This window comes from Aminobacter niigataensis, assembly GCF_014200015.1.
Taxonomy (GTDB): Bacteria; Pseudomonadota; Alphaproteobacteria; order Rhizobiales; family Rhizobiaceae; genus Aminobacter; species Aminobacter niigataensis.
Genome location: NZ_JACHOT010000001.1, coordinates 556,767 through 667,929 on the forward strand (window position 1 = coordinate 556,767; position 111,163 = coordinate 667,929).

Here is a 111,163-nt window from a genome sequence, read left to right on the forward strand (position 1 = left end):
CGCCGCGCAGACCGCGGCGGCGAACTGACAGGGGTTTTGCGAACCATGACGCCCGAACTCCTTTCGAGCCTCTCGCTCTCCATGCCGGAGCTGATCATTGCTGTCGGCGCGCTGGTGCTGCTGATGGTGGGTGTGTTCTCCGGCGAGCGCGCCAACTCGACCGTGACCGGCCTGGCCGTCGCGTTGCTGATTGCGGCCGGTGCGTGGATGCTGGTGTTCGGCCATGACGGGCAGGGCTACGGCACGGCCTTCATCTCCGATCCGTTCGCCCGCTTCATGAAGTTTCTGACGCTGGTTGGCGCGGTCGTGACGCTGATCATGTCGGTCGGCTTTGCCAAGGCCGAGAAGTTCGACAAGTTCGAGTTTCCGGTGCTGGCCATGCTGGCCACCCTCGGCATGCTGCTGATGATCTCGGCCAACGACATGCTGGCACTCTATCTCGGGCTCGAGTTGCAGTCGCTGGCGCTCTATGTCATTGCGGCGATCAACCGCGACAACGTGCGTTCGACCGAAGCGGGCCTCAAGTATTTCGTTCTCGGCGCCTTGTCGTCGGGCATGTTGCTCTACGGCATCAGCCTCGTCTACGGCTACACCGGCCACACCTCGTTCGAAGCGATCGCCGCAGCGCTGACCGGTGGCGAGCGCCAACTCGGACTGGTCTTCGGCCTGGTGTTCGTGCTTGCCGGCCTGTGCTTCAAGATCTCGGCGGTGCCGTTCCACATGTGGACGCCTGACGTCTATGAAGGCGCGCCGACCCCGGTGACGGCATTCTTCGCCGCGGCCCCCAAGATGGCGGCGATGGCGCTGATCGTGCGCGTCACCATGGGTGCGTTCGAGCCGATCGGCCTCGACTGGCAGCAGATCATCGTCTTCGTCTCGATCGCCTCGATGGTTCTGGGCGCCTTCGCGGCGATCGGACAGAAGAACATCAAGCGCCTGATGGCCTATTCGTCGATCGGACACATGGGCTACGCGCTTGTCGGCCTCGCGGCCAACAGCGAAGCCGGCGTGCGCGGCGTGGTCATCTACATGCTGATCTACCTGGTGATGACGCTGGGCACCTTCGCCTTCATCCTCGCCATGCGCCGCAAGGACGGCAATGTCGAACAGATCAGCGATCTGGCCGGCCTGTCCTCGACCAATCCGATGATGGCGACGATCCTGACCATCCTTATGTTCTCGCTGGCCGGCATTCCGCCGCTCGCGGGTTTCTGGGGGAAGTGGTACGTCTTCCTCGCCGCAATCGATGCCAATCTCTACGCCCTTGCGGTGATCGGCATGCTGGCTTCGGTGGTCGGCGCCTATTACTACCTGCGCATCATCAAGATCATGTGGTTCGACGAGCCGGTCGGCGGTTTCCAGCCGATGGCGGGCGAGCTTCGCCTCGTGCTCGGCCTGTCCGGCGCGTTCGTGCTGTTCTACGTGCTGATCGGCGGCCCTGTCGGGCAGATGGCGGAAGCTGCTGCCAAGACCTTCTTCTGACGGGATGGGGTTCCAACTCGCACCGACTGCAAGTGCCGACGGCTTCCGCCTGGAAGCCCACGATGCGGTAGGGTCGACCAACGCACTGGCGTTGGAGCACGCGATGGCAGGCGATCCGGGCAAGCTCTGGGTCGTCTCCAAGAAACAGGACAGCGGTCGCGGCCGGCGCGGCCGCGTCTGGGCGACGCCGGAGGGCAACCTGGCGGCGACTCTGCTCAAGGTCCTCGATCACGATCTGCAATATGCCGCGACGCTCGGCTTCGTCGCTGGGCTCGCGCTTGCCGATGCGCTGGATGCGGTGGCGCCCAATGCCCGGTTTTCGGTCGGCGTCGATGGCGGCAGCGGGCAGGGCGTCAAGCGTTTCGAGCTGAAATGGCCGAACGACGTGCTGGCGTCGGGGGCCAAGCTTGCCGGCATCCTGCTTGAATCGACCCTGCTTGGGCATGGGCGGCTCGGCATCGCCATCGGCATCGGTGTCAATGTCGTGGCCCATCCGACCGACGTGCCTTATCCCGCGACGTCGCTTGCCAGCCTCGGAGCGGGCGTCGACGCCGAAACGCTGTTCCTGGCTCTTTCCGATGCCTGGAGCGAGAACGAACGCATCTGGGCCGAAGGCAGGGGCCTGGCCCAGATCCGCAAGCGCTGGCTGGCGCGCGCTGCTGGCCTGGGCAGCGAAGTGGCCGTGCGGGTCGAGGGAAATGTGGTGCGCGGCATCTTCGAGACCATCGACGAGGATTGCCGCTTCGTCATCCGTGACGCTAAAGGTGAAACGGTAAAGATCGCCGCTGGCGACGTGCATTTTGGCGCGGTCGCATCGGCCGGCGCGGCCTGACAGGCCTGAAAGGATTTCTGGTATGGCGAAAGCGGAAAACGCCGAGCTCGTATTCGTGCCGCTTGGCGGCGTCGGCGAGATCGGCATGAACTTCGCGCTCTACGGCTTCGGCCCGGCGAATGCGCGCGAGTGGATCATCATCGATGTCGGCGTGACTTTCCCCGATGCGACGCTGCCGGGTGTCGATCTGGTGCTGCCCGATACGCGCTTCATCGAGGAAGAGCTCAAGAACCTTCGAGGCATCATCATCACGCATGCGCACGAGGATCACTACGGCGCGCTGCACGATACCTGGCCGAAGCTCAAGGCGCCCGTTTGGATGACGCCTTTTGCTGCCGGGCTGCTGGAAGCCAAGCGCCAGTCGGAGCAGGGCGCGCCGAAAATCCCGGTAACTGTCTATCGCGCCGGCGAGAAGTTCACGGTGGGTCCGTTCGAGATCGAAGCGATCGCTGTCAGCCATTCGATTCCCGAGCCGGTTTCGCTGGCGATCACCAGTCCCGCCGGTACGGTGATCCACACTGGCGACTGGAAGATCGACCCGGCGCCGGAAATCGGCCCCATGACCGACGAGGCTCGGTTCCGCGCCTATGGCGACAAGGGCGTGCTGGCGCTGGTCTGCGATTCGACCAATGCGCTGCGCGAGGGCGATTCGCCGTCCGAGCAGCAGGTCGGACAGGGGCTGCGCAAGGTGATCGAAGAGGCCAAGGGCCGTGTTGCGGTGACGACCTTCTCGTCGAATGTCGGCCGTATCCGCTCGATCGCCGAGGCGGCGCGCGACGCCGGTCGGCAAGTTCTGGTCATGGGACGCTCGCTGAAGCGGGTTATCGATGTGTCGAGCGAACTCGGCTACATGGACGGGCTGCCGGAATTCGTTTCCGAAGAGGATTACGGTTACATTCCGCGCGAAAACCTCGTCGTCATCTGTACTGGCAGCCAGGGTGAGCCGCGGGCGGCGCTCGCCAAGCTGGCACGCGACGAAATGAAGTCGGTCGCCCTGTCGCCAGGCGACACGGTGGTGTTTTCCTCGCGGACCATTCCCGGCAACGAAAAGGCGATCCTCGAGATCAAGAACCAACTCATCGACCAGGGCATGAGGATCATCGAGGACGGTGACGCGCTGGTCCACGTCTCCGGTCACCCGCGCCGCAGCGAACTCAAGCGCATGTATGAATGGGTGCGTCCGCGCATCGGCGTGCCGGTGCATGGCGAGGCGGCTCATCTCGTCGGGCAGGGCTCGCTGATGGCGATGTCCGGCATTCCCGAAGTGGCGCAGATCCGCGACGGCGACATGCTCCGGCTGTGGCCGGGCGCTGCAGAAATCATCGACCAGGTGCCGTTCGGCCGGGTCTATAAGGACGGCAAGCTGATCGGTTCGGACGAGGCGATGGGTATCCGCGACCGGCGCAAGCTGTCTTTTGCCGGCCATGTCGCGGTCAATGTCGTGCTCGACGACAAGTATGAGCTGTCAGGCGACCCGGATCTGGTGGCCATCGGCGTAGCCGAAGTCGATGCCGGCGGCGAGGCTCTCGAGGAATTGATGCTCGATGCGGCAATAGGCGCCGTGGACTCCATACCCCGCGCGCGCCGAAAAGACCTCGACCTGGTGCAGGAAGCGGTGCGTCGCGCGGTGCGCGGTGCGGCCAACGAAGCCTGGGGCAAGAAACCGCTGGTGACGGTGTTCGTCACCCGCTGAAGGCAGGACTTGATATGCTCGGACGCCTCAACCACGTCGCCATCGCCGTGCCGGACCTGGCAGCGGCGAGCGCGGTCTACCGCGACACGCTGGGCGCCAGGGTGACCGAGCCGCAGGCCCTGCCTGAGCATGGTGTGACGGTCGTCTTCATAGATGTCGGCAATACCAAGATCGAACTCCTCGAGCCGCTGGGCGAGGGGTCGCCGATCGCGGCATTCCTGGCCAAGAGCCCTTCAGGCGGCATGCACCATGTCTGCTACGAGGTTGACGACATCCTGGCTGCGCGCGACCACCTCAAGGCGAGCGGCGCCCGCGTGCTCGGCGACGGCAGTCCGAGGATCGGCGCGCATGGCAAGCCGGTGCTGTTCCTGCACCCCAAGGATTTCCAGGGTACGCTCGTGGAGCTCGAACAGGCATGACCTGGATTTCCATCATCGCGATGTATTTCGTCTTCTGGTGGCTGACCCTGTTTGCCATCCTGCCGTTCGGCGTGAAGACCCAGGATGACGACAACAATGTCACGCACGGGACGGAGGCGAGCGCGCCGCGCGGCCCCCACATGCTGCGCGCCATGCTGTGGACAACGGTGGTCACGGCGGTGCTGATGGGCGCGTTCTATGGCGTGACCCTCGGCCTCGGCTACAGCTTCGACGATTTCCCCCAGTTCATCCCCGAGATCAACTGAGCGACAACGCCCGGCCGACTACCGCCGACGCGTCGGCGGGGGCGGGATGATCTGGTGTCATGCTGGGGCTTGCCGGGTGTCATGCCCGGTCATGTCGTTTGTCAACGACGCATCGTAAGCTGATGATTGCCCAAAAAAAATGCAAGGCGCGAAGCCTTGCAATTTAAACGCGTCCGATCTGCTTTCCGTTACCGGCGGCAGCGAGTTATCGCGCCTAGATCGCATCCTCCCAAGACTTTGACCGCGTAGGAGAGCGGATTTTTCTCCGCCCTCTCGGTTATCGGGGCACATTAGACCAAGCCGAAATGAAATGTCACGCAGAATTTTGCTTCGGCAGGGGCAATCCTGTGCTGCAATGCACAATTGTTTGGCAGAATTTGCCTGGCAACCAGACAGGGCATTCTGACGCTGCGTCGAAACGGCGTGCGCGGGTTTCCAATCGGCCATGAAATGGCTATGAAGCGCGTTCAAGCAAGCCTTTCCCGTGCCGATTCCGGCATCATCGTTTTCATGGAATCTTCGATGCGTCTGTCGCGCTATTTCCTGCCTATCCTGAAAGAAAATCCCCGCGAGGCGGACATCATTTCCCACCGGCTGATGCTGCGCGCGGGCATGATCAGGCAACAGGCGGCCGGCAGCTTCTCGTGGCTGCCGCTGGGCAAGCGCGTGCTGGACAAGATCTGCCGCATCGTGCGCGAAGAACAGGATCGGGCCGGCGCATTGGAAATCTTGATGCCGACGATCCAGTCGGCCGACCTGTGGCGCGAAAGCGGCCGCTACGACGACTACGGCAAAGAGATGCTGCGCATCAAGGACCGGCACGAGCGCGACATGCTGTTCGGACCGACCAACGAAGAGATGGTGACGGAAATCTTCCGGTCCTACGTCAAGTCGTACAAGGACCTGCCGCTCAACCTCTACCATATCCAGTGGAAGTTCCGCGACGAAGTGCGCCCGCGCTTCGGCGTCATGCGCAGCCGCGAATTCCTGATGAAGGATGCCTATTCCTTCGACCTCGACTTCGAGGGCGCAAAGGCTGCCTACAACAGGATGTTCGTCTCTTATCTCCGCACCTTCACGCGGATGGGCCTGCAGGCGATCCCGATGCGCGCCGATACCGGCCCGATCGGCGGCGACCTGAGCCACGAGTTCATCATCTTGGCCGAAACCGGCGAAAGCCAAGTGTTCTGCCATCGCGATTATCTCGGCCTGCCGGTGCCGGGCGCCGAAACCGACTTCGGCAATGACGGCGAGATCGACGGCATCGTCAAGCAGTGGACGACGCCGTATGCGGCGACCGAAGAAATGCATGACGAGGCGGCCTGGGATGCGGTGCCCGAGGCCGACAAGGTTTCGGCAAGGGGCATCGAGGTCGGCCACATCTTCCATTTCGGCGAGAAGTACTCGAAGCCGATGGGAGCCAAGGTGACCGGGCCCGATGGCAAGGAGCATTTCGTGTCGATGGGTTCCTACGGCATCGGCCCGTCGCGCCTGATCGCCGCGATCATCGAGGCGAGCCATGACGAGAACGGCATTATCTGGCCGGAGGCAGTGGCACCGTTCGACATCGGCCTGATCAACATGAAGGTTGGCGACGCCGAGTGCGACCGCATCTGCGACGAGTTCTACAAGGCCTTCGAAGCAGCCGGCAAGGACGTGCTCTACGACGACACCGACCAGCGCGCCGGCGGCAAGTTCGCCACTGCCGACCTGATCGGCCTGCCGTGGCAGGTGATCGTCGGTCCGCGCGGTGCTGCTGCCGGTGAGGTCGAAATCAAGAACCGCAAGACCGGCGAGCGCGAAACGCTGCCGGTGGCTGCCGCACTCGCCAAGCTGGGCGCCAAGGCATGAACCAAGTGGCGGCGGCGAAGCCGGCCGGGGCCGGGCCGTTCTCGGTGTTCGAGCGCATGGTGGCCTGGCGCTACCTTCGTTCGAAGCGCAAGGAGACGGTGATCTCGGTCATCGCCTCGATCTCGTTCCTCGGCATCATGCTGGGCGTTGCCACGTTGATCGTGGTGATGGCGGTGATGAACGGGTTTCGCGCCGAACTCCTGACCCGCATCCTCGGCGTCAACGGCCATCTGGTCGTCACCGCAGTGGACACCCCGCTTGAGGACTATTCGGCAGTCGCCGACCGCATCAACGGTGTTTCAGGCGTCAAATATGCCATTCCGCTGGTCGAGGGCCAGGTGCTGGCGCAGGGCAATGTCGGCGCTGGCGCCGGCGCTCTGGTGCGCGGCATCAGAGGCAGCGACCTCGGCAAGGTGACGCTGGTCGCCAACAACATCAAGCAAGGCTCGATCGTCGGCTTCGACGAAGGCGAGGGCGTGGTCATCGGCAAGCGCATGGCCGAGAACATGGGCCTGGTGCTGGGCGATTCCATCCGGCTGATTTCGCCCGACGGAGACGTCACGCCGATGGGCACGACGCCGCGGGCGAAAGCATATCCGATCTCCGGCATCTTCGAAGTCGGCATGTCGGAATATGACAGTTCGATCGTCTTCATGCCGCTCAACGAGGCGCAGCTCTACTTCAATTCCGAAGGCAAGGTCGGCTCGATCGAGATCTATGTCGACAATCCCGATGACGTCGATGCGCTGAAGACCAAGGTCGAGGAAGCGGCGCAGCGGCCGATCTTCCTGACCGACTGGCGCCAGCGCAACCAGACCTTCTTCTCGGCACTGCAGGTCGAGCGCAACGTCATGTTCATGATCCTGACGCTGATCGTGCTTGTGGCAGCATTGAACATTATCTCCGGCCTGATCATGCTGGTGAAGGACAAGGGCCACGACATCGCCATCCTGCGCACGATGGGTGCGACGCGTGGCGCCGTCATGCGCATCTTCCTGATGACGGGCGCCGCCATCGGTATGACCGGCACCATTGCCGGCGTGCTGCTCGGCGTCGTCATCTGCCTCAATGTCGAGCGCATCAGGCAGTTCTTCTCGTGGCTTTCCGGCACGGTGCTGTTCAATCCCGAGCTCTATTTCCTCAGCCAGCTGCCGGCCAAGATGGACGTCGGCGAGACTGTCTCGGTGGTGCTGATGGCCCTGGTGCTGTCGTTCCTGGCGACACTGTTTCCGGCATGGCGGGCGGCAACGCTCGATCCGGTCGAAGCGCTGAGGTACGAGTGATGGCCATCGAAGCCGTTATCGAACTCAAGAGCGTCGAACGCCATTATGAGCAGGGCTCGCGCAAGCTGACGATCCTGAACGATGCCAATTTCTCGCTCAAGCCGGGCGAGATGGTGGCTCTGGTGGCGCCGTCAGGCGCCGGCAAGTCGACGCTGCTGCATACCGCAGGCCTGCTCGAACGCCCCGACGCCGGCGACGTCTTCCTGAACGGGCGCGCCTGCGGGCGGCTTTCGGACGACGAGCGTACCGCGATCCGCCGCAACGACGTTGGTTTTGTCTATCAGTTCCATCACCTGCTGCCCGAATTCTCGGCGCTGGAGAATGTGATGATGCCGCAGTTGGTGAAGGGTCTCAGCCCGGCCAAGGCGAGCGAGCGTGCCGAGCAACTGCTCGACTACATGAAGATCGGCAAGCGCGCCGAACACAGGCCGTCAGAGCTTTCCGGCGGCGAGCAGCAGCGTGTGGCGATCGCACGCGCGGTTGCCAATGCGCCGCTGGTGCTTCTGGCCGACGAGCCGACCGGCAATCTCGATCCGGTGACGGCAGGCTATGTCTTCGACGCGCTTTCGGCGCTCGTCAGGCAGTCTGGCCTGGCGGCGCTGATTGCCACACACAACCACGAGCTTGCCGCGCGCATGGACCGCCGCGTGACGCTCGCCGAGGGCAAGATCGTTCCGCTGCGCTAGCCGCGGGCGATCGCTCCAGACGCCTGTTCGCACTGTCGGCGGGCCGCGCTCAAGTTGACTTTTAGTTCGATGCCGGTTCGGCTGACGCGCGATTGTTAACGCGCGGCGGTGACCGGTCGCGCGCATAAACCCTTCATTTACTGTCGAATCGCTTGCAACGAGCGCCTGCGCCCGAAAGCAATGGTGTGCGTTGACATTTGAACAAAAATAGAACAAATTGAGAACATATTAAAAACAGGAGCAACAGATGACCGAGCTGCTACAGGATGTCCTTTCGATGGTCTGCATGAGCACCTTCCTCGTCACCATGGCGATGTGGATCGGCGCACTGTGATTGAATGCCGGTTCGGCCTCTTCTCGATGGGGTTCTGGACCGATGAAGGCTGCGGCACCGGGACAGATCCCGATGCCTGAATGACGCGGGAATTGCGGCGCCGACGTCAAAGGGACCCGCCACGTTCGGGGCTGCAAACAGGCAGACCAGCGAAAGTTCCTAGGCGGTTTTTCGTACGGTCTCGGAGACTGTGCTAGCTGGCCCGAATATCGCTTCGAAAGCGGCCTTGAGCGCAACGTCGAGGTCGTTCATCGTCACCGGCAGGCCAAGGTCGACAAGGCTGGTGACGCCATGGTCGGTGACGCCGCAAGGCACGATGCCCGAGAAATGGCCGAGCTCAGGTTCGACATTGATGGCGATGCCGTGGAAACTCACCCAACGACGCAGGCGTATGCCGATGGCGGCAATCTTGTCTTCCGCCGGTGAACCGTCCGGCAGGGCCGGGCGGTCGGGTCTGACCACCCAGACGCCCACCCTGTCCTCGCGGCGTTCGCCCTTCACGTTGAAGGCGGCGAGCGCCGATATGATCCAGGCCTCGAGTGATGCCACGAAGGCACGCACGTCTTCGCGCCGACGCTTGAGGTCGAGCATGACGTAGGCCACGCGCTGGCCGGGGCCATGATAGGTGTATTCGCCGCCGCGGCCGGTCTTGAAGACGGGGAAACGGTCGGGCTCGACCAGGTCCTGCTCCTGGGCGCTGGTGCCTGCGGTGTAGATTGGCGGGTGCTCGACCAGCCAGACCATCTCGCCGGCGCTACCCTGGCGAATCGCGTCGGCGCGCTCTTCCATGAAGGCGAGTGCCTGATCGTAAGGGGTGAGGCCGGATTCGATTCGCCATTCGACCGGGGCTGAGCCCGGAAGGGCGAGAAACGACGTGGCGATCAGGCTGCGTTCGGTCATTTGGACGGTCCGTTCTTCGGCCTGATATGGCCGCTGGCGGCCAAAACGTCCAGTCCCCGCGCCTTGAAAGCCGGCTATTGTCGAAAGTGATGGCGGCTTCCCCTGGGGCAAGCAAGAATGATCGACGAATATCGCACAGGGCGCTTGTTTCCCCGGAAACGATTTGCTACATGCCGCGAGCCGGTTCGGACCGGCCCTTCGTGACAGTGCGGTCGTGGCGGAATTGGTAGACGCGCAGCGTTGAGGTCGCTGTGGGGCAACCCGTGGAAGTTCGAGTCTTCTCGACCGCACCATCACTTTTCAGGTGAGTACCAAATCATCTGAGCAAGCCGTTCCATCTGGGATGAAACAGCTTGAGCCTTTCCGGGGTTAACCGGTGTCTTTCAAGAATTACAGAGAGTTGCGCAGTCTTGCTGCCGTTGATCACCTAGTTGCGGGTGAACTCGATTGTCGCCGTCACGACCTTCTCTCCGGTCTGGGGATGCGGCTCGATCGTGACGATCCGCATATGCCCTGTACCGACGCTTGCCAGCCGCATGCTTGCGACGCGCGAACCGGAGCCCTTGTCCGGCCATAGGATCTGGAGGTTGAGCGTATCGCCGGTGCGTGTACCGACAAGTCGCGCGGCGCCACGTCTCGAACCGACATAGGAACCGGTATAGCGTCTGCCGTTGGCCTGCAGATCAACTCCTATGCGGCGGGAGAACACGACTTTTGCGCGGCAGGCGCCGTCAAGGTTGAGGGCTGCGCCATCTGCCTGGGAGTCGAGGCTGCAGGAGACGGCAAGCGGCACTGCACCGGGTTTCAGTCGGACCTGTCCCCCGCCATGCCAGCTGCCGGAAAGAGTTTCCAAAAAGGCCTTCTCGTCCGCAATCGCTGCGGAGACCGTGAACATTGCCAGAATCAGTGCCATGATTGCCGAGGTCATCTTGTTGCCGATCTTTTCGAAGGGCCTGCTCCATCTGGGAGCGGACGACTACTGGTTCTGGCGAACTTATGGGGTGCGGGCAAAGTTGTCAAAAGGCCCGGGAGTAGCCGTCCAAGTTGCCACTTGCGGCTGATCGTGGGGACGGGCGCAGGAAGGATGCCGGACTTCCGAGCCGGCACTGCAGTGCGGGCATGGCGCGTGAGTTGCCGCAAGTGGACGGTGACGAGCCAGGCCCGTCACCGTCGCTCAGTGCTACAAGTCGATGCCTGCAAGCTTGGTCATCAGCGCTTGCCGGTCGTCAGCGGACCTGAGGCGGATGGTCAAGCTCTCGCTCTTGACCGGAACCTGGGGCGGAAGGCTGACTTCGATGCCGGCCGCGTGTTCTGCGGCCCAGTTCTTGAAACGAGGCAGCTTATTGGCGCCGCTGATCGGGAACGTGAAACTGTATTTGAAGGTCATTTGAACATTCCAAACGGAGTGCCGCCGGCAGCAAGCGGCGCGCGCAACAGCGCAGCAGATCGCTCGGCCAGTACAGGCAGATTTCTGATGTCGTGAGTGTCAGTGTCCTGGTGCCGCTCTTGCTCTCGCAGGTAGTGGCACCAGGCTATCAGCCTATTTGAAGGCCGCCTTTGCAGATGACGAGGATGGCAAAGGAAACTTTTTGCATGGCCGGTATCTCGGCCAAATGATCACGATTGTCAAACGGGCCGCCCAAGGTCTGCCCGGGCGGCCCATAGACGATCAGTTCCTGGATTGCCTCAGCGGCCGCGCCAGGCGAGCAGCCGCATGGCGTTGGCGGTGACCAGCACCGTGGCGCCGGTGTCGGCGAGGATGGCGGGCCACAGACCAGTAATGCCGGCAATCGTCGTCACCAGGAACACCGCCTTGAGGCCAAGGGCGATGGTGATGTTCTGGGTGATGTTGCCCATCACCGTCTTCGACAGGGCGATCATGTCAGGAATGTCGGTGACGCGGCCATGCAGGATGGCAGCGTCGGCGGTTTCCAGCGCGACATCGGTGCCGCCGCCCATGGCGATGCCGAAATCGGCAGCGGCAAGGGCAGGGGCGTCGTTGATGCCGTCGCCGACCTTGGCGACGACCTGTCCCTGCTGTTGGAGTTCACGGACGATGCGCTGCTTGTCGTCGGGCATCAGGCCGGCGCGAACATTGATACCAAGCCCCTTGCCGATGGCTTTTGCAGTCGCCTCGTTGTCGCCGGTCAGCATGAGGGTGGCGATGCCGTCGGCCTTGAGCGTGGCCAGTGCCGCTATGGCGTCGGCACGCGGTTCGTCGCGCATGGCAAGCAGGCCCGCGACCTTGTTGTCGACCACCAGCACGGAAACTGTCTTGCCGTCGCCATTGAAGGCGGCGATCTGCGCTTTCAATTCGGCTGGCAATCCGGCCATCTCTTCGGCGGCGCTGGGCGACGCCAGGAACACGTCCTGGCCGCCGACCTTGGCCGAAACACCCTTGCCTGCCACCGCCTTGGCGAGACTTGCTGGGGGCACAGGTACGCCATCTGTCTTGGCGCGGCCGAGAATGGCGAGCGCCAGCGGATGGCTCGAGCCCGTCTCCAGGGCGGCAGCCAGCGACAGGACCTTGGCTTCGGGGTGCCCGACGCCGACGATGTCGGTGACCTTCGGCTTGCCTTCGGTGAGGGTTCCGGTCTTGTCGAGCGCGACCGTGGTGACGCGGCGCATGCCTTCCAGCACAGCACCTCCCTTGAGCAGCAGGCCGCGGCGGGCACCGGCGGACAGACCGGCTGCAATTGCAGCGGGCGTCGAGATGACAAGCGCGCAGGGGCAGCCGATCAGCAGGATGGCGAGGCCCTTGTAGACCCACTCCGACCACGAACCGCCGGCGACCAGCGGCGGCAGGATGGCGACGAGCGCTCCGACGACAAGGACGGCCGGCGTGTAGTAGCGCGAGAAGCGGTCGATGAAGCGCTCGGTCGGCGCCTTGCTCTCCTGCGCCTCCTCGACCAGCTTGATGACGCGGGCAATGGTGTTGTCGGCGGCCGCAGCGGTGACGCGGACCTTGAGCACCGCATCGGTGTTGATGGTGCCGGCGAACACGTCGTCGCCAGCGGTCTTCAACTTGGGAACGCTTTCGCCGGTGACAGGCGCTTCATCGAGCGTGCTCGCACCCTCGACGATGACACCGTCGGCGGCAACACGGTCGCCGGGCCGGACCAGCATGAGCGCACCGACCTGCAGCGCCTCGGCCGGCATCTCGCGGGTCGAGCCGCCTTCCTCGACCAAAGCGGTCTTGGGCACCAGGTCGGCAAGTCCGCGAATGCTGGCGCGGGCGCGGCGAGCGGCAACGCCTTCCAGCAATTCGCCGATGAGGAAGAGGAAGACGACCATCGTCGCTTCCTCGGTGGCGCCGATGAACACCGCGCCGACAGCAGCGATGGTCATCAGCGTTTCGATCGAGAACGGCGTGCCTGTCATCGCGGCGGCGAAGGCGCGCCGCGCCACGGGCACCAGCCCGACCGCCAATGCAGCCAGGAAGGCCCAGTGCCCCACCTGCGGCATGAACTGGCCGATGGCATAGGCTGCGACAAGGGCAGCACCGCAGGCGATGGTCAGCTTGGCTTTGCGGGATGTCCACCACGGGCCGTCGTCGAGATCGAAATGGGCGTGGCCGGCATCGGCAGAGGCCGCAGCCGGGGAGCCGTGTCCGGCATGATCACCATGGTCGTGCCTGGCATGGTCACCATGGCTATGGTCGTGTCCGCTGTGGTCGTGGTCATGGCTGCACGATGGGCCGTGCTTGTGCTGCTGGACCTCGGTCGCGCGCGCCACGCCAAGCTCGGCGACGGAGTAGCCGAGCGCCTTCACCTGCTTCGAAATCGCAGCCGATGGCGCTGGCCCCTGATGCGAAACCGTCATTGTGCCGGCCGAAACGGAAATGCCGACCTCGGTGATGCCGGGCAGGCGGCTGACGGCGTTCTCGATCTTGGTCGCGCAGGAGGCGCAATCCATACCGCCGACGCGGAAGCGCGTCTTGCCGTGGCTGGCGTCATTCATGATGGGTCCTTTCAATCCTATATGAAGCAATGCTAGAATCTCTAGCCACTAGAGGATCAAGAGGGTTTTTAGATGAATCTGCCGATTGGCGAACTGGCGCGGCGAACGGGCGTGAAAGTGCCGACGATCCGTTTTTATGAGCAGATCGGGCTGATTGCGGCGCCACCGCGCACGGAAGGCAACCAGCGCCGCTACGGCAAGGCGGAGATCGACCGGCTCAACTTCATCCGCCATGCCCGCGAACTCGGCTTCGAGGTCGACCATATCAGGGAATTGCTGGTGATGTCGCAGGAACCGCAGGCCTCGTGTCACCAGGCCGACAGCATCGCCAAGTCGCATCTTCGCGAAGTCGACAGGCGAATCGAGCGGCTCCAGGCGCTGCGCGGCGAGCTGTCGCGGATGATCGACGAGTGCGGCCATGGCCGCATCTGCGACTGCCGCATCATCGAGGTGCTGGCCGATCACCGCCAATGCTCAAGCGAGCATGTGGCCTGATTGAAACAGGGCGGAATTGGCTGATCCGCAGGACCGCCTGAGGCGGTATTTCATTTGATATTCCGACCCTTGGCGGGCTAGGGATAACCCACCTCGAATCCCGAAAATCCGCAAACGGGAAGCGCCGATGGAAGCCCGACACGACCATACGCACGGCGCCGACGCCGCTGACGCTGTCCGCGCCGAAATCTACGGCGAGGACGGGGCGATCCTTGCCTCGTTCCTCGCCCATATCGGCGCGGCGATCGCCGATCGCGATACGCTATCGCTGAAGCGCGACGTATCGGGGCTGCACCAATCCGAACTCGGCGACCTGCTGGAGGCATTGCTGCCCGAACAGCGGCTTGCACTGGTCGAGCTGATGGGCTCGGACTTCGACTTTTCGGCGCTGACCGAGGTCGACGAGGCGATCCGCCTGGACATCGTCGACAACCTGCCCAACGAGCAGATTGCCCAGGCCGTCCAGGAGCTCGATTCCGACGACGCGGTCTACATCCTCGAGGATCTCGACGCCGAAGACCAGAACGAGATTCTGGCCCAGCTGCCGTTCACCGAGCGCATCAGGCTGCGCCGTTCGCTCGACTACCCGGAAGAATCGGCCGGCCGGCGCATGCAGACGGAGTTCGTTGCGGTGCCACCGTTCTGGACCATTGGCCAGACCATCGACTATCTGCGCGACGACAAGGACCTGCCCGACCGCTTCAGCCAGGTTTTCGTCATCGACCCGACCTTCAAGCTGCTCGGCGCGGTCGACCTCGACCAGATCCTGCGCACCAAGCGTGCGGTCAAGATCGAAGAGGTGATGCACGAGACGCGTCACGCCATTCCCGCGACGATGGACCAGGAAGAGGCGGCGCGCGAGTTCGAGCAATACGATCTTTTGTCGGCCGCCGTCGTCGACGAGAACGAGCGTCTGGTCGGCGTGCTGACCATTGACGACGTGGTCGACGTCATCCAGCAGGAGGCCGAGGAAGATCTTCTGCGCATGGGCGGCGTCGGTGACGAAGAGCTGTCGGACACGGTGGCCGCCACTTCGCGCTCGCGCGTGCCATGGCTCCTGGTCAATCTCGGAACCGCCTTCATCTCGGCATCTGTCATCAGCCAGTTCGGCGCGACCATCGAGGAAATGGTGGCGCTGGCAGCCCTGATGCCGATCGTCGCCTCGCTTGGCGGCAATGCCGGCACCCAGACGATGACGGTGACGGTGCGGGCGCTCGCCACGCGCGACCTCGATATCTACAATGCCGGCCGCGTCATCCGCCGCGAGGTGATGGTCGGGCTGCTGAACGGTGCGATCATTGCGGCCATCCTCGGCCTGGTCGCCGGTCTGTGGTTCCACAATCCCGACCTGGGTTTCGTCATTGCCGCGGCGATGGTGCTCAACATGCTGGCGGCAGCGCTCGGCGGAATCCTGATTCCACTCCTGCTCGACAAGGTCGGCGCCGACCCGGCGATCTCGTCGTCGATCTTCACGACGATGATCACCGACGTGATCGGCTTCCTTGCCTTCCTCAGCCTCGCGACATGGTGGTTGCATCTCGGCGGCGGATGACGCCGAAGCTCGGTTTCGAGTTCCGCAAAGGCCCCCCCCGGGATCAACGCCACCGTATTTCTGCGCGCCAGATTGGGCGCGGAACAGTTGGTTGCATAGACGGCGAGTTCAATTGACTTTTACGTAAATCGCGTGCGAGACTCCAGGCGGATCACTATGGTCCTTGCCGCGCGATGCTTGCCGTCGCCCGGCCTATTCGCCTCGGCTAGTGCCCGGCATGATTTTGAGGCGGGGCGGTTTCGCTCGCGGGGTGGAGGAACGATGCGGGAATATTATTCGATAACCGAACTGACCCGCGAATTCGACATTTCGACGCGGACACTGCGCTTCTATGAAGACGAAGGCCTGGTGCAGCCGGTGCGTCGCGGCCGGACACGATTGTTCCGGCCATCGGACCGGCATCTCATTCGCCAGATCATGCGTGGCAAGCGCCTCGGCTTTTCGATCAACGAGATCCGCGAGATCATCCAGATGTATCGCGCGCCGCCCGGCGAGGTCGGCCAGCTCAAGCTGATGATCAAGCGCATCGAAGAGAAGCGCGAGGATCTGCGCCAGAAGCGCCGCGATCTGGAGGAGACGCTCGCCGAACTGGACCAGGCCGAGGAATCCTGCGTCGAACGGCTGGTCGAGCTCGGCGTCAACACCTGACAGCAGAAAGCCGGCCGGGTCATCCGGCGCGGCGACGGCTCGGACTCACCCACAGCATTGTGCTAAGTTTGGCTACCCCTCGGGAGTAGCTCCCATGTCGATGCTCATCAGGACGGTTCGCGACTGGCCGGTCACGAGCTTCGTGGTGCTGGCATTCGTCATCACCTGGATTGGCTTCATTCCGTTCTACCGGGCAGGTGGCGAAGACATCGCCTGGTTTACCTTTGGTCCATTCGTCTCGGCCGTCGTCATCTCCGCACTCCTGGGTGGCTGGCCGAAAGTCCGTGCGCTGCTGGCTTCAGTGGTGAAATGGCGCGTGCCTCCAGGTTGGTACCTGGTGGCGATCGGGCTGCCGGTGGCAGCGCAACTGCTGGCAATCTGGCTCAACCCATTGTTGGGTTCCGCTGCGCCCAACTGGGGGAACGTGCCGGCCATTCCGGAAATCGCGGTCATGGTCCCGCTGTTTCTGGTCTTCAGCGGTCCGCTTGGCGAGGAGCCCGGCTGGCGGGGATTCGCGCTGCCGGCGCTTCTGCGCGAGCACGGAGCGCTGAATGCAAGCCTGCTGCTCGGGGTGATCTGGGCCGCCTGGCACCTGCCGCTGGTGCTTCTGAACGACTACAGCATATCCAGCGCCATCAACGTCATGGTTGCGGCGGTGGTGTTCACGTGGCTGTACCAGAATTCGGCGGGCAGCGTGCTGCCGGCGATTCTCATGCACGCATCGCACCAGAACAGCGTGCGTTACCTCGGCCGGGTGTTCGAAGGTGGCGATGCGACCCAGCACCAGTGGATCGGCCTGATGCTATGGCTGGCGATTGCCTTGGCGATCGTGGCCATCTACGGAACCCACAGCTTCCGAAACGGTGGCGCGACCGCCGCCGTCAGCTAGATCCAGCGCCTGACCTTCTTCGCATAGTCGATGTATTTCTTGCCGAAACGCGCCTGCAAGTGCTTTTCCTCACGTTCGATGGCGAGCTTGTTCGTGGCGAAGACTGCGACCAGCGCCAGGATGATGAACCAGAGGCTGCCGCTGACCAAGCCGATGCCGATCATCAGCAGCGTATTGCCGAAGTAGATCGGGTTGCGGGTGAAGGAAAAGGGGCCGTTCGTCACCAGATGATCCGCGGCCTTGTCAGGCCTGATGGTGGTGTTGCCGCGCTTCAGGGCGCGCATTGCCGAAATTTCGATGGCGGCAAAACCTGCTATCGCCAGCCAGCCGGCGGCAAACAACAGATCCGATATCGGTTCGGTGATCCAGGGCAATGGATAGAGCAGGCCGAGCACGATGGCGATGGCAATGGCCGCGAGGTAGATGATCGGCGGCCACGGCACCCGGTTGGGGGCTGCCTTGATGTCGGTCATTGCGCTCCTCCAGTTGGTATTTCGCTGTCCGTCCTGGCCGTGCACATCGCGGCGGTGTCGCCGATCCGTGCCTTGAGTTCAGGGCTCTTGTCGCTGGCATAGAGGCGGTCGAGCGAATCGTCTTTCTGCAGCTCGTCGAGCATGCAGACACAGTAGCGCGCGCAGAAATCGGTGTCGCGGCTTTGCTCGCAGGAGATCTGGCAGGACTTCAGGAAGCCGACTTCGCGGGTTTCGACCGGCGCGGGGAAGAACTGCGCCCAGGCCCAGACCAGCGAGATCAGCACCGGCTGGTGGATGAGGTAGAAGGCCAGGCTGTGGCGGCCGAAGAAGTCGAGCGGTTTCGACCAGGCGCCGGGTTTCAAGCGCGCCAGGGCGTCGAACAGGCCGGATTTCAGCGCCAGCCCGGCAAGTCCCATGCCTGCCAGCACCGCCCCGAAGAAGGGGAAGACTGGCACGAAATCGTTGGAGCGCGGGGCAACGGTGTTGAGGCCGACCCAAAGCAGCGCCGGATGGTTGAAGGCCTCGTTGCGCAGGTAACTGGGAGCCACGATTACCAGGGCAGCCACGACGAGCGTCAGCAGCGGCGGCAGGCGCAGGAAGGCAAGGCCGACGACGCTGGCAAAGGCGATCTGGTGGAGGATGCCGAAGAAGATGAAGGTGTCGGGCATGGCGAACCATGTCGCCACGGAGATTGCCGCGGCGGCGGCAACGACCATTGCCAGCCGTTTTCGAAAGCCGCGCCAGCGAATGCCCTTGGCGTGGGCAAGGACGAGGCTTACGCCGACAAGAAACAGGAAGCTCGACGCGATCGAGCGGGCGAACAGTTTCCAGCCGCCGAAGGCGGTCATACCCGGGTCGGCATAGCCGAAGAACTCGAGATCCCAGGCGAAATGATAGATGGCCATGGCGACGAGTGCTGTGCCGCGGGCGATGTCGATGACCTGGACGCGTGGGGTTCGGGCTTGAACTTGGTCGGTGGTCGGTTGCATCGTCATGGCCATTCGCTTCGGCTTTCGGGTGTTTCGCCGCTCCTGCAGCACTATCATGGTTGAACCGGGGCAAGAGAGGGACTAGCCAACGTCATGCACAGGGTTCGGGGATGTCAGCAATGAACGGTCGCGTGATGTCGTTGACCGAAGATCTGGTGGCGCGCTGCCATCGCGAAGTGGCCGACGCCGGCCCCGACCCGGACGCGCAGCATCTCGACGATGCCGACTACGAGCGCATGATCGACGAGACGCTGGCGGACAATGCCGATGAGGGGCCGCTGTGGCTGTTTGCCTATGGCTCGCTGATCTGGAAGCCGGAGGTCGACCATACGGAGGAGAAGGTGGCGGTGGCACGCGGCTGGCATCGCTCGTTCTGCATCAACATGACCCGCTGGCGCGCCACCAAGGCAGAGCCGGGGCTGATGATGGGCATGGATCGCGGCGGCCAGTGCAAGGGTGTGGCGCTGCGGCTGATGGATGGCGACCGGCGTGAACAGCTCGACAAGCTGTTTCGCCGGGAGATGACGCTGAAGCCTTCGACCTACAAGCCGCGCTGGCTGAGCCTTGCCACTTCGGACGGTCCGTTGACCGCTCTTGCCTTCGTCATCAACCGCGAAGGCCATGCCTATGCCGGGGCACTCGGCGAGGACGAAGTCGTGAAGCGGCTGGCCACGACCTGCGGCCATTGGGGCTCGGCCGCCGATTATCTCTACAATGTGGTCAAGAATCTCGAGGATCGGGCCATCCACGATCGGCATCTTTGGCGGCTCCAGCACCTGGTGGCCGAGCGAATAGCTGCACGCTGCTGACGCATTCGAGCGCTGCGGCGTCGGAATTTGGTTTGCCGCCCAAGCCATTTGTTTCTATAGTTGCGGGGTCGTCGGTTCCGTTACGGAATCAAGAGGGAATGCGGTAAGGGCCCTTTGAGGGTCCGAAGCCGTGGCTGCCCCCGCAACTGTATGCGGTTAGCTCTCCCCAAATGCCACTGAAGCTTGCTTCGGGAAGGCGGGGAAGGGTGTCGATCCGCAAGCCAGGAGACCTGCCGGCGACAGGCACTTATCTCGGTGCCCTCGGGTGGAGGGCGAAAGGACTTCAAGATGAATACTGTTTCTGCAATCGGCGCTGACGTTTCCTCGCAGTCGCGCACCATGCAGCTCGCGCTTGCGGCGCTGCTCGGCCTTTTCGTTGTTGGCTTCCTCGGGTTCTCGCATATGGAAGTGGTGCACAACGCTGCCCACGACTATCGCCACTCGATGGCTTTCCCCTGCCACTAACGAAAGCACTCTAGCCATGTCTGTTTTTCGCAACGTCGTGTTCATCGCGGCGATCAGCGGCCTATTGGCCGGCGTGATCCTTGCCGCGCTCCAGACCTATGCAACCGTTCCGCTGATTCTCAAGGCGGAGACCTATGAAAATGCGGGCGGCCACGAGCATGCCGCGGCACCAGCCGCAGGCACTGAAGCCACCGCACCGACTGCCGGCACCGAAGCGACCGCTCCTGCGGCGCAGGTTGCGGCTCCTGCCGAAGAAGAGGTCGAAGCCTGGGCGCCCGCCGACGGGTTCGAACGCTTCGCCTATTCGGCACTCGCCAACATCGTCAGCGGCGTTGCTTTCGCGCTGATCCTGGTCGCAGCTTCCGAATTCGCCGGCGGTATCGCCAACTGGCGCCAGGGCGTGTTCTGGGGTTTTGCCGGCTTCGCCGTCTTCACACTGGCGCCCGGTCTTGGCCTGCCACCCGAGTTGCCGGCCATGCCCGCCGCCGATCTCGGCGCGCGCCAGGTCTGGTGGACCTTCACGGTCGTTGCCACCGCCGCCGGCCTCGCGCTCATCGCTTTCCGCCAGTCGCTGCCGTTGGCGATCCTCGGCGTGGCGCTGATCGTCGCGCCGCACATCATCGGCGCGCCGCAGCCCGCAAGCCACGACTCGCCGATCCCGGCCGACTTGCATCACAACTTCGTCGTCGCCGTCACCATCACCAACCTGGTGTTCTGGGTCGTGCTGGGTGCCTTTGCCGGCTTCATGCGCAACCGCTTCATGGGCGAGCAGGCGCCGGCGCTGCACGGCCGCCTTGCCTGAGAAGCTGACCTTCCTGCTCGGCGGTGCGCGCTCCGGCAAGAGCGCGCATGCTGAGCGGCTGATCACGCAGTTTCCTGCGCCGTGGACCTACATCGCCACGGCGCAGGCCTATGACGACGAGATGCGCGAGCGCATCTCGATTCACCGCGGCCGCCGTGGCGATGGCTGGCTGACCCTCGACGCACCGCTCGATCTTGTGGGTGCGCTCGGCAGCGTGCTCGATGGCACGCCGGTGCTGGTCGATTGCCTGACGCTCTGGCTCACCAATCACATGCTGGCGGATCATGACGTCGAGGCGGAAAGTGCCCGGCTTGCCGACGTGCTGTCGCGGCCGCGCGGACCTTGGTTCGTGGTTTCCAACGAGGTCGGGCTCGGCATCGTGCCCGACAATGCGCTCGCCCGCCGCTTCCGCGACGATACCGGCAGGCTCAATCAGAAAGTGGCGGCGGCAGCCGACGAAGTGCTGTTCATGGTTTCCGGCCTGCCGATGAAGGTGAAATGATGAAGACGATCGACGAACAGGAAGCCGAACGGCACCGTAGCAAGATGGCCAAGCGCAAGGCGGTGCAGGATGCCGAAGTGGCGGGAAAGACCATCGTCGAGAAGGGCCTGCTGATCGTCAACACCGGCCCCGGCAAGGGCAAGTCGACGGCGGCCTTCGGGCTGGCGCTGCGCATGCTCGGCTACGGCCAGCGCGTTGGCGTCGTGCAGTTCATCAAGGGCGCCTGGCATTCGGGCGAGCAGGACGCGTTTGCTGCCTTCGGCGACCGCGTCGTCTGGCACACGATGGGCGAAGGCTTCACCTGGGAGACGCAGGACATCAAGCGCGACATCGCGGCGGCCGAGGCCGCTTGGGCCAAGGCGCAGGAATTGCTGGCCGATCCGAGCATTGCTCTCGTCGTGCTCGACGAACTCAACATCGCGCTGCGCTATGACTATCTCGACCTCGACGCGGTGGTCGCCGCGCTCAAAGGCAGGCGCGAGGGGCTGCATGTCGTGGTCACGGGCCGCAACGCCAAGCCGGCTTTGGTCGAGGCTGCCGACCTTGTGACCGAGATGGGCGCCACCAAGCACCATTTCTCGGCTGGCGTGAAGGCGCAGAAGGGCATCGAGTTCTGAGCGCCCGAGGCGGTCAGAGCCAGAAGATCGCGGCGATCAGCCCCAGTGCGCCGACCATCAACGCATCGGCCGTCCAGTAGAGCCGGAGTGCGGCGCGTATATCCTGGGCATTGGCTTCGCGCCGGCCGCCATCGCCCATCAAGGCATCGTCGACCATGACGCCGCCATAAGCACGCGGACCGGCAAGCGCGAGGCCGAGAGCGCCGGCCATGGCGGATTCAGGCCAGCCGGCATTGGGCGAGCGATGTTTTTGGGCGTCGCGCCACACAGCCTGCCAGGCGCCCCTTGGGTCGGTGCCGGGCACCAGGAATGCGGCGAGCACGATCAAAAGGGCAGTCAGCCGCGACGCCGGCAGGTTGATCAGGTCGTCGAAACGGGCGGCGGCCCAGCCGAAGGCTTCGTGGCGGCTGGTGCGGTGGCCGATCATCGAATCGGCGGTGTTGGCGGCCTTGTACGCGGCTCCGCCGGCAAAGCCGAAAACAGCGAGCCAGAGTGCCGGAGCGGTGATGCCGTCGGAAAAATTCTCGGCCAGGCTTTCGATGGCGGCGCGGCTGACGCCGGCCTCGTCGAGGCGTTCGGGGTCACGGCCGACGATTTGCGACACTGCCTTGCGGCCGGCGACGATGCCGCCGCTGTCGAGCGCATCGGCGACTGCCTTCACATGGCTGCCGAGGCTGCGCTGGGCGACGAGGCTGGAAGCGGCGATTGCAGTGAGAAGGATGCCGAAGGGGACAAGCCCGAACAGGCGCTCGACGGCAAATGCGCATGCGGCTGGTACGGCAACGATGACGACGAGGGCAACCACGCCCAGAAAACGGCGCCTGGCGTCGGTATCGGTGGCGCGGTTGAGGCTGGTGTCGAGAAAGGATATCAGCTTGCCGATCCAGATCACCGGGTGGCCGATGGCGTGCACCAGCCGGTCCGGGTAACCCAGACCGAGTTCGAACAGAAGCGACAGGAAGGCAAGCGGAACAAACATGACGCTTCTTGCAGGACGTAGGACCGGGACTGTGGACCACGGCGGCAGCCTGGAGCGGGCGAGGGCGCTGTTTCCGGGAGCGCCCGAGCCGTTCGTCGACCTTTCGACCGGGATCAATCCGAACTCCTATCCGCTTTTCGAGCTGCCTGCCACAGCCTTGTCGCGCCTGCCGGAGCCGGGCAGGGCCCGTGATCTCGCCGCTGTCGCCGCGACCGCCTATGGCGCGACGTCGGCGGCTAATGTGGTGCCGGCTCCGGGCACGCAGATCCTCTTGCCGCGCATCGCCTCGCTGGTGCGCCCGGGCCGCGCCTTCGTGCTTGGGCCGACTTATCAGGAGCACGCGCGAGCCGCGGCGATTGCCGGACACCATGTTGCCGAGACACGCACGTTCGAGGAGCTTTTCGAGGCCGAGCTCGCCGTCGTCGTCAATCCGAACAATCCCGATGGCCGCGTCGTCCTGCGCTCGGACTTGCTCGAACTGGCAGCCCGGCTGCGCTCGCGCGGCGGATTGCTGGTCGTCGACGAGGCGTTCATGGATGTCGGCCCGCAGGCGCAGAGCCTTGCCGGCGATGTCGAGCAGGGCGGCATCGTCGTCCTGCGCTCGTTCGGCAAGTTTTATGGCCTTGCCGGCATTCGGCTCGGATTTGCGCTGGCGCACCCCGATATCGCCGCGCGGCTGGAGGAGGAACTGGGCCCGTGGTCGGTGGCGGTGCCTTCGCTCGAATATGGCATCAAGGCGTTATCGGACACCGATTGGCAGCGCGAGATGCGGACCACGCTGGCGCACGCCGCCCACCGGCTCGACCAGACATTTGCCCGTGCCGGCGTGATTGTTACCGGTGGCACGTCGCTGTTCCGCCACGTCGATATCCCCGACGCGGCCGGGCTGTTCAAGGCGCTGGGGCGGGAGGGAATATTGGTGCGCAGTTTTGCCGACCGGCCGACGCAGCTGCGCTGCGGCTTGCCCGGGCACGAGGTTGAATGGCGGCGGCTTGACGTTGCCTTGGGCGACTGGGCGCAGGACCGGCAGCCCGTAGGCGAAGGAGCTGTCTCTTGATCTATGTCAGCCCGCTTTCCAGGATCGAAGAGACGGTTGTGCGCGTCGGCGCCGAGCGGCTGATCTCGCTGCTCTCCGCCGGCACGGAGATGTCGCGGCCGGCAATCATTCGCGCCGAAAACCACCTGTTGATGAACATGCACGATATCGCCGCCGAGCAGGAAGGCATGACGATGCCCGGCGAGGTACATGTGCGCCGTCTGCTCGATTTTGCTCGCGCCTGGGACCGGTCGCGTCCATTGGCGATCAATTGCTGGGCGGGTGTCAGCCGCTCGACCGCTTCCGCCTACATCATTGCGGCAGCTCTCGATCCCTCCCGAGACGAGGCGGAATTGGCGGCTCTGTTGCGGAAACTCTCGCCGACGGCGACGCCCAATCCGCGCCTGATCGCGGTGGCGGACCAGATCCTGGGTCGGGACGGGCGGATGGTAGCGGCCATCGCTAGCATCGGCCGGGGCGCTGACTGCTTCGAGGGCGTGCCCTTCGGGTTGGAAATCTAGGCGATCCAGTCGCCGAGCTTGGCCTTGCGGATATCCTGCAGCAACCGGATGAAACCGTCAGCCTGATGCGCAGCCGTGAGCCGGCCTTTTTCAGCGGTCGCCACAGCGGCATTGCCGACGACACCATGCGGGTTGAGATCGCTGGCAATCCATGAAAAGCCGTGCGGCCCGTGCGAGCGCAGCAGGTCGAACGCACTTTCGGCGCGCTCGAAGCTGGACGTGAAATCCTGTGCCTTGGCCATGTCGACCAGCTCGGGCCGGAAATGCAGCATCAGCGAGGTCTCGACATCGCCGCCATGGATGCCAAGCTGGATTTCGCGCGCAGGGTAGAGGTCGTCGGGCGTGCCGAAACGGCCCCAGCTCGAACGCACAGACATCGCGCCGAAGCGCACGCGCAACTCGCGCGAGACGATTCCCATCACCTCCTCGTTGCCGCCATGCGAGGTGACGAAGACGAACTTGCGGATGCCCGCGCGCGCAATCGAAGCGCCAAGCTCAGTCCAGGCGTCGACCAGCATGTTGGCAGGCAGGCTGAGCGTGCCCGGTGCATGGATGTGCTCGTCGGATTTGCCGACGGCCTGGATGGGCAGGAAGCGGGCGTCGAGATTTTCGGGCAGTTGGGCGAAGACCTCGGTCAGCATGCCTTCCATGATGGTCAGATCGGTCGACACAGGCAGATGCGGGCCGTGCTGCTCAATGGCGGCAACGGGGATGACGGCGATCGTCGCCACGGGGTCGATCAACGCGAAATCGGCCGCCTTGAAGTCACCCCACCACACGCGTCGCTGCTTGTTCGTCACCACCGGCCTCACTGCGCTCAATTCTCATCCGACTGAATATGTCAGCGCGGGCGATTTTGTAAGGGGCGGCTACATGCGCACGCGTTCGGCCTTCGGGTCGTACATCGGCTTGAGCGAGGCTTCGGCAGCGAAACGCTCGCCGGCGATCTCGATCTCGTAGCGCGAGCCGAGCACATCGGCCTCTGTTTCGTTGGCGCAGGGCACGTAGCCGAGGCCAACGGCGCCGCCGAGGTGGTGGCCGTAGTTTCCGCTCGTGATTGTTCCGACAATCTTGCCGTTGCGGACGATGGCCTCGTTGTGGAAGAGTAGCGGTTCCGGGTTCGCCAGCCGGAACTGGACCAGCCGGCGGGTGAGGCCGGCGTCACGCTTGCGCAGCACCGCGTCGCGGCCGATGAACTCGCCCTTGCCGGATTTCACGGCAAAACCGAGGCCGGCTTCCAGCACATGGTCCTCGTCGGTAATGTCGTGGCCGAAATGGCGGAACGCCTTTTCGATGCGGCAGGAATCGAGCGTGTGCAGGCCGCAGAGTTTCAGCCCGAGATCGGCCCCGGCTTCCTCGATTGCCTCGAACACATGCGCCGCCTGGTCGGTCGACACATAAAGCTCCCAGCCGAGCTCGCCGACATAGGTGACGCGATGGGCGCGGGCGAGACCCATGCCGATCTCGATTTCCTGCCAGCTGCCGAAGGGGTTCTTTTCATTGGAGAAATCGTTGGGACTGACTTTCTCGATCAGTTTCCGCGCGCTCGGCCCCATCAGGCAGAGCACCGATTCAGCCGCGGTTACGTCGGTGATGATGACGAACTCGTCGGCCAAATGCTTGCGGAACCAGGCGAGATCGCGCTGCAGTGTTGCGCCCGGCACAACTGTCAGGAAGGCTGTTGGCGAAAGGCGCGTCACCGTCAGGTCGCTCTCGATGCCGCCGCGCTGGTTGAGCATCTGGGTGTAGACGATCCGGCCGGGTTCGACGTCCATGTCGTTGGCGCAGAGGCGCTGCAGATAGGCCAGCGCATCGCGGCCTTCGATCCTGATCTTGCCGAAGGAGGTCATGTCGAACAGGCCGACGCTATTGCGGACCGCCAGATGCTCTTCCCGCTGGTTGTCGAACCAGTTCTGACGCTTCCAGGAGTAGCGGTATTCTCGCTCCTCGCCGTCGCGGGCGAACCAGTTGGCGCGCTCCCAGCCGGCGACTTCGCCAAACACGGCACCGCGTGCCTTCAGGTGTTCGTGCAGCGGGGAGCGGCGCACGTTCCTCGAGGTCGCCATCTGGCGATAGGGGAAATGATCGGCATAGAGCAGGCCGAGCGTCTCCGAGACGCGCTCCTTGAGATAGCGCCGGTTCTTCTGGAACGGCTGGGCGCGGCGGATGTCGACTTCCCAAAGATCGAACGGCGCCTCGCCGTCGTGGATCCACTGCGCCAGCGCCATGCCGGCACCGCCCGAAGAGACAATTCCAATCGAGTTGTAGCCGGCGGCGACCCAGTAGCCGCCAAGTTCCGGCGCTTCCCCGAGATAGTAGCGGTCGTCGGGGGTGAAACTCTCGGGACCGTTGAAGAAGGTGTGGATGCCGGCGGTTTCCAGCATCGGCATGCGGTTCACGCCCATTTCGAGGATCGGCGCGAAATGATCCATGTCCTCGGGCAGCTGGTCGAAACAGAAATCCTCGCGGATGCCGTCCATGCCCCAGGGTTTTGCGACCGGCTCGAAGGCGCCGAGCATCATCTTGCCGGCGTCTTCCTTGTAGTAGGCACATTCGTCCGGCATGCGCAGCACCGGCAGTCGGCCGAGGCCGGGAATAGCTTCGGTGACGAGATAGAAGTGCTCGCAGGCGTGCAGCGGGATGGTGACGCCGTTCTGCGCGCCCATCTCGCGCGCCCACATGCCGGCGCAGTTGACAACGACGTCCGTCTCGATGGTTCCCTGTTCGCCGCCTTGTGCCCACGACACACCCGAGACGCGTCCGTTCTTCGAATGGACCTTGGTGACCTTGACGTTCTCGACGATCTTCGCGCCACGCTGCCTGGCACCCTTGGCCAAGGCCATGGCGATGTTGGCGGGATCGCACTGGCCGTCGAGCGGCAGGTGCACCGCGCCGACCACGTCGGCGACATTGAGATGGGGGTACATCTCCTTGACTTCGCTGGGAGAAATCTCGCGTACGTCGACATTGAAGGCACGGGCTAGCGAGGCCTGGCGATAGATCTCGTGCTTACGCTCCTCGGTCAGTGCGACCGTGATGGAACCGACCTGGCGCATGCCGGTTGCGACGCCGGTCTCTTCCTCGAGCCTGACGTAGAGATCGGCCGAATATTTCGCCAGCCGCGTCATGTTCTGCGAGGCGCGCAGCTGCCCGATCAACCCCGCCGCATGCCATGTCGTGCCTGATGTGAGCTGCTTGCGCTCCAGAAGCACGATGTCGGTCCAGCCGAGCTTCGCCAGATGGTAGGCGACGGAGCAGCCGGACACGCCGCCACCGATGATGACGGCGCGGGCACGGGCGGGGATTTCTGTCATGCGGCTGATCTCTCGTAGCTGTTGGCGAAGCGCCTCAGGCGGCCGGCGGCCTCCTGGAGAACGTCGTCGGGCTGGCACAGACTGATACGGATGTGACCGGCCGCGGCATCGCCGAAGCTGACGCCCGGCATGACCGCGACCTTCTCGGCTTCGAGCAGGTCCCAGGCGAATTTCTCGCAATCGCGCTCGATGGCGCTGACGTCGAGCATCACATACATGCCGCCCTCGGAGCCGCGCACGGTGACGTTGTTCAGCCCGCGCATCTGGTCGATGAACAGCTTGCGGCGCCCGGCATAGGTTGCCGCGATCTGCTCGACGCCAAAATCGTTCTCCAGCGCCTCGATCGCCGCGCGGCTGACGAAATCGGTCAAGCCGTAGGTGGTGACGAGGTTGAGGTTGATGACCAGCGAGACGAGGTCGGCGGGGGCGGTGAGCCAGCCGATGCGCCAGCCGGTCATGCCGTGGCTCTTCGACATCGAATTGATGACCAGAGTGCGTTCAGCCATGCCGGGCAGGGTCCGTGGCGACACGTGTTCGCCGCCACCGAGGGTCCAGTAGACCTCGTCCGACAGCAGCCAGAGATCGCGCCGGACGCAGAGTTCGGCGATGTCTTCCAGGCACTTCCGGGAATAGACCGCACCGGTCGGGTTGTTCGGCGTGTTGATGAGGATCGAGCGCGTGTTCGGCTTCAGAGCCTTCTCGATCTCCGCCGCACGCGGCTGGAAGCCGTCTGCAGCGTGGGCCTCGACCACGGTGTAGCTGGCGCCTGCGGCGCGGAACGTGCCGGGGTAGGTGGCATAATAGGGCGCCACGACCACTGCGTGGTCGCCTGGGTCATGCGTTGCCTGCACCGCGGCATAGAGCGAGGCCTGGCCGCCGGGTGTGGCAATGATCTCGGAAAGGGCAGTGTCGAGGCCGGTGCAACGAGTCGAAATCTTGGCCATGGCTGCGCGCAGGCGCGGCAGGCCGGGTAGCTGGGTATAATGGTGGAAGCCGGCGCGGACGGCATCCACGCAGGCCTCGACAGTCTCCGACGGCGTGTCGAAGTCGTGGTCGCCGACTGACAGCATGATGATGTCTTCGCCGGCCTGCTTGCGCGTCATGGCGGCGAAGTGCACTTCCCAGCCGTCCTTGCCGGAGGGAACGATGCCGGAGATGCGGGAGGATGGTTTCGGCATCTCAGGCTCCTGCATCCTGCAAGGCCGCCAGGCGGGCGAGCGTCAGCCTGCTGGCGCTGTCGAGCCGGGGCGTCAGCGCGCCGTAGCCAGGGACCGAAGGGTGCGGGGTGCCGCCGGCATGATTGTGCGTGGCGGTGATGACCAGCACTTGCGCGCCCGCGGCCTCGGCTGCGCGGATGCCGGCCGGTGCGTCCTCGAACACCAGGCAATCCTGAGGCTTGTGGCCAAGCCGCTGAGCGCCGAGCAGGAAGCAGTCGGGGGCGGGCTTACCGTTGGCGACGTCTTCGCCGGTGACCATTATTTGCGGAATTGGCAGGCCAGCTGCTTCAAGCCTGCGCATCGCCAGCCTGCGCGGTGCCGACGTCACGATCGCCCAGCGTTCGGGAGGCAAGGCGTTGAGGAAAGTGACGGCACCATGGATGGATTCGATACCTTCGATGTCGTCGAATTCGGCTTGGGTCAGCTCCTCGATCTCGGTCATCAGATCAATATCCGGAAGGTTCAGCCGGGAGATGGTCTCGTACGCGCGAACGCCGTGGATGGTTGGCAGGAAGGTTTCCACGTCGAGCCCGTGCTTGATCGCCCAGGCGGTCCAGACTCTTTCGGTGGAGGCGATCGAGCTCAGGATGGTGCCGTCCATGTCGAACATGAAGGCGCCAAAGGCGCGATCGGGGAAGGGAAGGGACATTAGGAGCGTAACCTTTCGTTTTTGGGATCCCACAAGGGCTTGTCCTGCTGGACCGTGGCGCCGAAGCGCTCCCCGAAAATCTCGACTTCGATGGTAACGCCCGGCACGGCCAGATCGGCTCGCAGCATGCCCAGCGCGATCGATTTGTCCACCCTGTGGCCCCAGCCTCCTGACGTGGTCTCACCGACAATTGCGCCATTGTGCCAGAGTGTCGACATATAGGGCGCGTCGCAGTCGCCGGGCTTGTCGATGACAAGCGTGACGAAGCGCTTCTTCACGCCCTGCTGTTTTTCGCTGAGCAAGGCAGCCTTGCCGCGGAAGTCGGGCTTGTCCCATTTGACGAAGCGTTCGAGCCCGCCCTGAAGGATGGTGTAGTCGGTCGAGAGGTCCTGCTTCCAGGCTCGATAGCCCTTTTCCAGACGCAGCGCTTCGAGCGCGAACATGCCGAAGGGTTTCAGCCCGTGCTTCTGGCCGGCCGTCCAGACGGCGTCGAAGACGGCTGATGTGTCGGCGACCTTGGTATGGATCTCCCAGCCGAACTCGCCGGCGAAGGAGACACGCACGAGCTTGGCCCAGCGCCCGGCGATGGTGGTTTCCTGATGCGTCAGCCAAGGTGCCGAGAGGTCAGCCCCGCAGATTTCGGCCAGGATTTTCCGCGAATTGGGTCCGGCGAGGATTTGCGTCGAGTATTCCTCGGTGCGGTCGATGAGCTTGAAATCCGCATCTTCAGGCATGTGCGACTTCAGCCATTCGAAATCGTGCCACTGGGCGACGGCGGCGGTGATCAGCGTCATCAGGTTTTCGGAATGGCGCACCACCGACATCTCGGTGACGATGCGGCCGTGATCGTCGGCGAAATAGCAGAGCCCGATACGGCCGACCTTGGGAACGGCGCCGGTGACCTGGGTCTCAAGCCATGCGGCAGCGCCCGGGCCGTCGAGATTGAAGCGGCTGAAGCCGGGCAAGTCGAGGATGCCGGCCGCATCGCGCACGGCGAGGCACTCCTCACGGATTCGGTTCTCCCAGGGGCCGGAGCGGGCGAAGGTCTGCGTCGACTCCTCCGAGACGTCGTCGCCCGGCTGGGCATACCAGGTGGCGCGTTCCCAGCCATTGTAGGCGTTGAACTGCGCGCCAAGGGCCGCGATCCGGTCGTGGATCGGCGAAAGCTTGCGGTTGCGCGCCGCCGGCCAGGCATGCCTGGGGAAATGAATGGCATATTCGTGGCCGTAGACCTCCATGCCCTTGGCAACCGCATAGTCGGGAGCGGACGCAAAGGAGGTGAAGCGGCGCGGGTCGCAGGACCACATGTCCCATTCGGTCTCGCCCCGGGTTACCCATTCGGCCAGCACCTTGCCCGCGCCGCCCGCCTGGGCGATGCCGAAGGTGAAGACGCAGGCCTCGAAGGCGTCGGGCACGCCGGGCATCGGGCCGATCAGCGGGTTGCCGTCGGGCGCATAGGGGATGGGGCCGTTGATGATCTTGGACAGGCCGGCGGTGCCGAGGATCGGCACGCGGAGGACGGCGTCGTCGAGATACCATTCCAGCCGCTCGAGGTCGTCGGGATAGAGCTGGAAGGAGAAATCCGCAGGCATCTGGTCGTCGGGCGTTGCCCAATGGGCGCGGCAGTTGCGCTCATAGGGGCCGAGATTCATGCCGTTCTTCTCCTGGCGGAGGTAGTAGGAGGTGTCGACGTCGCGCAGCAGCGGCAGCTTGTGGCCGGCCTCACGCGACCAGGCGGCGAGCTCGGGGATTTCGTCGAACAGGATGTACTGGTGGCTGATGACCATCATCGGCACGTCGCGGCCGAACATTTTTCCGACCTCGGCCGCGCGATAGCCTGATGCGTTCACCACCTTCTCGCAGCGGATTTCGCCCTTGTCGGTCGAGACCACCCATTCGTCCTTGTCGCGACGCACCGAAATCACCGGGCAGAAGCGGACGATCTTCGCGCCCATGTCGCGCGCGCCCTTGGCCAGTGCCTGGGTCAGCTGGGCCGGGTCGATGTCGCCGTCGTTGGGATCGTAGAGCGCGCCCTTGAGGTCGTGTGTCTCGACGAAGGGATAGCGGCGCCTTATCTCGTCGAGGCCGATGACGTCGATATCCATGCCCTGGTAGCGGCCCATGCCCTTGGCACGCTGGAATTCCTGCATGCGCTCCCTGGTGTGGGCCAGCCGGATCGAGCCGGTGACGTGATAGTTCATCGGGTAGTCGACCTCGGCCGCCAGCCCGCGATAGAGCTCGGTCGAATAGCGCTGCATGTTCATCAGCGACCAGGACGACGAGAAGGTCGGCACGTTGCCGGCGGCATGCCAGGTCGAGCCCGAGGTAAGCTCGTTCTTTTCGAGCAGCACGCAGTCGGTCCAGCCCGCCTTGGCGAGATGATAGAGCGAGGAAACGCCGACCGCGCCTCCGCCGATGATCACCACCCGCGCCGTGCTCGGCAATTCGACCATGATTTCCTCCCTCAGCGTGCGATCAATAGACCGGTGGCGATACGACCCAGATGACCACCGCCGGCACCGTTTCCGTGTTCCTCCACCGGAACGGCTTGTGGTCGAAGCGGAAACTGTCGCCTTCGCCCAGGCTGTGCCAGGTGCCGTCGATCTCGATGTCGAAACCGCCAGAGACGACGTAGCCGGCCTCTTCGGTGGGGCGCGTCACCGGTTTGGCCATGCCGGCACCTGGTGCGAAGATCGAGCGCAGCATTTCGAAGCTGCCGCCGAGGTCGGGCGACAGCAACTCTTCCACCAGGCCGGATTCGCTGCTGCCGAGCGTGCGCCGCCGGCCGGAGCGGACAACGACGCCGCGCTCGGCCTCCACCGGGGCCTCGTGAGCGAAGAACAGGCTGATGGGGACGCCGAACAACTCGGCAAATTCCCGGAGGTCACCGATCGAAGGCGTCGACAATCCGCGCTCGACCTGGCTTACCCAGCCCACCGAGCGTCCGAGTTTCAGCGCGATCTCACTCAGCGTCAGTCCGCGCGACTTGCGCAGCGCGCGCAGATCGTTGGCGAGCAGGCCGCCTGCGACGTCGCTTTCCTTGCGAAGGGAGGCTGTTGCGGTGGGACTCAAATCGGGCCTCGTGAAAATTTACTGCAGAATTTCATGAGATGGCATCTCTGTGAAAAATTCAAGCTCATTTTCATGGTCCAGCAAGTTTCTCTTGCGAGACTCCGGGAGAGAGTGCAAAGGCTCGATTTCGGACGGGCGGTGAGGGGCGATCCGACACTATCGATGCCATAGGGACAGCCGATGCTGGCACCGGACCAAAAACCGCTGGAACTGGATGACACCGAAATCGTCGACGAAGCGATCGTTTCGCGGCGCTCGGTGCGCTCCTTCCTGCCGACGCCCGTCGACGAGGCGGTGATCCGCGACATCCTCGATGTGTCGGCGCGAGCGCCTTCGGGCACCAACATGCAGCCTTGGAAGGTTTACGTCACCGCTGGCGAGATCAAGCAGCGGCTGAGCGACGCCATCCTCAATTCGGGCGTGCGCGCCGAAAAGGCGGTCTGGGACGAGTACAAGTATTATCCCGACCAGTTTTTCGAGCCCTATCTCGGCCGCCGCCGCGCCAACGGCTTCGGGCTCTACAGCACGCTCGGCATCGGCCGCCGCGACGTCGACCGCATGCGGGCCCAGCATGACCGCAACTTCGTCTTCTTCGACGCCCCGGTCGGCATGATCTTCACCATCGACCGCCGGCTCAACCAGGGCTCGTGGATCGACTACGGCATGTTCTTGCAGAACATCATGATTGCGGCACGGGCGAGGGGCCTGCACACCTGCCCGCAGGCGGCGTTCGCACCCTATCACCGCCAGATCCGGCCGGTGCTCGGCATTCCGGAAGAAGAGGTGGTGGTCTGCGGCATGGCGCTCGGTCACGAGGACACGTCGAAGCCGGAAAGCACCTTCCGCACCGACCGCGCGCCGCTCGACGAGTGGGTGCAGTTCCTGAAATAGGTCAGGCCGCGGGCCGGGTGCCTATGCAGGCGCAGCACTCCAGTTCGACCAGCGCCCCGAGCGCCAGGCCGTTGGCGCCGAATGCGGATCGCGCCGGCAGGCGGTCGGGGTCGAAATAGCCGACATAAACCTTGTTGAACTCGGCCCATCTCGACATGTCGGCCAGCATGACGGTGCATTTGAAGATGTCGGCCATGCCGAGGCCATTCTCCTCGAGCACCGCCTTGATGTTCTCCATCGTCTGACGCGCTTCGGCCTCCATGCCGCCGGGAACGAGTTCCAGCGTTCCGGGGCGATTGCCCAGGGCGCCGGAGAGATAAAGCACGTCGCCCACGCGCACCGCCTGGCTGAACGGCAGCCTGAGCGCCTTGGCTTCGGCAGAATTGATGAATTGCATGGTCGTCCCCCTCAAAGGGGGCATATTGCCCGCAACGCGATTGGCTTGCTAGCCGGCAGCCTTGTGGCGCTTGGCGAGATAACGGCGCAGGCCGGCTTCGCCGCGCGGCGTGGTCCAGCGATGGTTCCAGGCGAATGCCGGGCGCAGCAGGGGCGAAAGCAGGCGGAGGATCGGCCGCTCGACCAGCACCTGCCAGGTCAAGGCCACATGTGTGCCTCTGCCTGAAGGCGTCAGCACGGCGCGCCAGTGGCCGTCGAAATCGCCTGACGTTGTCACCGCAACGATCTTGCCCGGCTCGAGTTCGACCGCTTCGAGAATGAAATTCAGTTCGTAAGGCAGGAAGCCGCGGGCGCGTGCGCGGGCCTTGGCGCCAACCGTCGGCCGCTCGTAGGAGGTCAGCTTTTCCACCTCCTTGTAGACGTCGCCCCACCAGAGCGGCAGCAGGCCCGGGTCGGCCAGCACCTCCCACACCTCCTGCGGGGTGGCATCGGGAATTTCCCAAACCTCATCGAAGCGGAACGAATTGCTCGCCATGGCGCGAACCTTCGGACACCGAGATGGCCTCGCCAATGAGCGGCGGGCGACAGCGATTTTAGTCCTTTGAAGGGCGGGTGGCCACCGCTACCTCACTTCGTAGCCGACCTCGTCGGAGGCGTGGCACAGCATCTTCCAGAACGATCGGGCGAACGAGCGGAAGACGTAGAGGTCGAAGCGGTCGGGGCTGCTGCGCTGGATCTGGGCGAAGATGTCGTGATGGGCGGTCGAGATGCCGGAGCCTTGCGGGAAGGCGACGAGCGAGAAATCGACAGCGAACAGTTTTGCCAACACCCATTCGGACTTCTGGCCTGCAACGCGAATGGCGGTGCGGCCATGGGACAGGTCGGTGACGCTGCCCGTGGCTGGGGTGACGGCGCTGGCCAGCGTGGAAGCAAGTCCTTCCGCCGTGTCGGTGACGAGGAATTTGCCGGGCGCGAAGCCGAAAACGGTGTGGCGTTCGGAGACGGCACCGGCACCGGCGCCATCGGCAAGCTTGAGGCCGGTGATGGAGGAGATGGCAGCGATCAGCTTCTTCTCCTCGCCCGGCCACGCGGCAACCTGGACGATGGAGCCAGGTGCCATCTCGGAAAGGGTCACGCCGACGCCGTCGACGAAGTTGCCGTGCGATCCGGGCCGGAATGCTGCTGCAAGCGGTGAAAGCTGCTCAACCATGCATGCGCTTCCCTTCGGGGTCGAAGAAGTGGTGGCTTACGATCTCGACCGGGCCGAACCGGTCGCGCAGCGGGTCGGAGACATGGGCACGCGTGCCGTGCCGGGACTTGCCGTCTGCGACGAGCGCCAAGGCGATGTACTTTTCGAGCGCCGGCGAGAAGCAGGCGGCGGTGATGTGGCCGAGCGAGCCATGCGGGTTGTCTGTGTCGACTTCCTCGACGATGTGAGCGCCGCCGCTGAGCGGGCGGTTGTCGAGCGAAACCAGGCCGACAAGTTCGAGCCTGCCCGAGGCGACCAAGCCTTCGCGGTCCATCATGGCCGAGCCGATGAAGGGCTTTTTCTTGGACAGCATCCAGCCGAGATGCAGGTCGCGGGCCGAGGTGCGGCCGTCGATTTCGGCGCCGGTGACATGGCCCTTTTCGATGCGCATCGTGCCCAGCGCCTCAAGCCCGTACGGCACCATGCCGAAAGGTTTGCCGGCCTCGATCAGCGCTTCCCAGACATGCGTGCCGTGGCCGGCACCGCTATAGACCTCGAAGGCCATTTCGCCGGAGAAGGACAGCCGGCAGATCATGACAGGCGCGCCTGATATCTCGCCGTGGACGATGCCCATGAAGGGCAGGGCCTCGTTGTCGACCCTGGTGCCTGTGACGCAGGCCGCCAGGATTTCCCTGGCCTTCGGTCCGCCGATCGCCGCTCCCGCCCACTGGTCGGTGACCGATGTCAGGTGCACCTTGAGGTCCGGCCAGACGACATCGAGGAAGTATTCGAGGTGCTGCATGACCTTGCCGGCATTGGCCGTGGTCGTTGTCATCAGGAAATCGTTGTCGCCAAGCCTCCAGGTGGTGCCGTCGTCGAAGACGAGCCCATCCTCGCGCAGCATCAGGCCGTAGCGTGCCTTGCCGACCGGCAGGGTCGAAAAGACGTTGGAATAGACGCGGTCGAGAAATTCCGCTGCGTCCGGACCCTGCACGGCGATCTTGCCCAAAGTCGAGACGTCGACGATGCCGGCTGTTTCGCGGGTCGCCTGCGCTTCCCTGACATAGGCCTGCTCGATAGTTTCGCCTGGCCCGCCATAGATCATCGGGCGAAACCAAAGGCCGGCCGAATACATGGTGGCGTCGTTGTCGAGGTGCCAGTCGTGCATCGGCGTCAGCCGTTCGGGCTTGAGGTCGCCGAAGCGCTCGGCGGCAAGTGCTCCGACCGAAACCGGCGTGTAGGGTGGCCGGAATCGCGTGGTGCCAACCTCAGGGATCGGCTTGCCCAAGGCTTCGGCCATGATGGCCAGTCCGGGAACGTTCGAGCCCTTGCCCTGGTCGGTTGCCATGCCGAGTGTGGTGTAGCGCTTGAGGTGCTCGACCGAGACGAAGCCTTCGAGATGGGCAAGGCGCACGTCGTCCGATGTCACGTCGTGCTGGAAGTCGACGAAGGACTTGCCCTTAGCCCTGATTTCGAAAACCGGCGCGGGATGCGGGTCGAGCGCGGCGGGCTCGACGTCGGGAAGCGTGCCCGTCTCAATGGGGGGCAGGCCCGCCGCAATACGGCCGGCTGCAAAACCCTCGGCGATGGCTTCCGCTGTCGAGAAGGTGCCGTTGAATGCGCCGGCACCGACCCAACCCTTGCCGGCTTCGGGCGGCAGGAAGGCCTGCAAGTCGTCACCCCAGACCGGTCGCGCGCCGGCTTGGCTGGCGAGATGAATTGTCGGCGACCAGCCGCCCGACATCAGCAGGCAGTCGGCCTCGATGCTGCGGGCGGCTGACGGCAGAGGGCCGGTCGCCACGGTGAATGGCGCGAGCTTGATGCCGGTCAGTTTCTTGCCACCTTCGGTGCCAATGACGGCATGGCCGACCAACAGTTCGGCGCCGCATCGGTGGGCGAGCGCCCGGCACTCCTCTGATATTTCGGGGCGCACGTCGACGATGGCTGCGACGGTCGCGCCGGTGTCATTGAGGGCGGCGGCGGACCGATACGCGCTATCGTTGTTGGTGAAAACCGCGATCCTGTCGCCCGGCAGCACACCAAACTCGTTGGCGTAGCGCTGCGCCGCACTCGCCATCGTGACGCCAGGGCGGTCGTTGCCGGGAAACACCAGCGGCCGCTCGAAGGCGCCGGTGGCGAGCACCACCCTGCCAGCGCGGATGGTCCAATGGCGGTGACGTGGCGCACCCTTGGCAGGGGAAGCCTTGTGATCGCTGACGCGCTCGACGGCGGCAAGCGTATTGCCGTCGTAATAGCCCCAGACCGTGGTGCGCTTGAGCAGGCGCACGTTTTTCTGGTCCCTGAGTTCGCCGACGATGTCGGACGCCCATGCGGCTGCCGGTTCGCCGTCGATGGTTTCACCGGACCAGTTGGCCGAGCCGCCGAACTGCGGATCGAGCTCGGCAAGGATGACGCGTGCGCCGGATGCTGCGGCCTCGCGCGCAGCCGAGAGGCCGGCCGGGCCCGAGCCGACGACGAGCACGTCGCAGAAGGAATTCATGCGCTCGTAGCGGGATGGATCGGGCGCGTGGCCGGCGCGGCCCAGGCCGGCGGCGCGGCGGATGATCTTTTCGCAGAGCATCCAGAAGCGGGTGCCCTTCAGCGGGCCTATCACCGGACCCATGAAGGTCTTGTAGTAGAAGCCGGCCGAGAGGATCTTGCCGCCGAGCTGGTTGACGGCGCTGACGTCGTAGGCGAGCGAGGGAAAGCGGTTCTGGCTGACGGCAACGAGGCCGTCGTGGATCTCGACCATCGTCGCTGGAATGTTGGGCTCGCGGACATCGCCGCGCAAAACCGTCACCAGCGCGTTGGGTTCGTCGACGCCTGCGGTCAGCACGCCGCGCGGGCGATGATACTTGAACGAACGCCCAAACAGCGAAACGCCATTGGCGAGCAGCGCGGACGCCAGCGTGTCGCCTTGATGGCCGGTATAGGCCGTGCCGTCGAAGGTGAAGCGGATGGTGCGGAGCCGGTCGATCCGGCCGCCCGAGGGTGTGCGGCGCGGGCTCATGCCTTGGCTCCCGACTTGCGGCGGCCATGGGCGGGCGCGCCCTTTTCGCGGGCAAAGCGCACGCTTAAGATCTCGTGGGTCAGCGTATCGCGCACCACGGCGAGATGAGCGCGGCAGCCGCCGGCATGCTGCCAGATCTCGTTATGCGCGCCGGCTGGGTTGAGCCGGTCATAGACATAGGCGTTCCAGGCGACGAGGTCGGTCGAGGCCGGGTCCGGTCGGTTGCGGTTGCCGTCGCCCTGGTAGGCGAATTCGGAGACGTCCCGGGGGCCGCAATAGGGGCAGGTGATCAGCATGCGTTCGAAACCTTAGAGCCCGTTCCATTCCGATTGCATCGGAATGGGGTTCTAACTATTTGTTGGAGCATGATCTTTCCGAAAACCAGTTTCCACTTTTCGGGATCATGCTCTAATGCATCCGCGGTGTCGGGCCCTGGCCCTTGTCGTCGATGACGGTGCCACGGCTGAAACGGTCGAGCGTGAAGGGCGCGTTCAGGTCGTGCGGCGCGTCCCTGGCGATGGTGTGGGCAAAGCAGAAGCCGGAGGCCGGCGTCGCCTTGAAGCCGCCATAGCACCAGCCGCAATTGAGATACATGCCGGGCAGGGGCCCCGTCGTGATGATCGGCGAGCCGTCCATCGACATGTCGCAGACCCCACCCCATGAACGCAGTACGCGGACGGTCGCGAGCGACGGAAACAGCGCCAGCATTTCGCTCATCACTTCCTCGACGATCGGCAGGCTGCCGCGCTGGGCGTATGAATTGTACCCGTCGAGGTCGCCGCCATAGATCAGGCCGCCCTTGTCGGACTGGCCGACGTAGAAATGGCCCATGCCGAAGGTCACCACCGTATCCAGGAACGGCTTCAGCGATTCCGACACGAAGGCCTGGAGTACGTGGCTCTCGATCGGCATGCGCTCGATGCCGGCAAGCTGCATGACGCGTCCGGTGCTGCCGGCAACCGCGACGGCCACCTTCCTGGCACGGATCTCGCCGCGGCTGGTGGTGACGCCGGTGACCCGGTCACCGTCGCGCAGGAAGCCGGTGACTTCGCAGTTCTCGATAATGTCGACGCCGCGTCGGTCGGCACCGCGGGCATAGCCCCAGGCAACCGCGTCGTGCCGTGCGGTGCCGGCGCTCTCCTGGATCAGTCCGCCATAGACGGGGAAACGCGCCGACTGCGACATGTCGAGCCCGGGCACGCGGCGGCCGATCTGGGCGGGCGTCATCAACTCCGCATCGACGCCGAGATGGCGCATGGCGTTGCCCTTGCGTGCCAGGTCGTCGAGCTGTCCCGGCGTGTGCGCGAGATTGAGGACGCCGCGCTGCGAGAACATGACGTTGTAGTTCAGTTCGTGGGAGAGGTTCTCCCACATCTTCATCGAATGTTCGTAGAAGCGGGTGTTCTGCGGCAGCAGGTAGTTGGAGCGGACAGCTGTTGTGTTGCGGCCGACATTGCCGGAACCAAGATAGCCTTTCTCCAGCACCGCCACATTGGTGATGCCGTGTTCCTTGGCGAGATAGTAGGCTGTCGACAGCCCGTGCCCGCCGCCGCCGATGATCACCACATCATAGGATGCCTTGGGGCTTGGCTTGCGCCATGCCGGCTTCCAGTCGCGGTTTCCGCTGAGCGCGTTCCTGAGAAGCGAAAAGGCCGAATATTCCGCCATCCTGCAAATCATCCTATGGGCTGTGTGCGGACACTACAGGCAGCTTCCAGAATTCAAAGCCAATATTCCGCCATTGCTTTTCGCTAGGCCGACTTTCCCACCAGCCCATCCGGCCGGCTTGCCCGGCAGGTTGGCCATCTTTATCAATGGCACGCCGTGAACTTGGCAAACAGACCGTGAGTCGCTGACAAACCATGCTTTTCTCCGCAGTCCGGCGCATCGGCGCCACCCTGTTCATTCTCGCAGCGGTGCTGCTGTCGCAGGCTGTCGCGCAGGATCTCGGCAAAGCGCCGGCCGGTGTCATTGCAGACCAGCAGGAAGTCATCACCAGCCTGTCGGCCAAGGTCGATGCGCTGCAGAAGAAGATGGAGGCCAGCGCCGAGGACGATGCCGGCCTTGTCGATATCCGACTTCAACTCGAGCAGCTGTCGCGCGAATTGCTGCAAAGCGGCGTCGCATTCCGTCCGCGCCTGACCGAAATCAACACGCGGCTGGAGCAGCTTGGCAAGCCGCCGGCGGAAGGCCAGCCGCCTGAACCTGCGGTGGTGACAAGCGAGCGGGAAAGTCTGACCGCGGAGAAGACCGAGATCAACGCCGTGCTCGGCGTCGCCGAAAATCTCTCGATCCGTATCGACAAGCTGATCAGCCAGATCACCGAGGTACGGCGCGACCTATTCCAGAACCTTTTGACCAAGCGCTACCAGATCAATTTCGCGCTGGCCTTCGAGGTCATCGACGCCTTCAAGACCGAGATGAGCGACCTCTACCGCACGGTCTCGTCCTGGGTTCGTTTTGTCGCCAGCTTCAAGCTCAAATCGATGCTTGCTGCGACCTTCTTTGCACTGGCCGCCGCGGCTGTCATCATCGTCGGTGGCCGTCGCATGTTCGGCCGGATGTTCGAGCCCGACGGCAGGGTCGAGGAGCCGTCCTATCTCAGCAGGCTGTCGGTCGCCTTCTGGTCGACCTTGATGCAGTCGGCGGCCCTCGTCGCGTTCCTTGGCGTCACCTACTACCTGTTCGACTATTTTGAAGTGCTGCGCGGCGACATCGGCGCAATGCTGTGGTCGCTGTTTTACGTCATCGCCATCGTCTTCTTCGTCTCGCGCCTGGGCATGGCCGTGCTTTCGCCCCGGCTGCCCAAATGGCGGCTGATTCCGGTCGAAAGCGGCGCGGCGCGCTGGCTGATGCTGCTGATCACCGCCACCGCCTTCTTCACCGGCCTCGATTATTTCCTGAGCTCGGTCTACCAGGTGCTCGGTTCACCGGTGGCTTTGACGGTGGGCGAGGCGCTGACGTCGACCGTGGTGATCGGCGTACTGGTCATCCTCATCGGGCTGGTCAGACCGTTCGTCGATGAGGACGGCCGTCCGAAGCCATGGCCGCGCCTCTTCCGCTATATCGTGCTTGCCCTGGGCGGCGTCACCATTGCCGCGGCGTTGCTGGGCTACATCGGCCTGGCTCGCTTCGTTTCGCAGCAGATCGTCGTGACCGGCACCATCCTTGCGACGATGTATATCGGCTTCCTGTCGTCCCAGGCGATCAACGAGGAAGACGCGTTCATCAAGACGACGGTAGGACGCCGCATCAAGCGGATGTTCACGCTCGACGATGCGACGCTCGATCAGCTCGGCCTCGTCACCAGCATGGTCATCAATCTGCTGGTGCTGATCGTCGGCGTGCCGCTGATCCTGTTTACATGGGGATTCCAGCCCGGCGACATGGTCACCTGGCTCTATCGCATCGGCTCCGGTTTTCAGATCGGCAGTTTCACGTTCTCGCCCGCCGGCCTCCTTTCGGGCGTCCTGGTCTTTGCCATCGGCTATTTCGTCACGCGCTGGTTCCAGGGCTGGCTGGATGGCTCGGTGATGGCGCGCGGCAAGGTCGATGCCGGCGTGCGCAACTCGATCCGGCTTGCCGTCGGCTATGCCGGCGTGGCGATTGCCGGGCTGATCGCCGTGTCGGCGGCAGGTATCGACCTTTCCAATCTCGCGCTCGTTGCCGGTGCACTTTCCCTCGGTATCGGCTTTGGCCTGCAGAACGTGGTGTCCAACTTCGTCTCGGGCCTGATCCTGCTTGCCGAGCGGCCGTTCAAGGTCGGCGACTGGATCGTTGCCGGCCAGGTCTCGGGCACGGTCAAGAAGATCAGCGTGCGTGCCACCGAGATCGAGACGTTCCAGCGCCAGTCGGTCATCCTGCCGAATTCGGACCTGATCAACAGTGCCGTCGGCAACTGGACCCATCGCAACAAGCTCGGCCGCGTCGATATCAAGGTTGGCGTCGCCTACGACTCGGACGTCAAGCGCGCCCATGATGTCCTGCTCGACATCGTGCGGGCGCATCCGATGATCCTGAAGAATCCGGAACCCTTCGTGCTGTTTGCCAATTTCGGCACGGCGGCGCTGGAGTTCGAGATACGCTTCTTCCTCGCGGATGTCACAGGCAGCAATGCTGTCCAGAACGACATTCGCTTCGCCATCCTGGAGGCATTCGAACGCGAGCATATCGATATCCCGTCGACGCCGCGCGCACACGACATCAAGCCCGCCGAGAAATGGCCGGCCGATGACGAACAGGCCGAAGCGCTGGTCGCGGAGGTGGAAGAAGCGCGCAACAAACGGGCTGACGAAGCTGCCGCCAGGCGCAAGCCGGGAAGGAAAAAAACCGATCCGGAATGAAACGGTGGGGCTGCGATAACCAATTGTGGCATGAACAAGGCATTCAGTTGCCGTTCAGCTTCGAACTCATATAAGCTCCCTTGCAAACGGCGAGAATGCCTTGCGAAAATGAACAGAGGCGGTGGAAACACCGATGATGAGAATGAATAGGTTTCTTGTCGCCGCAGGCGCGCTCTTCCTGGCCATGTCGGGCGCGGCGCATGCCGCGAGCGCGGTAAACCTCGATGCCGAGCCGCGCACGCTGATCGTGACGGAGGGCGGTTCCAAGACGGAACTCGCTCTTGCCGCAGGCGAGACGGTCGAATTCTGCTCGAATGGCTGCTTCGTGACGATGCCCAATGGCGACCGCGAAGCGCTGACCGGTGCGGAAACGGTGGAGATCTCGGGCGGCGTCGCCCGCATCAAGTAAGATCGCGTGCCATCGCTGGTGAATTGATCGAAGGCCGGGCGGATGCTCGGCCTTTTCCGTATTTCGCTAATGTCTGTTTAAGCATGACCGAGGAAATGACTGGCGCGCCTCCAGCATTCGGCTGCCACCTTAACCATCCCGAATCCGGCTGCCCGCTATAGCGTACTGGTGGGGGTCCGGAGGGTTGATGCCGTCCGGCAAGGGCAGGGCAGGCATATCGATGGACGCGCGATCAGAAAACAGCGCAATACCGCTCGCGGTCGATCTCGACGGTACGCTGATTGCGACCGATTTGCTTTGGGAAGGCTTGTTTGCCCTTCTCAAGAAGAACCCCCTCAGCATCTTTCTGGTGCCGTTCTGGCTGCTTTCGGGGCCAGCCCGGCTGAAGCAGGCGATTGCATCGGCCGTCAACATCGATCCGGCAACGCTGCCTTACAGACCCGAAGTCCTGAAACGGCTCCGCGACGAGCAGGCCAACGGCCGCAAGATCGTGCTCGCCACCGGCACGCCGCGCAAGTTTGCCGACGCGATTGCCAGGCATCTCGGTTTGTTCGATGCGGTGCTTGCCAGCGACGGGGCCGAGAACCTGACCTCCGAGCGCAAGCGCAACGCTCTGGTGGCGGCTTATGGCGACGGCGGTTTCGACTATGCCGGCAACAGCCGCCACGATCTCAAGGTATTCGAAGCCGCGCGCGAGGCGATCGTCGTCGCACCCGACCGCGCCGCCGCGCGCTGGCAGGCAAGCCACGGTTCCGAACTTGTCGCCGTGCCGAAGCCGGACGTGCGCACGATCCTCAAGATGCTGCGTGTCCACCAGTGGCTCAAGAATTCACTGATTGCGGTGCCGCTGGTGCTGGCGCACAAATATTTCAACGTCGACATGCTGGTGCCGGCCTTGCTGGCGTTCATGTCGTTCTGTGCGGCTGCATCGGCCATCTACATCATCAACGACTTTTTCGACCTGACACTCGACCGGTCGCACCCGACCAAGCGCGATAGGCCATTCGCCAGCGGAAAGCTGTCGATACCATTCGGGCTCGCCTCGGCGACTATCCTGCTCGTCGTAAGCCTGGTGACGGCTGCCTTCACGTCGATCGAATTCGTCGCCGTGTTGCTCATCTACCTGATCGCCACGACCGCCTATTCCCTGTCGGTCAAGCGCATGCTGCTGCTCGACGTGTTGACGCTGGCGGGGCTCTATACCCTGCGCATCCTGGCGGGTGCGGCAGCGACCGGCGTCGACGTGTCGTTCTGGCTGCTTGCCTTTTCGATCTTCTTCTTCCTCTCGCTGGCACTGGTGAAGCGCTACGTCGAACTGCGCTCGTCGACGCTGAACGTCGGCGAACGCATTGCCGGGCGCGGCTACCGCATCGAGGATCAGGAGATCGTTGCGCAGGCGGGGATGGCGTCGGCGTTTTCGTCGGTGCTGGTTCTGGCGCTCTACATCGACAGCAGCGCCGTGCGCGAGCTTTACCGCCAGCCCTGGCTGATGTGGCCGCTGGCGCCCATCGTGCTTTACCTCACAATGCGCGTATGGATCCTCGCCCGCCGCGACGAACTGCACGACGATCCTGTCGTCTTCATCATTCGCGACTGGCGCAGCCAGATCGTGGTTCTTATCGGCGCTGCCTTGCTTCTGGTCGCGGGGTGGTGAGCATGGCGGCTTGCGACTATCAAAGTTTCGGCCGCGCCAACCCAGGCGCACGCAGTGCAATCGACGTGGCCGAGGCGATGCAGATGCTGACCAGCGGATCGGTGCGCGCCGCGTCACTGCTCGCCTATGGCAACGGCCGAAGCTATGGCGACAGCTGCCAGAACAGCGGCGGCGCCGTCGTCGACATGCGGCCGCACCATCGGATCCTTTCCTTCAACGCCGAGACCGGCGTGCTCGAGGTCGAGGCAGGGGCGCTGCTCGCCGACATTATCGCGGCCGGGGCACCGCACGGCTTTTTCCCCGCCGTGGTGCCCGGCACCCAGTTCGTCACCCTCGGCGGCGCCATCGCCAACGACGTCCACGGCAAGAACCATCACCGCCGCGGCAGCTTCGGCTGTCATGTCGAGCGTCTGACGCTGCTGCGCTCCGATGGCCGCACCTATGCCTGTTCACCTACGGAGAATGCACGGCTGTTTTGGGCGACGATCGGCGGGATGGGGCTGACCGGCATCATTCTTTCCGCCGCCATCCGTCTGATGCGCGTGCCGTCGCTCGACATCGCCGAGACGGTCAAGCCGTTCGGCAGCCTGGATGAATATTTCGATTTGGCGGAAGCTGCCGACCGCGACAACGAATATGCTGTCGCCTGGATCGACCAGCTGGCGGGCGGCAAAAGCGCCGGGCGTGGCCTTTTGCTCGCCGGCAACCACGCGCCCCATGGCGCGCGCGCGGCCGAGCTGGGAGCGGCAAGATTGTCGGTGCCATTCCAGCCGCCGCTGACCCTGCTCAACCGGCCGTTCCTGAAGCTGTTCAACGCCGCCTATGGCTGGCGGCGCGGTCGGGTCTCTGCAAGCCAGGCAGGTTACAAGAAATTCTTCTTTCCACTCGACAGCGTGGCCGGCTGGAACCGGCTCTACGGTCCCAATGGGCTTTACCAGCACCAGAGCGTGGTGCCTGTCGAGGCCGCGCGCGAGACCATAGCGGCATTGCTGGCGGCGACGAGGCAGGCCGGGCAGGGCTCGTTCCTGACCGTGCTCAAGCGTTTCGGGGCACAGCGCTCGCCGGCTCTGATGTCGTTTGCCCGGCCCGGCTATACGCTGACGCTGGATTTTCCCAACCATGGCCAGCGCACGCTCAAGCTTCTGGCCGAACTCGACCGGATAACGATCGGCGCCGGCGGGGCAGTCAATCCGTACAAGGACGCGCGCATGTCGGCTGCGACCTTCGCCGCCTCCTTTCCGGATTGGCAGCGGCTGGAGACGATGCGCGATCCCGCCTTCATGTCGGATTTCTGGGCCCGTACGGCGGGCCGACTGGGTGCGCGCAACAGTGAGGCGGCGCAAGCGGCCGAGTAGGTCTCAGGCGATCGCCAAGGAAACGCGCAGGTGTTTCAAATTGTACGGAAAGTTTCACGGAATATTCGCGGCTTGCCGCTAGCTTGCGAAGAGAACGGATAAAGCAATGAAATACCTGCCCTTCATTCTTTTTACGGTGATGACCAACGCGGCTGCGCAGCTGATGCTCAAGCAGGGCATGATGTCGCTTGGAGCGATTTCGTTCGAGGGTACAAACCCCTTGATAAAGCTGCTTCAGATCGTCTTCAGCCCGTGGGTCTTTGCTGGGCTTCTGACCTTCGTCATCTCGATGGCATCGCACCTCTATGTCCTGTCGAAGGTCGAGCTCAGCTTCGCCTACCCGTTCCTCAGTCTGGCCTATGTCGCCGTCGCGGTGTTTGCATATTTCGTCTTCCGCGAAGACCTGAATGCCTGGCGGATCGCCGGCATCGCCTTCATCTGCGTCGGCACCGTGCTGATCGCCCAGAGCGGCCGTGACCACGACGAAACGGTCGTCACCGCTTCTACAGAATCCACCAAGACAAGCGAGCTCATGCGATGAGACACGTCATTTTCGGAGGCGACGGCTTCGTCGGTCGCCATCTTGCGCCCAGGCTGATCGCCGACGGCGAGGAAGTCATCGTCGCCGACATCGTCAAGAGCGAACTCGCGCACTATCGCAATGCACGTTTCGTGACCTGTGATGTCACCGAACCGGCGTCGATCGCTGCGCTCGGCCTCAAGGTCGACGACATGGTCTACAACCTGTCGGCCAAGATGCTTTCGCCGATCCAGGTGAGGGCAAAGCGGCACGAGTTCTTTTTCCCGGTCAACTATTTCGGCACCGAGAACATCATCAAGGCGATGGACCATGCGGGTGCGTCGAAGCTGGTGCACTACACGACCGACATGATCTACGGCCACACGGTTACCTACCCGATGACCGAGGAGCATCCGGTGGCGCCGCTTGGCGAATACGGCTGGTCGAAGCAGAAGACCGAGGAACTGGCCGTGGTCTGGCGTGATCGCGGCATGAACATTTCGGTGTTCCGGCCGCGCCTGATCATCGGCCCCGGCCGCCTCGGCATCCTGGAAAAGCTGTTCAAGCTGATCGACTGGAACCTTCCCGTGCCGATGATCGGCTCAGGCCGGAACCCGTATCAATTCATCTCGGTGTTCGATTGCGCGGAGGCGGCACGCCTCGCCTGGAAGGTAGGCGTTCCCAACGAGGCCTACAATCTCGGCTCGCTCAACCCGCCGCCGGTGCGCAAGCTTCTCGGCGATCTGGTCAAGCATGCCGGGTCGAAGTCGATCCTGCTGCCGACTCCGGCCTGGGCGGTCAAGCGCACGCTCGACCTGCTCGACCTCATGAACATGCCGATCATGGACCCCGAGCAGTACCTGATCGCCGACGAGGAATGCGTGCTCGACGTCACCAAGGGCGGGCGCCAGCTCGGCTGGGTGCCGAAATACCGCGACGAGGACATGCTGATCGCCGCCTACAAGGAATATCGCGCCAAGAAGGCCGGCGTCGCGGCCGGCGCGCAACACGCCCCGGCCGAATGAAGGATATGACCATGACGCTCGTTACCAAGCCGGATGCAGCCAACTCCCGCGCCATTGCCGGTGCTCCCGCGATGGCGGCCACGGCGGTCGCCAAGCCGAAGCTGATGACCGTCGAGCAGGCCAAGGCGCTCGACGTCGCCAGGATGACCGACCTGTTCAAGGCGCATCTCAACCCGGGCCAGCTGCATTTCATGAAGCTGCTGGGCTTCCACAAGATCAAGATCGAGCGTGCCGAAGGCATGCACTACATCGACCAGAACGGCCGCAAGATCCTCGATTTCTTCGGCGGCTTCGGCTCGCTGGCGCTTGGCCACAACCACCCACGCGTGGTCGAGGCACGCAAGAGATTCCAGGACGAGAAGCGCCACGAGATCGGCATCGCCTTCATGTCGCAATACGCTTCGGCGCTGGCCTACAATCTGGCGCAGATTTCGCCAGGCGACCTCGACATGGTGTTCTTCGGCTCGTCCGGCTCGGAAGCGATGGAAGCGGCGGTCAAGCTCGCCGAGCGCGCGGCGGGCCCGGCGCGTCCCAAGATCGTCTATGCCGAGAACTCGTTCCACGGCAAGACAAAGGGCGTGCTCTCGATCACCGACGGTGCACTCTATCGCGGCGAGTTCCGGCTCACCGACAACACCGCACGCGTCCCCTTCGGCGACATCGACGCGGTCGAGAATGCCTTCCGCTCCGATCCGGCAATCGGCGCCATCGTGCTCGAAACCATCCAGGGCGGCGGCGGCATCAACCAGGCGCCGGCGGAATACTGGCAGAAGCTGCGCGCGCTCTGCGACAAGTATGGCGTGATCTGGGTTGCCGACGAAGTGCAGTGCGGCGTCGGCCGCTCGGGCCGGTTTTACGCATTCGAGCACTACGATGTCGTGCCCGACATCACCGCCGTCGCCAAATCGCTCGGCGGCGGCAAGGCGGCAATGGCTGCGATGATCGCGCGCCGCGACGTCTACATGAAGGCCTATGGCACGCCCAAGACGGCGATGATCCACGCGATGGCGACCTTCGGCGGCATCGGCGAAGGCTGCATCACGGCGATCGAGACGCTCAACGTGCTCTACGACGAGGGGCTGATCGAGAATTCGGCCGCGACCGGCGCCTACCTGCTGGAGCGGCTGGAAGAGCTCAAGGCGAAATATCCCAAGATCATCAAGGACGTGCGCGGCAAGGGCCTGATGGTCGGGCTTGAGTTCCACGACTTTTCGCAGACGCTTCCGATGGTGCTGCGCCCGGTCGTCAGCGTGCTCGACGACAAGCTCAAGGGGTCGCTTTCCGGTTTCGTGGGCGCGCTATTGCTGCGTGACTACGACGTGTTGGTGGCCTTCACCGAATACAACCGCAACGTCGTCCGCCTGCTGCCGCCGCTGACCTGCAGCCGCGGCGATGTCGACGTGCTGATCCAGTCGCTCGACAGCCTTCTCGGTCGCGGCATCGTCGCCATCGTCAAGGATTTCGTGAAGAGCCAGGTCAGTTGACGAGATGATGGCTGGCGACGGCACGGTCATGGGGTGGGCCCTAAGGACGGGCATCGTCCGGTCGTTCACCCAGGCGGCGGGCAGCAAGCGGCTGCTCGACCGTTTGGCCGTGACATTCTTTGCCGTCGTCTGCCTCACTATCTCGGCCTACGCGCTGGTCCGGCCCGACTACAATTGGGACATGGTTGCCTATGTCGCGACGGCGCTGGAGGATCGCCACAGCGATCCGGTCGAGCTGCATGCCGAAACCTGGAGGTTGATTTCCGAGCGCGCAAGCGAATCCCAGCTCTATGCACTGCAACAGGGCAACACGTACAACCTCAACCAATGGCAGAACCCTGCCGACTTCCAGTCGCAGCTTTCGATGTACCGGGTGAAGGTGGGTTACATCGCGATGTTGCGTACGCTCGAGCCCGTCGTCGGGCTTGTCAATGCCGCCATGTTGCTGAGCATCCTGCCGTCGCTGGCGCTCGGCGCGTTCTGCCTCTTCTGGCTGGCGAGGGAAGATGCCCTGCAAGGGGCATTCGTGCTCGCACCGCTGCTGGTGCTCGCCGACTATGCCCACATGACCACGGCGGTCGTCCCTGACATGCTGGTGTCGCTGGTCTCGTTCGTTGCGGTCTATCTGCTGCTCAGGAGACGCGATCTCACAGCCTGCTTGCTGCTGTTCGCGTCGGTGTTCCTGCGGCCTGACAACATCATCCTGGTCTTTGCGCTGCTGCTGACGGCCATTGCATTTGGTTGGCGCGTTTTTCCACTTCTCGTCACCTTCGTGGCCGCGTTGGCCGGTGGCATGATCGCCGCCAAGGTCGGCGGCCATCCTGGCTGGTGGGCGCATTTCTATTTCTCATGCGTCCAGATCCAAAATTCGATGGCGAACTTCCATCCGGATTTTTCGCTGGTCGATTTTGCCCGGGGTTATATCAGGGGTGCGGTCGTCGCCGTGATGGACAATGAATGGCCGGCGATCTTTGCCTTGCTGCTGGCCGGATGGGCGCTGCTCGGTCGCGCTGGACGGACGGGAGGCGGCCGTGAAAACGCGCTCCTCTTCGCCTTGGCAATCGGCACGCTCGGCAAGTTTGTCAGCTTTCCGCTGCCCGACGACCGTTTCTATTTCGTCTTCATCGGTGCGATGAGCATGGTGCTGGTGACGATGTGGAGGCCGCGCTTCGATATCATGCCGGCGCGCGCCTAGACCGCTCAGGCTCGCTCTTTTGCGCGAAGTCGCGCGGCTCTTTGGCAATGTCGCAAACAGGCTGCAATCGCGCTGCACCGCCCTATAGTCTGCCGGCAAAAATATCATCTCGGAGTCGAGGGCAATGGCAGAGTTTCCGAAACATGCGAAGGTCGTCATCATCGGGCTTGGCGGTATCGTGGGCGCATCCATTGCCCATCACCTGATCGAGCGTGGCTGGGACGACATCGTCGGCATCGACAAGTCCGGCGTGCCGACCGACATCGGCTCGACGGCGCATGCTTCCGACTTCTGCTACACCACCAGCCACGACTATCTCTCGGTCTGGACGACGCAATACTCGATCGATTTCTACGAGAAGATGGGCCACTACGCCCGCATCGGCGGGCTCGAAGTCGCCCGCACCGGCGACGACACCTGGATGGAAGAGATCAAGCGCAAGCTTTCCTCCGCCAAGGCGTTCGGCACGCGCGCGCACTATGTCTCGCCCTCCGAGATCAAGGCGATGTTCCCGCTGATCGAGGAAGATCAGGTGATGGGCGGCATGTTCGATCCCGACGCCGGCCTCGTCATTCCGCGCTCGCAGACCGTTGCCGGCAAGCTTGTCGATGCCGCCGAAAAATCCGGCAAGCTCCAGGTCTTCGGCAACACGCCAGCCACCTCGCTGATCGTCGAGAAGGGCCGCATCAAGGGCGTCGTCACCCATCGCGGCACGATCATGGCCGACCATGTCGTCGTCTGCGCCGGCATCTGGGGCCGACTGATCGCCGAAATGGTCGGCGAAGACCTGCCGGTCATGCCGGTCGACCATCCGCTCACCTTCTTCGGCCCGTACAACGAGTTCGAGGGCACGGGCAAGGAAATCGGTTTCCCGCTGCTGCGCGACCAGGGCAACTCCGCCTACATGCGCGACACCGGCGACCCCAAGACCACCGAAGGCGGCCAGATCGAGTGGGGTTATTACGAGACCACCAATCCGCGCCTCTGCCATCCGCGCGAAATCCTCGAAAAGCACGAGGCGCGCCTTTCGCCCTCGCAGCGCGACCTCGACATGGAGCAGATCATGGCGCCGCTGGAGCGCGCCATGGAGTTGACGCCGATCCTCGGCGAGATCGGCTACAATGAAAGCCATTCCTTCAACGGCCTGCTTCAGGTGTCGGCAGCCGGCGGCGCCTCCTGCGGCGAGAGCCAGAAGGTGCGCGGCCTCTGGTACTGCGTCGCCATCTGGGTGAAGGACGGTCCCGGCTACGGCAAGCTGATCGCCGACTGGATGACCGACGGCCGCACCGAGATCGACCACAATTCGATCGACTATGCGCGCTTCTACCCGCATCAGCTGGAAGAGAAGTTCATCGAAGGACGCACCTTCGAAGCCGCCCAGAAGATCTACTTCCCGGCCGTGCACACCCGTGAGCCCTACGGCACCGGCCGCAACGTCAAGCGTTCGCCTTTCTACGAGCGCGAGGTCGAGCTCGGCGGCCACTTCATGGAGCTGGGCGGTTGGGAGCGTGCGCACGGCTACAAGGCCAACGAGCACCTTCTGGAGAAATACGGCAACCGCGTGCCGGTGCGCGAGAACGAATGGGACAGCCGCCACTTCTGGCGTGTCTCCAACGCCGAGCACCTGGCGATGAGCGAGGATTGCGGCATCGTCAACCTCTCGCATTTCCACATGGTGGATATCGAGGGTCCTGATCATGTCGAGCTGCTGGAATGGCTCTGCGCGGCCAAGATCGGTGGTGACGGCAATATCGGCAAGGGCGTTTACACCCACTTCCTCGACGACGAGGGCATGGTGCGCGCCGACTTCACCGTCTTCCGCATGGCCGACCGCTGCCGCCTCGTGAACGGCGCCGATGCCGGCCCGCGCGACTTCCACTACATGAAGCGCGTCGCCGAGGACCGCGGCCTCGACGTCACGATTGCCGACGTTTCGGAGAAGTTCATCACGATCGGCATCTGGGGGCCGAATGCCCGCGAGACGCTGAAGAAGGTGGTCGCCGATCCCGCTGGGCTCGACCAGGAAAACTTTGCCTTTGCGGCGATCAAGCAGATCGAGATCGCCGGCAGGCCGGTCACCGCCTTCCGTATCTCTTATGTCGGCGAGCAGGGCTGGGAACTGCACATGAGGTACGAGGACGGTCTTGCCGTCTGGGATGCGCTGCGCGCGACCGGCGTCATGGCCTTCGGTGTCGAGACCTATGCCAACTCGCGCCGCATGGAAAAGAGCCTGCGCCTGCAGAATGCGGATCTGCTGACCCAGTACAACCTCATCGAGGCCGATCTTGCCCGTCCGAAGGTCAAGGACGCCGACTTCCGCGGCAAGGCCAAGCATATGGAATACAAGGCGCGCGACCACCAGCCGGCCATGCTCTGTACGCTGGTCATGACCGAAAACACCGACAGGAACGGCGTGAAGCGCTATCCGGTCGGCACGCTGCCGGTCATGGACCCGGTAACCGGCGAGGTGCTGGTCGATGAACTCGGCCGCCGTTCCTACACGACCTCCATCGCCTTCGGCCCGACCATCGGTAGGAACATCGCGCTGGCCTACCTGCCGCACGCTTATGCCCAGGAAGGCCGCAAGCTGAATGTGGAGTATTTCGGCGAGACCTATCCGGTTGAGGTCGCGGGCGTCGGCTACAAGCCGCTCTATGACCCGGAGAACCTCAAGCCACGGAGCTGAACACTGGCTTGTTGGGCCGGTGACAGGCCTTGCTTGGACAGCACTTCGCAACAATGTGAATGAAAAGCCCGGCATTCTTGCCGGGCTTTTCTTTTGAAGTGGAGGATTATCGCTTACCCTCAAAGAATGTCTGCTGTGGTCAAAGCTCTTCTCGCAGGCGGTGCCGCAGTGGCGCTGATGCTTGGCCTTGCATCCCAATCCCTTGCAGTCGAACAGGTCGATGTCGAACTGGTGCTTGCCGTCGACGTTTCGCTGTCGATGTCGCCCGACGAACTCGAGATCCAGCGCCACGGCTATGCCGCCGCCCTGACGCATGAACGCGTCCTTCAGGCCATCGCCGAGGGTGCCCATGGCAAGATCGCCGTCACCTATGTCGAATGGGCAGGATCGACCTCCCAGATCGTCATCGTGCCTTGGACGGTCATTGCCAATCGCGCCGATGCCGAGCGCGTCATACGCCAGCTCACGGCCAAGCCACCCAACAGCGCACGCCGGACCTCGATATCCAGCGCGCTCGAATTCGGCAGCGATCTTTTCGCCGAAAGCGCCTTTCGCGGCATGAAGCGGGTGATCGACATCTCGGGCGACGGGCCGAACAACCAGGGGCCGCCGGTCGACCTCATTCGTGACGGGGTGGTGGCCCAGGGGATCACCATCAACGGGCTGCCGCTGATGACCAATGGCGGCTTCAGCAATGCCTATGACGTCGAGGATCTCGATCGCTACTACGCCGATTGCGTCATTGGCGGGCCGGGCGCTTTCATGATCCCGGTCAACGAATGGTCGCAGTTCCCCGAAGCGATACGGCGCAAGCTGGTGATGGAACTGGCCGGGCCGGCTTCGCCGCAATGGGCCGCCGAAGAGGCTGCATACCCGCCCGTCGTGCTTGCCCAGGCGCGGCCGAGATACGATTGCCTGGTCGGCGAGAAGCTCTGGCGCGACCGCTCCTGGCTGTGGGACAGCCGCTAGAATCTCGAGTGTCGCCACACAAGCGTCAAGGTTGAGGGGCGGAACGTCCCCTGAACCACGGACGTTTGGGAGGATACTCGAATGGTGAAACGCCAAGCAGCAATTGCAGCCATCGCCTCGGTGTTGATGGTGGGCACCGCCAGCGCTCAAGACTATGAGGACGAAACGGCCTGCGAGATGTACGAGCACGTCTCGTTTCGCGGGCGCGTCGTGCCAATGGCGTCAGGGCAGTCCGTCAGTTTCCGCAACGGCCAATTCTGGAACGACAGGGTGTCCTCGGTGCGTGTTGCCCCGGGCTGTTCGCTCGTCGTCTACCAGCACACCCGGATGCGCGGCGCATCGCAGGAGTTTTTCCGCAATGTGCGTTCGGTCGGCGGCTGGAACGACCAGATATCGTCGGCCGAGTGCATCTGCGACGACCAAGGCTACGACGACTACCAGGACGGCGGTTACGACGACCAGTAGGCTCCGCTCACGCCGCGATCAGTTGCTTGCGGTCGAGGCGCTCCTGCTGCGGCGAGCGGGCATAGAGCTCGCGGTAGCATTTGGAGAAATGCGAGGCCGAGACGAAGCCGCAGGCGACTGCGACCTCGACCACCGGCATCGATGACTGGATCAACAGGTGCCGGGCACGGTCGAGCCTGATCTCGAGATAGTAGCGGGCAGGGGATCTGCCCATCTCTGTCCGGAACAGGCGTTCGATCTGCCGGCGCGACAGGCCGACATGGTCGGCGATCTCGATCAGCGACAGCGGCTCCGACAGGTTCGCCTCCATCAGTTCGATGATGGTCAGCACCTTGGAGTTCTGCACGCCGAGGCGCGCACGCAGCGGCAGGCGCTGGCGGTCGGTGGGGCTGCGCACGCGGTCGGTCAGCACCTGTTCGCAGATGCGGTTGACGAGATTGTCGTCGAAGTCGTCGCCGATCAGCTTCAGCATCATGTCGAGCGCGGCGGTGCCGCCGGCGCAGGTGTAGATGTTCTGGTCGACCTCGAAGAGGTCGGCATAGACATTGGCCTTGGGGAATGCCTCGGAGAAACCGGGCAGGTTTTCCCAATGGATGGCGCAGCGCTTGTTGGAGAGCAGGCCGGCATTGGCCAGGACATAGGCCCCGGTGCACAGGCCGCCGACGGCGACGCCGCGATTGTATTCCTCGCGCAGCCAGGCGAAGACCGACTTGTTGGTGTAGGTCTCGACATTGATGCCGGTGCAGACGATGACCATCGAGGGGCGCTCGGGCCCGGCCATCTTCTTGCGTTCCTCTTCGAGCGAGGTGTCGACGGCGCATTCGACGCTGTTGGAAGCGCGCACCGCCTTGCCGTCTATGCTGGCAAGCCGCCATTTGTAGGCTTCGTAGCCGAGCATGCGATTGGCGATGCGTAGCGGGTCGAGGGCGGTTGCAAAGGCAACCATGGTGAAATCGGGTACGAGGAAGAACACAAGCGATCGTTTGATCGGATGTCTGATGGCGTTCAAAGGAACCCTCACGCTGACCGGAAACGGCGCGAACCTGATGTCGCGAATAGCATAGCGACAACAGCAAATTCCCTTGCTGTCAATGGGGTTGGGGCTGTCGCTAAAATTAAATCTGCGACATGCATACCCCGCGTCGACTGATTTTCGGCAGTGTGGCGCTTGTGAGGCGACAAGCTACGAAAAAACCGCCGCTCCGGACTTGGGCCGGAGGGCGGTCAGGCCTCGATCCGCGGGAGGGAGCGGATCGGTTCGAATTCAGCCGACGAGCATGCCAAGGCGATTGGCGGCCAAGGCTCCGGTCTGGCCGGGCATGGTCTTGGCAAGGCGCTGGCGCTCGATCGCCGTCGAAAGCGTTGCGTTGCGGCTGATGCCGAACAGGCGGGCGAAAATCTTCATGACACGTCTCCATGCATCGAGGTTACACGGGGTGCCTTCGCGCTCTGGAGTGGGGCAGCTCGTTTGATGATGCGCATATAGGGCTTGGACTGGGCCCGGTATGCTGCAAAAGCGAAGCGGCGAGCGACAAAAGCGACATCGTTTCCGAAGGGTTCGATCTCAGGTGTCAGCCGTCGGAAAATATTCAATGTTTACAGTGGTTTGGGTCGTTGGTTGGTGGCCATGCATACAGGTCGCATTTGGTGTGCAGCGATTGCATGGCTGGTTGGAAAGCGGCTGCGCTATCGGACCTGCCGATTCGGGTGCGGCAGGCCCACTTCAGTCGCGCTCAGTGCACCTGGCCGCTGTTGCCCCGACGATAGCCGGTTTCGGAATCGAAGGCCTCGGGCCAGCCGATGTCCTTCTGCAATTCGAGCGGAAGAGAGCGGACCGACCGTGCGGTGTGGTAGCGGGCGCGGGCTGCGTTGAATTCGCTGGCGATACGACCGATCGATGAAAGAATGGACATTGCGGTAACCTTTCCTCTTGGGCCGGTTCAAGGCCGGCTTTAGGTGCTCGCCCGGTGGGCACCGCTGCTTTTGACCGTCTCGCGCACTCTTGCGCTTCTTCTTCCGGGCAATCTCGAAGCTGGGCTCATGTCCCATGCCTCGATGGAGTTGACTATCGCTCGAACATGAGGTTCAATCAAACGAAATGAAATGATGTGTTCGATCAGAAATATTGAAGGACGTCGGTCATGAACGCACCACTCAATCATCCTCTGCCACTGCTCGACCTCGATGTGCTGCGCACCTTCGTGGCGATCGCCGAAACCGGCAGCTTCACGACGGCCGCCAATGCGGTGTTCCGCACGCCGTCGGCCGTTTCGATGCAGATCAAGAAGCTCGAGGACATTCTCGGTCGCTCGGTGTTCCTCCGCGACGCCCGTTCGGTAGCGCTGACCACCGATGGCGAGATGCTGCTCGGCTATGCCCGTCGCATGCTGGCGATCAATCGCGAGGCGGTGTCGAAATTCATCATCCCCGACATCGTCGGCGTGGTGCGGCTGGGATCGCCCGACGATTTCGGCGAGCGCGTGCTGCCATTCGTGCTCAAGCGCTTCGCGCAGACGCATCCTGCGATCGCCGTCGACGTCATCATCGACCAGAGCAGCAATCTGCGTCGGCGCATGGACGACCGCGCACTCGACATCACGCTGCTCACCAACGCCTGCAAGGCCAATGCTTCCGGCGCCGAAGTGCTGCTGACCGAGCCGATCGTGTGGGCCGGCACCAAGGGCGGCTGCGCGCATATGCGCGAGCCGTTGCCGGTGTCGCTGTGGGAAGAGGGCTGTGCCTGGCGGGCAGGGGCGCTGGAGGCGCTGGGCCGCGAGGGACGCAACTACCGTGTCGCCTACATGAGCGCGCATACTGCAGGCCAGCGCGCGGCGATCCTTTCAGACCTCGCGGTTGCGCCGCTGCCGAAATCCTTCCTCGGTGATGAACTCGTCGAACTCGGCCCCAAGGATGGCATGCCGGAGATCGGCAACTACAGCCTGGCGATGATCGTGGCGCCGGAAGCCAGCGCGCCGGTGAAGGCTGCCGCCGACCACATCCGCGCGGCATTCGAAACCTTCAATCTTACCGGCAAGTTTTGAAGTTCAGCGCCTGACCGATACCACCGCCCAGCGATAAACCTTCGCCATCGTTGATGGCGGCGGGTTCCAGTCGAGGTCGCGCTGGATCTCGGGCGGCAGCGCATTCATGATGCGTGCGGTCCTGCGCTCGCTGCGCGCCTGCTTGTAGCGGGCACCGAGGCGGCCGAGGTCGTCGAAAAGAGGCATGTGCCTGTCCGTCGATTTGCCTGGTGTTCTGAGGATCAGCCAGCGCGACGCGTCGCCATGAGCGCCCATTGCAAGCGCCGGTCGGCCGCGGCAGGCCGGCCGGCGCTGCGACTGCGGAAGGCCAGCAGGTGGACCTTTTCGGCGAAGGTCACGCGCAACGTGCTTTCCGCCCGTCGAAGGCGATCACGTTCGACATCGAAGCCAGCGGACCGACCGGCCAGCCAAGCTCGATCTGGATGTCGAGCGGCAGCTTGTTCATCAGCAGTGCCACGCGACCATATTTGTGGAGCTGGCCTGCGGTGCCCGTGCCATGGCGAGACGGCCCCTCGATCCAGCCGAGTTCGACCTGCAATTCGCGCGGCAGGCCGTTCATCATCTTTTCGACGCGCCCGTCGCGACTGGCATGCCTGAGCACGGCGCCAAATTGATGGAACTCACCGATGATGGACATGGAGCGTCTCCTGGAACTACGGGTCGGCGGCGCTACGCGAGACTTGATACGCCTCCGACCGGGCAGAAGTTTATGTTCGCTTATGTTTCACTTTGATATCGCGTAGGCGCATTTCTGTTTCAGGATGGGAGGATTCTGAAACAAAGCGGAATGCCGGACAGGCTCAACGTCGCGCCAAGAAGGCCGAATGGAGCGCCCTGATCTGCTCATCGCTGCCTGCCGGCCAGCCGATGTCCTTCTGGATCTCAGGCGGCAGGCTGTTCAGCCGGCGCAGCGATCTTGCTTCCCGCCGCGCCCTTCGGATGTCGGCTCCGTAGCGACTTATCGAACCAATTATCGACATAGGTGTCTCCTTTTCATCGTGAGTGCCGATGCAGGGACGTCCGCAGGCGGCAATTGACGAGCGGAAACTAGTTCGTATTTGTTTCGAGTCGATTTCGTTTCAACGCAAGATTGTGCCGGAATGGTTGCGCAATGGAAACATGCCCGATACAGGCATGCTAACATAAAAGCGCTTCGGCGAGGCATCAAATCCCCGCCGAAACCGCTGGCCACTGCAATGACAGTTCGCTTAATCGCGGGCCCGGCGAGCCGCGCGTTCCTCGCGAGAACGGCGCCGTGGAGAGGCGTCCGCGGCCTCGCCCTCCGCACCGGCCGCCTTGCGTGGCGGCAGCTTGACCTGCTCGGCGAGCCGCGGGAACGGATCGACCTTGTTGGGCAGGGCCATGGCGTTGATGAACAACTGCTGGAAATGCGGTTCGAGGGCGGTCTCGATCTTCTCGATCTGGCCGACTTCCTTTTCGATCTCGCGGCGATGGTCGCGGTTGAGCAGCGCCATCAAGGCGCCGGTGCCAGCGGCGTTGCCGACTGCCTTGACCTCGTCGAGGACGCAGTCGGGGATCAGTCCAAGCACCATGGCATATTTCGGATCGATGAAGGACCCGAAGGCGCCGGCGAAACGGATGGTGTCGACGGTCTCAATGCCCTGCTTTTCCATCAGCAGCTTCACGCCGGCATAAAGTGCTGCCTTGGCCAATTGAATGGCGCGGATGTCGTTCTGCGTCACGGTGATGCGCGGTTCGCCCTGGCGGCCTTCGCGCAGCAGGTAGGAGAAGGTTCGGCCGTTCGGGATGATGCGCGGGCTTTTGGCTGCTAGCGTACCGTCGACGACGCCGTCCTCGGAGATGATACCGGACAGGTACATCTCGGCCACGACCTCGATGATGGCCGAGCCGCAGATGCCGGTGACGCCGGTGGTCCACGACTCTTCCTCGAAGCCCTCTTCGTCGGACCACTTGTCGGTGCCGATGACGCGGTATTTCGGTTCCAGCGTCTCGGGATCGATGCGCACGCGCTCGATGGCGCCGGGTGCCGCGCGCTGGCCGGAGGAGATTTCGGCGCCTTCGAATGCCGGGCCGGTAGGCGAGGATGCGGCAACGACCCGGTTCCTGTTGCCAAGGATGATCTCGGCATTGGTGCCGACATCGACCAGCAGCATCATCTTGTCCTGGCGGTAGGGTCCTTCGGCGAGTGTCGCGCCGGCGGCGTCGGCGCCGACATGGCCGGCGATGCAGGGCAAGGTGTAAAGGCGTGCGCCGCGATTGACCTCGATGTCGATTTCATGCGCCCAGAATTGCAGCGCGCCCGAGACGGCGAGCGCGAACGGCGCCTGGCCGAGTTCGGTCGGGTCGATGCCGAGGAACAGGTGGTGCATGATCGGGTTGGCGACGAAGACGCAGTCGAAGATGTCTTCGCGGTTGGCTTGGCCCTCTTCACAGACCTTGCCGATCAGCGAATTGACCGCCTCGCGCACGGCCTTGGTCATGGCCTCGCGGCCATCCGGGTTCATCATGACGTAGGAGACGCGGCTCATCAGATCCTCGCCGAAGCGGATCTGCGGGTTCGACGTGCCCGAAGAGGCTGCAATGCGGCCTGACAGCAGCGACACCAGGTGCATGGCGATGGTGGTCGAGCCGATATCGCAGGCGATGCCGTAGGCCTCGTTCTTGAGGCCGGGGAAAAGGCCGATGATGAAAGGCCGCGACGAATCCATGTCGCGGTGGACCACGGCAGTCACGCCCCATTTGCCCGGGCTGACTTCCGGCTGGTCGGGCAGCTTGGTACGCAGGATCTTCTGGACCTGGGGGATGAGGTGGGGCGCGACCAGCAGGTCTTTCCAGCCCCAGTCCTTTTCGAGCGCCAGCTTGAGGCGGTCGAGGTCGCCGAGCGGCTTGTGCATGTCGGGCTCTTCCAACTCGACATAGCAGAGCTGGACGGCGGCATTGCGTTCGATGACGCGGTCGGTGGCGGCCTTGCGCACGACCTGGGCGTTGATGACGGTGTCCTGCGGCACGTCGATGACGAGGTCGCCGACGATCATGGCCGAGCAGGACAGGCGACGCCCCTCGGGCAGGCCGCGCACGCGCTCGTAGCGCTCTTCTTTCGGACCCTTCGGCGAGATGTGGTCGTTGGACGAGACGATCTTGTGCTTGGCGAAGTTGCCTTCCTGGACCTCGATCTGGCAGCGGCCGCAGGTGGCGCGCCCGCCGCACACGCTCTCGACATAGACGCCGAGCTGGCGTGCGGCATCGAGGATGGGCGTTCCCACCGGAAACCGTCCACGCTTGCCCGATGGCATGAAGAGCACCAGCGGATCGGTGATGTTGGCGGGCGAGTTCATGGCAATGCTCCAATCTGCACCGGCCAGGCGATCGAGCTGTCTGCGATCCGCAAGCCGGCATCTTCTCCCCGCAACCGGGGAGAAGATAAATTCCGAGACGCCGCGGCCTGTGGCTCCCCTGCAGTGGGAGCGCGACCAGGATCAAGTGCGGCGTTTCTGTTCACGATCGGCTGGTTACCCCCTGGCCATCCGGGCCTCGCGGCCGCCACGGCGGCGGCCACCGGCGGCGTCGCCTGGCGCATTGACCGCAACCGGTGCGGCCACGGCGTGTCCGCCTTCGGCCGGCTTGTAGTCCTTGTAGGTCTTGATCCAGTTGGTGCAGTGCTCGTCGGTGCCGTTGAGCACATTGGCGCCGCGGACCGCTTCCATTTCCTGCGGGCGCACCGGGTTCATGATCGCCGAAGTCATGCCGGCGCCGATGACCATCGGAATGAACGCGGCGTTGATGCCATGGCGGTGCGGCAGGCCGAACGAGATGTTGGACAGGCCGCAGGTGGTGTTGACCTTGAGCTCCTCACGCAGGCGGCGGAGCAGCGCAAAGACCTGGCGGCCGGCATCGCCGAGCGCGCCGATCGGCATGACCAGCGGGTCGACGACGACATCATGGGCGGGGATGCCAAAGTCGGCGCAACGCTCGACGATCTTCTTGGCGACCGCGAAGCGGACATCCGGATCCATCGAAATGCCGGTCTCGTCGTTGGAGATGGCAACGACGGGCACGTTGTATTTCTTGACCAGCGGCAGGATCGCCTCGAGCTTTTCTTCCTCACCGGTGACGGAGTTGACCAGCGGGCGGCCCTTGGCGACTGTGAGCGCCGCTTCGATGGCTGCCGATACCGAGCTGTCGATCGCCAGCGGCAGGTCAACGAGGTTCTGTACGATCTCCAACGTCTGCACCAGCAGGCCCGGTTCGGTCTCGTTCGGGTTGACCGAAGTGACACCGGCGTTGATGTCGAGCATGGTCGCGCCGCAGGCAGCCTGCTCCAGCGCGTCCCTGATGACGGTCTCGAAATTGCCGGCGATCATCTCGGCGGCCAGCTTCTTGCGGCCGGTCGGGTTGATGCGTTCGCCGATCACGCAGAAGGGCTGGTCGAAACCGATGACGATTTCGCGGGTCGCCGAGGCGACGATGGTGCGGGTCATGAATCCTCTCCGTGGGATATAAAGATTTCTTTATATCGTTGTCTGTTTTCGTTCAAGCGCGGCGGTCGCGCCCTTGTCTCAGTGCGCGGTCTTCACCATGTCGACCTGTGATTCGGTAACGTCGTCATGCAGGAGGTGCTCAAGTCGGTCGGCGACCAGTTGGTCATCGGCGCGGGCTTCGCGTTTCCACGGCCGGCGGCCCTTCAGCACACCCGATTCATCAACGATCTCGGCAACATACTCCTCCTGCCTGTAGGCCATCACATGGATGCCCGACACGCCGGCGATCTCCTTCACCTCGTTGATGATGTCGATGCAGATCTGCTTGCCTTCCTTCTTCTGGTCCTGGGCACCTTCCAGGCGAGCGATGATCGAGTCCGGGATATGGATGCCCGGCACGTTTGATCGAATCCACTTGGCGGTCTTGGCCGAAGCAAGCGGGCCCACGCCGACCAGGATGAAACATTTTTCGTCGTAGCCGCGATCGCGCACCTGTTGCATGAAGGTGCGGAACATCGGCACGTCGAAGCAATATTGGCTCTGCACGAATTGCGCGCCCGCGGCGATCTTCTTGCCCAGGTGAACGGGCCTGAAGTCATAGGGCGGGGCGAAGGGGTTCACAGCCGCGCCGAGGAACAGCTGCGGCGGGGTCGTCAGCTTGCGGCCCGACAGGAACTTGCCGTTGTCGCGCATGATGCGGACGGTTTCGAGCAGCGACATCGAATCGAGGTCGAATACCGGCTTTGCGCCGGGCTGGTCGCCGGCCTGCACGCCGTCGCCGGTGAGGCAGAGGATGTTGGCGACGCCCATGGCGGCCGCGCCCAGCACGTCGCCCTGTATGGCAATGCGGTTCTTGTCGCGGCAGGCGATCTGCATGATCGGTGCGTAGCCCATGCGGGTCAGCAGGGCGCAGATGCCGACCGACGACATGTGGCAGTTGGCACCCGACGCGTCGACCGCATTGATGCCGTCGACCCAGCCGTCAAAAATCCTGGCACGGTTGTAGACGTCTTCGGGGTCGGCGCTGTCGGGCGGGTTCAACTCGGTGGTGACGGCGAACTCGCCCCGGCGCAGTACGCGCTCCAGGCGGCCACGCGACGAATGGCCGGGCAGGCGATCAAGCGGCAGGTCGATGCCGTCGGGGTGCTCGTCGGGCTGGCGCGGGCGCGGCGGGTTCATGCGACTTCCTTGCTGGCGGTTTCACGCGTGGCTGCCGCTTGCGCCGTAACCCGGAGCCAGGCCGAGGTTTCGCGCAGCGACTGGTCGACCGGTTTCTGGACGTTGAGGATGGCGTCGCCCTTGACCATGTTGCGCGAACCTTCCCAGGCCTTGACCCAGACGCAGGGCATGTCGGGCTCGACCTCGCAATTGCCGTTGGCGCGCACACCGCCACAAGGGCCGTTGCGCAGTTGCTTGGGGCAGTTCATCGGGCACGACATGCCGGTCGACGACAGCACGCACTGGCCGCACATGCGGCAGTCGAACATCAGGCCTTTGACCCGCTTCTCGACAAACTTGATCGGAGCCTCGACGCGGCCATAGCCGATCTTCTTCCACAGCGGATGAAGCAGCAGGAACATGTCGGCGAAGCGGCTGTAGAACCATTCGAGCAGGCGCGAATGGCGGATGGACCACAGCCTTATCGTGTAGCTGCGCTGGACGCGGCGCTGTGGCGACACATCGGCGGGCTTGTAGTCGCTCTTGGGCGCGGCCTTCTTGACCAAAGTCGCCTGGGTTACTGTCGGCTGGGTATCAACCATCGTCCTTGCCGCCTGCCTTGACGAGAGCGACCAGCCGCTCGCGTGTGAAATTCGCATCGATCTCGGCCATCGCCTTGTCGGCTTCCGCTTCGAGGTCGTCGCTGACCGGAACCGGATCGGCCTTGCGCCACTCTGCCAGATAAGCGTCGGTGTCGCCGGCACCCGTGCGCATGGCGCACATGTCGATCGCTTCGGTGAACCGCAGCGGCAATTCGCGCTTGGCGTTCTGCCGGCCCTTCTTGACGATGACCTGGGCAGGGATGTCGCGCCAGTAGACGATGATCAGGTCGGCCATTTCGATCTCGCTTTCAGTGACGTTGAGCTTTGCCGCAACCACGGGGGTGCTGCTTGTTATGGGACGACGCGCGCGCATTCAAAAGCGACGCGGCGTCGTGCCGTAATAGATAGAGGTGGGATAGTTGCTTTGGCGCTACCAGACGCCGCGGCGGATGCCGGTCCAAAGGTAGCCCCAGACGGTCGGGTGGTACCATTGCCTGGAGGGCAGGCCGGTGTCGATCGGCGCAAGAGTTCCGCTCAAGGCATCTTCGATGGCCTTGGCGCAAATGTCGCGGGAGAACGCGGCTTGGCGCATGGCGTAGCTGGCGATGGTGTCGCCTTTTCCAGGTGTCCCCCGGGACTGGTAGAGCACTGCACCGGTGTCGACCCCGGCATCGACCAGATGCACGGTCGAGCCGAAATTCTCGCGATCGCCCGTGGCAAGCGCCCAGTATCCGCCATTCATGCCGCGATATTTCGGGTTGATGCCGGAATGGTAATTGACGACCGGGCAGGGGATGCCTGCGAGGGTGCTTGCCGAAAGCAGCCTGCAGCCGGCGAGGAACACCACCGCCGGCTCGAGCCGGCGTACCGTCTTGGCCAGTTCGGGGCCGTCGGCAGATGAAACCGATACGATTTCCTGACCGGCACGCGGCCTGGTTTCGAGCTTCTCCTCGGCAATGATGCGTTCGATGCTGCCGTTGAGGAGCCTTTTTCCGATGCGGATTAGGACCATCGTGCCCAATTGGCCGATGACGGAGAACCAGCCGAGCTTCCTGGCCCGGCGGATCAGCAGTTCACGCTTCGCGTAGGGCGTTTCGAGAACGACGGTGAATGGCCCGAAGCGGTCCGTCAAACTGTTGATGATAGCCCAGATATGTTCGCCGCCTTCGGTGACGAAGACGATAGGCCCGCGACCCATTCAAAGCTACCCCAGCCAGGCAATGAAGGCATGCGTGGCAAAGCCGGCGCCGCCCACCACGACACCGACAACGGCCAGCGAGGCCACGCCAACGGCGCTGCCTACGGCAAAAAGAATGCCGTCGCGCTCCGACAGCGCCAGTCCGAGGAGGGCCGTGGCAAATGCCGGCAGCCAATTGCCGAGCGGGATCGGTAGCGTGATCGACACCGACAGAATGAGTGCAATGATGCCGATCACCCGGTCGCCCTGCTTGCGCCAGAACGGCCAGTAGCGCGGTCGCACGACCTCTTCGAGGCGGATCAACCTGGGAATGACCCAGTCGGTGACGGTGCGGAACTGGTCGGCCGAAAGCGAGCGCCGCGTGATGAAGTTCGGCAGCCAGGCGCGGTTGCTGCCAAAGGCCATCTGTGCCGCCACGATCAGCAAGGGCAGGCCAAGCACGGCCGAAGCGCCTGGCGGCAATGGCAAGAGATTGAAGGCGGCGAACAGAACCAGGAGCGGCGCGAAGCTGCGCTTGCCCAATGTGTCCCTGATGTCGCCGATCGAGATGTTGCCGTTGGCGTCGCGGGCGAGTTGGGCAAAGATCGCGGAGAGCCTGCGTCCGCGACGCCGCTGCGGCGCAGCAGCGATTTCGCCCGCGTCAGATTCGTCGTTTTGCCTATTCATGCAGTCTTCAGCCCACTTGCGGCAGCATCTTCATGCGCCGATCCCCATCGCAGTGTGCGACGGCCAGGTTAATCCTTGATGACACCGGAAGGCTGCATGTGATGCCGCGCCGCCCCGAATGCAATGTCAGCGCCGGAATTCGATGATGTCCAGCTTGGATTCGTATCTCGGCGCCGGAAACTCGATGCGCCATTCCGTCGGGCCCGAGCGGAAAGCATAGCCGACCTGGTCCGTTTCCGGGCCGCTGGCATAGGCTTTCGGACTATCGCCGGCGATAAAGCCCGAGCCGAGATAGATCGAACGCTTCTCGCCGTCATCGTAGAAGCGGCCCTTGGTGCGCTGCGAGCCGCTCAGCTTTTCCAGCTGCCAGCCCGAGCCATCGTCGCTGACCCTGCACTTGAACCAGCCGTAGATCACGAGTGGCACGTCGCCACCGGCCTTGATGGTGCGGCACTGCCAGTTGCCGGCCATGTCGAAATCGGGAACGGACAGCAGCGGTTTGGCGAGCATCTGGTCGAGCACGGCCACATCTGCCGGCGCGCCGGTCTTGGCGCCCTGCAATGCCTCTTTCCGGGTGTCGTCGTATTTTTCGAGCCGCGCCTTGTCGGCAGGCGTCATCAGCTTCTGCACCACGCCGTCAGCATGGGCAAAGCCGGCGGATGCCGTCAGGACGGCAGCGAGCATCAGTTTGCGATAAGCCATGAAAACCCTTCCCCTTGTGGCTGAACCTCAAGGGAGGAATCAGGCGCTTTAATGATCTGCCGCGGCTGACGCAGCGTTGGCAAGAGCCTGGGGCAGGTCGCCATAACCGGTAGAGCGCCGCTCGTAGACCAGTCCCAGCATCTTGGCTGCGTCCTCGGCCACCTTGTCGAGCGCCGGGTCATCGGTCTGGGCGAGGTAGATCAGCTTCTCGTAGTTGCCGAAGTAGTCGGTCACCAGTTCCGGGTGCCGGTCGAGCCCGAGCGGCTTGATGAAGAAGGCGTCGAACTGCCGGCACAGGAAGTCGGTCATGTAGAACGACATCATGTCGGCGTCGCCGACTTTGGCGTAGGCTTCAGCGCCCTGGTAGAAGGCAAAGCAGTGCGGGCCAACGATGCGCTCGACGCTATGCTTTTCGCAGACCCGGTCGAGCAGCCCGCCCGTGCCGCAATCGGCGTAGCCGACATAGATGTGCCGGTAGCCTTCCGCCTTGGCTTCGGTGATCGCCTTGTCCATGGCGGGTGCGATGCGGTCGGGGCGAAAATGGAAGTCGGCCGGCAGGCAGGTCAGTTCGAGATGATCGAGCCCCAGCCGCTCCTTGACCGCCAACACCTCGCGCGCAATCATGCCGCAGCCTATGACCAGCAGCCGGTCCTCGATTTCGGGTTTCGTTTTTTGCTTTGTGGCCATGGAACCAGTCGAAGCCGCCTTCGTTGCGTTAGGGCGAATTTACAGAGAGAGGGAATCCAGTCCATGAAACTGTCACGTCTGGCACCGATCGCCATCATCGCCTGCGCGCTCGCACTGGCCTCTTGCGCCAACACCATTCGCGGCGTCGGCAAGGACGTCAAGGGGACGGCAAACGCCATCGAGGACACAGTCCAATAAGGGACTGAATCCCATCAATCTTACACATCGGCACGAAGAGGCCGCACCGCAAGGTGCGGCCTTGTTTGCATCAGGCGGAAGCGAGCAAATTGTGCTTGCGCTTCATGTAGTCCTTGGCTGTCTCGACGGCCACCGCCGCGTCGCGGCAGTAAGCATCGGCACCGACGGCCTTGCCGAATTCCTCGTTGAGCGGGGCGCCGCCGACGAGCACGACGAAGTCGTCGCGGATGCCCTTTTCCTTCATCGTATCGATGACGACTTTCATGTAGGGCATGGTCGTGGTCAAAAGCGCCGACATGCCGATGATGTCGGGCTGATGTTCCTCGATGGCGTTAAGATAGTTCTCGACCGGGTTGTTGATGCCGAGGTCGATGACGTCGAAGCCGGCGCCTTCCATCATCATGCCGACAAGGTTCTTGCCGATGTCGTGGATGTCGCCCTTGACCGTGCCGATGACCATCTTGCCCTGCTTGGGGGCGCCAGTGGCGGCTAGCAGCGGGCGCAGGATGAACATGCCGGCCTTCATGGCGTTTGCCGAAAGCAGCACCTCGGGAACGAACAGGATGCCGTCGCGGAAATCCTCGCCGACGATGCGCATGCCTTCAACGAGCGCCTCGGTGAGTACCTTGTAGGGCACCCAGCCGCGTTCGAGCAGGATGTTGGTGCCTTCCTCGATCTCTTCCTTGAGCCCGTCATAGAGATCGTCGTGCATCTGCTGCACGAGCTCGTCGTCGGAAAGCTCGGACAGGATGATTTCTTCGTCGGACATGTCAGGAGGCTCCCTCGGGGCGGCGCCAAATTGCGGCGGGCGGCTACTGCGCTAATACGTAGCTTGCCAGTGCCGCAAATCCATAGCTGATTTGCGACCTCCTGCAAAACGAAAGCGACTGATAACTTGCCGACTTGCTTGTCGATTTTGCGACAGGCGTTGGCGCTGGCAAGCCGTTTCGCCTAGGGTGCATGGCTACGATCCGGCGAGGTGCTGCGACAGGCGGCCAAACGTGTTTCAAGGATGACGGCGATGACAGAAAACCTCGTGACCGATCAGGAAGCGTCGAACGCGCGGCGCGGGCGCGGCGCAAGCGGTGGGGCAGCGGCCCGGCGTGCGGCCCGCTCCGGCGGCGGCCCTGGCACCCAGCTCACCTATATCAAGCGTCAGATCAACGTTTATGAGGTACTCAACGAGGAGGGGCTGGCGCTCATCGAGAAGAACGCCGACACGGTACTCGAGGAGATTGGCATTGAGTTCCGCGACGACGCCGAAGCGCTCCAGCTGTGGAAAGAGGCCGGCTGCGACGTCAAGGGCGAGCGCGTCCACTTTCCCAAGGGCCTGTGCCGCTCGCTGTTGAAGACCGCTCCGTCCGTCTACACCCAGCACGCGCGCAATTCGGAGCGTTCGGTGCAGATCGGCGGCAACGCCACCGTCTTCGCGCCCGTCTACGGCCCACCCTTCGTCCGCGATCTCGACGGCAACCGCCGCTATGCGACGATCGAGGATTTCCGCAATTTCGTGAAGCTCGCCTATATGGCGCCGTCGATCCACCACTCGGGCGGCACGGTGTGCGAGCCGGTCGACGTGCCGGTGAACAAGCGCCACCTCGACATGATCTACAGCCACATCAAATATTCCGACAAGCCGTTCATGGGCTCGGTCACGGCACCGGAACGTGCGGAAGACACAATCGCCATGGCCAAGATCGTGTTTGGCGACGACTTCGTCGAAAACAACACGGTGCTGACCAGCCTGATCAACGCTAATTCGCCGATGGTCTTCGACGAAACCATGCTGGGTGCGCTGAAGGTCTACGCGCGCCACAACCAGGCCTGCATCGTCACGCCGTTCATCCTGGCCGGCGCGATGAGCCCGGTGACAGTTGCCGGTACGCTGACCCAGGTCCTGGCCGAGGTGCTGGCCGGCGCATCCTTCACCCAGCTGATCCGTCCGGGCGCACCGGTGCTGTTTGGCACCTTCGCCTCGTCGATCTCGATGCAGTCGGGTGCGCCGACCTTCGGCACGCCTGAGCCGTCGCTGGTGTCTTACGGTGCGGCGCAGCTCGCCCGCCGTCTCGGTCTGCCGTTCCGTACCGGCGGCTCGCTTTGCGCCTCCAAGGTGCCGGATGCACAGGCGGCGTATGAAAGCGCGAACACGCTGAATTCGACCATCCTCGCAGGTACGAATTTCGTGCTGCACTCGGCCGGCTGGCTCGAAGGCGGTCTCGCCTCCTGCTACGAGAAGTTCATGATGGACATCGACCAGCTCGGCATGACGCAGAGATTGTCCGAAGGCGTCGACCTCTCGGAAAACGGCCAGGCGATGGACGCCATCCGCCAGGTCGGCCCCGGCAGCCACTATCTCGGCTGCGACCATACCCAGGCCAATTTCCAGACGGCGTTCTACCGCTCCAGCATCGCCGACAACAATTCCTACGAACAGTGGCTCGCAGAAGGGCAGAAGACCGCGCCACAGCGCGCCAACGACCTCGCCCGCCGCTGGCTGGAAAGCTACGAGGCGCCGTATCTCGACCCAAGCATCGATGACGGCCTGAAGGACTTCATCGGTGCCAAGAAGGCGTCGATGCCCGACGCCTTCACGTGAAAGGAGCCCGTTTCAGGCGGGGCTAAAGTCGCCAGCATCATTCACAAGGAAGTCTGGCGGAGCGCGTTCTCCGATCCGGGCAAGAAAGGATGACGCTTGTCTCCCCGTGTGGTTGACGACATTTCCGCCGCGCTGGCTGAGCATGGTCTCATTCCGCGCGGCGGTTTTGTTTTCGGCGAGGGCGATGCCACGCCGGCCGGACCAGCGGGCAGGCCCGCACGGTCGGTGTTGCTGGTGGGACAGGCGGGCGCTGCGCCGTGGCTGCATTTCCAGAGGTGGCTCAAACGGCAGCCAACAGATCTTGAGGAACCGCTGGATACATGGTCGCGCGAGATCGTCGGCGGGGTAGCAGCAGAGTTCGGGGCGCGGGCGGCGTCGCCGTCGGACAAGCCTTATCTGCCTTTCCAGCAATGGGCGATGCGTGCCGAGGGGCTGAAGCCATCGCCGCTCGGGATACTCATGCATCCCGCATATGGGCTTTGGCATGCCTATCGCGGCGCCTTGCTGTTCGATGTCGAGATCGAGATGCAGGGGCCTCCCGAACAGATTCATCTTTGCGATCTATGCATCGGAAAACCCTGCCTTAAATCCTGTCCTGTCGATGCCTATTCCGAGGCCGGTTTCGCGCATCAAGCTTGCCTCGCGCATGTGCGCGGCCCGATGGGCGCACCGTGCCGAACCGGCGGCTGCCTCGACCGCAATGCCTGCCCGCAGGGCTTGGCCTTTAGATATCCCAGTCAGGTCCAGGCCTTTCATATGAAGAGCTTCGGCGGCTTCTGAGGCAGCTCGGCCTGGTACAAGCGCCGCCGAGCGTTGTCTAATTGACCCAAAAGGGCTTCCGGCCTATTCATCAAGTCATCCGATGACTTGATGAATAGGCGCCAACCATGCAGCCAGCCAGCCGGACCAATCTGACCGACAGTGCGGGCGAAAGCCTGCGCAGCGAAATCGTAGGCGGACGCTGGAACGTCGGTGACCGTATCCCCAATGAGGCTGCACTTGCTGAACTGCTGACGGTCAGCCGTGGCACGGTGCGCGAGGCGGTGAGGGCGCTGGTCTCGCAAGGTCTCCTGGAGACGCGACAGGGCTCCGGTACTTATGTTCGCTCGACCGTCGACCCGTCAGCCGCACTCCGTCGCATGAAGCGCGCTGGGCTGCGAGATCAATGGGAGGCACGGGCGGCTCTGGACGTCGAGGCCGCCCGGCTTGCCGCGCTACGCCATACGCCGGCGGACGTCGTGAAAATGCGGCGCCTGCTGCAAGCGAGGGGCACGGCGACCGATGGCGGGCACGAGGCCTTCATCCGCCGCGACATCGCCTTCCACAAATCCGTGGTCGAAGCCTCCGGCAACACGGCGATGATCGAACTCTACGACTTCTTCACCGGTGCCATCGCCGAGACCATCCAGGCGACGCTTGGCGGCGATTTGCCGGAGCCCGACGGTCCCGCGCACGAGGCCATCGTCGACGCGGTTGCCTCAGGCGACCCGGAACGGGCAGCCGCTGCCATCCGTGCCTTCGTCGCACCGGTGCTTCTCGAACTCGACAGGCTGCTTGCGCAATGAACCAGAATTTCCGCCCCGGCGATCCGCATGACAAGCGGATCGAAACGATCAACGGCCTCGATGACCAGCTTGTCGACGCCGAGATCGACAGCCTGCCCAAGCCGCAACCGCCTGTCCTGCGCAGCCGCACAGGCCAGATCGTGCTTGGTGCCAGCCTCGTGCTGATTGCCTTCAACCTCAGGTCGCTGTTTTCGAGCCTGTCGGTCCTGTTGCCCGAAGTGATGCAGGAAACCGGACTTTCGACGACCGGTGCAAGTCTGCTGACGACGCTGCCCGTATTGTGCCTCGGACTGTTTGCGCCCTTTGCGCCCAAATTGGCCCAGCGCTACGGGGCCGAACGCACGCTGCTTGGTGCGCTCGCGGTGTTGGCGTTCGGCACCGGCTTGCGATGGTTCGGCTCCGTTCCGCTGCTTTTCCTTGCCACCTTCCTCGCCGGCAGTGCCATTGCCATCGGCAATGTGTTGCTGCCGGGGCTGGTGAAACGCGACTTCGCCAACAAGGCCGCAATGATGACCGGGCTCTATACCATGGCCTTGTGTGCCGGTTCGGCCGCAGCTGCCGGCCTCACGCTGCCGATCGAGCGCCTGATCACCGGTTCATGGTCGGGTGCGCTTGCCGCCTGGGCCGTGCCGGCGTTGGTCGTGCTGGCGATCTGGGCACCGCAGGCGCTCAGCGCCGGCAAGCAGTCCAGCCACAGCGGGTATCGCGTCGTCGGATTGTGGCGCGATCGCCTGGCCTGGCAGGTCACGCTGTTCATGGGGCTGCAGTCGGCTCTCGCCTACTGCGTCTTTGGCTGGCTGGCGCCGATCCTGCGCGAGCGCGGCTTCGACGCCACGACCGCCGGAGCGATCGTCTCGGTCTCGGTGATGGCGCAGGTCGTCACCTGCCTTGCCGTTCCGTCCTTTGCCGTGCGGCGGAGAGACCAGCGCGGCGTCAACGTGGTGCTCGTTATTGCTGCCGTAGTCGCGCTGCTGGGCATCCTGTTCGCACCGACGTCGACCGTGCTGTTCTGGGCGATCCTGCAGGGCATCGGCCAAGGCGGCCTGATCGCGGCGGCGATGACGCTGATCGTGCTGCGCTCGCCGGATTCGCATGTCGCGGCACATCTTTCCGGCATGGCGCAGGGCGTCGGCTATGTGCTGGCGGCAGTCGGGCCGTTGCTGGTCGGCCTGATCCGCGGGTGGACCGGCAGCTTTTCTGCGTCGGCGTTTCTGTTCGTGGCGCTGGGCGTCGGCGCTGCCGCGATGGGGCTCGGTGCCGGCCGCACGCTGCATGTTCGCGCAAGGACGGTCCGCATCGAGGGGCAGGGCTGATCCAGCCCGCGCTGGAACGTTGCCGCGTGCAGCCAACCCCTTAGCGATTGGCTGCAAAGGCAACGCCCGCATGAACTTCCAACTTTGCCATCCCGGCGGGTTCGGCTATCAGGCACGGGATACAGCTTTCGCGGTCAGTTTGGTCGCGCGCCGATCGATCTGGAAAGTCCGAAATGCAATTCTTTGATGTCGTGGTGATCGGCGCCGGCGCCGCGGGCATGATGTGCGCGCTCGAAGCGGGCAAGCGTGGCCGCTCGGTGTTGATCCTCGACCATGCTCGAGCACCAGGCGAAAAGATCCGCATTTCGGGTGGCGGGCGCTGCAACTTCACCAATATCCACGCCAGCCCGAAGAATTTCCTGTCGCAGAACCCGTACTTCTGCATCTCTGCGCTCAGCCGCTACACCCAGCGCAATTTCATTGCGCTGGTCGAGCGCCATGGCATCGGCTATCACGAAAAGACGCTGGGACAGCTGTTCTGCGACGGCTCGGCGCGCCAGATCATCGACATGCTGGTCTGGGAAATGCGGGAAAACGGCGTCGAACTGCGCCTGTCGACCGTTGTCGAGGACGTTGGCAAGACTGCTGGCGGCTTCGAACTGGCTCTTTCCGGCGGCCGCGTCGGTTGCAGTTCGCTTGTCGTGGCCTGCGGCGGCAAGTCGATCCCCAAGATGGGGGCGACTGGCTTCGGCTATGAGCTTGCGGCGCAATTTGGCTTGCCGGTGGTCGAGACGCGGCCGGCATTGGTGCCGCTGACCTTCGACGCCAACACGCTGGAAAAGCTGGCGCCACTGTCCGGCATTGCCGTCGATGCGGATGTCGGTTGCGGCAAGACCAGCTTTTCCGAAGCCATGCTCTTCACCCATCGCGGCATCAGCGGGCCGTCGATCCTGCAGATTTCGTCCTATTGGCGCGAGGGCGACGAGATTGCGATCTCGATGCTGCCGGGAACCGATGTCGCCGGCCTGCTGCGCGAGGCCAAACGCAGCAACGGCCGGCAGGCGGTCCAGACCGTGCTTGCGGCCCATCTGCCCAAGAAACTGGCGCAGGCAATTGCCGAACGCACCGGTCTTGACGGCAATCTCGCCGATTTCAACGATGCGCAGCTCAAGACGGTCGACGCTGCCGTCAACGCCTGGCGCATCAAGCCGGCCGGCTCGGAAGGCTATCGCACGGCGGAAGTGACGCTGGGCGGCGTTGACACCAACGCCCTCGACCAGAAAACGATGCAGGTGAAATCCGTGCCGGGGCTGTTCTTCATCGGCGAGGTCGTCGACGTCACCGGTTGGCTCGGCGGCTACAATTTCCAGTGGGCCTGGTCGTCCGGCTGGGCCGCCGGGCAGGCCGCCTAGAATTATTTTCGCGCCACCCCAAGGATTGCCCCAAAGCTTTCGTCCAACAGGCAAATGATGGCGATGATGCTGGACGAAAGCGAAGCCTCCGATAGCGACCTGATCGGACGAGCGCGCGGCGGCGACAGGGCAGCTTTCGGCGAACTCGTCGAGAGGCACTACGGCTTTGTCCATCGCGTTGCCTGGCGCTGGTGCGGCAGCAGGACCGACGCTGAGGACATCGCACAGGAAGTTTGCGCACGGCTTGGCCGTGCCATTCGCGACTATCGCGGCGGCAGTGCTTTCACGACGTGGCTTTACGCCATGACGCTGAATGCCGCCCGCGACATGCAACGCAAGTCCGCGCGGGAGACGGCGAAGACCGCCGCCTACGGAACCCATGCGCTGGTGGCGGTGGACATCGAGCCAGCCGCCGAGGACCCTGCCGACAGGTTGTGGGCTGCCGTGCGCCAATTGCCCGACAAGCAACGAGATGCCGTCCTGTTGGTCTATGGCGAAGGGCTGTCACATGGTGCCGCCGCCGAAGCGATGGCAATCGCCGAAACCACGGTGTCCTGGCACATCCATGAAGCGAAGAAACGGCTGAAGCAACTCATGCGCTCGGCCGGGGAAGAGTGACCATGGTCGACGACAACGAACTCGACATGCTCCGCAACATTCCGACGCCTGTGCCGAGCGGGGAAGCCAAGGCGCGCGCGCTTGCCGCGGCCATGGTTGCCTACGACCTGGAAAAAAATCCAACTGCCACCCAAGGATCGGCCAAGACTGAGCGTCTCACCGAACGAGCACGAAAGCTCTGGAGAGACGTCATGCAAAAGAAGCTGATTGCAGCGCCGGCCTTGGCCGGTCTCGTTGCCCTGCCGATCGCCGGCTACGCCACGTTCTATCTGATGGAGGGATCGCCGTTCAATTTCGGCGCCGACCAGGAGGTCGCGCAGGCGCCCGTCGTGCGCTCGAAAGAGGCACCCGCATCAACGCTCAAGAAGGCTGATGCTGAACGGCGTGAGGCCACGACCGAACTCCTTGCAGCGGCGCCGCCGAAGCCTGAGGCGAAAGCGGCGAGCGAAGAGGCCGTCATGAACGAGGCGGAACCGGTCGGCGGCAGCGCGCCCGCGCCGATGGCCGACGCTGTTGCGTCCAGCCGCATGCCGACATTGATGGCACAGCCCCAGATCGCGCCGTCCGATATGCCGATGCCGCCGCAGGTGGAAAACCACGACCGCGTGCAGGAGTTCAAGACCAATCCGGTTCGCTCCGCCCTCGAAGATCCGGTTTCGACCTTCTCGATCGATGTCGACACCGCTTCCTATTCGTTCGTTCGCCGCTCGCTGAAGGAAGGCCTGCTGCCGCAGGCCGATACGGTGCGTGTCGAGGAAATGATCAATTATTTCCCCTACGACTGGAAGGGGCCCAATGCGGCGACAACGCCGTTCAACACCACCGTCAGCGTCACGCCGACGCCGTGGAACCAGCATACCAAGCTGATGCATGTCGCCATCAAGGGCTATGACGTCAAGCTCGCCGAGCAGCGCAAGGCGAACCTGGTGTTCCTGATCGACGTGTCCGGTTCGATGGACGAGCCGGACAAGCTGCCGCTGCTGCGTTCGGCGTTCCGGCTGTTGGTGGGCAAGCTCAACCCCGACGACACCGTCTCGATCGTCACCTATGCGGGCAATGCAGGTACTGTTCTCGAGCCGACCAAGGCGTCGGAGCGTGCCAAAATCCTGCAGGCGATTGACACTTTGACGCCAGGCGGCTCGACGGCCGGCGAGGCGGGCATCCGCGAGGCCTATCGGCTGGCGCAGAGCTCCTTCGTCAAGGATGGGGTGAACCGCGTGATGCTGGCCACCGACGGCGACTTCAATGTCGGCCAGAGCGATGACGACGATCTCAAGCGCCTGATCGAGGAGAAGCGCCAGTCGGGCGTGTTCCTGTCGGTGTTCGGCTTCGGCCGAGGCAATCTCAACGACCAGATGATGCAGACCATCGCCCAGAACGGCAACGGCACGGCGGCCTATATCGACACGCTGGCCGAGGCCGAGAAGGTGCTGGTGCAGGATGCATCGTCGACGCTGTTCCCGATCGCCAAGGACGTGAAGATCCAGGTCGAGTTCAACCCGTCCGCGGTCGCGGAGTACCGGCTGATCGGCTACGAGACCCGGGCGTTGAACCGCGAAGACTTCAACAACGACCGCGTCGATGCGGGCGAAATCGGCTCCGGCCATTCGGTCACGGCGATCTACGAGATCACACCCAAGGACAGCCCGGCGTTGGCGATGGACCCGCTGCGCTACGGTCAGGCCGCGACGGGCAGTGGCGGCGTTGTCAACGCCGACGAATATGCCTTCGTCAAGATACGCTACAAGGCGCCCGGCGGCGACGTGAGCAAGCTGATCACCACGCCGGTGACCAAGGCGAACGAGGTTTCGAGCTTCGATGCTGCAGGTGCAGACCAGCGCTTCTCGGTGGCAGTTGCGGCCTTCGGGCAGAAGCTGCGCGACGAAGACGCAACGGACAAGCTCGGCTTCGACAGGATCGCCGAGATCGCCTCGGCGGCGCGCGGTGCCGACCCCTATGGCTATCGCGCCGAGTTCCTGTCGCTGGTGCGGCTGGCGTCGTCGCTCCAGGGCAGCAAGCCTTAAGGCATCAGGCAAGGGCAGGTGGGCCGGCCGGCGGAATGGGGGCTTTCCGCCGGCCGTTCTTTTGTGATCTCTAGGCGTCCACCCGAAACGCTCAGGTGGTGCATCGGGAGACGACGGATGGCCGACCGGGAACTGGACGAATGGGATATCGCGCATGGCGGCCTGCGGTCGCTGTCGTCGCGCGAGATCAAGGTTTTCTGGGATGGCTATCTGGCCCACCGCAACGATCCCAGGATACGCCATGGCAGCCTCTATTCGCGCTGGCGGCACGTCTCCGACGACCTTGTTGTTTCGCTCTACCTGACCAACCGAAGCGTCGGTCTGTTCGTCAGGGGGCAACGCGGCGAGGGTTACGCCACCACGGCGAGCCGGCTTTCGGCATTCGAGCCTAGGTTGGGTCGAGCGCTCGGCGTCAGTCTGCGCGGCGAATACGCTCTCTGTTACCTGACCAACCATCCGGTCGTGATGATCGATCCGGCCAACTGGCAACTGGCCTATGCCTGGCTGGAAGGGCAGGAAGAGCACTACGTCAGCGTCCTCGGCGACATGGTTGTTGGCCCTTAGGTGCCATCGGCGCCGAATTCTGTTCGGCAGCAGGCGTCGTCGCCGGAACAGCAGGCGCGAGCCGTAAGCGACTGAAAATAATTTAAAAATCGACTTCATGATGACCCGGTGAGCGAGCACCTCGCTGGCCATTTTCGTACGTTCGCCCATGTCGGTTTCTGAAAAATCATTACGTTCTATCTTGCAAAAGATATATCTTTGAATAGATATGGCGACATGAAGCAAACTTCCTGGAGAGGTACTCACATGTTCAACCACCCGAATTTCAATCATCGTTGCCGCGGAGAATGGTCCATGTCGGGCCAGAATGAAGGCGGCAGGGGCGGTGGCCGCCATGGCCGCGGCGGTCCCTTCGGTCGTCATCGCGGCGGCCCGTTCGGCGGCCGCGGCCCGCGCATGTTCGATCCCGGTGCCCTGCGCCTGGTCGTGCTAGGCCTGATCGCCGAGGAGCCGCGCCACGGCTATGACATCATCAAGGCGCTGGAGGCCAAGTTCCAGGGCGCCTACAGCCCGAGCCCGGGCGCGATCTATCCGATGCTGCAGATGCTGGAAGAGGCCGACCTCGTCGTCTCCGTCGCCAACGGCAACAAGAAGCTCTATTCGATCACCGAGCAGGGCAAGGCATATCTTGAGGAGAACGCCGCCGAGTTGGCCAAGATCAATGCCCAGATCGACGAAACGTCGACGCAGGTCAGCGGCGTTGCGCTGGGCGACGAGGTCAAGGCGCTGAACTTCGCCGTATTCAGCCGGCTGCGCAGCGGCTCGTTGACGGCGGCACAGGCCGAGAAGGCGCGCGAGATTCTCAAGAAGGCGCGCCGCGATCTCGAAGACCTCTGAGTCCCGCGAATCCCCGATATGTCATAACTCCCGCCGCAAAGGCGGGAGTTTCTTTATGCAAAACCCGTCGACAGGCCAGATTTGCGGGCCGTTTCGAACAGTTTTAGTCAAAAGCCAATTTGCGCCGGAACCCGATCGCAACGGTCGCCGGCTAATACAGGTGCGGGTGAGCAAGGGGTGGCTTGAGAATGCTTGTTGGTCGTGCGATGTCGGGTGCGGTTTCGAATGTTCGCACCGCCGATCCATTGGCGACACCGGCCCGCCCCGAAGCTGCCAACCGCAATAGCGACGTCGCGTCGGACGTCATGGCACAGGCCGCATTGCCTGCCACCAACAGCCACATCTATGTGCCCGCCAAGCCTGTTCAGCAGGCGACGCCAGTCGCTATGCAAGAGCCGTCGCGTGCCCGCATGAGCGAAGTCGACGACGCCCACCGCACGGCATGGTCGGCGCTCAACAATGAGCGCTTTCGGCTCGCCATGGAAAAGCTGGGTGACGTGCGCACGTCTGATGCGGTGATGTTGATGCGTGCGGTCGAAGGCGCGGGCACCGACATCAAGTCGGCACTCGCGCGCTACGAAGAAAACAGCTGACGATCGAAGGGAATTTTAGCCGCGGCGGCGACGCTCGCGGCGGCCTTCGCTCGTCTCGGCAGTGTTCGGCGCGGCCAGCTTGTTGCGCATCGGGCCGATGCGCTCGACGATGACTTCTACGGTCGGACGGACGTCCTTCTTGTGGGCGTCGAGCGCCTTGCGCATCGCTGCCAGGTGTTCGAACGAGGTGCCGCAGCAGCCGCCGATGATCCTGGCGCCGCCATCGACCGCAAGGCGGACATAGTCGGACATCAGTTCCGGCGTGCCCGAATAGTGGATCTCGGTGCCGCGGAATTCCGGGATGCCGCAATTGCCCTTGACGATGATGGTGGCATCCGGCTTGGCCTCGCTCATGTCGAGCAGCGAGGCAAGGATGTCGGATGCGCCAACGCCGCAATTGGCGCCAACGCCAAGCGGCGTCTCTGCCAGACCGTCGACGACGCCATGGATGTCCTTGGGCAGCAGGCCCATCATGGTGCGGCCGGCGGTGTCGAACGAGCCGGTATAGGTGTAGGGCAGGCCGACGCGGATGGCCGCCTCGGCGGCAGCACGGATCTCGTCCGGGGCCGACATCGTCTCGATCCAGGCGACTTCGGCGCCGCCGGCCTTGAGGCCTTCGATCTGTTCGGCGAAGGCGTCGACGGCCTGGTCATAGGTGAGGGCGCCAAGCGGTACCAGCAACTCGCCGGTCGGGCCGACCGAGCCCGCGACGATGACCTTGCGGCCAGCCTTGTCGGCGACGGCACGTGCGATCTCGGCCGCGCGCTTGTTGAGTTCGAAGACGCGGTCTTGGGCGTGGTGCAGCTTCAGGCGATGGCGGGTTCCACCGAAGGAGTTGGTGAGGATGATGTCGGCGCCGGCATCGACGAACTTTTGATGCAGCGTCTCGATCTTCTCGGGCGCGCTCTCGTTCCACAGCTCGGGTGCTTCGCCGGCCTCGAGGCCCATGGCGAACAGGTTTGTGCCGGTCGCGCCATCGGCGAGCAGCACGCCCTTTTCGGCCAGCAGGGCATCGATCGGATTGGTCGTCATCGCAGCGACTTTCATATTGGGAGAGTGGATAACGATATAAAGAAGTCTTTATGTCCAGTCAACGTTTGCGTTCGACAAACCGCACTACCACGCGGCCGTGACTTCGACTTCGATCTCCGTGCAAATGCCGCCGTTGGTGGGATAGTGGTCGACCGAACAGGCGGTAACCACGAGCAGCAGGTCGCGCTCGGCGCGCAAGGTGACGTTGCCGCCGGGCGGGTTGATCGAGGCAAATACATCGATCCGGCCGTCGGGCTGCGGCAGCGAGTTCTGGAACAGGTCGACCGGGTCCGGCGTGAAGGGCAGGGTGATACCTTCATAGGCCAATGCTTTGTGCAGGTTGTCCTGGCAATTGGGATGATCGGCAAACCCGGCACGCACGTAAAGCGGGTGGTTGCAGGCGGGATAGAGCATGTCGTGCGGGCCGGGCGATGCGTCCTCGACCAGCGTCAGCAACGGCTCACCCGTCGTGCCGTAGAAGTGTTCGCCAACCTTGGGAAACAGCCGCTCGCCGATGTCGCGGGTATTCGACGTGCTCAGCCAGTCCTTCATGTCTGATGTGAACGCCCAGAGGTCCGCCACCTGCTGGCCCTTGGGGTCGATGATGCGGACAAGGTCGCCGCGCGACACGCGGATGGAACGGCCCGACTGGGCGGGCACGACGATACGATTCTGATCTGGCATGGGCTCCTCGAAATGAGCCTGCACGCTGCCGCAACGAAGCGCGAATTTCAACCAGGGCGCCGGTCAGGCCCAACCGGCGGGAAAAGACGCGACCGCGAGCCGCCTGGCGAATGCCGCCGTTTCGTGCGCGTTGATGTCGGCCGCGCGGATCAGGTTGTCAAAATGGCGGGTGAGCGTGCGGATCGGATCTGTCGCATACAGCACCAGGTACATGTCGCCGACATAGATCGCCGCCCGGGAATGGCCGAAGATCGTATAGGGCACGGAATAGCGCATGCGTCCGTCATAGAGAAACAGGCGGAACGTGGGGTAGAGGTCGTCGAGCAGGTCGGCCATGTGGCGAAGCTGCTGCTTGCGGTCGGTCTCGGGGAAGCCGGACCATACGCCCAGCCCGCGGGCAAAGATCTCGAGCGTGTGGCGCGGCATGCAGACCTCCATGTCGGTCTCTGGCCGGCGGTTGTAGTCGATCCGGTACTGGGTTTCTCCGGCCTGGACCTCACGGTTCTTGTTGGAGATGTCGGCCTCGTAGTCGACCAACGCTTCCGTTCTCAGCAGGTCGGGGATGCCGGCGGGCACATATCGGATCTTGGTGCCGGCCGCTTCGGCGTGCCACTTGGCGATCAAGGTGCGTTCAAAGCCGCCGGAGGCTTCCTCGATCTCCAGGCTTTCACGGATCTCGCCGGTGACGCCTTCGTCCTGGCTGAGGCCGAGCAGCCAGTCCAGCGACACCCTGTGCGCCGAGGCGATCGTCAGCAGCGTCTCGGCGCGGGGCAGGCGGATGGTCGCTCCTGAAAGCAGTTGCGACAGTGCGGAACGGTCTATGCCTACCGACGCGGCAAATGCCGACTGGTTGAGGCCGGAGCGCTGGACCAGCGACTTGAGGCGGTCGCGGAAGACGCCGGATAGATCGCGTTTGTCCATGGCTGGCAATCTCCGGATTCAATTTGCCCCAGCGGCAATGCCGGCCGCCGAAATTAGATTCATCTTTCAGTTTGTTTACTAAGTGTAACATTTGCGGCTTAAGCAGCGCAATGTAAACATTCTGTGCGCATTGTCGCGTTGAAGCGATGCATGATTACTGACAACATTATGTCAGGAATCAACGAGTTCCAGGCTTCACAAGGCAGTAGGCATCAGCATGGCAAAGCGGAAACACAAGCGCGGCACGACCACCACGGTCGAATGGCCGACGGTGTTTCTGATCGCTGCCTGCTACGGCGCCTGGCTGGTCGCCGGCTTCGCGATCTGGCCGAGCTATCCGGTCGCGGCCCTTGCGGTGATGGCGCTGGCGGTGGCACTGCAGTCGTCGCTGGTGCACGAAGTCCTGCACGGCCACCCGACACGCAACGCGCGCCTCAACGAGGCGCTGGTTTCCTTGCCGATCGGCGTTGTCTGGCCGTACCGCCGGTTCAAGACCATCCATCTGCGTCACCATGCCGACGAGCGCCTGACCGACCCGTTCGACGATCCCGAAAGCTACTACCGCGCGCTGTGGCAACATGACGACCTGCCGGAGGCGATGAAGCTTCTGCTCAGGATCAACAACACGATGGCCGGACGTTTCGTGCTTGGGCCGCTGCTCGCCTGCATCGGTTTCTTCATCGACGACGCCAAGCAGATCGTTGCCGGCGACAAGGTGATCCGCAAGGCATGGCTGCTGCATGCGGCGGGCCTGGCGATTGTCTTGCCCGTGGTGCAATTCAACTTCGGCGTGCCGATGTGGCTCTATGTGCTGGTCCCCGTATGGCTCGGCCAGTCGATCATCTCGATCCGCACCTTTGCCGAGCACCAGTGGTCGGAGCATCCCGAAGGGCGCACGATCATCGTCGAGCGCTCGCCGTTGTCGCTGCTGTTCCTCAACAACAACCTGCACTTCGTCCATCACAAGAGCCCGACCATTGCCTGGTACAAGCTGCCGGAACTGTTCCGCACCCGCCGCGAAGAATGGCTTAGGATGAACAAGGGTTATGCCTATCCGAATTACCTTTCCTTGGTCCGGGCCTATGCCTTCCGTGCCAAGGAGCCGGTCGTGCATCCGGCCTTGCGCAGGGCGCCGGAGCCGGGCCGGGCGTTCGCGCCGCGCGTCAGGGCGCGCAGCGTCCATGGATTGGGCACGGCACCCGTGCCTGCCGAGCCGCCGAAGGAATAACACTCCTGCAGCTTGCCAATTCCCGCATTCGAGCCTGAAATGATGCAATGAGCGACTTCATCGCCGCACTGCCCATGTATGACTGGCCCGAGATGGGCGACGAGGTCGATGCGCAATGGGCCAGGTTGCGGACGGCGATCCGCCAGCTTGGCATCGATGCACCGGAAACGCTGGCCCGGCGCAACGCCGACCTGCCGCCGGTTCCGGGCGGCATTCGCAATGCCGAGGGTGATACCATCGCGCCCGATCCGGTCACGCTGCCGCCTGAAGAACTCGACCTGCCGACGCTGTGGCGGCATCCGAAGTTGCTGTTTGGCCAAACCTGCTGGGGGCCGATGGAAACCACAGGCCTCGATTCAGCGGTGCGGGTGATCGGCCAGCCGAATTATGACGGCATCGAAGGCGGACGCGGCGAACTCTATTCCAGCGCCATCGTCGTGCGGCGCGGATCGGTGACAGCCGACCATGCGCATGCGCCCGATGGCGATGTGCCGCTCATCCCTCTCGACCTGATCCGCGACAAGCGCTTTGCCTTCAACAGCCACGACTCCATGTCGGGTTTCATCGGCATTTCACGCGATCTGGCCGGTTTGGGCGAAGGCTTGCGGATCTTCTCCGATCGGATCGAAAGCGGCGGGCATCGCAACTCGATCGTCGCGGTCGCCGAAGGCCGGGCAGATGTCGCGGCCATCGACTGCCAGAGCTGGGCCCTGGCACAGCGCTTCGAGCCGGCAGCAGGGGACGTGATGGTCCTCGGCTGGACCGCCAAGCGCAAGGGCCTGCCGTTCATCACCTCGAGATCGACGCCGGAGGGCGTGGCCATGCTGCTCGGACAGATTGTGGCAGCACGCGGTTAGCTCAGCCTGCGAGCAGCCGCTGATCGAGCGGATAGCTCGAAAGCTGCTCGTATCCACTCTCGGTGATCAGGATCTGCTCCTCGATCTTGACGCCCTCGTGTCCACCAAGGCGGCCGATGTAGCTTTCGACGCAGATCACCATTCCCGGTTCCAGCACGCCGTCGGGCGTATCCGCCGTCCAGTCCGAGGCGTGAGGCAGGGTTGGATACTCGTCGGCCAGTCCGACGCCATGGAACAGCACGCCGTAGCGCGCCGGGAAACAGTCTGCCGGCGGTACGGCTGCACGTTCAACCAGTTCGCGGAAGCCGACGCCGGGCTTCAGGAGCGCGGTGTTGTGGGCGATCTGGTCGGCGGCGATCCTGTAGAGGTCGCGCTGCTCGTTCGTGGGCTGCCCATCGCCACACAGCCAGGTGCGCGACAGGTCGGCGCAGAAGCCATAGGGACCGATCAGGTCTGTGTCGAAAGCGATGAGATCGCCTGCCTCGACAATGCGCGACGAACACTCCTGGAACCAGGGATTGGTGCGCGGGCCCGACGACAAGAGCCGGGTCTCGATCCATTCGCCACCGCGGGCGATGTTGCCGCGGTGCAGTTCGGCCCAGAGCTCATTTTCTGAAATGCCGGGGCGGAGCGCGGCTTGCATCTCGGCCATCGCTGCCTCGCAGGCGACGATCGAGCGGCGCATGCACAGGATTTCGTCGGGCGACTTGATCAGGCGCGCGCTCTCCATCACCGCCTCGCCATTGCCGACCGATATGCCCAGCCGGGCAAGTGCGTCGACGCCCTCATGGTCGAGATGGTCGACAGCGATGCGGCTGTTGCCGCCACCATGTTCGCGAACGATATCGGCGATGCCCTGCGCCCAGCGTCCGACCTTCATCTCGGTCAGTTCGCCGGCGTAGAGGTACATCCACGACACGGCCGGGCGGACCTCGTCGACGACGCCGGAGTGATCGGACAGGTGCTCGCAGGAAAAATAGTCGAACAGGACCACCGGTCCTTCGGCCGCCACGAAACAGTGGCGGGTCGGATTGTGCGCGACCCACAGCTGCATGTTGGTGCTGTCGGTGGCATAGCGGATGTTGACCGGATCGTAGAGCAGGGCGCCAGCGTAGCCGCGCCGCTTGAGTTCGGCGCGGAGGCGCTCGAGCCGGTACTTGCGCATGGCCGGCAGGTCGGGTGCCGCGATGCCGGCTGCCGCCCATTCGGCTTCCGCGACAGCGCCGTAGCCAAGCACATGGCTGTTCAGGCCCGCTGCCTTGGTGCGGGCCTGGTCGCGCAACTCTTCCGTCGAGCCCGAGCCGGGCTCGAACGGCATGATCTTGCGGTGGCGGCCGAAGCTGCCTTTTGCTGGGGTGTCCATCAGCGGCGACCTGCAGATGGCCGAGGTTGACGTTTCTTCGCGCCCCCCTCTGTCCTGCAGGACATCTCCCCCTCAAGGGGGGAGATCAGCCGCGGAGACCTTGGCGCTTGTGTGGGAAGGGTAGAGATTGGGCGAGGCCGTTGTGACAGCCAATCTCTACCCTTGAGGGGGAGATGTCCGGCAGGACAAAGGGGGGCAACGTAGAGCATTTGCGGTCCCAGTCTCTTGCTTGGAGCGAAACCTAACCCCGCATCTTGTCGCCCGAGGGATCAAAGGGCGGTTCGACATTGATGCGGGCAGGGCGGCGGTGGCCGAGGATTTCGATCTCGAACAGGCCTTCCGCCTCGTTTTCGGCAAGTGCTGCCGGCACATAGCCCTGAGCCATCGACTTCTGGACATAGTGGGCATAGCCACCCGACGTGACCCAGCCGACGACGCGCCATTCGCCGTCGACGATGCCGCGCACGGCGGAGGCGCCGGTGGCGGCGTCCGAGCCGCGTACTTCCTTGCCGGTTTCGTCGAAGCGCGGCGCGCCGTAGCCATGCGGCTTCTCGACGGTGCCGAAATCCTTGGCGCCGACCTTGGCCCAGATTGGCTCGTCGCCCATCACATCGGCATCGTGGGCGTCGACATAAAAGGAAACGCGGCGAAGTTTCGGCCCTTCGGCGTGCTCCTTGGCGGCTGCCTCGCGACCGATGAAGTCGTTCTTCTCGAGCTTGATGAAGCGCTCCATCGAACCTTCGAACGGGCCGTAGATCGGGCGAAGCTCACGGAACCAGGTCGGAAAGTTCTTTTCGAGGCGCATCGACAGAAGCGCGCGCATGCCGAAGTCGACGATGCCGAACTCCTCGCCGGCGTCCTTGATCGCCTCGTAGACCAGGCGCTGGTAGGCGGGTGCCATCCAGATCTCATAGCCGAGATCGCCGGTGTAGGTGATGCGGTTGACCATGCAGGGCGCGCCGCCGACGGCCATCTCGCGGAAGTCCATGAAGCGGAAGGCCTTGCTGGAGACGTCGACGTCGACCAGCTTGGCCAGCAGCTCCTGCGACCTGGGACCGGCTATGGAAAGGCCGACGAGCGTCTGGTCGAAACGGTGGATGCGCACCGAACCGTCCTTGGGCAAGTGCTTTTCGAACCAGCGCAAGTGGTACTTCTGTGCGGCCGACGAGCCCCAGATCATGAACTTGTCGTCGCCCGTCTTGGCGATGGTGAAGTCGCCGATCAGCCTGCCCAACTCGTTCAGCATCGGCGTCAGCACGATGCGGCCCTTCTTCGGCATGCGGTTGGTCATCAGCCGGTTGAGGAAATCCTCGGCCGCCGGGCCTGACACCTCGTACTTCGCGAAGTTGGCGATTTCGGTCACGCCGACGCGGTCGCGCGTCGCCCGCACTTCGTTGCCGATATGCTCGAAGTCGTTGGAGCGGTGGAACGAGACGATGTCCTTGGGTTCTTTGCCCTTCGGCGCGAACCACAGCGGCGTCTCCAGGCCCCAGCTGTCGCCCATCACGGCGTTGTTGGCCACCATGGTGTCGTAGAGCGGAGTCGTCTGTGCCGGCCTGGCGGCCGGGAGCTCTTCATTGGGGAAGCGAATCGAGAAGCGGCGCGAATAGTTCTCGCGTACCTTGGCGTTGGTGTAGCGCAGGCTTGCCCATTCGCCCCAGCGCGCGACATCCATGCCCCAGACGTCGAAGCCCGGATCGCCATCGACCATCCAGTTCGACAGCGCGAGACCGACGCCGCCGCCCTGGCTGAAGCCGGCCATGACGCCGCAGGCGACCCAGAAATTGGTCAGCCCCTGAACCGGGCCGACGAGCGGGTTTCCGTCGGGGGCGAAGGTGAAGGGGCCGTTGATGACCTGCTTGATGCCGGCGTTGGCGATGCCGGGGAAATGCTGGAAGCCTATCTCAAGCGAGGGCGCGATACGGTCCAGGTCGGGCGCAAGCAGTTCGTGGCCGAAATCCCATGGCGTGTTGACCGGCGACCACGGCTTGCAGGCCTTCTCGTAGGTGCCGAGCAGGATGCCGTTGCGCTCCTGGCGGGTGTAGATCTCGCCCTTGAAATCGAGCACGCCGATCATCTCGCGGCCGGTTTCCTTGTTGAACGCCTCGACCTCGGGCATCGGCTCGGTCAGCAGGTACATGTGCTCCATGGCGAGCACCGGCAGCTCGACGCCGACCATGCGGCCGACCTCGCGCGCCCACAGGCCGCCGCAGTTGACGACGTGCTCAGCTTTCACCGTGCCCTGCTCGGTAACGACGTTCCAGGTGCCGTCGGGCTCCTGCGTCAGTTCCTTGACCGGGTTGCGTAGCACGATCTCGGCGCCGAGTTTCTTCGCCGCCTTGGCGTAGGCATGGGTCGTGCCCGATGGGTCGAGATGGCCCTCGACAGGATCCCACATGGCGCCGACGAAGTGCTTTTCGTCCATCAGCGGGAACATCTTCTTGGCTTCGGACGGGGTGATCAGCTCGGTGTCCATGCCGAGATAGCGGCCCTTGGCATGGGCGAGGCGCAGGAAGTCCATGCGCTCGGGGCTGTCGGCCAGCATGACGCCGCCGGTCAGGTGCAACGAGCAGGACTGTCCGGAAATCTCCTCCAGTTCCTTGTAGAGCTGCACCGTATAGGCCTGCAGCTTGGCGACGTTGGGATCGCCGTTGAGCGTGTGGAAGCCGCCGGCGGCATGCCAGGACGAACCCGACGTAAGCTCCGAACGCTCGATCAGCATGACGTCGGTCCAGCCGGCGCGGGCGAGATGGTAAAGCACCGAGCAGCCCACCACGCCGCCGCCGATGACAACTGCTTTCACATGGGATTTCATATGGTTATGTCCGATTGTGCGTAAGATGAATCAGGAAGTGGCGATGGATCAGGCGGCGCCGACGGCCTCGATCTCCAACAGCCAGGATTCGTCGAAGATGCCCGTGATGATGACGGTCAGCGCGATCTTGCGCTCGCCGATCACCTCGTTGCGAATGCGCCGGTTGTCGAGGCTGTAGGCGCGGTCAGACAGGAAGATCGTCACCTTGACCAGATTGTCGAGGTTCATGCCGGCAGCATGCAGCTGGGCCTCGACATTGCTCCACGCCAGCCGGCACTGGCTTTCGAAATCGGTGGGGACAGTTCCGTCCTTGGCCACCGGAATCTGGCCGCTGATGAACAGCGTCCGGGAGTGATTGGTCACCTCGATCGCTTGCGCGTATCCGGTGACGACGGCCGGTGCATCGGTCGAGTTGATTTCGCGCTTGTGCATCGAGACTTTCCTCAAAAATCGGTCGGTGCGCCGCCTTCGGCCCTGCGTTTGTCGACAAAAGCGTTGAGTTCTTCGCGGATGGCTGGGTCCATCCAGGGCTCCTCGTAGGAGGCCAGGCGCTCCTTCCAGACGCGGTTTGCCCGCTCCACAGCCGTTGGGCTGCCTGCCTCGGCCCAGGTCTCGAAATTGCGCCAGTCGGAAATGATTGGCGAGTAGAAGGCGGTCTTGTAGCGGTCCTGGGTGTGCTGGGTGCCGAAGAAGTGGCCGCCGGGGCCGACATCACGAATGGCGTCGATGGCGAGCGCATCCTCCGACAGGTCGAGCGGTGTCAGGAATTCGGCCACCATCTGCAACAGGTCGATGTCGAGGATCATCTTTTCGTAGGAGCAGCGCAGCCCGCCCTCCAGCCATCCGGCCCCATGCAGCATGAAATTGGCGCCGCTCTGGATCGCGCCCCACAGCGAAAAGACGCTTTCATAGGCAGCCTGCGCATCGACCGCGTTGGCGGCGCATACGTTGGACGTGCGGTAGGGGATGTTGTAACGGCGGGCCAGCTGGCCGCCGACAAGCTGTGCCTTCATGTATTCGGGCGTGCCGAAGGCGGGCGCGCCGGATTTCATGTCGACGTTGGAGGTGAAGCCGCCATAGCCGACGGGCGCGCCCTTGCGGACCATCTGGGTGAAGGCGAGACCCGACAGCGCCTCGGCGTTCTGCTGCACCAGCGCTCCGGCTATGGTCACGGGCGCCATGGCGCCCGACAGGGTGAAGGGGGTGACGATTACCACCTGGCCCATCGACGACATTTGGATGATGCCTTCCATCATCGGCACGTCGAGCTTCAGCGGCGAGTTGGTGTTGATGATGGTGTAGACCGAGGGCTCTTCCATCATCTGTTCGCGTGAGATGCCGCGGGCGATCCGGGTGATCTCGATGCCGTCGACATTGCGCTCCTTGCCGAGCGAATAGATGTGGAACACCTTGTCGGTCAGCGTCGCCAGATCGCGGATGCACTCGAGATGGCGCACCGAGGGATGGATGTCCACCGGCTCGACCGGATAGCCCCCGGTTGTCTGCAGGATGTTGTGCATCTGGGCGAGCTTGAGGAAGTTGCGGAAGTCGGCCTGGTTGCCGGGGCGGCGACCACGGTCGAGATCGGAACAGTTGGGCGCCGACGCCATCTGCGACAGCACAAGATTGTTGCCGCCAAAGCGCACATTGTGGGCCGGGTTGCGGGCGTGCAGCGTGAACTCGGCCGGCGCATGCGAGATCAGCTCGAGGATCATGTCGGAATCGAAGCGGACGCGCTCGGAGCCGTCACGCACGTCGGCGCCATGCGCCTTCATGATGCGGCGCGCCTCGTCGTGCAGAACATCGACGCCGATTTCCTTCAGCACCCGCAGCGAAGCGAGATGGATCGATTCCAGCTCGTCGTCGGAGATCAGCTTGGTCGGTGTGAAGGGTATCTTGAGCTGGCGGAACGGCGGCTGCTCGAAGGCCTGGGAACCGCCGGCGCGCTTGCCGGCACGGCCACCACGACGAGCGCGATCGGAGGCAGGAGCCGGTTCGGCTGTTTGCAGGGCGACGGTCATGGAGTCCTCACGGGCAAGCTTCAGTATCGCGGGGCATAATGGACTGGGCCGGAAAGCCTTATTGCGGAGGCGGCGACCAATAGCGCGAGGGAAACGACATCGCCGATGGGACTGGACCGACGTTCTCCGATGTGGTGATGCAACCCGCATGTGGCGGTTCGTCGATAGGATCGCGGCCATTCGATTCTCCTGGTGATCTGTTTTGACAACTTCGACCTCCACCGCAGCCGAAGCGCCATTGAATTGGGCGGCACTGGGCGGCGTTACCGCCGCATTGGCAATGTTCGGCGCGGCGCAAGGGCTGAGCTACCCGCTGTTTTCGCTGCTGATGCAGAAGCAGGGCATGTCACCGGCGATGATCGGGCTGTCGGCTGCGATGATGCCGCTGGGCCTGATCGCGTCAGCGGCCTTCGTGCCGGCGGCCGTGCGCCTGGTCGGGGCACGAAACCTCGCCATCGCATGCTCTCTCGCCGGTGCTCTTTGTTTCCTGCTCATCGGCTACCTGCAGGACTGGGTCGCCTGGTTCGTCGTCCGCTTCATGATCGGCGTCGTCATCAACCCGCTCTACATTCTCGGCGAGGTCTGGGCGCTGTCGATGGCTCCGCCGTCGCGTCGCGGGCGGGTGATGGGGGTGTTCAACACCCTGATGGGGATGGGCTATGCCACCGGGCCGCTGGTGCTGACCATCGTCGGCACCTCGGGCTGGACGCCCTTCGCCGTGGCGATCGTGGGTTTCATCGCCTGCGCGATCATCCTGCGCATGATGTCAAATCTTTCGGGCTTCGAGGAGGATGGCCAATCGGTCGGCGGGGTGATGGGGTTTGCCGCGCTAGCGCCGGCACTGCTGTTTGCCGTGCTGGTGTCGGCGGCCAACCAGCAGAGCACCTATTCGCTGCTGCCGATCTTCGGCGCGAGCCACGGCCTGCCTGAAGCGGTGCTCGCGGCAATGCTGACGGCACTGTCGATGGGAAATATCCTGTTGCAGATCCCGCTCGGCCTCTTGGCGGAGCGTGTGGGCGGCCGCACCATGATTTTGTTCTGTGCCGGGGCCACGGCTGCCTGCGCGGTGCTGTTGCCGATGCTGATCGAGACGCGGCTCATCTGGCTGGTGCTGGTGGTGATGGGGGCGGTCGGCTACGGCGTCTACACCATGGCGCTGGTCGAGCTCGGCAGTCGCTTCAACGGCAGCGCGCTGATCGCCGGCAATGCCGCCTTTGCGCTCATGTGGGGGCTGGGCGGCATCGTCGGGCCGCCAAGTTCGGGGCTGGTGATGCAGGCGGCCGGGCCGATCGGGCTGCCGGTCGTGCTGGCCAGCTTGAACGTCATCCTGCTTGCCTTCGCCTTCTATCGCATGGTGCTGCGCAAGCGGACTGCGGGCTAGTGAGGGCTGCGGGCAAGATGCGCGACGGCGACAGGCACCGTCGCGCCGGAAATGGTCAGTCGGCCTTGGCGACGTGCCAGACGCCGCCCTTGCCGTCGCCGCTTACGTCGCCTGCCTTCTTGTCCTGGACGAACGTATAGAGTGGCTTGCCCTCATAGGCCCACATCTTCGAACCGTCGTCGCGGGCGACAACCGTCCACTCGCCTTCGTCCTTGGCGTCGGCCGCAGCCATCAGCGGCGGCCAGTTGACCGCGCAGTCGCCATTGCAGGCCGATTTGCCGGCGCTGTCCTTGTCATAGGTGTAGAGCGTCATGCCGTTTGCGTCGGTGTACATCTTGCCACCGGCGCCTTCCGCGACCTTGGCGGGCTCGGCGGCGAAGGCGGCCACGCCGGTCAGGAACAGAACGGCGAGTGCTGTGGAAATTGTCTTCATGATGATCGCTCCCAGGAGTTCAGCCGACATGCCGGCTACACACGCAGACAACGCCTTTCCAGGGCGCTGTATTCCCGAAACCTTTTCACCGGTTGCGGATTTTCCGGCGCTTGTCGATTTGCAGAGTGCCGGGTTAGAGTGTCCACCATGTGCGCTCTCAACGCCCATATTCCGCTGCGGGAGGCAGCATCGAAGCCGTCGCCGCGGACCCGGCATACGGAGCTCCTGCGCCTTTGCGCGCGCATTGGCTATTCGCCGCCGCTTGGCCTCTGAATCCGCCCCGGCAGTTGCCGAATTGATTCAAGAGGAAGGCACAAGCCCATGACCTATCAGAACTATTCGCTGAAGCAGCTTCAGCAGATCGATGCCGCGCACCATCTGCATCCGTTCACCGACCACAAGGAACTGCGCGACATCGGCTCGCGCATGATCACCCGCGCCGAAGGGCCGTTCATCTACGATTCGGAAGGGACGGAACTGCTCGACGGCATGGCCGGCCTGTGGTGCGTCAATGTCGGCTACGGCCGCACCGAACTGGCCGAGGCAGCCTATGAGCAGATGAAGGAGCTGCCCTACTACAACTCCTTCTTCAAGTGCTCGACGCCGACGCCGGTGCTGCTGTCCAAGAAACTCGCGGAACTGGCGCCAAAGAACATCAACCAGGTGTTCTATGGCTCGTCGGGCTCCGAATCCAACGACACCGCGCTGCGGCTGGTCCGCCACTACTGGGCGATCGAGGGCAAGCCCGAGAAGAACCGCATCATCTCGCGCAAGATGGCCTATCACGGTTCGACGGTTGCCGGCACCTCGCTGGGCGGGATGGACGGAATGCACCAGCAGCTCGGCGGCGCTGTGCCGAACATCGTGCATGTGATGATGCCCTATGCCTACGAGTTGGCCCTGCCGGGCGAAAGCGACCACGATTTCGGCCTGCGTGCCGCCAAGTCGGTAGAGGATGCAATCCTGGAGGCTGGCGCCGAAAACGTCGCGGCCTTCATCGGCGAGCCGATCATGGGCGCCGGCGGCGTCAAGATCCCGCCGGCCAGCTATTGGCCGGAGGTCCAGCGCATCTGCCGTAAGTACGACGTGCTGTTGATGCTCGACGAGGTCATCACCGGCTATGGCCGCACCGGCGAGTGGTTCGCTGCCCAGACTTTCGGTATCGAAGCGGACACCATCACCACTGCCAAGGCGCTGACTTCGGGCTATCAGCCGCTTTCGGCGCTGCTGGTCGGCGACCGGATCGCCGCGACGCTGGTCGACAAGGGCGGCGAGTTCTACCACGGTTACACCTATTCCGGTCACCCGGTGGCCTGTGCCGTGGCGCTCAAGAACCTCGAGATCATCGAACGTGAAGGACTGGTCGAACGCGTCAAGACGGACACGGGTCCGTATTTCGCCCAGATGCTCAAGGAACGCATTTCCGGTCACGGCCTGGTTGGCGAGGTTCGTTCGGTCGGCCTGATGGGTGCCATCGAGATCGTCAAGGACAAGGCGACCAAGGAGCGCTTTTCGCCGGTCGGCAGTGCCGCGGTCGCCGTCCGCGATCATGCCATCGCCAACGGCATGATGATGCGCGCGACTGGCGACTCGATGATCCTGTCGCCACCGCTGATCTGGACCCGCGCCACCATCGACATGGCCTGCGACCGTATTCTCAAGGCGCTCGATCTCGCCGAGCGCGACCTGAGAAAGGCCTGATCACAAGACCGGGCAGGACATGCGCCTGCCCGGCCAAACTCAGTGAATGCATGGCGACGTCGGCGACGCCTCGCTGGCCGATATGCTCGTTCGCATGTCGTTTGTGCCGAGGTGTTTTCTTAGAATATGAAAATAAGCTTCTGAAAACATTACATATATGTAATGATGGCATTCATATTGGGTTCAGCTGGCGGCCGCTACTTCTCGACCTATCAACGAGAAGGAGCCTCCCAAATGAAACGCATCGTTCTTGCCGCCGTCGCCTTGTCGATGTTCGCAGCCCCGATGGCTCAGGCCCAGCAGCGCTACGAGGCACCGCGCCACGGCAGCCACTACAGCCAGCAGCAGAAATGGCAGGATTATCGCAAGAAGCCGTCAAAGCGGCACTACTGGTCAAGGGGCAAGCGCGTGCCCGACTGGCAGCGCAAGCAGGCCCTTCGCGACTATCACCGCTATGGCCTCAAGCGCCCCGGTTACGGCCAGCGCTGGGTGAAGGTCGACAATGATTTCCTGTTGATCAGCGTGGCGTCGGGCATCATCGCCGCGGTGGTGGCCTCGCGCTGACGCGGGGCAACCCAGTCCCAACTCGGAAAGGGCGGTTCGTCGGGCCGCCCTTTCTCGTTCCAGCTTCGGGGAGGGCGCAGGCTATTTCGCCTTCATTGCCGGATAGACCCGACAGATATTGGCATGTCGGTCCGTATTCCGAGGGCGCCAGTCGCCCAGGCGCGCATCTCTGGTGAAGCATCGCCGGACTTGAGTATCGATATGGCCAGCGTCGAGATATCCGCCGGTGGCTCTTTGTTGTTGGTTACGTAGGTGATGTAGCCGACCACGATCGCACATCCCACCGAGACGATCGGGGGCGCGAATAACATAGTTGCCCGCGCAATTGATCGGCAGCGTTGAAACAGGGTGGACTTCGGAAACTCGTCCTCATCAATTTGATCAGTCATTCCACTCCTCCTGGGAGACCGCAGAACACCAAGGTAGGATATTGATCTATATTAGTTAAAATGCGGATAATGGCTTTCTCGCGCTTCCGCGCCGGTGCTCGGCTGCACTGAGCGATCCGTTCGCGCAGAGAGGCTGAGCCGTTTCGGCTTGTTCATGACAGGGTGAGTGCTTATGTTGTGCACTGCACAATAGCCTGTGCCTGCCGATTGTCGGATGGGCCAGCGTGGTTCTTGAAACCGGAGCGCATCGCATGAAGAGCAGACGGTTGACGAGGGCCTCGCGCCAATCCACGACCATTGCCGGCAATCTGATGCTGGCGCCAATGGTCATGGCCATGCGGCTGCCGATGATGGCGAGTGAAGCGCAAAGTGGTGGGTTACTGCGTGGCGAGAGCCTTGCTGCCGTCACCGAGAAAACGAACGCCATGGCCGAGGGCATGGTCGCTGCGCAGATGTCCTTTTTCCACTCGGCGATGCAGTTCTGGCCAGAAGTGCTGTCAGGGCGCACGCCTTCGGTGCTGAACGGCGTGGCTGCCCAGCGTTCGGTTGCCGCGGCTCTGGGGCCGGCGAGCAAGCGCGTCAGGGCCAACTTCCGCCGGCTGGCGACCAAATCGTAGGCTGAAGCTGAACGCAAAAACCGCGCCCCGAAACGGGAACGCGGCTTTGCCACTTGAACGCATGGCCCTTCGCGACGCTTGACCCAGCGAAGGTTACTGCTCCGGTACGCAAGACCTGATCCGGAGCCCGGGGCGGCTGCGATGACCGCCCTTGCAAACCGTTTTACCCGGACATCGTTACCGCGTGGTTAGCGAGAGCTTAAGCAAACCTAAATTTTGAACTTTTTTGTCCTGGGTTGACCAGATCATGCGGAATCGCCGCGCAGGAACTTGATGATCCCCGAGAAATCTGTGCCGCCATGGCCGAGGGCGGCAAAGAGCGCGTAGAGCTGAGTTGCTTCGGCACCAAGCGGTGTCACGGCGCCAGCCTGCTGGGCGGCTTCCTGCGACAATTTGAGATCCTTGAGCATCAGGGCTGCGGCAAAGCCCGGCTGGTAGTCGCGATTGGCCGGCGAGTTGGGCACCGGACCCGGTACCGGGCAATAGGATGTCAGCGACCAGCACTGGCCGGACGACGTCGATGCGACGTCGAACAGTGCCTGGTGGGACAGACCGAGCTTTTCGGCGAGCACGAACGCCTCGGCGACACCGATCATCGAGATGCCGAGGATCATGTTGTTGCAGATCTTGGCCGCTTGTCCCGCACCGGCGTCGCCGCAATGGACGATACGCCCGGCCATCGGCTTGAGCACCGGTTCGGCCTTATCGAAGGCGGCTTGCGCGCCGCCGGCCATGAAAGTCAGCGTGCCGGCAGCCGCACCGCCGGTGCCGCCGGATACGGGCGCATCGACCGAGAGCAGGTCGTGCCTGGCTGCAATCGCATGGGCCTTGCGCGCGGAATCGACATCGATGGTCGAGGAATCGATGAGCAGCGCGCCCTTCTTCAGTTTGGGCGCGATGTCTTCGTAGACCGACAGCACATGCTTGCCGGCCGGCAGCATGGTGATCACCACATCGGCGTCCTTGGCGGCCGCGACCGCATTGGCCATGACGGTGACGCCGTTGCCGCGCGCGGTTTCAAGGTGCTCCGGCATCAGGTCGAAGCCATGGACGGCGTGTCCGGCCTTGACGAGGTTGGCGGCCATGGGATTGCCCATGTTGCCCAAGCCGATGAAAGCGACTGTGGTCATAGAGTGGTTCCTTCCAAGCAGCGAATGGCGAGTAGTGAGTAGCGAATAGGGAAGGCGGCGCGGGTTAGCGATCTATTCGCTACTCACATTCCCTATCTCCCAATCAAATGCCGCGCGATGATGACGCGCATGATCTCGTTGGTGCCTTCGAGGATCTGGTGGACGCGCAGGTCGCGCACCAGCTTTTCGATGCCGTAGTCGTGCAGGTAGCCGTAGCCGCCAAGCAGCTGAAGGGCATCGTTGGCAATGTTGAAGCCCGTGTCGGTGACGAGCCGCTTGGCCATGGCCGACCATTTCGACGCGTCATGCGCCTTGCGGTCTAGCTTCGACGCGGCAGCGTAGAGGAACAGGCGGGCCGCCTGGAGTTCGGTCTCCATGTCGGCGAGGCGGAACTGCAGCGCCTGGAAGCGGTCGAGGGTCTGGCCGAACGCCTTGCGTTCGGCGGTATAGGCGAGCGCCTTGTCGAGCGCGGACTGGGCGCCGCCGACCGAGCAGGCGGCAATGTTGAGCCGTCCGCCGTCGAGACCGGCCATGGCGATGCCGAAGCCGGCGCCTTCGCCGGAAAGCAGGTTTTCCGCCGGAACCTTGCAGTCGTCGAAGATCACCTGGCGCGTCGACTGCATGTGCCAGCCCATCTTGTGTTCGTTGGCGCCGAAGGAGAGACCGGGCGCATCCTTAGGCACGACAAGCGTCGAGATGCCCTTCGGGCCGTCGGCGCCGGTGCGCACCATGGCGACGTAGACGTCGCTGTCGCCGGCGCCCGAGATGAACTGCTTGGTGCCGTTCAGCACGTAGTCGCTGCCATTGCCGCCGCTGCGCACGGCCTTTGTCTTCAGGGCGGCGGCATCCGAACCGGAGCCCGGCTCGGTCAGGCAGTAGCTGGCCAGCCATTCCATCGAGGTCAGCTTCGGCAGCAAGCGCTGGCGCTGCTCCTCGTTGCCGAACCGGTCGATCATCGCCGCCGCCATGTTGTGGATCGAGATGAAGGATGAAAAGCCCGGGCAGGCATGCGCCAACTGCTCGAAAACGAGCACGGCGTCGAGGCGGGTGAGGGCCGAGCCGCCGACATCTTCCTTGACATACAGGCCGCCGAAGCCGAGCTGGCCGGTCTCGCGGATGACATCTTCGGGGAAGTGCTTGGCCTTGTCCCATTCGAGGGCAAAGGGCGCGACTTTTTCGGCGGCAAAACTGCCCGCCATTTCGCGGATGGCCAGCTGATCTTCGTTGAGTTCGAATTGACCGGCAGTCGCATCGATTGCGGCGTCCATGTCGGCCTCCCTGTCGTTTTTTGGCTATGCGCGACGTTCAATCTAGACCAATGATGCCGCCGCGCAACCCGACGAATACCGCGAAGCGGCTGTGCGGAATTTCGACAGCGAGGGCACTTGTGGCGACTTTTTTGAAGGATGGATCCGTCACTTTCAGCATCCTGCGCGGGCGAGCCTGACCATGGCCAAGGCGATCATGCTCCAGGGCACCGGCTCCGATGTCGGCAAGACCGTTCTGGTTGCCGGCCTGTGCCGCGCGGCACGCAATCGCGGGCTCAGCGTCCGGCCGTTCAAGCCGCAGAACATGTCCAACAATGCTGCCGTCGCCGACATTCCGGGCGAGGCGGGCGGCGGCGAGATCGGCCGCGCCCAATGGCTGCAGGCGATCGCCTGCGGGGTCAAGCCGTCGATCCACATGAACCCGGTGCTGCTCAAGCCGCAAAGCGATATCGGCAGCCAGGTGGTGGTGCAGGGCAAGGTTTTCGGGCACGCCAAGGCGCGCGACTATCAGGAACTGAAGCCGAAGCTGATGGGCGCCGTTCTCGATTCGTGGGCCAAGCTGGGCGAGGGGGCGGATCTGGTCATCGTCGAGGGTGCCGGCTCGCCTGCCGAGATCAACCTGCGCCCGCGCGACATTGCCAATATGGGATTCGCCACGCGCGCCAACGTGCCGGTGATCCTCGTCGGCGACATCGACCGCGGCGGCGTGATCGCATCGGTCGCCGGCACGCATCTCATCCTGCCGGAAGAAGACCGACGCATGATCGTCGGCTACCTGATCAACAAGTTCCGTGGCGACGCCAGCCTGTTCGACGACGGCATCACGGCGATCGAAGGTTTCACCGGCTGGCGCTGTTTCGGCGTCGTGCCGTGGCTCAAGGCGGCGGCACTCTTGCCGTCGGAGGACTCGGTCATCCTCGAACGGTTGGCCGGCGGCGAAAAGCGGGCGCTCAAGGTTGCCGTGCCGATGCTCGGGCGCATCGCCAATTTCGACGACCTCGACCCGCTGCGCGCCGAGCCGCAGGTAGAGGTGGTGTTCGTGCCGCCCGGCCAGCGCTTGCCCGAAGATGCCGGACTGGTTGTCATACCCGGTTCGAAGTCGACCATCGGCGATCTGCTGCTGTTCCGCGAAAACGGCTGGGATCGCGATCTCGAGGCGCATCACAGGCGTGGCGGCCATGTCGTCGGCATTTGCGGCGGTTACCAGATGCTGGGCCGTGTCGTGTACGACCCCTCGGGAATCGAGGGCAGTGTCACGGAAGCGCAGGGCCTGGGCCTGCTCGACGTCGAGACGGTGATGGAGCCGGAGAAGACAGTACGCAATGTCGAGGCGTATTCGGTGCGCTACGGTGAGCCGCTTTCGGGTTACGAAATCCATCTCGGGCGAACGACGGGTCCCGATTGCGTCAGGCCCACCGCCGTCATCAGCGGCGTCGACGACGGCGCGACCTCGGCCGACGGCAAGGTGTTCGGCACCTATCTGCATGGCCTGTTCGGCGCCGACGGCTTTCGCGGGCGTTTCCTGGAAAGCCTTGGCATCAGGGGCGGTGGTATCGACTATCGCGCCGAGGTCGAACGCGCTTTGGACGAGATTGCCGAACATCTCGAACGGCATCTCGACTGCGATGCCATCTTCGCCGCCGCGCGCTGACTGGCGCTATTCGACCCGGACGTCAACCTTCGGCCAATAGGTGCCGAAGCACCACACATTGCCTTCGGGGTCGCGGCAGATGAATTCGCGGCTGCCGTAGTCGCGGTTGGTCATCTCCTGGACGATGACCGCACCTGCGGTCTTTGCCCTGATGTAGACCGCGTCGGCGTCTTCGGTCGCGACATAGACGGACTTGCCGCCGTTCTGACCAGGTTCGCCAACGATGGTGCCGTAGTCGTCCGGGCGCGACGAGCCGATCATGACCATCGACGAACCGAGGGCGAGTTCGGCATGGCCGACGTCTTCGCCGCTCATGTATCTGGCATGGACGGCGAAACCGAAGGCCTCGCTTAGCCAGCCGATCATCCCGGCGGCGTCCTTGTAGCGGAGAGTGGGGAAGATCCTTTGAGCTTCGGGAGTGGGCATTTTGCGCCTCCTGCGTGGCGGATTGAACGACAACCCACTCTGGCGAAGACCAGTTCCACCGTATTGAACAAATGTTACCGGGCTCAGTTGAGCTTTTGGAGCAGCGCTGTTGGTGTTGTTCCTGACAGCTCGCGGAATTCGCGCACCAGATGCGCCTGGTCGGCATAGCCGCATTCGACAGCCAGGTCGGCCCAGTCGATTTCGTCCGCATTGCGCGCCAGGCGTGCCGTGCGATCAAATCTGACGATGCGTGCGACCGCCTTCGGGCCGATGCCGACTTGGTCGGCAAATCGCGCTGCCAGATGTTTGCGGCTGCATCCGATCTCGCTGGCGATGGCTGCAATGCGGATACGTCCGCCGCTCGACGTGATTTTCGCCATGGCCCAGGCAATCTCGGCCGCTGGCGAAGCCGTGATCGCCAAACGCTCGACTATGTAGCTCTCGACAAGGTCCAGACGCCGATGCCAGCCCGTTTCCTGGCCGAGCCTTTCGCGTAGTGCATTGCCGTCCGGGCCGAGCACCTCATCGAGCGTCACCATGCGGTCGGCGAGTTCGTGCATCGGGATGCCGAAGAAGCGACGGGCGCCGAGCGGGGTGAAATTGACCTGGACGCAGCACGACCGGCCAAAGGAATCGATGACCACCGGACCGGCGTGAAGACCCGAGGCAAAGCTGGCATAGCGGTCATTGTCTCCAGGCGCCCGGCTCAGGCCGATAGCGAACGGCTCGCCGAAGCTGATGACAAGCGGCACCGTCAGCGAGGCTGCCTCGCTCTGCCTGACATAGGCAGGAACGAGTTCGCGAAAGCCGACGAGATCGGTGACGACGCCCGCAAGCGATCGTGACGGAGTGCGCCGCACCATCTCGAACTGCCCGGTGGAGTGATCCGCCGATGCATTCGTCGGCGCTTGGCTGTTTGCCATGGCTCCTGGCTCCGCTGAGGCGAAGCAACGTACTCCAGCGGCAGGTGGCGGTCAAAACGGGTCAGAATCCTACCATCACCCGCAGAGGGTTGGTTGGGTCGATGAGCAGGCGGATGGCGAGTGCAACGCAGGTGCAGACCAGGAGTGGCTTGATCAGCTTGGCGCCGCTACGCATCGCCATGTGGGCGCCGAGCCGTGCGCCGAGAAACTGCGCTGCGCCCATCATCAGCCCGATCTTCCAGTACACGGCACCGACAATGGCAAAGGCGAACAGGCCGCCGATGTTGGAGGCGAAATTCAACAGTTTGGTGTGGGCAGTGGCCTTGAGTATGCCGTAGCCGGCAAGCGACACGAAAGCGAGCATGAAGAACGAGCCGGTGCCGGGGCCGAAAACGCCGTCATAGAAACCGATTGCCGGCACCACCGTCACGCCGAACAGGAACGGCGTCATGCGCTCGGTGCGGTCGACGTCGCCCATGTTCGGCTTGAAGGCGAAGTAGAGCGCGATAGCCACCAGCAGGACCGGCATGAAAGCGCGCAGGATGTCGCCGGGAAGTATCGTTGCCAGCAATGCGCCGAATATCGAACCGATGCAGGACATGGCAGCGGCGGGCAATTGCTTGCGGATGTCGACATGGCCCTTGGCGGCGTAGGAGATGGTCGCAGAGCCCGATCCGAACAGCGATTGCAGCTTGTTGGTGCCGAGCGCCGTGACGGGCGGGAGGCCGGCCAGCAGCAGCGCCGGAATGGTGATCAGGCCGCCGCCGCCGGCAATGGAATCGATGAAGCCGGCAATGAACGCTGCGACCGTCAGGAGCAGGATCGTTTCGGTGGCTATTTCGAACATCGGCGCGGGCTCTGCCTGGAGGGAGCCGCCTTCGACCACAGCGAACCCGCTTGCGCAATAGCGGCCCAGAATCAGCCGCAGCTTGGCTGTTGGGCCACGTGTTTTTCGCCGCCATTTGTTCTATATCGGACACAGCAACTGCCTCGACGGAAGGGATTCGCATGGCGACGGGATTGCTGACCCAGATTCGTACGCTGTTCGAAGGCGACCCGGGGGTGCGCAAGGTCGCCGATGATCCGGTGCTTTCGGCCGAACTGCTTTTGCTTTTCCGCATGATCTTGGCGGACGGCGTAGCCAGCGACAGCGAGATGGTCGCATTTCGCCGGATTTGTACCCAGGCTTTCGGCATCGCCGAACAGAGCATCGACGCTGTCATCGAGTATCTCAACGAATTCGGCTACGAGACCAACGGCTCGCAGGCGATTGCGATGTTCCGCGATCTCGATGTCGAGCGGCGCAGGCAACTGGCACGGCACATGGCCGATATCGCCAAGGCTGACGCCCACCTGGCGGAAAACGAGGTCAAGCTCTTGCGCCGTACGCTCGATCTGCTTGGCATCAGCCCTGTCGACGTGGTGAAGCCGGCGACATAATGCCTGCCAACCGGCGGCTCACCCCTGTTCTTGCAGGCGCCGTGCAATCGCCCTGTGCAGATCGGGCGCTGCGGAAACTAGCGCTTGCGCCGCTTCCGATGCGGGGTGGCTGAGCACATCCGAAGTCTTGCCGCGCTCGACGATCCGGCCCTCATGCATGACCAACACGTCGTCGGTAATGGCGCGGGCCACCGTCAGGTCGTGGGTGATGAACAGATAGGCGACGCCGAGCTTCTGGTTGAGTTCTGCAAACAGGTCGAGGATCTGGGCGCGGATCGATACGTCGAGCGCCGATACCGGCTCGTCGGCGACGACCAGCTTCGGCCGGGTGATGATGGCGCGCGCGATGGACAGGCGTTGGCGCTGGCCGCCGGAAAATTCGTGCGGGTATTTCTCCATGTCGGACCGGTTGAGGCCGACCTCGTGCAGCGCGCGGGCCACCATGTCGCGGCGCTCCTTGCGGTCGGGACGACGTTCCAGAAGGTGCAGGGGCTCGGCGACCAGCCGTTCGACGGTATGGCGCGGATCGAAGGAACCGTAGGGATCCTGGAACACCACCTGCATGTTGCGCCGCGGCCGTCGCAGTTCCGCCTCGCTGCGCCCGGCGATGTCCATGCCGCGAAACTTGATGGCGCCCGAGGTCGGCGTGTCGAGCGCCAGGATCATGCGGGCAAGGGTGGACTTGCCACAGCCCGAGCGCCCGACAAGCGCCACCGACGCGCCGGGCTTCATCGTCAGCGAGACATTGTCCACCGCGCGTACCGGTTCCGACCTTGAAAACAGCGACCGGCGCGTGCCGGGATAGTCGCGCGTCACATTTGCGACGTCGAGCAGGTTTTCAGTGCCGGTCTCGTCCCCATGCGGCCTGACCCGAGCCGGAACATGGGTGGAAGCAAGAGCGAGTTGGCGCGTGTAGGGATGAGTGGCCTCCGAAAGCGTTCGGGCGGTGTCGCCACTTTCCATTACCGCGCCCTGGCGCAGGATGGTGATCCGGTCGGCCATCTCGGTGACAACCGCAAGGTCGTGCGAGATGAACAGCAGGCTCATCTTGCTTTCGCTGACCAATTCCTTGAGCAGATCGAGGATCTGGGCTTGCAAAACCACGTCGAGCGCGGTCGTCGGCTCGTCGGCGATCAGCAGCTTCGGCTTCAGCGCGCAGGCAATCGCGATCGCCACGCGCTGACGCTGGCCGCCGGACAGTTCGTGCGGATAGCGCGACAACGCAAATTTCTGCTCGGGCAGGCCGACGCGGTCGAGGATTTTCCTGGCGCGCTCTTCAGCCTCGGCGCGGCTGGCCCTGGTGTGCCAGCGGATACCTTCGGCGACCTGTTCGCCGATGGTCTTGACCGGGTTGAGCGCGGTCATCGGCTCCTGGAACACCATGCCGATGTCATCGCCGCGTAGGGCGCACATCTGAGGTTCGGTCGCGCCGAGGATGTCGATGCCGTTGAAGGTGATGCGCCCCTTCATCTGGGCATAGTCGGGCGTGAGCCGCATGACGGCAAGCGCCGTCATCGACTTGCCCGAACCGGATTCCCCGACGAGCCCCAGTACCTCGCCGGGGGCAATGGACAGGTCGATGTCCTTCAGCACTGACTGGCTGCCGATCTTCAGCGACAGTTTTTCGATCTCGAGCAGGCTCATGGCCGGCGCCTCGCGCGCGGATCGAATATGTCGGAAATGCCGTCGCCGAGCAGGTTGAGCCCGAGAACGGTAAGCAGGATGGCGCAGCCGGGGAACAGGGCGAGCCAAGGCGCCACGATCATCACCGTCTGGGCGTCGAACAGCATGCGGCCCCAACTCGGCATCGGTGGCTGCGTGCCGAGCCCGACATAGGACAGGGCGGCCTCGGCAAGGATGCCGAGCGCGAACTGGATGGTGCCCTGGACCAGCAGCAGATTGGCGATGTTGGGAATGATGTGCTCGACGGTGATGCGCGCCTTGCCCTTGCCGGCAGCACGGGCGGCAAGAATGTACTCGCGAGGCCAGATCGAGAGCGCACCGGCGCGGGCGACGCGGGCAAAAACCGGGATGTTGAAGATGCCGATGGCGATGATGGCGTTGATGGCGCTGGGGCCGAAGACAGCCGTGATCATGATCGCAGACAAAAGGGCAGGGAAGGCAAAGATGAGGTCGTTGAAGCGCATCAGCGCCTCGTCGATCCAGCCGCCGCGGGCCGCGGCCCAGCAGCCGAGCGGAACGCCGACGCCCATGCCGATGCCGACGGCGACGAGGGCGACGGCGATCGAATTGCGCGCGCCGATCATGATCATCGACAGCACGTCGCGGCCGAAGTGGTCGGTGCCGAACCAGTGGGCGGAGGAAGGCGGCTGCATGCGGTCGGCGACGATCAGCCTGGTGACGTCGAAGGGCGTCCAGAAGAACGAGACGAGCGCCATGGCCGCGACGACCAAGGTGATGAACAGGCCGATGATGAACGAGCGGTTGGTAAGGGCCCTGCCGGCGAGGGCGCCAAGGGTCGATGGGTTGCCGGGAACCGTGCCGCTCATTGCCGGGTCCTCAGGCGGGGGTCGACCAGCGCGTAAGAGAGGTCGACGAGCAGGTTCACGACGATCACGGCGGCGACGAGCAGCATGACCACGCTTTCGACCACGATCAGGTCGCGCTGGGTGATCGCCTGGAACACGAGGCGCCCAAGGCCGGGCAAATAGAAGACGTTCTCGATGATGATGGTGCCGGCAAGCAGGAAGGCAAATTGCAGGCCCATGATGGTCAGCACGGGAATCAGCGCGTTTCGCAAGGCATGCCGCCACATCACCGCGCGCATCGGCATGCCCTTGGCGCGGGCCGTGCGGATGTAGTCCTCGCCGAGCACCTCGACCAGGGCTGCACGGGTGACACGGGCAAGGATCGCTGCCTGCGGCAATGCGAGCGCCACCGCGGGCAGGACCAGCGCCTTGAGCGCAGGCCAGGCACCGGCTCCCCAGCCGGGAAAGCCGCCTGCCGGAACCAGCCGCAACCAGACGGCGAAGACATAGACCAACAGCAGCGCGAACCAGAAATTCGGCATCGCGACGCCGATCTGCGCCACCGCCATGGCTGCGGTGTCGCCGGCTCGACCACGACGCGCGGCGGCAAACAGCCCAATGGGAATGGCAATGAGCGTCGACAGCGCGAGTGCGATGATCGCCAGCGGAAAGGAGACGACGAAGCGCTCCTTGACCAGGTCGATGACGGGAACCGAATAGGTGTAGGATTTGCCGAAGTCCAGCGACAGCAGGCCCCGGGCCCAATCGAGATAGCGTACGATCAGCGGCTGGTTGAGCCCCATCTGGTCGCGCAGCAACTCGACCTGCGCTTCGCTGGCATTCATGCCAAGCATCACGCGAGCCGGGTCGCCCGGAACCACCTCCAGCATCAGGAACACCACGACCGAGGCGACCACGAGGGTCGCAGCACCGATCAGCAGGCGTTTGAGCAGATAGGCGGTCATGGGCTCAAACTGCCCGAGAAAACGCCGCTCCGAAAGCTCGCAAAGGTTGCGGAGCGGCTGAGTTCACAGGGTTCTTGTCAGTCGGCCCACTTGACCTTGGTCAGGTCGTTGGCCTGGATGGGGGAGTTCTCCCAAAGGCCTTCGACCTTGGCGTCCCAGATGCCGACCTTCGGCAATTCGAATAGGAAGCCGTTGACCGCATCGTCGGCGAGGATCTTCTGCGCCTGCTTGTAAAGCTCGGCGCGCTTGGCCTCGTCAGAAGTCAGGTTGAGCTCGTCGATGACCTTGTTGAACGCAGGGTTGTCGTAATTGAAGTAGTAGTCCTTGCGGGCGTAGATATCGATGTCGTTGGGCTCGGTATGCGAGACGATCGACAAGTCGTAATCCTTGTCGGTGAACACCTGCTTGAGCCAGTCGGCCCATTCGACCGGGATGATCTGCAGGTCGATGCCGATCTCGCGCAGCTGCGAGGCGACGATCTCGCCGCCCTGGCGGGCATAGCCGACCGGCGGCAGCTTGAGCGTTGCCTTGAAGCCATCGGGAAGTCCGGCCTCCTTGAGCAGTTCCTTGGCCTTGGCGACATCGTGCGGATAGGTGCCGGTGAGGTCGACATAGGCCGGGTTGTGCGGCGCAAAGTGCGAACCGATCGGCGTGCCGAGGCCGCCCGTGGCACCGTCGATCAACGCCTTGCGGTCGAGCGCATGGGCAATAGCCTGGCGCACCTTGAGATTGTCGAAGGGTGGCCGCTTGTTGTTGGTCGACAGCACCGTTTCGCCCTCGGTGGTGCCGATGACGACCTTGAAGCGCGGGTCGGCCTTGACCTGGGCGAGCGCGTCGCCGAGCGCGAAATTGGGCAGCGCCTGCACGTCGCCGGAAAGCAGGGCAGGGATCGCCGCGGCGGCATCGGGGATGATGCGGAACTCGGCCTTGTCCAGCGCGACCGGATCACCCCAGTAGCCGTCGGCCTTGACGAGCGTGATCGACGAGCCCTTGGCCCAGTTCTGGAACTTGAACGGCCCGGTGCCGACAGGCTTTTCCTTGTTGGTCTCGGCTGTCTCCGGCGCCACGATGACCGCGTCGCCCCAGCCGAGATTGTAGAGGAACGAGCCGAGCGGGTTCTTCAGCGTCACCTTGACGGTCGCGGGGTCGACCACTTCGACACTGTCGATTGGCGCGAACAGGCCCTTCTGGGCGTTGACCGAGGTCTCGCCACGGGCGCGGTCGAGTGAGAATTTCACGTCGGAGGCGTCAAAGTCGCTGCCGTCGTGGAACTTCACCCCCGAGCGCAGCTTGAACGTGTAGGTCTTGCCGTCGTCGGAAATCGTCCAGCTTTCGGCAAGGTCGGGCAGCACTTCACCACGCGAACCGATCCGGGTCAGGCCTTCGAAGACGTTGGCGTAAAGCACTTCGTCGATGGCTGCGGCGGCACCGGCGGTCGGGTCGAGGTGAGGCGGCTCCAGCGGCATGCCAAGCACAAGATCCGTGCGCGCGGCCATTGCGGCGGTGCTGGACGCCAGCGCCAGCGCTGCAGCTGCCAGGATGGTTTTCCACTGCTTCATGCTCAGATCTCCCCGCTTCATTTCGACCCGCCGGATAGAAGCGCGATTTTCCGGCCGAGTAAATCAAGTTTGTTGCAATTGCAGCGGCGCTGCCGAATTGAATTTTTCCCGGCGGCGTGCCCGAGCGTTGCTTGCTCGTTCAGCCGTTGAACTGGCCACGCAGCAAGACGTCGAGCCCGATTGCCATCACCTTTGCCGATTGCACCATGTCATCTATGCCGACCCACTCGTCGGGCCGGTGCGCGAGGTCGAGAATACCGGGGCCATAGGCGATGCAATCGTACAGGTGGCCGATACGGGCGACGTGCTTCTGATCGTAGGTGCCGGGCGAGATGACGTATTCCGGCTCCTTGTCGAAGATCTCGCGGATGCCTTTGGCGATGGCCGAGGCAACCGGCGCATCGCGCTCGGTCATCAGCGGCTGGACCTCCATGATGTCGCGGATCTCGTAGTCGAATTTTTTCCGCTCGCGCTTCAGGCGATCGAGAATGCTTGTGACTTCGCCCTTCACGTCGATGATGTTCTCCTCGAGCAGGAAACGCCGGTCGATGGTCAGCCGGCAGGAATCGGGCACGTTGGGCGAAGGCAGGCCGGGGCGGAAATCGTCGGTCTGGCCGCCATGGATGGAGTTGATGTTCATCGTCGAGCGCCGCGCACCCTCCGGCACCACCGGCATGCGCGTGGTCTTGCGATCAAGCGCAGGGAATAGCTCCTGCTCGAAGGCTTCGAGCACGGCGCCCATGTGGCGAACGGCACAATCACCCAGGAACGGCATCGAGCCGTGCGCGATCTCGCCCTTGGTCTCGATCTCGGCCCACCAAACGCCGCGATGGCCGAGGCAGATCCGATCCTTGTTGAGCGGTTCGGGGATGATGACGTGGTCGACCTTGGGCTGCGAGAAATAGCCCTTGCCGGCGAGATAGGCGACGCCGCCGAAACCGCCCGATTCCTCGTCGACAGTGCCTGATATCTCGATGGCGCCGGGGAAATCCGGGTTCACGTCCATGAACGCTTCCGCCGCGATTATCGAGGCGGCGAGCCCGCCCTTCATGTCGCAGGCACCGCGGCCATAGACGCGACCGTCACGGATGACCCCTGCGAAAGGATCGACGGTCCAGCCTTCGCCGGCTTCGACGACGTCGATATGCGAGTTGAAATGAACCGTCTGGCCACGCGAACGGCCGTCGAAGCGGGCGACGACATTAATGCGGGGATAGCGGTCGGTATCGCCGGGTGTGCCCTCGGCACGGATGTACTCGATACCAAAACCGCGCTTGGCGAGACGCGCGCCGAGAAACTCGGCACAGGGACGATAAGCGTCGCCGGGCGGATTGATGGTGGGAAAGCGGATCAATTCGGCCGTGAGCGCGGCCAGTTCGTCGCGGCGGTCGTCTATGATCTTGAAAAGCTTGTCATACATGCGTTCGACACGAACCCGATTTGCCTGTCGATTACAGTCTTGCGCATCCGCGCAAACGTGTCGAGCGCGCCGACTGCCCGGAAACCGGGCAGCCGGACTTGGGAGGGGCGCTAGGGACGAACGGCCGTGACTTCGATTTCGACCAGCCAGCCGGGAGCGACGAGGCCGGCGACCTGCATCACCGAGCGAGCCGGCAGGTTGGGCTGTTCCTTGGTGCCGAAGAACTGGACGTAGCCTTCCATGAAGCCGCCGAAATCCATCTTGCCGCCCTTGTCGGGGTCGCCGACCAGGAAAACCTGCATCTTGACCACGTCGCCCATCTTCAGGCCGAGGCTGTCGAGCGTCTTTTCGATCGACTTCAGGACCGATTCGGTCTGGGTCTTGGTGTTGCCATAGGCGGCGAGGCTGCCTTTTTCGGCCTTTTCGTCGACGACGGACGGCACCGCGCCGCTGACATAGACGGTCGTCTTGCCCGCCGGCACCTCGACTGCCTGGGCGATCGGGAAGTCCGAATTCGGGTTTTTGTGGCGCAAGACATTCTGGGCCATCGCGCTTCCGCCGAGGAAAAGGCCAGCCGCAAGCGCAGCGGCGCCGATCCGCATCTTTGTCATCTCTTTCTCCTTTTGCCGCATGGAAACGGAGCAGTCGGCAGGATCACCGGCTGCCTTGGACGGGTCAGAGAATCGCTCCAACCTGTTGAACAGGCATCTTCAAGGGTCGATTCTGGCGATGATGTGTCAGCGCGAGCCGGCAACGTCCTCGGCCGTCACCGCATCCTTGTAGTCATTGCCGAAATTGGTTCGGACATAGTTGACCACCGCGGCGACCTGGTCGTCGCTCATCATCTTGCCGACCGGAGGCATGCCTTTGAGGCCATGCAGGATGACGAAGACCGGGTAGCCGCCGGCCTCCAGGTTCACGTTCTTGGCGAGGGCCGGGTACTTGCCGGCGCCGACCGCGCCCTGGCCCTGGTCCATGTGACAGGCCTGGCAGACATTGGCGTACAGTTCCTGGCCGGTCTTTTCGGAGAAATTGTCGCCGTCGCTGAATGTGGCGCCGGCCGAATCGGCCAGTGCCACCGTGGCAGAGAAAGCCGTGACGAGGGCGGTTGCGGCCACCAGGCCGAGTGAGTGCTTGGGTTGCTGGGTCATATTGGCATGCCTTGCGAGAACGAGGGGTGAGGGACAAACGGCATGGCCGTCATCCCGCGACGACACGTTGATGCAGCCTGGTGATGGCATCGAGCGACGACAGGATCGCGCCCTCCATCCACGCAGGGATGTAGGAGGCATGCTCGCCGGCCAACACGATGCGCCCGTCGATCTGGCACAGGTTGTCGTAGTGCTCCTTGCGCGCTTCCTCCGTCCAGTCGCCGGCGCAGCCGAGGGTGAAGGGCGAACGATGCCAGGCCATCGAGATGCCGTTCTCGAACTCATCCTTGTATTGCGGGTGGATCATCGTGCCGTATTCGACGGCACGCTTGACGCGCTCCTCGGGCGCCATCGAAGTGAACTCGTAGGAGTGCGGCCCATTCCAGGTGTAGGCGCCGAGCAGCACGCCCTTGCCATTGGTGTTGAAGCTGGTGCTCGGATAGGAGATCTGGGTGATCGGCAGGTCGGTATAGCTGACGCCGCCGAAGATCAGTTCGTCCTGTTCCCAGAAGCGGCGCTTGAACTGCAGGCCGACCTTGACCGACGAGGCATAGGGCACCGCCTCGATGGCTGCCTGCATCGGTGCGCCGACATTGATCTCGATCTGGGCGAGGATAGTCAGCGGAATGGTGCAGATGCACCAGTCAGCCTTTTCCTCGGCCGTCGTGCCGGGTTTTTGGACGTCCTCATAGGTGACGGTCACGCCCTTTTCGTCCTGATGGATCTTGGAGACCTTGGCGTTGTAGGTGATGAGATCGCCGACCTCCTTGGTGAAGGCCTTGCCGATCATGTCGATGCCGCCGACCGGCTGGAACATGGTCGTCTGGAATTCGTAGAGCGCGAAGTTGGCCAGGCTGCCCCACAGGCCCGAGCTCAGAATGTCGGTCAGCGCAATGGGATCGCTCGGCACAGGTGCCGCGCCGAGGCCGCCGCCGGGATCCTTGGCAAAGCCGCGGAATTCGGAAGTAGCAACGCTCTTGGTATAGGCATAGTCCTTGTCGAGCGCCCCCCACGAGCGCAGCGCCTCGACCAGCATCTCCTGGTCTTCCTTGGTGACGCCGCCTTCGAGCTTGCCGGTATGGGCGACCTTGGCCAGCAATTCCGAAACGTGGCCCTGGAAGTCGATCTTGATGTCGCGCACGCGCTGCGGCTTTCCGCCGAATGCCTTGGACGAATGCAGGAAGGCGTTGTGATTGAGCTGCTGGAACGGCTCGAGCGTGACGCCGAGGCGCCGGCAATAGGCTAGAAGCCCGTTGTGGTGATACGGAATGCGCCACGGGCCGGGATTGATGTAGAGGCCTTCGTCGAATTCGCATTTCTGCGTCGCGCCACCGAGTTCGGTGTAGCTGTCGCCGCCACGCAGCGTCCAGTTTCGGCCGCCCGACCTGTTGTTGTATTCGAGGATCTTGACCTTGTATCCGGCCTGGCGAAGCTCGAGCGCGGCCGTCATGCCGGCAAGGCCGGCGCCCAGGATGAGCACGGTGGCGCCCTTCGGATCGCCTTCCAGCTTGACCGGTCCCTTGTAGCCGGATTCAACGGCCAGCCCGAGGCTGGTCATGGCCTGATACATGGCCGCCGAGCCTGCTGTCAGGCCGATCAACGACAGCAGGTTGCGCCTGCTCATACCGCTAAAATATTGGGATGATTGCATTTTCGAGATCCTCCGGGCGACGGTCCGATGTCGGCCGCACGTTGTCCGGCTGGAGCACGATGGAACCTCGCTCCAGCTGCAGGGGCGAGCCTATGCCCATGCATGGGCGTGTCAACTGGGCCAGACCAGGGTGGCGATAGGGGCTGGCGGGATGCCATGGGAAGTCGGCGAAGAGCGTTTTTGTCGCCCCTGGCAATGCCCGTTTCGGGCGCCACTCGCTCCCATGTTGTATATTTACCAACCGTACAACTTTTCATGCTCCCATCTTCGTCAGGGCAGAAAAACTGCCGGACAGGGGAGTGTACGACAGATGTACAAGGCGCTCTTCGTTGCCGCCGCTTTGGCTCTTGCTGGACTTCCGGCCCAGGCACTGGCCGATGTTCTTGTCGCCAGGGTCAACGTCTCGAGCCAGACCATGACGGTCAGCATGGGCGGGCGGGTGATCCACCAATGGCCGGTGTCGACGGCGCGCAGGGGGTATGTCACGCCGCGCGGCAGTTGGCGGCCCAAGCGCCTGCACCGGATCTGGTACTCACAGAAATATGACAACTCGCCGATGCCCTATTCGGTCTTCTACAATGGCG

Annotated in this window: 110 protein-coding genes, 1 tRNA gene and 1 riboswitch (2 of these 112 only partly in view); of the genes, 54 read left to right on the plus strand and 57 right to left on the minus strand. The window is 63.5% G+C overall.

The genetic code is table 11. The features are described from left to right. The 9 genes from GGQ99_RS02775 to GGQ99_RS02815 all read left to right on the plus strand — a co-directional run. Positions 1–28, plus strand: the 3' end of a protein-coding gene (locus GGQ99_RS02775; protein WP_108607740.1) for an NADH-quinone oxidoreductase subunit M. Its footprint begins 1,478 nt before the window's first position; the window shows 28 of its 1,506 coding nt (coding positions 1,479–1,506); its start codon lies off the left edge, out of view; it ends in the stop codon at positions 26–28. A 17-nt stretch (positions 29–45) separates the two neighbouring features. Next, positions 46–1,482: an NADH-quinone oxidoreductase subunit NuoN gene (gene nuoN, locus GGQ99_RS02780; protein WP_108607741.1), complete on the plus strand. Its 1,437-nt coding sequence runs from the start codon at positions 46–48 to the stop codon at positions 1,480–1,482. Between the two features lie 4 nt (positions 1,483–1,486). Continuing rightward, positions 1,487–2,314, plus strand: coding sequence for a biotin--[acetyl-CoA-carboxylase] ligase (locus tag GGQ99_RS02785; protein ID WP_183260522.1), 828 nt, complete (start codon positions 1,487–1,489; stop codon positions 2,312–2,314). 22 nt (positions 2,315–2,336) lie between these two features. Further along, the gene (locus GGQ99_RS02790; RefSeq protein ID WP_108607743.1) at positions 2,337–4,007 is read left to right on the plus strand and encodes a ribonuclease J; all 1,671 of its coding nucleotides are present in this window, start codon (positions 2,337–2,339) and stop codon (positions 4,005–4,007) included. Positions 4,008–4,021: 14 nt separating this feature from the next. Beyond that, positions 4,022–4,426, plus strand: a complete 405-nt coding sequence (mce, locus tag GGQ99_RS02795) for a methylmalonyl-CoA epimerase (protein ID WP_108607744.1) — start codon at positions 4,022–4,024, stop codon at positions 4,424–4,426. Beyond that, on the plus strand, positions 4,423–4,692 hold the full coding sequence (locus GGQ99_RS02800) for a DUF1467 family protein (RefSeq protein ID WP_108607745.1): 270 nt from the start codon (positions 4,423–4,425) through the stop codon (positions 4,690–4,692). The genes mce and GGQ99_RS02800 overlap by 4 nt, the downstream gene beginning before the upstream one ends. Before the next feature lie 522 nt (positions 4,693–5,214). Continuing rightward, on the plus strand, positions 5,215–6,543 hold the full coding sequence (proS, locus tag GGQ99_RS02805; protein WP_108609848.1) for a proline--tRNA ligase: 1,329 nt from the start codon (positions 5,215–5,217) through the stop codon (positions 6,541–6,543). Further along, a complete protein-coding gene (locus GGQ99_RS02810; RefSeq protein ID WP_108607746.1) occupies positions 6,540–7,826 on the plus strand; it encodes a lipoprotein-releasing ABC transporter permease subunit in 1,287 nt (428 codons plus the stop codon). Before proS ends, GGQ99_RS02810 begins: the two co-directional genes overlap by 4 nt. Then, entirely contained in the window at positions 7,826–8,512 is a 687-nt protein-coding gene (locus tag GGQ99_RS02815; RefSeq protein WP_108607747.1) for an ABC transporter ATP-binding protein, read from the plus strand. The genes GGQ99_RS02810 and GGQ99_RS02815 overlap by 1 nt, the downstream gene beginning before the upstream one ends. A gap of 493 nt (positions 8,513–9,005) precedes the next feature. Here the strand turns inward: GGQ99_RS02815 and lipB are convergent, their stop codons facing one another. Next, entirely contained in the window at positions 9,006–9,746 is a 741-nt protein-coding gene (lipB, locus tag GGQ99_RS02820) for a lipoyl(octanoyl) transferase LipB (protein WP_183260524.1), read from the minus strand. Positions 9,747–9,954: 208 nt separating this feature from the next. Here lipB and GGQ99_RS02825 point away from each other — a divergent pair. Beyond that, positions 9,955–10,039, plus strand: a tRNA-Leu gene (locus GGQ99_RS02825). A gap of 134 nt (positions 10,040–10,173) precedes the next feature. On the opposite strand, the gene GGQ99_RS02830 is transcribed toward GGQ99_RS02825, so the two are convergent. The 3 genes from GGQ99_RS02830 to GGQ99_RS02840 form a co-directional block, all read right to left on the minus strand. Next, the gene (locus GGQ99_RS02830; RefSeq protein ID WP_183260526.1) at positions 10,174–10,674 is read right to left on the minus strand and encodes a hypothetical protein; all 501 of its coding nucleotides are present in this window, start codon (positions 10,672–10,674) and stop codon (positions 10,174–10,176) included. Positions 10,675–10,926: 252 nt separating this feature from the next. Beyond that, the gene (locus tag GGQ99_RS02835; RefSeq protein WP_183260528.1) at positions 10,927–11,133 is read right to left on the minus strand and encodes a hypothetical protein; all 207 of its coding nucleotides are present in this window, start codon (positions 11,131–11,133) and stop codon (positions 10,927–10,929) included. 299 nt (positions 11,134–11,432) lie between these two features. Beyond that, complete coding sequence (locus tag GGQ99_RS02840; RefSeq protein WP_183260530.1) at positions 11,433–13,706, minus strand: heavy metal translocating P-type ATPase; 2,274 nt, start codon at positions 13,704–13,706, stop codon at positions 11,433–11,435. 72 nt (positions 13,707–13,778) lie between these two features. Between GGQ99_RS02840 and GGQ99_RS02845 the strand changes: the two genes are divergently transcribed. The 4 genes from GGQ99_RS02845 (at position 13,779) to GGQ99_RS02860 (ending at position 17,290) form a co-directional block, all read left to right on the plus strand. Beyond that, positions 13,779–14,201 carry a MerR family transcriptional regulator gene (locus GGQ99_RS02845; protein WP_108607752.1) on the plus strand — a complete coding sequence of 141 codons (423 nt, stop codon included), beginning with the start codon at positions 13,779–13,781 and terminating at the stop codon, positions 14,199–14,201. A gap of 127 nt (positions 14,202–14,328) precedes the next feature. After that, the gene (gene mgtE / locus GGQ99_RS02850) at positions 14,329–15,753 is read left to right on the plus strand and encodes a magnesium transporter (protein ID WP_108607753.1); all 1,425 of its coding nucleotides are present in this window, start codon (positions 14,329–14,331) and stop codon (positions 15,751–15,753) included. 261 nt (positions 15,754–16,014) lie between these two features. Further along, positions 16,015–16,401: a MerR family transcriptional regulator gene (locus GGQ99_RS02855; protein ID WP_108607754.1), complete on the plus strand. Its 387-nt coding sequence runs from the start codon at positions 16,015–16,017 to the stop codon at positions 16,399–16,401. Positions 16,402–16,495: 94 nt separating this feature from the next. Beyond that, entirely contained in the window at positions 16,496–17,290 is a 795-nt protein-coding gene (locus GGQ99_RS02860) for a CPBP family intramembrane glutamic endopeptidase (RefSeq protein WP_183260532.1), read from the plus strand. On the opposite strand, the gene GGQ99_RS02865 is transcribed toward GGQ99_RS02860, so the two are convergent. After that, positions 17,287–17,763, minus strand: coding sequence for a methyltransferase family protein (locus tag GGQ99_RS02865; protein WP_108607756.1), 477 nt, complete (start codon positions 17,761–17,763; stop codon positions 17,287–17,289). The two genes, GGQ99_RS02860 and GGQ99_RS02865, sit on opposite strands and share 4 nt — an antisense overlap. Next, complete coding sequence (locus GGQ99_RS02870; protein WP_183260534.1) at positions 17,760–18,758, minus strand: acetyltransferase domain-containing protein; 999 nt, start codon at positions 18,756–18,758, stop codon at positions 17,760–17,762. Before GGQ99_RS02870 ends, GGQ99_RS02865 begins: the two co-directional genes overlap by 4 nt. A 113-nt stretch (positions 18,759–18,871) precedes the next feature. On the opposite strand from GGQ99_RS02870, the gene GGQ99_RS02875 reads away from it, so the two are divergent. From GGQ99_RS02875 to cobO, 5 genes are all read left to right on the plus strand, one after another. Then, positions 18,872–19,561 (plus strand): gamma-glutamylcyclotransferase, encoded by a 690-nt coding sequence (locus GGQ99_RS02875; protein ID WP_108607758.1) that lies wholly within the window; start codon positions 18,872–18,874, stop codon positions 19,559–19,561. 55 nt (positions 19,562–19,616) lie between these two features. Then, positions 19,617–19,813: riboswitch (cobalamin riboswitch) on the plus strand. A 36-nt stretch (positions 19,814–19,849) separates the two neighbouring features. Then, a complete protein-coding gene (locus tag GGQ99_RS02880) occupies positions 19,850–20,026 on the plus strand; it encodes a CbtB domain-containing protein (protein WP_108607759.1) in 177 nt (58 codons plus the stop codon). 16 nt (positions 20,027–20,042) lie between these two features. Then, on the plus strand, positions 20,043–20,828 hold the full coding sequence (locus GGQ99_RS02885; RefSeq protein ID WP_183260536.1) for a CbtA family protein: 786 nt from the start codon (positions 20,043–20,045) through the stop codon (positions 20,826–20,828). Beyond that, complete coding sequence (cobU, locus tag GGQ99_RS02890) at positions 20,821–21,330, plus strand: bifunctional adenosylcobinamide kinase/adenosylcobinamide-phosphate guanylyltransferase (RefSeq protein WP_183260538.1); 510 nt, start codon at positions 20,821–20,823, stop codon at positions 21,328–21,330. The genes GGQ99_RS02885 and cobU overlap by 8 nt, the downstream gene beginning before the upstream one ends. Then, complete coding sequence (gene cobO, locus GGQ99_RS02895; protein WP_183262337.1) at positions 21,330–21,947, plus strand: cob(I)yrinic acid a,c-diamide adenosyltransferase; 618 nt, start codon at positions 21,330–21,332, stop codon at positions 21,945–21,947. Before cobU ends, cobO begins: the two co-directional genes overlap by 1 nt. A gap of 13 nt (positions 21,948–21,960) precedes the next feature. Here cobO and cbiB read toward each other — a convergent pair whose 3' ends face one another. Further along, complete coding sequence (cbiB, locus tag GGQ99_RS02900; RefSeq protein WP_183260540.1) at positions 21,961–22,926, minus strand: adenosylcobinamide-phosphate synthase CbiB; 966 nt, start codon at positions 22,924–22,926, stop codon at positions 21,961–21,963. Here cbiB and cobD point away from each other — a divergent pair. Together cobD and GGQ99_RS02910 are read left to right on the plus strand one after the other, a co-directional pair. Further along, positions 22,925–23,983 (plus strand): threonine-phosphate decarboxylase CobD, encoded by a 1,059-nt coding sequence (gene cobD / locus GGQ99_RS02905; RefSeq protein WP_183260542.1) that lies wholly within the window; start codon positions 22,925–22,927, stop codon positions 23,981–23,983. The two genes, cbiB and cobD, sit on opposite strands and share 2 nt — an antisense overlap. Further along, entirely contained in the window at positions 23,980–24,483 is a 504-nt protein-coding gene (locus GGQ99_RS02910) for a tyrosine phosphatase family protein (protein ID WP_183260545.1), read from the plus strand. Before cobD ends, GGQ99_RS02910 begins: the two co-directional genes overlap by 4 nt. Here the strand turns inward: GGQ99_RS02910 and GGQ99_RS02915 are convergent. The 6 genes from GGQ99_RS02915 to GGQ99_RS02940 form a co-directional block, all read right to left on the minus strand. Next, a complete protein-coding gene (locus GGQ99_RS02915; protein ID WP_183262338.1) occupies positions 24,480–25,283 on the minus strand; it encodes a creatininase family protein in 804 nt (267 codons plus the stop codon). The genes GGQ99_RS02910 and GGQ99_RS02915 overlap by 4 nt on opposite strands. Before the next feature lie 69 nt (positions 25,284–25,352). Next, positions 25,353–27,797: a GcvT family protein gene (locus GGQ99_RS02920; protein ID WP_183260547.1), complete on the minus strand. Its 2,445-nt coding sequence runs from the start codon at positions 27,795–27,797 to the stop codon at positions 25,353–25,355. Further along, positions 27,794–28,975 carry a pyridoxal phosphate-dependent aminotransferase gene (locus GGQ99_RS02925; RefSeq protein WP_183260549.1) on the minus strand — a complete coding sequence of 394 codons (1,182 nt, stop codon included), beginning with the start codon at positions 28,973–28,975 and terminating at the stop codon, positions 27,794–27,796. The genes GGQ99_RS02920 and GGQ99_RS02925 overlap by 4 nt, the downstream gene beginning before the upstream one ends. Before the next feature lies 1 nt (position 28,976). Next, a complete protein-coding gene (locus GGQ99_RS02930) occupies positions 28,977–29,663 on the minus strand; it encodes an HAD-IA family hydrolase (RefSeq protein ID WP_183260551.1) in 687 nt (228 codons plus the stop codon). Then, the gene (locus tag GGQ99_RS02935; RefSeq protein ID WP_183260552.1) at positions 29,663–32,116 is read right to left on the minus strand and encodes a GcvT family protein; all 2,454 of its coding nucleotides are present in this window, start codon (positions 32,114–32,116) and stop codon (positions 29,663–29,665) included. The genes GGQ99_RS02930 and GGQ99_RS02935 overlap by 1 nt, the downstream gene beginning before the upstream one ends. Positions 32,117–32,138: 22 nt before the next feature. Beyond that, positions 32,139–32,735, minus strand: a complete 597-nt coding sequence (locus GGQ99_RS02940; RefSeq protein ID WP_246389391.1) for a helix-turn-helix domain-containing protein — start codon at positions 32,733–32,735, stop codon at positions 32,139–32,141. A 180-nt stretch (positions 32,736–32,915) separates the two neighbouring features. Between GGQ99_RS02940 and GGQ99_RS02945 the strand changes: the two genes are divergently transcribed. Further along, the gene (locus GGQ99_RS02945; protein ID WP_183260554.1) at positions 32,916–33,626 is read left to right on the plus strand and encodes a nitroreductase; all 711 of its coding nucleotides are present in this window, start codon (positions 32,916–32,918) and stop codon (positions 33,624–33,626) included. Position 33,627: 1 nt separating this feature from the next. Here the strand turns inward: GGQ99_RS02945 and GGQ99_RS02950 are convergent, their stop codons facing one another. The 6 genes from GGQ99_RS02950 to GGQ99_RS02975 all read right to left on the minus strand — a co-directional run bounded on the left by GGQ99_RS02950 (position 33,628) and on the right by GGQ99_RS02975 (position 39,889). Beyond that, on the minus strand, positions 33,628–34,023 hold the full coding sequence (locus GGQ99_RS02950; RefSeq protein WP_183260556.1) for a RidA family protein: 396 nt from the start codon (positions 34,021–34,023) through the stop codon (positions 33,628–33,630). Between the two features lie 48 nt (positions 34,024–34,071). Continuing rightward, positions 34,072–34,557 carry an SRPBCC family protein gene (locus GGQ99_RS02955; protein WP_183260558.1) on the minus strand — a complete coding sequence of 162 codons (486 nt, stop codon included), beginning with the start codon at positions 34,555–34,557 and terminating at the stop codon, positions 34,072–34,074. A gap of 87 nt (positions 34,558–34,644) precedes the next feature. After that, on the minus strand, positions 34,645–35,232 hold the full coding sequence (soxG, locus tag GGQ99_RS02960) for a sarcosine oxidase subunit gamma family protein (RefSeq protein WP_183260560.1): 588 nt from the start codon (positions 35,230–35,232) through the stop codon (positions 34,645–34,647). Continuing rightward, positions 35,225–38,221, minus strand: a complete 2,997-nt coding sequence (locus tag GGQ99_RS02965; RefSeq protein ID WP_183260562.1) for a sarcosine oxidase subunit alpha — start codon at positions 38,219–38,221, stop codon at positions 35,225–35,227. The genes soxG and GGQ99_RS02965 overlap by 8 nt, the downstream gene beginning before the upstream one ends. Beyond that, positions 38,218–38,517: a sarcosine oxidase subunit delta family protein gene (locus GGQ99_RS02970; RefSeq protein ID WP_183260564.1), complete on the minus strand. Its 300-nt coding sequence runs from the start codon at positions 38,515–38,517 to the stop codon at positions 38,218–38,220. Before GGQ99_RS02970 ends, GGQ99_RS02965 begins: the two co-directional genes overlap by 4 nt. 112 nt (positions 38,518–38,629) lie before the next feature. Next, entirely contained in the window at positions 38,630–39,889 is a 1,260-nt protein-coding gene (locus GGQ99_RS02975) for a sarcosine oxidase subunit beta family protein (RefSeq protein WP_108607775.1), read from the minus strand. A gap of 194 nt (positions 39,890–40,083) precedes the next feature. On the opposite strand from GGQ99_RS02975, the gene GGQ99_RS02980 reads away from it, so the two are divergent. The 11 genes from GGQ99_RS02980 (at position 40,084) to GGQ99_RS03030 (ending at position 54,326) form a co-directional block, all read left to right on the plus strand. After that, positions 40,084–42,564 (plus strand): mechanosensitive ion channel family protein, encoded by a 2,481-nt coding sequence (locus GGQ99_RS02980; protein WP_183260566.1) that lies wholly within the window; start codon positions 40,084–40,086, stop codon positions 42,562–42,564. Between the two features lie 142 nt (positions 42,565–42,706). Continuing rightward, positions 42,707–42,973, plus strand: a complete 267-nt coding sequence (locus tag GGQ99_RS02985) for a hypothetical protein (RefSeq protein WP_108607777.1) — start codon at positions 42,707–42,709, stop codon at positions 42,971–42,973. A 220-nt stretch (positions 42,974–43,193) separates the two neighbouring features. Then, positions 43,194–44,627 carry a UbiA family prenyltransferase gene (locus GGQ99_RS02990; protein ID WP_183260568.1) on the plus strand — a complete coding sequence of 478 codons (1,434 nt, stop codon included), beginning with the start codon at positions 43,194–43,196 and terminating at the stop codon, positions 44,625–44,627. Between the two features lie 2 nt (positions 44,628–44,629). Next, the gene (locus GGQ99_RS02995; RefSeq protein WP_183260570.1) at positions 44,630–45,982 is read left to right on the plus strand and encodes an FAD-binding oxidoreductase; all 1,353 of its coding nucleotides are present in this window, start codon (positions 44,630–44,632) and stop codon (positions 45,980–45,982) included. A gap of 106 nt (positions 45,983–46,088) precedes the next feature. Continuing rightward, positions 46,089–46,523: an EamA family transporter gene (locus tag GGQ99_RS03000; RefSeq protein WP_183260573.1), complete on the plus strand. Its 435-nt coding sequence runs from the start codon at positions 46,089–46,091 to the stop codon at positions 46,521–46,523. Continuing rightward, complete coding sequence (locus GGQ99_RS03005) at positions 46,520–47,527, plus strand: NAD-dependent epimerase/dehydratase family protein (protein WP_183260575.1); 1,008 nt, start codon at positions 46,520–46,522, stop codon at positions 47,525–47,527. Before GGQ99_RS03000 ends, GGQ99_RS03005 begins: the two co-directional genes overlap by 4 nt. A 71-nt stretch (positions 47,528–47,598) precedes the next feature. Next, complete coding sequence (locus GGQ99_RS03010; protein ID WP_246389487.1) at positions 47,599–49,011, plus strand: aspartate aminotransferase family protein; 1,413 nt, start codon at positions 47,599–47,601, stop codon at positions 49,009–49,011. A gap of 4 nt (positions 49,012–49,015) precedes the next feature. Then, the gene (locus tag GGQ99_RS03015; protein ID WP_183260579.1) at positions 49,016–50,206 is read left to right on the plus strand and encodes a hypothetical protein; all 1,191 of its coding nucleotides are present in this window, start codon (positions 49,016–49,018) and stop codon (positions 50,204–50,206) included. 124 nt (positions 50,207–50,330) lie between these two features. Then, a complete protein-coding gene (locus tag GGQ99_RS03020) occupies positions 50,331–52,892 on the plus strand; it encodes a GcvT family protein (RefSeq protein ID WP_183260580.1) in 2,562 nt (853 codons plus the stop codon). A 126-nt stretch (positions 52,893–53,018) separates the two neighbouring features. Then, positions 53,019–53,861 carry a DUF1194 domain-containing protein gene (locus GGQ99_RS03025; RefSeq protein ID WP_183260582.1) on the plus strand — a complete coding sequence of 281 codons (843 nt, stop codon included), beginning with the start codon at positions 53,019–53,021 and terminating at the stop codon, positions 53,859–53,861. Positions 53,862–53,942: 81 nt separating this feature from the next. Further along, positions 53,943–54,326, plus strand: coding sequence for a beta/gamma crystallin domain-containing protein (locus GGQ99_RS03030; RefSeq protein WP_210307727.1), 384 nt, complete (start codon positions 53,943–53,945; stop codon positions 54,324–54,326). A 7-nt stretch (positions 54,327–54,333) separates the two neighbouring features. Here GGQ99_RS03030 and GGQ99_RS03035 read toward each other — a convergent pair whose 3' ends face one another. The 3 genes from GGQ99_RS03035 to GGQ99_RS03045 all read right to left on the minus strand — a co-directional run bounded on the left by GGQ99_RS03035 (position 54,334) and on the right by GGQ99_RS03045 (position 56,239). Continuing rightward, complete coding sequence (locus GGQ99_RS03035; protein WP_377864515.1) at positions 54,334–55,272, minus strand: GlxA family transcriptional regulator; 939 nt, start codon at positions 55,270–55,272, stop codon at positions 54,334–54,336. A 318-nt stretch (positions 55,273–55,590) separates the two neighbouring features. After that, on the minus strand, positions 55,591–55,731 hold the full coding sequence (locus GGQ99_RS03040; RefSeq protein ID WP_183260583.1) for a hypothetical protein: 141 nt from the start codon (positions 55,729–55,731) through the stop codon (positions 55,591–55,593). A 328-nt stretch (positions 55,732–56,059) separates the two neighbouring features. After that, entirely contained in the window at positions 56,060–56,239 is a 180-nt protein-coding gene (locus GGQ99_RS03045) for a hypothetical protein (RefSeq protein WP_108607785.1), read from the minus strand. 228 nt (positions 56,240–56,467) lie between these two features. Between GGQ99_RS03045 and GGQ99_RS03050 the strand changes: the two genes are divergently transcribed. Next, the gene (locus GGQ99_RS03050) at positions 56,468–57,367 is read left to right on the plus strand and encodes a LysR substrate-binding domain-containing protein (RefSeq protein ID WP_108607786.1); all 900 of its coding nucleotides are present in this window, start codon (positions 56,468–56,470) and stop codon (positions 57,365–57,367) included. Positions 57,368–57,370: 3 nt separating this feature from the next. Here the strand turns inward: GGQ99_RS03050 and GGQ99_RS03055 are convergent, their stop codons facing one another. The 12 genes from GGQ99_RS03055 to GGQ99_RS03110 all read right to left on the minus strand — a co-directional run bounded on the left by GGQ99_RS03055 (position 57,371) and on the right by GGQ99_RS03110 (position 66,840). Further along, positions 57,371–57,553 carry a hypothetical protein gene (locus GGQ99_RS03055; protein ID WP_183260585.1) on the minus strand — a complete coding sequence of 61 codons (183 nt, stop codon included), beginning with the start codon at positions 57,551–57,553 and terminating at the stop codon, positions 57,371–57,373. A 148-nt stretch (positions 57,554–57,701) separates the two neighbouring features. Further along, on the minus strand, positions 57,702–58,004 hold the full coding sequence (locus tag GGQ99_RS03060; RefSeq protein ID WP_183260587.1) for a hypothetical protein: 303 nt from the start codon (positions 58,002–58,004) through the stop codon (positions 57,702–57,704). A gap of 163 nt (positions 58,005–58,167) precedes the next feature. Then, on the minus strand, positions 58,168–58,347 hold the full coding sequence (locus GGQ99_RS03065) for a hypothetical protein (protein WP_108607789.1): 180 nt from the start codon (positions 58,345–58,347) through the stop codon (positions 58,168–58,170). Between the two features lie 228 nt (positions 58,348–58,575). Then, positions 58,576–60,684, minus strand: a complete 2,109-nt coding sequence (locus GGQ99_RS03070; protein WP_183260588.1) for an ASKHA domain-containing protein — start codon at positions 60,682–60,684, stop codon at positions 58,576–58,578. Between the two features lie 174 nt (positions 60,685–60,858). Beyond that, a complete protein-coding gene (locus GGQ99_RS03075) occupies positions 60,859–61,827 on the minus strand; it encodes a methyltetrahydrofolate cobalamin methyltransferase (protein WP_183260590.1) in 969 nt (322 codons plus the stop codon). A gap of 78 nt (positions 61,828–61,905) precedes the next feature. Next, positions 61,906–63,006 carry a methylenetetrahydrofolate reductase gene (locus tag GGQ99_RS03080; protein ID WP_108607792.1) on the minus strand — a complete coding sequence of 367 codons (1,101 nt, stop codon included), beginning with the start codon at positions 63,004–63,006 and terminating at the stop codon, positions 61,906–61,908. Then, positions 63,003–63,587 carry a methylenetetrahydrofolate reductase C-terminal domain-containing protein gene (locus GGQ99_RS03085; protein ID WP_108607793.1) on the minus strand — a complete coding sequence of 195 codons (585 nt, stop codon included), beginning with the start codon at positions 63,585–63,587 and terminating at the stop codon, positions 63,003–63,005. The genes GGQ99_RS03080 and GGQ99_RS03085 overlap by 4 nt, the downstream gene beginning before the upstream one ends. Then, positions 63,580–63,882, minus strand: a complete 303-nt coding sequence (locus GGQ99_RS03090; protein WP_108609854.1) for a virulence factor — start codon at positions 63,880–63,882, stop codon at positions 63,580–63,582. Before GGQ99_RS03090 ends, GGQ99_RS03085 begins: the two co-directional genes overlap by 8 nt. Before the next feature lie 135 nt (positions 63,883–64,017). Further along, on the minus strand, positions 64,018–64,785 hold the full coding sequence (locus tag GGQ99_RS03095) for a formyl transferase (RefSeq protein ID WP_183260591.1): 768 nt from the start codon (positions 64,783–64,785) through the stop codon (positions 64,018–64,020). A 6-nt stretch (positions 64,786–64,791) separates the two neighbouring features. Continuing rightward, the gene (locus GGQ99_RS03100) at positions 64,792–65,451 is read right to left on the minus strand and encodes an exopolysaccharide biosynthesis protein (RefSeq protein WP_108607795.1); all 660 of its coding nucleotides are present in this window, start codon (positions 65,449–65,451) and stop codon (positions 64,792–64,794) included. A 126-nt stretch (positions 65,452–65,577) separates the two neighbouring features. Then, positions 65,578–66,153 (minus strand): DUF4893 domain-containing protein, encoded by a 576-nt coding sequence (locus GGQ99_RS03105; RefSeq protein ID WP_108607796.1) that lies wholly within the window; start codon positions 66,151–66,153, stop codon positions 65,578–65,580. Between the two features lie 48 nt (positions 66,154–66,201). Beyond that, complete coding sequence (locus GGQ99_RS03110) at positions 66,202–66,840, minus strand: DUF1638 domain-containing protein (RefSeq protein ID WP_183260593.1); 639 nt, start codon at positions 66,838–66,840, stop codon at positions 66,202–66,204. A 63-nt stretch (positions 66,841–66,903) separates the two neighbouring features. Here GGQ99_RS03110 and GGQ99_RS03115 point away from each other — a divergent pair, with 63 nt between their 5' ends. Beyond that, positions 66,904–67,038 (plus strand): entericidin EcnAB, encoded by a 135-nt coding sequence (locus GGQ99_RS03115; protein ID WP_183260595.1) that lies wholly within the window; start codon positions 66,904–66,906, stop codon positions 67,036–67,038. Positions 67,039–67,108: 70 nt separating this feature from the next. Here GGQ99_RS03115 and GGQ99_RS03120 read toward each other — a convergent pair whose 3' ends face one another. After that, a complete protein-coding gene (locus GGQ99_RS03120; RefSeq protein ID WP_183260597.1) occupies positions 67,109–67,807 on the minus strand; it encodes a corrinoid protein in 699 nt (232 codons plus the stop codon). A gap of 252 nt (positions 67,808–68,059) precedes the next feature. On the opposite strand from GGQ99_RS03120, the gene GGQ99_RS03125 reads away from it, so the two are divergent. The 10 genes from GGQ99_RS03125 to GGQ99_RS03170 all read left to right on the plus strand — a co-directional run bounded on the left by GGQ99_RS03125 (position 68,060) and on the right by GGQ99_RS03170 (position 78,500). Further along, positions 68,060–69,634, plus strand: a complete 1,575-nt coding sequence (locus GGQ99_RS03125; RefSeq protein ID WP_183260599.1) for a trimethylamine methyltransferase family protein — start codon at positions 68,060–68,062, stop codon at positions 69,632–69,634. Positions 69,635–69,730: 96 nt separating this feature from the next. Then, positions 69,731–70,414: a 4Fe-4S dicluster domain-containing protein gene (locus GGQ99_RS03130; RefSeq protein ID WP_183260601.1), complete on the plus strand. Its 684-nt coding sequence runs from the start codon at positions 69,731–69,733 to the stop codon at positions 70,412–70,414. Positions 70,415–70,521: 107 nt separating this feature from the next. Then, entirely contained in the window at positions 70,522–71,199 is a 678-nt protein-coding gene (locus tag GGQ99_RS03135; RefSeq protein ID WP_183260603.1) for a FadR/GntR family transcriptional regulator, read from the plus strand. Next, the gene (locus GGQ99_RS03140; protein WP_183260604.1) at positions 71,196–72,512 is read left to right on the plus strand and encodes a CynX/NimT family MFS transporter; all 1,317 of its coding nucleotides are present in this window, start codon (positions 71,196–71,198) and stop codon (positions 72,510–72,512) included. Before GGQ99_RS03135 ends, GGQ99_RS03140 begins: the two co-directional genes overlap by 4 nt. Positions 72,513–72,685: 173 nt before the next feature. Next, positions 72,686–73,864, plus strand: a complete 1,179-nt coding sequence (locus GGQ99_RS03145; RefSeq protein WP_108607802.1) for a BaiN/RdsA family NAD(P)/FAD-dependent oxidoreductase — start codon at positions 72,686–72,688, stop codon at positions 73,862–73,864. A gap of 57 nt (positions 73,865–73,921) precedes the next feature. Then, positions 73,922–74,482 (plus strand): RNA polymerase sigma factor, encoded by a 561-nt coding sequence (locus GGQ99_RS03150; protein WP_183260606.1) that lies wholly within the window; start codon positions 73,922–73,924, stop codon positions 74,480–74,482. 2 nt (positions 74,483–74,484) lie between these two features. After that, a complete protein-coding gene (locus GGQ99_RS03155; RefSeq protein WP_183260607.1) occupies positions 74,485–76,506 on the plus strand; it encodes a vWA domain-containing protein in 2,022 nt (673 codons plus the stop codon). 117 nt (positions 76,507–76,623) lie between these two features. Further along, positions 76,624–77,070 (plus strand): hypothetical protein, encoded by a 447-nt coding sequence (locus GGQ99_RS03160; RefSeq protein WP_183260608.1) that lies wholly within the window; start codon positions 76,624–76,626, stop codon positions 77,068–77,070. 294 nt (positions 77,071–77,364) lie between these two features. After that, complete coding sequence (locus GGQ99_RS03165) at positions 77,365–77,907, plus strand: PadR family transcriptional regulator (RefSeq protein WP_246389394.1); 543 nt, start codon at positions 77,365–77,367, stop codon at positions 77,905–77,907. Between the two features lie 188 nt (positions 77,908–78,095). Next, positions 78,096–78,500: a hypothetical protein gene (locus tag GGQ99_RS03170; RefSeq protein WP_183260610.1), complete on the plus strand. Its 405-nt coding sequence runs from the start codon at positions 78,096–78,098 to the stop codon at positions 78,498–78,500. A gap of 15 nt (positions 78,501–78,515) precedes the next feature. Here the strand turns inward: GGQ99_RS03170 and bmt are convergent, their stop codons facing one another. The 3 genes from bmt to GGQ99_RS03185 all read right to left on the minus strand — a co-directional run bounded on the left by bmt (position 78,516) and on the right by GGQ99_RS03185 (position 81,137). Then, positions 78,516–79,532 carry a betaine--homocysteine S-methyltransferase gene (gene bmt, locus GGQ99_RS03175; protein ID WP_183260611.1) on the minus strand — a complete coding sequence of 339 codons (1,017 nt, stop codon included), beginning with the start codon at positions 79,530–79,532 and terminating at the stop codon, positions 78,516–78,518. Positions 79,533–79,616: 84 nt separating this feature from the next. Continuing rightward, positions 79,617–80,216 carry a DUF1989 domain-containing protein gene (locus GGQ99_RS03180; protein WP_183260612.1) on the minus strand — a complete coding sequence of 200 codons (600 nt, stop codon included), beginning with the start codon at positions 80,214–80,216 and terminating at the stop codon, positions 79,617–79,619. A 63-nt stretch (positions 80,217–80,279) separates the two neighbouring features. Then, complete coding sequence (locus GGQ99_RS03185) at positions 80,280–81,137, minus strand: helix-turn-helix domain-containing protein (RefSeq protein WP_108607808.1); 858 nt, start codon at positions 81,135–81,137, stop codon at positions 80,280–80,282. A gap of 217 nt (positions 81,138–81,354) precedes the next feature. Between GGQ99_RS03185 and GGQ99_RS03190 the strand changes: the two genes are divergently transcribed. Both GGQ99_RS03190 and GGQ99_RS03195 read left to right on the plus strand, forming a co-directional pair. After that, the gene (locus GGQ99_RS03190) at positions 81,355–82,365 is read left to right on the plus strand and encodes a fatty acid desaturase (RefSeq protein WP_183260613.1); all 1,011 of its coding nucleotides are present in this window, start codon (positions 81,355–81,357) and stop codon (positions 82,363–82,365) included. Between the two features lie 47 nt (positions 82,366–82,412). Further along, on the plus strand, positions 82,413–83,222 hold the full coding sequence (locus GGQ99_RS03195) for a phosphate/phosphite/phosphonate ABC transporter substrate-binding protein (RefSeq protein WP_183260614.1): 810 nt from the start codon (positions 82,413–82,415) through the stop codon (positions 83,220–83,222). A gap of 1 nt (position 83,223) precedes the next feature. Here GGQ99_RS03195 and GGQ99_RS03200 read toward each other — a convergent pair whose 3' ends face one another. From GGQ99_RS03200 to GGQ99_RS03215, 4 genes are all read right to left on the minus strand, one after another. Continuing rightward, positions 83,224–84,585 (minus strand): M24 family metallopeptidase, encoded by a 1,362-nt coding sequence (locus GGQ99_RS03200; protein WP_183260615.1) that lies wholly within the window; start codon positions 84,583–84,585, stop codon positions 83,224–83,226. Positions 84,586–84,826: 241 nt separating this feature from the next. Further along, positions 84,827–87,400, minus strand: a complete 2,574-nt coding sequence (locus GGQ99_RS03205) for a GcvT family protein (protein ID WP_183260616.1) — start codon at positions 87,398–87,400, stop codon at positions 84,827–84,829. Between the two features lie 48 nt (positions 87,401–87,448). Next, positions 87,449–87,832 (minus strand): RidA family protein, encoded by a 384-nt coding sequence (locus tag GGQ99_RS03210; protein WP_183260617.1) that lies wholly within the window; start codon positions 87,830–87,832, stop codon positions 87,449–87,451. An 11-nt stretch (positions 87,833–87,843) separates the two neighbouring features. Then, entirely contained in the window at positions 87,844–89,421 is a 1,578-nt protein-coding gene (locus GGQ99_RS03215; protein WP_108607814.1) for a trimethylamine methyltransferase family protein, read from the minus strand. A gap of 280 nt (positions 89,422–89,701) precedes the next feature. Here GGQ99_RS03215 and GGQ99_RS03220 point away from each other — a divergent pair, with 280 nt between their 5' ends. Next, positions 89,702–90,802, plus strand: coding sequence for an MFS transporter (locus GGQ99_RS03220; protein ID WP_183262341.1), 1,101 nt, complete (start codon positions 89,702–89,704; stop codon positions 90,800–90,802). A 55-nt stretch (positions 90,803–90,857) separates the two neighbouring features. Here the strand turns inward: GGQ99_RS03220 and GGQ99_RS03225 are convergent, their stop codons facing one another. Further along, the gene (locus tag GGQ99_RS03225) at positions 90,858–91,235 is read right to left on the minus strand and encodes a COG4315 family predicted lipoprotein (protein WP_183260618.1); all 378 of its coding nucleotides are present in this window, start codon (positions 91,233–91,235) and stop codon (positions 90,858–90,860) included. A 321-nt stretch (positions 91,236–91,556) separates the two neighbouring features. On the opposite strand from GGQ99_RS03225, the gene GGQ99_RS03230 reads away from it, so the two are divergent. Then, positions 91,557–92,936 carry an aspartate aminotransferase family protein gene (locus GGQ99_RS03230; RefSeq protein WP_183260619.1) on the plus strand — a complete coding sequence of 460 codons (1,380 nt, stop codon included), beginning with the start codon at positions 91,557–91,559 and terminating at the stop codon, positions 92,934–92,936. Between the two features lie 234 nt (positions 92,937–93,170). Beyond that, positions 93,171–93,500, plus strand: coding sequence for an RcnB family protein (locus tag GGQ99_RS03235; RefSeq protein WP_108607817.1), 330 nt, complete (start codon positions 93,171–93,173; stop codon positions 93,498–93,500). Between the two features lie 92 nt (positions 93,501–93,592). Here the strand turns inward: GGQ99_RS03235 and GGQ99_RS03240 are convergent, their stop codons facing one another. After that, positions 93,593–93,889, minus strand: a complete 297-nt coding sequence (locus GGQ99_RS03240; RefSeq protein ID WP_183260620.1) for a hypothetical protein — start codon at positions 93,887–93,889, stop codon at positions 93,593–93,595. A 251-nt stretch (positions 93,890–94,140) separates the two neighbouring features. On the opposite strand from GGQ99_RS03240, the gene GGQ99_RS03245 reads away from it, so the two are divergent. Continuing rightward, positions 94,141–94,506 (plus strand): hypothetical protein, encoded by a 366-nt coding sequence (locus GGQ99_RS03245; RefSeq protein WP_183260621.1) that lies wholly within the window; start codon positions 94,141–94,143, stop codon positions 94,504–94,506. A 245-nt stretch (positions 94,507–94,751) separates the two neighbouring features. On the opposite strand, the gene mmsB is transcribed toward GGQ99_RS03245, so the two are convergent. Together mmsB and GGQ99_RS03255 are read right to left on the minus strand one after the other, a co-directional pair. Beyond that, complete coding sequence (gene mmsB, locus GGQ99_RS03250) at positions 94,752–95,657, minus strand: 3-hydroxyisobutyrate dehydrogenase (RefSeq protein WP_343061701.1); 906 nt, start codon at positions 95,655–95,657, stop codon at positions 94,752–94,754. Positions 95,658–95,728: 71 nt separating this feature from the next. Further along, positions 95,729–96,904 carry an isobutyryl-CoA dehydrogenase gene (locus GGQ99_RS03255; protein WP_108607821.1) on the minus strand — a complete coding sequence of 392 codons (1,176 nt, stop codon included), beginning with the start codon at positions 96,902–96,904 and terminating at the stop codon, positions 95,729–95,731. A 181-nt stretch (positions 96,905–97,085) separates the two neighbouring features. Between GGQ99_RS03255 and GGQ99_RS03260 the strand changes: the two genes are divergently transcribed. Further along, entirely contained in the window at positions 97,086–98,555 is a 1,470-nt protein-coding gene (locus tag GGQ99_RS03260) for a cobyric acid synthase (protein WP_183260622.1), read from the plus strand. Between the two features lie 6 nt (positions 98,556–98,561). Here GGQ99_RS03260 and GGQ99_RS03265 read toward each other — a convergent pair whose 3' ends face one another. From GGQ99_RS03265 to GGQ99_RS03275, 3 genes are all read right to left on the minus strand, one after another. Continuing rightward, a complete protein-coding gene (locus GGQ99_RS03265) occupies positions 98,562–98,981 on the minus strand; it encodes a VOC family protein (RefSeq protein WP_183260624.1) in 420 nt (139 codons plus the stop codon). Positions 98,982–99,064: 83 nt separating this feature from the next. Next, positions 99,065–99,904: a helix-turn-helix transcriptional regulator gene (locus GGQ99_RS03270; RefSeq protein WP_183260626.1), complete on the minus strand. Its 840-nt coding sequence runs from the start codon at positions 99,902–99,904 to the stop codon at positions 99,065–99,067. Positions 99,905–99,965: 61 nt separating this feature from the next. Further along, positions 99,966–100,751, minus strand: a complete 786-nt coding sequence (locus tag GGQ99_RS03275; RefSeq protein WP_183260628.1) for a TSUP family transporter — start codon at positions 100,749–100,751, stop codon at positions 99,966–99,968. A gap of 161 nt (positions 100,752–100,912) precedes the next feature. On the opposite strand from GGQ99_RS03275, the gene GGQ99_RS03280 reads away from it, so the two are divergent. Further along, positions 100,913–101,344 (plus strand): tellurite resistance TerB family protein, encoded by a 432-nt coding sequence (locus tag GGQ99_RS03280; RefSeq protein ID WP_183260630.1) that lies wholly within the window; start codon positions 100,913–100,915, stop codon positions 101,342–101,344. 18 nt (positions 101,345–101,362) lie between these two features. Here the strand turns inward: GGQ99_RS03280 and GGQ99_RS03285 are convergent, their stop codons facing one another. The 8 genes from GGQ99_RS03285 to GGQ99_RS03320 all read right to left on the minus strand — a co-directional run bounded on the left by GGQ99_RS03285 (position 101,363) and on the right by GGQ99_RS03320 (position 110,579). Next, positions 101,363–102,988, minus strand: a complete 1,626-nt coding sequence (locus tag GGQ99_RS03285) for an ABC transporter ATP-binding protein (RefSeq protein WP_183260631.1) — start codon at positions 102,986–102,988, stop codon at positions 101,363–101,365. Next, on the minus strand, positions 102,985–103,854 hold the full coding sequence (locus GGQ99_RS03290) for an ABC transporter permease (protein ID WP_183260633.1): 870 nt from the start codon (positions 103,852–103,854) through the stop codon (positions 102,985–102,987). The genes GGQ99_RS03285 and GGQ99_RS03290 overlap by 4 nt, the downstream gene beginning before the upstream one ends. After that, positions 103,851–104,798: an ABC transporter permease gene (locus tag GGQ99_RS03295; protein ID WP_183260635.1), complete on the minus strand. Its 948-nt coding sequence runs from the start codon at positions 104,796–104,798 to the stop codon at positions 103,851–103,853. The genes GGQ99_RS03290 and GGQ99_RS03295 overlap by 4 nt, the downstream gene beginning before the upstream one ends. A gap of 77 nt (positions 104,799–104,875) precedes the next feature. Continuing rightward, positions 104,876–106,357: an ABC transporter substrate-binding protein gene (locus GGQ99_RS03300; protein WP_183260637.1), complete on the minus strand. Its 1,482-nt coding sequence runs from the start codon at positions 106,355–106,357 to the stop codon at positions 104,876–104,878. 139 nt (positions 106,358–106,496) lie between these two features. Further along, positions 106,497–107,777, minus strand: a complete 1,281-nt coding sequence (locus tag GGQ99_RS03305; RefSeq protein WP_183260639.1) for an acetylornithine deacetylase/succinyl-diaminopimelate desuccinylase family protein — start codon at positions 107,775–107,777, stop codon at positions 106,497–106,499. A gap of 110 nt (positions 107,778–107,887) precedes the next feature. Then, a complete protein-coding gene (locus tag GGQ99_RS03310) occupies positions 107,888–108,388 on the minus strand; it encodes a RidA family protein (RefSeq protein ID WP_183260641.1) in 501 nt (166 codons plus the stop codon). 126 nt (positions 108,389–108,514) lie between these two features. Continuing rightward, positions 108,515–108,928, minus strand: coding sequence for a c-type cytochrome (locus GGQ99_RS03315; protein WP_108607831.1), 414 nt, complete (start codon positions 108,926–108,928; stop codon positions 108,515–108,517). Between the two features lie 49 nt (positions 108,929–108,977). Then, the gene (locus GGQ99_RS03320) at positions 108,978–110,579 is read right to left on the minus strand and encodes a flavin monoamine oxidase family protein (RefSeq protein WP_246389396.1); all 1,602 of its coding nucleotides are present in this window, start codon (positions 110,577–110,579) and stop codon (positions 108,978–108,980) included. A 310-nt stretch (positions 110,580–110,889) separates the two neighbouring features. Here GGQ99_RS03320 and GGQ99_RS03325 point away from each other — a divergent pair, with 310 nt between their 5' ends. Continuing rightward, a protein-coding gene (locus tag GGQ99_RS03325; protein WP_108607833.1) for a L,D-transpeptidase crosses the window boundary here: on the plus strand, positions 110,890–111,163 show its 5' portion. Its footprint extends 152 nt past the window's final position; the window shows 274 of its 426 coding nt (coding positions 1–274); it begins with the start codon at positions 110,890–110,892; the stop codon falls past the right edge of the window.

Bases quoted from the DNA above. Each gene is read 5' to 3' on its own strand.
- nuoN (WP_108607741.1), top strand. From the start codon at position 46: ATGACGCCCGAACTCCTTTCGAGCCTCTCGCTCTCCATGCCGGAGCTG.
- GGQ99_RS02785 (WP_183260522.1), top strand. From the start codon at position 1,487: ATGGGGTTCCAACTCGCACCGACTGCAAGTGCCGACGGCTTCCGCCTG.
- GGQ99_RS02790 (WP_108607743.1), top strand. From the start codon at position 2,337: ATGGCGAAAGCGGAAAACGCCGAGCTCGTATTCGTGCCGCTTGGCGGC.
- mce (WP_108607744.1), top strand. From the start codon at position 4,022: ATGCTCGGACGCCTCAACCACGTCGCCATCGCCGTGCCGGACCTGGCA.
- GGQ99_RS02800 (WP_108607745.1), top strand. From the start codon at position 4,423: ATGACCTGGATTTCCATCATCGCGATGTATTTCGTCTTCTGGTGGCTG.
- proS (WP_108609848.1), top strand. From the start codon at position 5,215: ATGCGTCTGTCGCGCTATTTCCTGCCTATCCTGAAAGAAAATCCCCGC.
- GGQ99_RS02810 (WP_108607746.1), top strand. From the start codon at position 6,540: ATGAACCAAGTGGCGGCGGCGAAGCCGGCCGGGGCCGGGCCGTTCTCG.
- GGQ99_RS02815 (WP_108607747.1), top strand. From the start codon at position 7,826: ATGGCCATCGAAGCCGTTATCGAACTCAAGAGCGTCGAACGCCATTAT.
- lipB (WP_183260524.1), bottom strand. From the start codon at position 9,746: ATGACCGAACGCAGCCTGATCGCCACGTCGTTTCTCGCCCTTCCGGGC.
- GGQ99_RS02830 (WP_183260526.1), bottom strand. From the start codon at position 10,674: ATGACCTCGGCAATCATGGCACTGATTCTGGCAATGTTCACGGTCTCC.
- GGQ99_RS02835 (WP_183260528.1), bottom strand. From the start codon at position 11,133: ATGACCTTCAAATACAGTTTCACGTTCCCGATCAGCGGCGCCAATAAG.
- GGQ99_RS02840 (WP_183260530.1), bottom strand. From the start codon at position 13,706: ATGAATGACGCCAGCCACGGCAAGACGCGCTTCCGCGTCGGCGGTATG.
- GGQ99_RS02845 (WP_108607752.1), top strand. From the start codon at position 13,779: ATGAATCTGCCGATTGGCGAACTGGCGCGGCGAACGGGCGTGAAAGTG.
- mgtE (WP_108607753.1), top strand. From the start codon at position 14,329: ATGGAAGCCCGACACGACCATACGCACGGCGCCGACGCCGCTGACGCT.
- GGQ99_RS02855 (WP_108607754.1), top strand. From the start codon at position 16,015: ATGCGGGAATATTATTCGATAACCGAACTGACCCGCGAATTCGACATT.
- GGQ99_RS02860 (WP_183260532.1), top strand. From the start codon at position 16,496: ATGTCGATGCTCATCAGGACGGTTCGCGACTGGCCGGTCACGAGCTTC.
- GGQ99_RS02865 (WP_108607756.1), bottom strand. From the start codon at position 17,763: ATGACCGACATCAAGGCAGCCCCCAACCGGGTGCCGTGGCCGCCGATC.
- GGQ99_RS02870 (WP_183260534.1), bottom strand. From the start codon at position 18,758: ATGACGATGCAACCGACCACCGACCAAGTTCAAGCCCGAACCCCACGC.
- GGQ99_RS02875 (WP_108607758.1), top strand. From the start codon at position 18,872: ATGAACGGTCGCGTGATGTCGTTGACCGAAGATCTGGTGGCGCGCTGC.
- GGQ99_RS02880 (WP_108607759.1), top strand. From the start codon at position 19,850: ATGAATACTGTTTCTGCAATCGGCGCTGACGTTTCCTCGCAGTCGCGC.
- GGQ99_RS02885 (WP_183260536.1), top strand. From the start codon at position 20,043: ATGTCTGTTTTTCGCAACGTCGTGTTCATCGCGGCGATCAGCGGCCTA.
- cobO (WP_183262337.1), top strand. From the start codon at position 21,330: ATGAAGACGATCGACGAACAGGAAGCCGAACGGCACCGTAGCAAGATG.
- cobD (WP_183260542.1), top strand. From the start codon at position 22,925: ATGACGCTTCTTGCAGGACGTAGGACCGGGACTGTGGACCACGGCGGC.
- cbiB (WP_183260540.1), bottom strand. From the start codon at position 22,926: ATGTTTGTTCCGCTTGCCTTCCTGTCGCTTCTGTTCGAACTCGGTCTG.
- GGQ99_RS02920 (WP_183260547.1), bottom strand. From the start codon at position 27,797: ATGACAGAAATCCCCGCCCGTGCCCGCGCCGTCATCATCGGTGGCGGC.
- GGQ99_RS02925 (WP_183260549.1), bottom strand. From the start codon at position 28,975: ATGCCGAAACCATCCTCCCGCATCTCCGGCATCGTTCCCTCCGGCAAG.
- GGQ99_RS02930 (WP_183260551.1), bottom strand. From the start codon at position 29,663: ATGTCCCTTCCCTTCCCCGATCGCGCCTTTGGCGCCTTCATGTTCGAC.
- GGQ99_RS02935 (WP_183260552.1), bottom strand. From the start codon at position 32,116: ATGGTCGAATTGCCGAGCACGGCGCGGGTGGTGATCATCGGCGGAGGC.
- GGQ99_RS02945 (WP_183260554.1), top strand. From the start codon at position 32,916: ATGCTGGCACCGGACCAAAAACCGCTGGAACTGGATGACACCGAAATC.
- GGQ99_RS02950 (WP_183260556.1), bottom strand. From the start codon at position 34,023: ATGCAATTCATCAATTCTGCCGAAGCCAAGGCGCTCAGGCTGCCGTTC.
- GGQ99_RS02955 (WP_183260558.1), bottom strand. From the start codon at position 34,557: ATGGCGAGCAATTCGTTCCGCTTCGATGAGGTTTGGGAAATTCCCGAT.
- soxG (WP_183260560.1), bottom strand. From the start codon at position 35,232: ATGGTTGAGCAGCTTTCACCGCTTGCAGCAGCATTCCGGCCCGGATCG.
- GGQ99_RS02965 (WP_183260562.1), bottom strand. From the start codon at position 38,221: ATGAGCCCGCGCCGCACACCCTCGGGCGGCCGGATCGACCGGCTCCGC.
- GGQ99_RS02970 (WP_183260564.1), bottom strand. From the start codon at position 38,517: ATGCTGATCACCTGCCCCTATTGCGGCCCCCGGGACGTCTCCGAATTC.
- GGQ99_RS02975 (WP_108607775.1), bottom strand. From the start codon at position 39,889: ATGGCGGAATATTCGGCCTTTTCGCTTCTCAGGAACGCGCTCAGCGGA.
- GGQ99_RS02980 (WP_183260566.1), top strand. From the start codon at position 40,084: ATGCTTTTCTCCGCAGTCCGGCGCATCGGCGCCACCCTGTTCATTCTC.
- GGQ99_RS02985 (WP_108607777.1), top strand. From the start codon at position 42,707: ATGAATAGGTTTCTTGTCGCCGCAGGCGCGCTCTTCCTGGCCATGTCG.
- GGQ99_RS02990 (WP_183260568.1), top strand. From the start codon at position 43,194: ATGGACGCGCGATCAGAAAACAGCGCAATACCGCTCGCGGTCGATCTC.
- GGQ99_RS02995 (WP_183260570.1), top strand. From the start codon at position 44,630: ATGGCGGCTTGCGACTATCAAAGTTTCGGCCGCGCCAACCCAGGCGCA.
- GGQ99_RS03000 (WP_183260573.1), top strand. From the start codon at position 46,089: ATGAAATACCTGCCCTTCATTCTTTTTACGGTGATGACCAACGCGGCT.
- GGQ99_RS03005 (WP_183260575.1), top strand. From the start codon at position 46,520: ATGAGACACGTCATTTTCGGAGGCGACGGCTTCGTCGGTCGCCATCTT.
- GGQ99_RS03010 (WP_246389487.1), top strand. From the start codon at position 47,599: ATGGCGGCCACGGCGGTCGCCAAGCCGAAGCTGATGACCGTCGAGCAG.
- GGQ99_RS03015 (WP_183260579.1), top strand. From the start codon at position 49,016: ATGATGGCTGGCGACGGCACGGTCATGGGGTGGGCCCTAAGGACGGGC.
- GGQ99_RS03020 (WP_183260580.1), top strand. From the start codon at position 50,331: ATGGCAGAGTTTCCGAAACATGCGAAGGTCGTCATCATCGGGCTTGGC.
- GGQ99_RS03025 (WP_183260582.1), top strand. From the start codon at position 53,019: ATGTCTGCTGTGGTCAAAGCTCTTCTCGCAGGCGGTGCCGCAGTGGCG.
- GGQ99_RS03030 (WP_210307727.1), top strand. From the start codon at position 53,943: ATGGTGAAACGCCAAGCAGCAATTGCAGCCATCGCCTCGGTGTTGATG.
- GGQ99_RS03035 (WP_377864515.1), bottom strand. From the start codon at position 55,272: ATGGTTGCCTTTGCAACCGCCCTCGACCCGCTACGCATCGCCAATCGC.
- GGQ99_RS03040 (WP_183260583.1), bottom strand. From the start codon at position 55,731: ATGAAGATTTTCGCCCGCCTGTTCGGCATCAGCCGCAACGCAACGCTT.
- GGQ99_RS03045 (WP_108607785.1), bottom strand. From the start codon at position 56,239: ATGTCCATTCTTTCATCGATCGGTCGTATCGCCAGCGAATTCAACGCA.
- GGQ99_RS03050 (WP_108607786.1), top strand. From the start codon at position 56,468: ATGAACGCACCACTCAATCATCCTCTGCCACTGCTCGACCTCGATGTG.
- GGQ99_RS03055 (WP_183260585.1), bottom strand. From the start codon at position 57,553: ATGCCTCTTTTCGACGACCTCGGCCGCCTCGGTGCCCGCTACAAGCAG.
- GGQ99_RS03060 (WP_183260587.1), bottom strand. From the start codon at position 58,004: ATGTCCATCATCGGTGAGTTCCATCAATTTGGCGCCGTGCTCAGGCAT.
- GGQ99_RS03065 (WP_108607789.1), bottom strand. From the start codon at position 58,347: ATGTCGATAATTGGTTCGATAAGTCGCTACGGAGCCGACATCCGAAGG.
- GGQ99_RS03070 (WP_183260588.1), bottom strand. From the start codon at position 60,684: ATGAACTCGCCCGCCAACATCACCGATCCGCTGGTGCTCTTCATGCCA.
- GGQ99_RS03075 (WP_183260590.1), bottom strand. From the start codon at position 61,827: ATGACCCGCACCATCGTCGCCTCGGCGACCCGCGAAATCGTCATCGGT.
- GGQ99_RS03080 (WP_108607792.1), bottom strand. From the start codon at position 63,006: ATGAACCCGCCGCGCCCGCGCCAGCCCGACGAGCACCCCGACGGCATC.
- GGQ99_RS03085 (WP_108607793.1), bottom strand. From the start codon at position 63,587: ATGGTTGATACCCAGCCGACAGTAACCCAGGCGACTTTGGTCAAGAAG.
- GGQ99_RS03090 (WP_108609854.1), bottom strand. From the start codon at position 63,882: ATGGCCGACCTGATCATCGTCTACTGGCGCGACATCCCTGCCCAGGTC.
- GGQ99_RS03095 (WP_183260591.1), bottom strand. From the start codon at position 64,785: ATGGGTCGCGGGCCTATCGTCTTCGTCACCGAAGGCGGCGAACATATC.
- GGQ99_RS03100 (WP_108607795.1), bottom strand. From the start codon at position 65,451: ATGAATAGGCAAAACGACGAATCTGACGCGGGCGAAATCGCTGCTGCG.
- GGQ99_RS03105 (WP_108607796.1), bottom strand. From the start codon at position 66,153: ATGGCTTATCGCAAACTGATGCTCGCTGCCGTCCTGACGGCATCCGCC.
- GGQ99_RS03110 (WP_183260593.1), bottom strand. From the start codon at position 66,840: ATGGCCACAAAGCAAAAAACGAAACCCGAAATCGAGGACCGGCTGCTG.
- GGQ99_RS03115 (WP_183260595.1), top strand. From the start codon at position 66,904: ATGAAACTGTCACGTCTGGCACCGATCGCCATCATCGCCTGCGCGCTC.
- GGQ99_RS03120 (WP_183260597.1), bottom strand. From the start codon at position 67,807: ATGTCCGACGAAGAAATCATCCTGTCCGAGCTTTCCGACGACGAGCTC.
- GGQ99_RS03125 (WP_183260599.1), top strand. From the start codon at position 68,060: ATGACAGAAAACCTCGTGACCGATCAGGAAGCGTCGAACGCGCGGCGC.
- GGQ99_RS03135 (WP_183260603.1), top strand. From the start codon at position 70,522: ATGCAGCCAGCCAGCCGGACCAATCTGACCGACAGTGCGGGCGAAAGC.
- GGQ99_RS03140 (WP_183260604.1), top strand. From the start codon at position 71,196: ATGAACCAGAATTTCCGCCCCGGCGATCCGCATGACAAGCGGATCGAA.
- GGQ99_RS03145 (WP_108607802.1), top strand. From the start codon at position 72,686: ATGCAATTCTTTGATGTCGTGGTGATCGGCGCCGGCGCCGCGGGCATG.
- GGQ99_RS03150 (WP_183260606.1), top strand. From the start codon at position 73,922: ATGGCGATGATGCTGGACGAAAGCGAAGCCTCCGATAGCGACCTGATC.
- GGQ99_RS03155 (WP_183260607.1), top strand. From the start codon at position 74,485: ATGGTCGACGACAACGAACTCGACATGCTCCGCAACATTCCGACGCCT.
- GGQ99_RS03160 (WP_183260608.1), top strand. From the start codon at position 76,624: ATGGCCGACCGGGAACTGGACGAATGGGATATCGCGCATGGCGGCCTG.
- GGQ99_RS03165 (WP_246389394.1), top strand. From the start codon at position 77,365: ATGTCGGGCCAGAATGAAGGCGGCAGGGGCGGTGGCCGCCATGGCCGC.
- GGQ99_RS03170 (WP_183260610.1), top strand. From the start codon at position 78,096: ATGCTTGTTGGTCGTGCGATGTCGGGTGCGGTTTCGAATGTTCGCACC.
- bmt (WP_183260611.1), bottom strand. From the start codon at position 79,532: ATGACGACCAATCCGATCGATGCCCTGCTGGCCGAAAAGGGCGTGCTG.
- GGQ99_RS03180 (WP_183260612.1), bottom strand. From the start codon at position 80,216: ATGCCAGATCAGAATCGTATCGTCGTGCCCGCCCAGTCGGGCCGTTCC.
- GGQ99_RS03185 (WP_108607808.1), bottom strand. From the start codon at position 81,137: ATGGACAAACGCGATCTATCCGGCGTCTTCCGCGACCGCCTCAAGTCG.
- GGQ99_RS03190 (WP_183260613.1), top strand. From the start codon at position 81,355: ATGGCAAAGCGGAAACACAAGCGCGGCACGACCACCACGGTCGAATGG.
- GGQ99_RS03195 (WP_183260614.1), top strand. From the start codon at position 82,413: ATGAGCGACTTCATCGCCGCACTGCCCATGTATGACTGGCCCGAGATG.
- GGQ99_RS03200 (WP_183260615.1), bottom strand. From the start codon at position 84,585: ATGGACACCCCAGCAAAAGGCAGCTTCGGCCGCCACCGCAAGATCATG.
- GGQ99_RS03205 (WP_183260616.1), bottom strand. From the start codon at position 87,400: ATGAAATCCCATGTGAAAGCAGTTGTCATCGGCGGCGGCGTGGTGGGC.
- GGQ99_RS03210 (WP_183260617.1), bottom strand. From the start codon at position 87,832: ATGCACAAGCGCGAAATCAACTCGACCGATGCACCGGCCGTCGTCACC.
- GGQ99_RS03215 (WP_108607814.1), bottom strand. From the start codon at position 89,421: ATGACCGTCGCCCTGCAAACAGCCGAACCGGCTCCTGCCTCCGATCGC.
- GGQ99_RS03220 (WP_183262341.1), top strand. From the start codon at position 89,702: ATGTTCGGCGCGGCGCAAGGGCTGAGCTACCCGCTGTTTTCGCTGCTG.
- GGQ99_RS03225 (WP_183260618.1), bottom strand. From the start codon at position 91,235: ATGAAGACAATTTCCACAGCACTCGCCGTTCTGTTCCTGACCGGCGTG.
- GGQ99_RS03230 (WP_183260619.1), top strand. From the start codon at position 91,557: ATGACCTATCAGAACTATTCGCTGAAGCAGCTTCAGCAGATCGATGCC.
- GGQ99_RS03235 (WP_108607817.1), top strand. From the start codon at position 93,171: ATGAAACGCATCGTTCTTGCCGCCGTCGCCTTGTCGATGTTCGCAGCC.
- GGQ99_RS03240 (WP_183260620.1), bottom strand. From the start codon at position 93,889: ATGACTGATCAAATTGATGAGGACGAGTTTCCGAAGTCCACCCTGTTT.
- GGQ99_RS03245 (WP_183260621.1), top strand. From the start codon at position 94,141: ATGAAGAGCAGACGGTTGACGAGGGCCTCGCGCCAATCCACGACCATT.
- GGQ99_RS03255 (WP_108607821.1), bottom strand. From the start codon at position 96,904: ATGGACGCCGCAATCGATGCGACTGCCGGTCAATTCGAACTCAACGAA.
- GGQ99_RS03260 (WP_183260622.1), top strand. From the start codon at position 97,086: ATGGCCAAGGCGATCATGCTCCAGGGCACCGGCTCCGATGTCGGCAAG.
- GGQ99_RS03265 (WP_183260624.1), bottom strand. From the start codon at position 98,981: ATGCCCACTCCCGAAGCTCAAAGGATCTTCCCCACTCTCCGCTACAAG.
- GGQ99_RS03270 (WP_183260626.1), bottom strand. From the start codon at position 99,904: ATGGCAAACAGCCAAGCGCCGACGAATGCATCGGCGGATCACTCCACC.
- GGQ99_RS03275 (WP_183260628.1), bottom strand. From the start codon at position 100,751: ATGTTCGAAATAGCCACCGAAACGATCCTGCTCCTGACGGTCGCAGCG.
- GGQ99_RS03280 (WP_183260630.1), top strand. From the start codon at position 100,913: ATGGCGACGGGATTGCTGACCCAGATTCGTACGCTGTTCGAAGGCGAC.
- GGQ99_RS03285 (WP_183260631.1), bottom strand. From the start codon at position 102,988: ATGAGCCTGCTCGAGATCGAAAAACTGTCGCTGAAGATCGGCAGCCAG.
- GGQ99_RS03290 (WP_183260633.1), bottom strand. From the start codon at position 103,854: ATGAGCGGCACGGTTCCCGGCAACCCATCGACCCTTGGCGCCCTCGCC.
- GGQ99_RS03295 (WP_183260635.1), bottom strand. From the start codon at position 104,798: ATGACCGCCTATCTGCTCAAACGCCTGCTGATCGGTGCTGCGACCCTC.
- GGQ99_RS03300 (WP_183260637.1), bottom strand. From the start codon at position 106,357: ATGAAGCAGTGGAAAACCATCCTGGCAGCTGCAGCGCTGGCGCTGGCG.
- GGQ99_RS03305 (WP_183260639.1), bottom strand. From the start codon at position 107,777: ATGTATGACAAGCTTTTCAAGATCATAGACGACCGCCGCGACGAACTG.
- GGQ99_RS03310 (WP_183260641.1), bottom strand. From the start codon at position 108,388: ATGACAAAGATGCGGATCGGCGCCGCTGCGCTTGCGGCTGGCCTTTTC.
- GGQ99_RS03315 (WP_108607831.1), bottom strand. From the start codon at position 108,928: ATGACCCAGCAACCCAAGCACTCACTCGGCCTGGTGGCCGCAACCGCC.
- GGQ99_RS03320 (WP_246389396.1), bottom strand. From the start codon at position 110,579: ATGCAATCATCCCAATATTTTAGCGGTATGAGCAGGCGCAACCTGCTG.